Genomic DNA, 115,343 nt, shown 5'->3' with positions numbered 1-115,343 from the left:
CGCGCGGGCGGCAACTCCGGCGCGTGTCACGGCCAGATGTACAACATGGGCACGCTGCTGCGCCATGGCTCGGCCGAGCAGAAACAACGCTATCTGCCGAAGATCGCGAGCGGCGAGCTGCGCCTGCAGTCGATGGGCGTGACCGAACCGACCACCGGCACCGACACAACGAAGATCAAGACGACGGCGGTACGCAAGGGCGATCGCTACGTGATCAACGGCCAGAAGGTGTGGATCTCGCGCGTGCAGCACTCCGACCTGATGATCCTGCTCGCGCGCACCACGCCGCTGTCGGACGTGCAGAAGAAGTCGGAAGGAATGTCGATCTTCATCGTCGACCTGCATCACGCGATCGGCAACGGGATGACGGTGCGCCCGATCCCGAACATGGTGAACCACGAGACCAACGAGCTGTTCTTCGACAACCTCGAGATTCCCGCGGAGAACCTGATCGGCGAGGAAGGTCGCGGCTTCAAGTACATCCTCGACGGACTGAACGCCGAGCGCACGCTGATCGCGGCCGAATGCATCGGCGACGGCTACTGGTTCGTCGACAAGGTGTCGCAGTACGTGAAGGATCGTGTCGTGTTCGGCCGCCCGATCGGCCAGAACCAGGGCGTGCAGTTTCCGATCGCCCGCTCGTTCGTCAACGTCGAGGCCGCGAGCCTGATGCGCTTCGAGGCCGCGCGCCGGTTCGACGCGCACGAGCCGTGCGGCGCGCAGGCGAACATGGCGAAGCTGCTCGCGGCCGATGCGTCGTGGGAAGCCGCGAACGCGTGCCTGCAGTTCCACGGCGGCTTCGGCTTCGCATGCGAATACGACGTCGAGCGCAAGTTCCGCGAAACGCGCCTGTACCAGGTCGCGCCGATCTCGACGAACCTGATCCTGTCGTACGTCGCCGAGCACATCCTCGGCCTGCCGCGTTCGTTCTGACGGGAGTGACGAGCATGCGCCCACTGGAAGGCATCAAGGTCGTCACGTTCGAGCATGCGATCGCCGCGCCGTTCTGCACGCGCCAGCTCGCCGATCTCGGCGCGCGCGTGATCAAGGTCGAACGGCCGGGCGTCGGCGATTTCGCGCGCGGCTACGACGAACGCGTGTCGGGACTCGCGTCGCACTTCGTGTGGACCAACCGCTCGAAGGAAAGCCTCACGCTCGACGTCAAGCAGCCCGCGGCGCTCGAGGTCGTGCACAAGCTGCTCGCGGATGCCGACGTGTTCGTGCAGAACCTCGCGCCCGGCGCGACCCAGCGGCTGGGGCTCGATTACGATGCGCTGCGCGAGCGCTATCCGCGGCTGATCGTCTGCGACATTTCCGGCTACGGTCTCGACGGTCCGTTCCGCGACAAGAAGGCGTACGACCTGCTGATTCAAAGTGAATCCGGATTCCTGAGCATTACCGGATCGAACGGCGAGCCTGCCAAGGCCGGCTGCTCGATCGCCGATATCGCCGCCGGCATGTATGCGTATACGAACATCCTCGCCGCGCTGATCGAGCGCGGCCGCACCGGGCGCGGCCGGCACATCGACGTGTCGATGCTCGAAAGCATGGTCGAGTGGATGAGCTATCCGCTCTACTACGCGATCGACGGCCAGTCGCCGCCGCGGCAGGCCGGCGCGTCGCACGCGACGATCTTTCCGTACGGCCCGTTCAGGGCCGGCGACGGCAACACCGTGATGCTGGGCCTGCAGAACGAGCGCGAATGGAAGCGCTTTTGCGAGACCGTGATCGGCATGCCCGAGCTGGCGGCCGACGAGCGCTTCGGGTCGAACAGCCGCCGCGTCGCGAATCGCGACGCACTCGCGGCCATCATCGTCGATGCATTCTCGACGCTGACGTCCGCCGACGTGATCGACCGGCTCGAGCAGGCTGGCATCGCGAACGCGCGGATGAACGACATGCACGGCGTCTGGACGCATGCGCAACTCGCCGCGCGGCATCGCTGGACGCGGGTCGACACGCCCGCCGGCGAGATTCCTGCCCTGCTGCCGCCCGGCGTCGCGCCGGACGACGATCCGCGCATGGACCCGGTGCCGGCGCTCGGCCAGCATACCGATGCCGTGCTGCGCGAGCTCGGCTATGCCGACGAACAGATTCACACGTTGCACGCATCCGGTGCCGTCTGACCGGGCCTTGCCGCGCTGATCGAAGCGCGCCCCCCACCTACGTTTCGAAGCGTCTCCGCGTCCGGTCACGGACGCGAGAGCGCCACATGACTGGAGACATCATGGCGAACACCGTCAATGCCGCCGGCCGGCTCGACCGGCTGCCGATTTCAAGGTTCCACTGGAAGATACTCGGCCTGATCGCCGGTGGCGCGTTCCTCGACGCGTTCGACATCTATCTCGCCAACGGCTCGGTCGCGGCGATGGTCAAGGAGGGATTCACCGACCTGCGGCATGGCGCGATGTTCGTGTCGTCGACGTTCGTCGGGATGATGATCGGGGCGTTCGTCGCGGGTTACGTCGGCGATCGGCTCGGGCGGCGCTATTCGTATCAGCTCAATCTGGCCGTGTTCGGGCTGGCTTCGATCGCCGCGTGTTTCGCGCCCGATATCGCGTGGCTGATCGTGCTGCGTTTCATCATGGGAATCGGGCTGGGCGCGGAACTGGTCGTCGCGGCCGGGACGCTCGCCGAGTTCGTGCCGCCCGAGACGCGCGGCAAGTGGGTGTCGCTGCTCGCGATCATCACCAACAGCGGGCTCTTCGCGGCGCTCGCCGCAGGGTACTGGATCATTCCTTATCTCGGCTGGCGGTACATGTTCGCGCTGGCGGGCGTCGGCGCGCTGGTCGTCTGGTTCATGCGCAAACGGATGCCGGAGTCGCCGCGCTGGCTCGAATCGGTCGGGCGGCTCGACGAGGCCGAGGCGACGCTTGCCGCGATCGAGCAGGAGGTCGGCCGGCAGGTCGGCACGCTGCCGCCCGTGCGGCGCACCGTCGACCTGCATGTCGGCAAGGTGCCGCTCGGCGTGCTGTTTTCGAAGGGGATGCGGGGCCGGACGATCGTCGCGGCGTTGACCGCGATCGGTGTAAACGTCGGGCTCTACGGCTTCATTGCGTGGCTGCCGACGTTCTTCGTCACGGAGGGATTGTCCGTCGTCAAGTCGCTCGGGTTCGTGTTCCTGATGTCGATCGGCTCGCCGGTCGGCGGGTTGATCGGCTATCTGATCGCGGATCGGATCGGGCGGGCCAAGGGCATCGTGATCGCGTCGATTCTCAGCATCGCGCTCGGCTGGCTGTATGTGTCGCTGCGCGATACCACCGCGATCATCGTGGTCGGCTTCTGTCTCGTCAGCGCGATCTACACGATCACGACGCTCGGGCTGTTCGGCTACATTCCCGAACTGTTCCCGACCGAAGTGCGGCTGCGCGGCACCGGTGTCGCGGGGATGTGCGGACGGATGTCGTCGATCGGCACGCCTGCGCTGGCCCTGGCGCTTTACCAGGCGTTCGGCGTATCGGGCGTGATCGCGATGGTCAGCGCGACGCTCGGCGTGCTGTGTGTCGCGATCGGGCTGCTGCGCGTCGAAACCGGAGGGCAGGCGCTGGAGGAGGTCGCGCCGGGGACGCACGACGCGGAAGACGCCGCAGTCCACTCCGGCGTCAGGCAAGCCTGATTGCCGGCGGGCCGGCGGCGGCGAATATTCGGCGCTCGCTGCCGGGCGCCGGCGCCGGCGGCGAGCGGCGAGCGGCGAGCGGCGAGCGGCGAGCGGCGAGCGGCGAGCGGCGAGCGGCGGTGCGACGGCCCGGACAAACAAGGGTTTCGCGTGGATTTCCTCTGATGTCCGCGTTCGCCCCTTCTTCAAGCGCACCCGCAAGTTGAACGACTGCACTGCCGCGCCAATCGCGCGTCAGACAGGAAGGTTCAAGCTCGACGTGACGCGTGAAGGTCCGCCCCGTCCATGTGCCTGTGACGCATATACGCGCACATACCCGCACATACGCGCACGTAGCGCGCCGCCGATGCTGACATAAAATAGAAGCTATTCCTGACTGAAAAAAGGGGGCCGACATGAGGCGCCTCTATTTCCTCGTACCCGACACGCAGATGGCGAAGGCGATCGTGGATGACTTGCTGCGCGCTCGCATCATCTGGCGCCATATCCATGTCCTCGCGGATCACAGTGTCACGCTCGAAGAGTTACCCGAAGCGTCCTTGCTGCAAAGCAGCGATGTCGTGCACGCGCTCGAGCGCGGCGTCGCGCTCGGCGGCGCAACGGGCGCGCTCATCGGCCTCGTCGCGCTCGTCTACCCGCCTGCCGAGCTCGTGATCGCGGGGGGCGCCGTCGTCGCATTGACGGTGGCCGGTGCGGGCTTCGGGGCGTGGACGGCCGGGATGATCGGCATCGCCGAACCGAACGCGCGACTCGAGCGATTTCGGGAGGCGATCAAGGAAGGCCAGATTCTGATCATGGCCGACGTGCCGGCATTGCGAGAGCAGGAAATCGAGCAGATGATCGCCCAGCATTTTCCGAAGGCGGACCTGGAGGGCGGCGAGCCTACGTCACCGGTTTTTCCCTGACACGAGGAAACCGGCATGCACGGCGCGTGGGGCCGCCCCCGCATCGAGCGGGTCGGCAGCAGGCAAGGGTGAAATCGGCATTGTTCCATTCATAAGATTTGTCGGGGTACTTAATTTACCCCGACACGCCGGCACGAGGACGATTCCGTGACGGCCCCTGCCCTTTTGGCGTTGCATCCAGTCAGATGCCCGTGACCGCGCAACGTCACGGCCTCCGTTCCCGTGTCGCGCCGCCGACGCCCGCCGCACGCCGATCCTGAACAGAACACCGTACTGCCATGCGACGCGCAGGGTTTTTGCACCTTGCGTTGCCCCCCATATCTGCCATTCTGAATCGAATAGCCGACGTATTTTCGACGCGCGAACCGTCAGCAAGGAGGTCGTATGGAACTGCACATTCAATCGCACCATTGGCAACGGCGCATGCCGGACTGGCTCGCCGCGGCCGTGGCCGGGCTTGCCGGGGGCGCCCTGGTGATCGTGCTCGAATTCTTCTGGTCGACCATGGTGCTCGATGAAAGTCCGTGGCAGCCGACTCACAAGATCGCGGCGATGGTGATGGGCCGTGGCGCACTCGAACAGATGTCGGTGTTCAGCTTCAGCATCGTGGGAATGGCACTGCTGTTGCACTACGTGCTCGGCGCCATCATGGGGATGATCCTCGCCGCGATCATGGCGCCGTTCCGCTTCGATTCGAGCGTCGGCATGGAGGCCGTTATCGGGCTGGCTTTCGGGATCGTCGCGTACGTATGGAACTTCTACGTGATGACCGCCGTGTTCCCGTGGTTCATCTCGGAGCGGGGATCCGGACCGTTGCTGGCCAACCTGCTGTTCGGCGTGGTCACCGCCGTCGTCTACGGCATGCTCGAACGGCGCAAGCAGAACGCGATGCACTGACATGCCGTTGCTTCGCGCCGCGCGAGACGGCCGCCTCGACAAGCCATGCCGGAGGCGGCCGTTTTGCTTGTCGTCGCGGCACGCGGTGCCGTCCGTGGCGCGATGCGGGTATGGGGTGCTTCCCTCCTTCCTCTTGCGCTGCCTTGCACGATGCAAGGCAGCAGACTACCTTTTTCTTTAGAGCCGCCGACGCCGCCTGGCGAATCGGTCCTGGTGGATTGCCGGCAAACAATCGTACGAAATTCGGCAAGGCGGCACGACGATGCCCGGAGCGCCGGTTGGCGGCTCCGGCGAGTGACGCGCGGCGAGGCGGCCCATGGTGCTTGCGATTGCCCTGATCGTGATCATCGCGTTGGCGGTGGGGTTTCACTTTGCCAGTCCCTGGTGGATCACGCCGATCGCGTCGAACTGGGTGCGCATGGACGACATGCTGACGATCACGCTCGTCATCACCGGCGCGTTCTTCATCGCCATCAACCTGTTCATCGCGATCGCGCTGATGCGCTACCGCCACCGCGGCGGGCATCGCGCGGCCTACGAGCCGCACAACAGGCGGCTCGAATGGTGGCTGATCGGCCTGACCGCCGTCGGCGTGGCGGCGCTGCTGGCGCCCGGTCTGTTCGTCTATGCGGACTACATCCGGCCGCCGCGCAACGTGCTGCAGATGGAGGTGCTCGGCCGGCAATGGCAATGGCGCTTCCGCTTCGCCGGCCCCGGCGGCAAGCTGGGCACGACGGATGTGCGCTATATCGGCAGCGACAATCCCTTCGGCCTGAACCCCGCCGACCCCAACGGCCGCGACAACTACCTGATCGAGACGCCCGAGGTCCATCTGCCGCTGAACCGGCCGATCCAGGTCCTGACACGGTCGCTCGACGTGCTGCACGACTTCTATGTCCCGCCGTTTCGTGCGCGCATGAACATGGTGCCCGGCATGGTGACGACCTTCTGGTTCACGCCGACCAAGGCAGGCCGTTACGACATCCTGTGCGCGCAGCTTTGCGGTATCGGGCACGCGGGCATGCGCGGCGTGGTGGTGGTGGAAGACGATGCAGCGTTCTCGCGCTGGCTCGCGCAGCAGACCACCTTCGCGCAGCGGCAGCAGGCCAAGGTTCAGGCCGCGGCGGCAACGCCAGGCGGCAGTGCCCAGGCGCTTGCCGACCAGGGCAAGGCGCTCGCCGCGGCCAAGGGCTGTCTCGCCTGCCATACCGTGGACGGCAGCCCGCGCGTGGGTCCGACCTGGAAGGGCCTGTACGGCAAGACCGAAACGATGGCCGACGGCAGCACCGCGAAGGTGGACGACGCCTATCTGCGCGCCTTCATCCGCGATCCGACGGCCCGCATCGTGAAGGGCTATTCGCCCATCATGCCGCATTTCGACCTGAGCGATCAGGAGCTGACCGCGCTGGTGACCTACATCGAATCGCAAGGCGGCCCGGCTGCCGGCAGCACGGCCAACCGCCAGCCCTAGCGGAGCAGACGCAATGCCCTACGCGCACCTCGACCACGCCCCAAAAAGCTTCTGGACGCGCTACGTCTGGAGCCAGGACCACAAGGTCATCGCCGTGCAGTATGCGCTGACGGCCATCGCCATCGGCCTGGTCGGCCTCGTCCTGTCGGACCTGATGCGGTTGCAACTCGGCTTTCCCGGCAAGTTCAGCTTCATCGACGCCAACCACTACTACCAGTTCGTCACCATGCACGGGATGATCATGGTGATCTACCTGCTGACCGCGCTGTTCCTCGGCGGCTTCGGCAACTACCTGATCCCGCTGATGCTGGGCGCGCGCGACATGGTTTTCCCGTTTCTCAACATGCTGAGCTACTGGGTCTACCTGCTGGCCGTGCTGGTGCTGGTGGCGAGCTTCTTCGTGCCGGGCGGGCCGACCGGCGCGGGCTGGACGCTGTATCCGCCGCAGGCCATCCTGCCCGGCACGCCGGGCGTCGAATGGGGCATCGTGCTGATGCTCGTGTCGCTGGCGATCTTCATCGTCGCGGCAACCATGGGCGGCCTGAACTACGTCACCACCACGCTGCAGGCGCGCACGCGCGGCATGACGCTGATGCGCATGCCGCTCACGGTGTGGGGGATCTTCATCGCGACCATCATGGCGCTGCTGGCGTTTCCGGCGCTGTTCGTGTCGGCCGTGATGATGCTGCTCGACCGGACGCTCGGCACCAGTTTCTTCATACCGGCCGTGGTGTCGATGGGGCAGTCGCTCAAGCATGCCGGCGGCAGCCCGCTGCTGTTCCAGCACCTGTTCTGGTTCTTCGGGCATCCGGAGGTCTACATCGTCGCACTGCCGGCCTTCGGCATCGCGTCGGACCTCATCAGCACCCACGCGCGCAAGAGCATCTTCGGCTACCGGATGATGGTATGGGCCATCGTCGTCATCGGCGCACTGAGCTTCGTGGTGTGGGCGCACCACATGTTCGTCGCCGGCATGGATCCGTACTTCGGTTTCTTCTTTGCCACCACCACGCTCATCATCGCCATCCCGACCGCCCTCAAGGTCTACAACTGGGTGCTGACGCTGTGGCGCGGCGATATCCACCTGACCGTGCCGATGCTGTTTGCCATCGGCTTCATCAGCACCTTCGTGCTGGGCGGGCTGACCGGGCTCTACCTCGGCAACGTGAGCGTGGACATTCCGCTGTCGAACACGTACTTCGTGGTCGCGCACTTCCATATGGTGATGGCCGTGTCGCCGATCCTGGTGGTGTTCGGCGGCCTCTACCACTGGTATCCGAAGGTGACGGGCCGCATGCTCGACGACAGGCTCGGGCGCGCGCACTTCTGGATCACCTTCCTCGGCACGTACGCGATCTACTTCCCGATGCACTATCTCGGCATCCTCGGCATGCCGCGGCGGTATTACGCGTACGAGGGCTACAGCTTCATTCCGCATTCGGCGCAGACGCTCAATACGTTCATCACCGTCGCCGCGCTGATCGTGGGGGTCGGACAGTTGCTGTTCCTGTACAACCTGGCGTGGAGCCTCGTACGCGGCAAGCGTGCCGACGGCAATCCGTGGCGGGCCACCACGCTGGAATGGCAGACGCCGCAAACGCCGCCGGTGCACGGCAACTGGGGCGCCGCGCTGCCGGTCGTCTACCGTTGGGCGTACGAATACAGCCCGCCGGGACAAGCGGAAGACTTCGTCCCGCAAAACCAGCCGCCTGCAACCGCGCCGGAGCCGGAACCGGCCCGCCCGACGGTTCAACCCGGCGAGGCACGCAAATGACCACGCTGCCGCGCCCCTTCGTTCCCGACACGCCGCCGCCCGTCCTGCCGAATGCGAGCCGCGTCGGCCTGATCGTGTTCATGGCCGTGGCGACGGCCTTGTTTTCATTGTTGCTGCTCGCCTACGGCATGCGCATGCGCGAGCCCGACTGGCAGCCGATCCCGCATCCGGCGCTGCTGTGGTGGAACACCGGCGCGCTCGCGCTGGCCAGCGTCGCCATGCAGCGTGCCCGGCAGCTGACCGGGCATCGCGTGGCGTGGCTGGTGGCCGGCGGCGCGCTGGCCGCCGTGTTCGTGATCGGGCAACTGATCGCCTGGCGCATGCTGTCGGCGGCCGGGCAGACGGTCACCGTCAATCCTTCCAACAGCTTCCTCTACCTGCTCACCGGCCTGCATGGACTGCACGTGCTGGGCGGGCTGGCGGCCTGGGCCGTGACGATCGCGCAGCGCCGGCGTGCGGATCCGTTCCGCGCTCAGCGCGCCATTTCGCTGTGCGCGCTCTACTGGCATTTCCTGCTGGCGGTCTGGCTCGTGCTGCTGGCGGCAATGTGGTGGCTCACCCCCGCGGTTGTCGCCGCCATCTGCGGACCGCTGTATGGAGCCGCGCCATGACCTCGCCCCCGCTCCCGCCCGAATCCGCCACCTCCCCGCCCGCCGACGCCGGGCCCGACGGCTGGCGCGGCATCGTCACGGACTGGTCGGCCGACCGCGAAGCCTTCAAGGTGCCGTGGGGCAAGGCGATGATGTGGATCTTCCTGCTGTCGGACACCTTCGTGTTCAGCAGCTTCCTGATCGGCTACATGTCGGTGCGCATGTCGACCACGGCGCCGTGGCCCGACCCGTCCAAGGTGTTCGGGCTCACCGTGGCCGGCGTCGAAGTGCCCTTGCTGCTGATCGCGATCATGACGTTCACGCTGATCACCAGCAGCGGCACCATGGCGATGGCCGTGAATTTCGGCTATCGGCGCAATGCCCGGCGCGCCGCCGCGTTGTTGCTGGCGACCGCGCTGCTCGGCGTGACCTTCGTGTCGATGCAGGCCTTCGAATGGACCAAGCTGATCGTCCATGAAGGCATCCGCCCGTGGGGCAACCCGCTGGGCGCCACGCAGTTCGGCGCATGCTTCTTCATGATCACCGGGTTCCACGGCTTTCACGTGACCTGCGGCGTGATCTACCTGCTGCTGATCGCACGCAAGATCCTGCAGCCGGGGTTCACCGAGCACGGCAACTTCCAGATCGTCGAGATCGCCGGCCTGTACTGGCACTTCGTCGACCTGGTGTGGGTGTTCATCTTCGCGCTGTTCTATTTGTGGTGAGGCAGGCCATGGACCACACCGATCCCGCCGATCGACCCGACGCCGCTCACGGCCAGCAGCACCCGATCGGCATCTACCTGAAAATCTGGGGCCTGCTGTTCGTCCTGAGCACGTTGTCGTACCTGGTCGACTACTTCAAGGTGCAAGGCGTGGTGCGCTGGGTGCTGATCGTCGTGCTCATGATCGCCAAGGCCGGACTGATCGTGTCGATCTTCATGCACATGATGTGGGAGCGTCTGGCGCTGGTGTACGCGATCCTGATACCGCCGCTGTGCCTGCTGGTGCTCATGGTGCTGATGGCGGCCGAAGCGCATCACACGTTCGGCATGCGGGCGCTCTTCTTTCATTGATCGCGTCGCCGGTTCGTTCTTCCGGCGACGAACGCTTCGGATCACGTACGATCTGGCTCTGCTTGAGAAGGAGGATGGGGACAACGCGCGCCTGGCGCGTGCCCGCGTGCAGCCGAACTTTTTGAATTGGACGCTGGCCAGCACGCAGAGATGTGCGACGAGAGGATGCGCACTGCCGCGAGCAGCGCGCATCCCCCCGGAGGGCGGCGATCAGTAGGCCGCCACCTTTTCGGTATTGCGTCGTTCCACGGACGTCCTGGATTTCGCCACTGCCGTGATGAACAACATGGTCGCGATGCCACCGGCGATCAGTGCCGGGTAAGCGGCCAGGATCTGGACCAGGGAATACTTCCAGCTCAACGGGCGCCCGACGCCAAGCATTGCCGCATAGAACCACGAGACGGCGGAAATCACGCCCGCGAAAATGGCAACCATGCGCCGTTCGAACGAAAGCTTCAGCAAGGATCCCGCTTTCCGCAATGCCGGCAGGACCGCGGAGTGCAGCGCGATACCGTTGAAGGTCAGCAACGCGACGATGCCGATCTTGGCCTGCAGCTTGGGATTGCCGAGATACCGGAGACCCTGGGTCCGCATGTCGAACGCAATGATCGCGATGCCGGTGATCCAGAGAATCGTCAGCGCCAACGTGACGGTGCGCTGCAGGCTGGCCAGATGAACCTGGGCAGGATCAGTTGGCGCGTCGGTATCCAGCAGTTGCCTGACCATCGCAATGTCGCTGGTCAGCACGAGACCAATCGCGACACAGCAGGCAATGAGATGAACATAGACGATTCCCATTCGTACGAATTCCATTTTCTGTCCTTTATCGGCGCGGTGCGCAAAGTTAAGTTGTACCGTCGTGAATCTGGGCGAATTCCGTCGATACACATTTAGGATTGCGACGCAAACATCAAAATTCGATCATGGATTCCGCTATCAAGCTGGCTCCAGTTCGGCATGACATGAACAACGTGGTGAGCCCATTCCGGTGCGTCTGGTCGCAACGGGCTGAATGCAGTCGAACCGACACCCATCGCGAGTTCGACCACTTGATCAAGCCCGCACGGCGTGCAGACTTGTAGTGTCGGATGGCTGGCCATCCGGGTATCCGGCATGCGTGACTTGCAGATTGAAAGGTCGCCCGACTGCCGGATGCTGCTGGGCGACGGGCAAAATTTAAAACAGCGAGCCCTGACGAATCAACCCGAGTTGTTACGAAATGCAAAGGACGTAACGAGCGCTGAATGCGCCGAGAGAAGGGTCGGACCGGGCGCAATTTCTGCTGATACGGAGTATGCGGAATTGTTCTGACCTGGATTCAGGCACTGATTGACGGGTCACGTCTTTTTACATTTGAGCGGTAAATAGTAAAGGGGTCGCAGTTCGCAGTGCATATTGCGAAACTTTCATATGTTGAATAGGTAAATTCTCGGTCGTTCTAGATATTGTCGAGCATTGATTTTCTCAGACGAAACCCCAACGGCAGCGGGCGTTGATGCACCGGTCAGTGCCTGAAAATCTGCGCAGTTTGCCGAGAGATCTCCCGTCTCTTCCTTCGCATTACGCCGTCTGGCGGGGCTGAGCGTCAAACCGGCAGTAACGGCGGAGACACCGACCGGGTCGACATGACCAAAATCGGATGGCCCGAATTTTTTAGGGTATGGTTCCGCAATAAATCGAAGCAGATCGCGCGATCGGCCGAAAGAATATTTTTGACGACTGGCAGGAGGTAAAAATCGCGGACGTCAAAAATCAAAAATACCCTGATTACCCGAAATCAAAACCATGCCTTGCAAATAACTTTCGATCAAGGCCGAGAAATCCCGCCGGAACGACATTCGGCGTCGATGGCGGCCGAAGAAGTCGAGCCTCGTGCGCAAAGAGTCGCTCATGCGTCCGTTTGAGCGTTCGCCAAACGCCGCTGCAACGTGCTCGTGCGCGTCGAGCGCGGTCGCCCCTCGGATTGCCTTCTCCCGGCAGTCCCCGTCGAATCCGGGAATAACTGTCGTGTGCTCACGGTATTGCAGGAAACACGAACCGGGTGAGCACTATGGACATCATCGACACGGCCCACGCATCGGATACCAAACGGGAATCGCCCCCGGTGCGCACACCGCACCGTGAATCGAAAGTCCGGATGCAATCCGTGCTGCGCGGTTTCCAGCTCGGATCGGGCGTGGTGCTGCTGACCTATCTCTTTCTGCACCTGATCAATCACGCACTCGGAATCTGGTCACTCGAACTCGCCGGACGCGGTCTCGTGCTGGCGTTGCGGCTCTGGCGCAGCGCACCGGGGACGTTCGTGCTGTACGGTGCGGCGTCGCTTCATTTTGCGCTGGCGTTGCACACGATATACGGGCGCCGCCACTGGACCCTGCCGCCCGCCGAATGGCTCCGACTCTGGGCAGGCCTCAGCCTGCCGCTGCTGCTGATCCGCCACGCGGTGACAACCCGGCTCGCGTCCTCGCTCTACGGCTTCGAGCCGGACTACGAGCGTGTCGTCACCGTGCTGCTCACCAGCGGCACGCAGGGCCTGCAGCTGGCACTCCTCGCGCCCGGCTGGATACACGGATGTCTCGGCCTGTGGTTCCGGTTGCGCCATCAGCCGTGGGCGCGCCGCGTCAAACCCGCGCTGCTGGCATTCGTCGCCCTGTTGCCGTTGCTCTCCGCAGGCGGCTTTGTTCATATGATGCGCGTCGTCGAAGCGAAGGGCTCGCTGTATCTGCCCCCCGATCCGAAACTGGTTTCACACCAGCTCGCCCTTGACGCGTGGCGTCACCACCTCGTCACCCTCTACGTGTGCCTGATCATCGGCGCGTTGATCGCGGGCCTGTTGCGCAACCGCCTTGAACGTCGACGATTGCAGAACGCGTGACGAAGACCAGGAAGATCCGGCCGAGCCGCGGCGGCCGGCACGCCTCATCTCCGTCGATCAGGGTTGACGCTTGCCGCGACCACCGGTGGGTTTCCCGGCCGGCTTGCGTGAACCCGCAGCCGCCTTGCCGGCGGGTTTGCCGCGCGGCTTTTGCACGCTGAACGGACTGCCGCTCAACACGCTTGCCGCCTTACCCGCGGCGCCGGCACGATGCCCCTCGGCCTTGCGCTTGCCCTCTCCCCCTTGCGGCTTCGGCTTCTTGCCGGCCGCCGGCATGGCACCCGCCCCACCTTGCGGCACCTTGGGCTTCTTCGGCTTTTTGGGCTTCTTGATGATCTGCCCCGTCGCGCTGGTTTCCGGCACGCGGTGTTCGGCTTCGAAACCCGGCTCCTCTTCACGGCGCAGCGTCTGCCGGATCAGCGCTTCGATCGCGGCCAGCTGCGGCGCTTCATCGGCGCACACCAGCGACACCGCCACGCCGCTGGCGCCCGCGCGGCCGGTACGGCCAATACGGTGCACATAGTCTTGCGCGACGATCGGCAGATCCACGTTGATCACCAGCGGCAGGTCGTCGATATCCAGCCCGCGCGCCGCCACATCGGTCGCGACCAGCATCTGCACTTCGCGCGTCTTGAAGCGCTCCAGCGCACGCAGGCGCGCGGGCTGCGGCTTGTCGCCGTGGATGGTGTCGACCGCATAGCCCGCTTCATCGAGCATCGCCGCCAGGTAGTCCACGCCGTTGCGGGTCTTGACGAACACCAGCGCGTGGTCCCAGTTGTTCTCGGCCACCAGGTGCATGAAGAGGTCGGGCTTGTTGCGCTTGTCCACCGGCACCACCCACTGCTTGATCTTGCTGGCCGTGACGTTGGGCGGGCTGACGCTGATATCGACCGGGCTGCGCAGAATGGTCGCCGCCATCGCGCGAATATCGTCGGTAAACGTGGCGGAGAACAGCAGCGTCTGGCGCCGGACGGGCAACGCAGCAAAGACGGCGTTGAGTTCGCGCGCAAAACCCAGATCGAGCATCCGGTCGGCTTCGTCCAGCACCAGCGCCTGCACCTGATCGAACTGCACCGCGTTCTGCCGGTTGAGGTCCAGCAGACGGCCCGGCGTGGCAACGAGCACATCCACGCCCTTGCGCAGCTTCATCATCTGCGGGTTGATGCTCACACCGCCGTAGGCGGCCAGGAACCGCAGGTCGAGGCCCTTGCCGTACGCGACGAAGCTCTGCAGCACCTGTTCGGCCAGCTCACGCGTGGGCACCAGCACCAGGACACGCGCACGGTTGCTGGACACCGCCGGCCCGTGTTGCACCAGCCGCTGCAGCAGCGGCAGCGCGAAACCCGCCGTCTTGCCGGTGCCGGTCTGCGCCGCGGCCATGACGTCCTTGCCGCCGAGCACCGCGGGAATCGCCTTGGCCTGCACCGGCGTCGGTGTCTGGTAATTGAGGTCCTGCAGATTACGCAGCAAGGGATCGATCAGGCCAAGCGAGGCAAAAGACATGGACGTGTTCCGGGCTAAAACCGCAATTCTAGCCGTTACCGCCGCCGCGACCGCATCGCGCGGGCCGAACGCCGCGCCGCGCGATGCGGCGTCACCGGTCCTGTTTCGACGCGCCGCGCGTGAAAGGCTGCGGCCGCCTGCCCGCCGCCTGGCGATCGATCATCCAGCCGGGATAGCCGGCAGGCACCGCACTGACGGCATCAAGATGCGCGAGTTCGTCCCCGGTCAGCGCGACCTCGGCCGCGCCGAGATTGTCTTCGAGCTGTTCGACCCGCTTGGCGCCGATGATGACGCTCGTGACATGCGGCTTGGCGAGCAACCACGCGAGCGCGATCCGCGCGACCGACACACCTCGCGCGTCGGCAATGGCGCGCATCGCGGCAACGCACGGCCACGCCCGCTCGAGATCGACCGGCGGAAAATCGAAATGGCTGCGCCGCGATCCTGCTTCGGCCGGCGCCCCGGGGCCGAACTTCCCGGAAAGCAGTCCCCCGGCGAGCGGCGACCAGACGAGCAGGCTCATCTGCTCGTCGATCGCGAGCGGTACCAGTTCGTGCTCGACGTCCCGTCCGGCGATCGAATAGTAGGCCTGCAGCGTCTCGAAGCGCGTCGCATGGAGCGCCTGGCTGAGCCCGAGCGCCTTGCCGATCTTTCCGGCGCGCCAGTTCGAGACGCCGACATGGCGAACCAGCCCCTGCCGCGTCAGATCGTCGAGCGCCCGCAGCGTCTCTTCGATCGGCGTGACGGGGTCGTTCGCGTGTATCTGATAGAGGTCGATGTGGTCGACCTGGAGCCGTTCCAGGCTTCGCTGCACGGAATCCATGATGTGGCCGCGCGACGCCCCCTGATCGTTGGGCTTCGGGCCCATCACGCCCGCCGTCTTCGTCGCCAGCACGATCTCGCCGCGCGGCACGCCGAGGTCCCGGAGCGCCTGTCCGACGAGGCGTTCCGACTGACCGAACGAGTAGATGTCGGCGGTATCGATGAAGTTGATGCCCTCGGCCAGGGCGCGGGAAATCAGCCGGGTCGCGTCGTCCTGGCCGACCGCGCCGATCGACGCCCACATGCCGGCATCGGCATTGCCGCCCAGCGTCATCGTGCCGAGACACAGCTCGGAGACATACAGGCCGGTGCGGCCCAGTTGCTTGTATTTCATGGCCGTTTCCTCATGGTCGGCTGGAAAGCGTGCGGTGGCGTCCGGTCAGGCGCCCCGCACGCCGGGATGTCAGCTGATTCGCGCGTGCCCTACCCGAAACTGTCCGGCGATCGTTGCGACGCGTGCGCCATAGCGGCGTGCCGTCTCGAGATCCCCCGGCGACATCTCGTCGGGCGACGCGTCGGCCGGCGTCTGCGCCATCGGCGCGAGATAGGAGCCCATGCGATTCAGGTCGTCGCGCATCGACGCCTTCAGGTTCGCCGGCTTGATGTCCATGCTCACCCAGACGCCGCCGTGCTGCCCGGCGAGCAGCACGAAGTATTCGAGCGTATTGAGCTTGTCGCCGTTGACGCTCGCGCTATTGGTGAAGCCGCCGAAGATCTTGTTGCGCCACCGGCCGTCGAACCAGGCCTTCGACGATGCGTCGGCGAACTTCTTGAACTGCCAGCTGGGGCCGCCCATGTAGGTCGGCGAGCCGAACAGGATCGCGTCGGCGCCCGCGAGCGTGTCCCACGCGTCCGGCGCGATGTTTCCGTCGGCGTCGATTGCGACGAGAACGGCGCCCGCGCCCTCGGCGACAGCCGTTGCCATACGCTGGGTATGCCCATAGCCGGAGTGGTAGACGACGGCCGTCTTAACCGGTGCGATGTGTTGTGTCATGGTTGCGCCCTTTCGTTCAGGTGGTCGTCGGGAGACGACATCGGAAAGCACTCTACTGAGTCGCAATTGAGTTATAAATGACGACCGATTGAACGTTCTGTTACTCGCCGAGTGAACAATGCAAAACCTCGATGCGCTGTTGATCTTTGCCCGTGTCGCCGAAATGACGAGCTTCACGCGGGCAGCCGAAAGCCTGGGCATCCAGAAGGGACGTGTCTCGATGGTGATCCGCCGACTCGAGCGCGACGTGGGCGTTGCGCTGTTGCATCGGACGACGCGGAGCGTGCAGCTGACCGAGGACGGACGCGCGTTCTATTCGCGCGCACGGGACCTGCTGGCCGAAGTCCAGGAATTGCAGTCGATGTTCTCCGGCAACGGCACGCGACTGCGGGGAAGATTGCGCGTCGACATGCCGACCGAACTGGCCCGCAGTGTCGTGGTTCCCGCACTCCCGCAACTGATGGCCGCGCATCCGGAGCTGGAACTGGAGCTGTCGAGCACCGATCGGCGTGTCGATCTCGTCCAGGAAGGCTTCGATTGCGTGATCCGTCTGGGCCCGATCGTGGACGAGACGCTGATCGCGCGACCGCTGGGCCGGCTGCGCATGATCAATGCGGCGAGCCCCGGCTACCTGGCGCGATACGGCGTACCGCATACGCTCGACGATCTGCTCGGCCAGGGACACCGGATGGTCCACTACACGCTGACACTCGGCGCGCGTCATACGGGATGGGAGTACCCGGACGGCACCGGCTATGCGTCGCTGCCGTTGCCGAGCGCGATGCAGGTCAACAGCGTGCAGACCTATCACGCTGCCGGGCTGGCCGGCATCGGCTTGATCCAGGCCGGATATTCAGGGGTCGCGACTCACATCGAAAGCGGCGCGCTGGTGGAGGTGCTGCCCGATCTGCGCCCGGAGCCGCTGGCCGCGTGGCTCGTCGTGGCCCATCGACGCAATCTGTCGCCGCGCGTTCGGGCGTTCATGGACTGGATCGAGCGGGTGTTGGAGCCTTATTTCGACTGAGGGCGTCGCGGCGGATCGGCTCGGGGGGGCATGGCCCGCGGCCGGGAAACCGACGAGGCTGCTCATGCGATTTGGCCGGGCCGCCGACATGGTTAGACTGCAAGCTGCGCCGTAACCGGCGACCTCGCGTCGTGACGCCGCAGCTAATCCTTCGGCGCGGGCGGCAGGGGAATCCAGTGCGTGTACGCCGACTGCAGCAGCGCGACGTCGTCGAATCGAGCAACGACCGCAAATCCTCGTGAATCCCACGCCAGCACATTAGACGCCGAGTCCGCATCTTGACGCGTCGGGCAGTGCTGATCCGCCGGAATCCAGTTCTGGCCCTGACGTGCCCCCTGCCATCCATCCCAAGCGGCCGCCGCACGTGTTCCCGTGACATAGCCGCCTTGGTCCCGAACGCGATAGGCCAGGTCGGCGCGATATTCCACCGGCGCGTCGCGGAACCACCATTGTTCAAAAAGCTCTCTCTCGGTGCTCACCGACTTCTCCAGTGACGCAGCTTCAGCTTGAATCCGCGGCCGCGAATTCGGCTACGCCCACCACCGTGCAATTCGCGTTCCTGCGGCATCGCAGGCTGACTTCGTCGCCCATCATGCCGAATCGGACTGCCCTCGGCGCGGCGCGAGCCCAGCCTTCGACCCCGTCAGCATATCGCGATGTGCCGCAACGATGCTGTGCGGCACGCGGCATCGTCGTCATGGATAGCGCCATGAGTCGAAGTCGCTTGCTGGCTACCATGCGCCGAACTTCGCTTGAATGTCAAAGCATCGACACGTTCCCGATTTGGCACAAAGCGCGGCGAAATCACGCTCCGGTCAAGTCGATGCCGCGGGGATGGCAGTCGCGAAAGTCAAAGGTACTCACGGAGTACGAATTGCCCATGAATCGACTGGAAACGTGGTGTTTATAGGCGAATTTGCCCGACTGTCGACGAGCATACTTGAGACCGCGACGACCATCCCGCACACGCCACCGAACTTCAGCTTTCCCGTGCGTCGGACCGCACGAGACTCGCCCGCACCTTGACGTCAGAGGGTCATCAACAATCGCAACTGGTGTTCGGTTTCCGTTCCCTTGACCAGCGCATAACATCGCGTCTCCCGTCGCTCGATCGCAGAAAGGCCTTCAGCATCGGAGAAGGTGTTCCATGCGACGCCGTCGATACTTGCCCATTCTCCGCGGGTTCGCGCAAAGGCGCGCAACAGCGGACTGGCTTCACGGCGCAGAACGACACGGTCCGCATTCAGCACACAGGTCGACCAGCCACCGCGGAGGATCAGGTAACAGGGTACCGAACGGTGATCAATTCTCGTGAGCACAGTTGTTTCTTCCATTTTCATCGCGACGAGGTCCAACGGTTCGCATTGCAGACGAAGTTATCGACCCGATCGAAGCGTGCGCGGCCACGGCCGGATGGTGAAGCCGGCCGGATCGCGAAACATCCCGACGGTGGACGCTTCTGCTCGTGCGGCCCCGCACGGCAGCCCCGCCCGCGACAACCAGACAGGGAGGAGCCCATGCTCTTCAATACGACACGCTTCCGGATCGATCCGACGCCCCGCAGGGCCGATGGCGAGTACATCGCACATGCGAGAATCACCACGACGCTGCTGGACGGAGGTGAGAGAGAGGTGCATTCCAGCGGCGATCTGGCCGGCTTCGATGCGCGCGACGATGCGATTGCGTACGCGACGCAATGGGCGCAGGGATGGCTGGCCGCTCAATTTGGCTGAAGGCAAAAAGGCGGTGGCGCAGCTGTGGCTCGAGCGTCGGGCATCGTGGCTGCGTTACCGCCTGGGATGCTTCATTTCCTCGGCTTCCATCGCGGCGAGTCGCTCTTCACTTGCGGATACGGGTTCCATGGCTTCGTCGATCGAAGTCAATGCATATTCGCAGGCCAGCTTCACTGCTTCAACGGTAGTCTCTGGCTGCTCGTCGTCGCCAGGCGGCGGGGAAAGCATGTCTGCGAGCATCATGGCCAACTCGGGGGTGTCCCATGGTTCGCCCTTTTGCGCCTTCTTCTTTATATAGTGCCGGATTTCCGCGTCTTGCTCGGGCGAGAGTGGAAGGTGTCGAAACGTGTTGCCTGGGTTAGCGTCAATCATGTGTTGCTCCGAAATTCGAATGCGACTCCCGTGGGCTGCTCCCTGCCATGCGCGTGCACCCGGAACAAGACGAGAACGAAGGAGCAGCTTCCTATTTTCGGCAGCGCGAATCCTGAATGCGTTCGAGGCGGACCAAAAGCTCGTCCACCTGCAGTGCGAGGACCTTGCTTCGCTCGGATTGTGTGCGGAGCTTGTCGAGCTTGACTCTCCAGTACGCGGGATCGTTCACGGACGATCGGTTGATGAAGGCGTGTTGCGCTTGCTCGAGCAGCCCGACCGATCGTCTGATATGGGCCAACTCGCGTTCCGCGTCGCAGTACCAGCTCATGCTTGCCGCCTTCTGATCATGATTTTCATCCTGGTTGCTGCACGGCGCGACGCGCGTACCGATCATTCTTCCTGCCGCTGCGCGGCGGCCGGCATGCTGCCTGCGTCGTCCGGTCGCCGTACCGCACGCCGGGGATCGGGATGACGACGTAATGCCCCCCTCGGCCGGCACGTTGTTCCCGCCGTTCTTCTAGTACATCTTGCGGGGCGGCAACATGCGCTTCGCCCGCAAGCGCTGCCGGGCAACGGCACTGGCCTTTTTCCGTTTGCGCTCCGTCGTGGGCTTTTCGTAGCTGGTGCGACTGCGCAACTCGCGAATCAGCCCGGTCTTCTCGATACCGCGCCGGAAGCGCCGCAGCGCGACATCGATGGGTTCGTTGATCTTCAGTGTGATGGTTGTCATGTAATGCCTGTTGGAAAACGTTCGACTAAAACTAGCCGAGTCGTGTCATGACGGTGCTCGCTATCGCGTCGGATTCGAACTCCGAATACCCGGCTCCGATCGAAAATGCGCGCACCGCCGCGAACATCTGCAGCTCTTGTTGATGGCACCGCGCAGAATGGGTCATTCCAGCGGGCAGGACAGCATCGCTCCGCGTGAGCTTGCACCGCTGGACCAGATCGATAAGCTCGTCGACGATCATTTCGCCCTCCAAATTGATGGCAAGTCACGCTGCCATGCGAGTCGTGTCAGAGGGCGTCCGAAAAGAAGGCCAGCTTTTCGCGATCGTCGTCAATGACGCGCTCGGCATAGCGCAGCGACGCACGCCGTGCGTCACCGGCCGTGTCGAACGGGCCGTCGCCGACGAGCCTGAAAGTCTGGCTCTGCGTCAGCGTGTCGGTGGTGCCGCGAAGACAAATCTTGACCGCTGCGTCGAAGCCGGCCTCGTAGTTGTGCGGCAAGCCATCCAGCGCAGGCACGTGCGGGTAAATCAGTGGATAGATCTCGAATCCACGGTAGATATGCATGCTCATCATGAACTCCTGACGATCGCTTCTCGGCGACTCGCAAGGACGAGCGTAGGCAGCCAGCATCGCCTGATGCATGGCGCGACGGGTCGTGGTGAAAGGGACAAACGTTGCGCGCGAGGCAATGCGCGACGCAACACGGTGGCAGGTGGAGGGCGAGCGGTCGAACAGCAAACGGAGGCTCGAACGAAACCATCATACGCGCATCGTCGATCGGGTGTCCATTTTATTTCGACCGCGACGAGGCAGATGACGAAGTGCGTTGTCGCGCCGTGATCGCGGCTCACCCCATGCCGTCGTGCCCTCGTTCATCGAAACGCTTTCGACGTGGCGAGTCGACCAGATGAAGACCACGCCGATCACTGTCGTCGACGAGCATCTTCCCGGCGACCAAACTTTTGCATCTCCACCATCTTCCGTCAGTCGACCGAATACAGAAGCAACTTCGCCTAATGCAAGCCGCCGAGGCATACACGCACCCGTTCATTGATCCGACGATAGCGGACAGCCGTGGCCACCCCGACTCACGCCGCCGATCATTCGCCGGCGGCGGCGTTCGATCCGGCGTTGACGGCGGCAGCCAGCGCGGCGATCCGCTCGGCGCGCAACAGCACCGGCCGATCGACCATCTTCCCGTCGACCGTCACCACGCCGCCATTCGAATCGCGCATCGCATCGAGCACGCGCCGCGCCCAGCGCGCTTCGTCGTCGCTCGGTCGAAAGCATCGGTGCACGAAGCCGATCTGCTTCGGATGGATGCACAGCTTCGCGCCGAACCCCAGCTGCTTGCCGTTGAATGCATCGCGCGCGATACGCACGCCGTCATCGATATCCGGCGTCACGCCGTCGACCGGCGATTCGATCCCGGCCACCCGCGAGATCAGCACGAGTTGCGAGCGGAAGTGATTGAGCGAAACGCCATCGTCCGACATGCCCATGTCCGCGATGAAATCGAGCGTGCCGAACATCAACCGCTCGACGTACGGCGCTTTCGCGACATCGAGCGCGTTCCACATGCCGTGTGCGCTTTCGATCAACGGATAGACCGGCACACGCCGGCGCGCGAGCGCAACGGCGGCGCACACGTCGTCGGCGCACTCGGCCTTCGGCAGCACGATACCGGCCACACCCTTCAACGCGCCGAGCGCGGCATCGGCCTCGAACCATCGCGTGTTCCGCGCGTTGATCCGCACGAGCACCGGATGCTCGGGCGAAACCCACGCCGCTATCGCATCGCGCGCCGCCACTTTCGCCTCCGGCTCGACGGCATCCTCGAGGTCGATGATGATCGCATCGGCGCCGCTTGCGAGCGCCTTGTCGAAGCGCTCCGGCTTGCTCCCCGGCACGAACAAATACGACTGGGCCGGCGCCTCGCGGCCACCGCCGGCGCGCATCGCGGCATCAGACGGCATCGACCACCTCCGGAACCCGTTCGAACAGATCGCCGACGAGGCCGTAGTCGGCCACGCTGAAGATCGGCGCCTCCGGATCCTTGTTGATCGCGACGATCACCTTCGAATCCTTCATGCCGGCCAGATGCTGGATCGCACCCGAGATGCCGACCGCGATGTACAGCTGCGGCGCGACGATCTTGCCGGTCTGGCCGACTTGATAGTCGTTCGGCACGTAGCCGGCATCGACTGCCGCGCGCGATGCGCCGAGCGCGGCGCTCAGCTTGTCGGCCAGCGGCTCGAGAACCTTCGTGTAGTTCTCGCCGCTGCCCAGGCCGCGGCCACCCGACACGATGATGCTCGCCGACGTCAGTTCCGGACGGTCCAGCTTCGTCACTTCACGGCTCACGAATTGCGACTTGCCGGCGTCCGCCGCGGCTTCGATCTTCTCGATCGCTGCGCTGCCGCCTTCCGCTGCCACCGGATCGAAACCCGTCGCGCGCACCGTGATGACCTTGATCGGATCGCTCGACTGCACCGTCGCGATCGCGTTGCCCGCGTAGATCGGACGCTCGAACGTGTCGGCACTGTCAACAGCCGTGATGTCGGAGATCTGCGCGACGTCCAGCTTCGCGGCGATACGCGGCGCGATGTTCTTGCCGTACGCAGTCGCCGGCGCGAGGATGTGCGAATAGTCCTTCGCGATGTTCAGCGCGGTCGCCTCGACGTTTTCCGCGAGGCCCGCTTCGAGTTGCGGCGCATCGGCCAGCAACACCTTCGACACACCTGCGATCTTCGCTGCTGCATCGGCAGCCGCTTGCGCGTTGTGGCCCGCGACCAGCACGTGGATGTCGCCACCGATCTTCGCTGCCGCCGCCACCGTGTTCAGCGTCGCGGCCTTGATCGACGCGTTGTCATGTTCTGCAATCACCAGAATCGTCATTTCTTTCCGCTCCCTCTTACAGCACCTTGGCTTCGGTCTTCAGCTTCTCGACCAGCGTCTTCACGTCCGGCACCTTCACGCCGGCCGCGCGCTTCGGCGGCTCGGCCACCTTCAGCGTCTTCAGACGCGGCGCGACGTCCACGCCGAGGTCTTCCGGCTTCACCGTTTCCAGCGGCTTCTTCTTCGCCTTCATGATGTTCGGCAGCGTCACGTAGCGCGGCTCGTTCAGGCGCAGGTCGGTCGTGACCACCGCCGGCAGCGTCAGCGACAGCGTTTCCGCGCCGCCGTCGACTTCGCGTGCAACCGTTGCCTTGCCGTCCGCGATCGTGACCTTCGACGCGAACGTCGCTTGCGGCAGGCCGGCCAGCGCGGCCAGCATCTGGCCCGTCTGGTTCGAATCGTCGTCGATCGCCTGCTTGCCGAGGATTACGAGTTGCGGCTGCTCCTTGTCGACCAGCGCCTTCAGGATCTTCGCGACGGCCAGCGGCTCGACGCTGTCGTTCGATTCGACGAGGATCGCGCGATCCGCGCCGATCGCCAGCGCCGTGCGCAGCGTTTCCTGCGCTTGCGTCACGCCGACCGACACCGCGATCACTTCGGTCGCGACACCCGCTTCCTTCAGCCGCACCGCTTCTTCCACCGCGATTTCGTCGAACGGGTTCATCGACATCTTCACGTTCGCGATGTCGACGCCCGTGTTGTCCGACTTCACGCGGACCTTCACGTTGTAATCGACCACTCTTTTCACTGCTACGACGATCTTCACGCGCTGCTCCTCCATCGAGTCGTTGGCATCATCCGGTTTCGCAGGCCATTACACGCGCAAACCCGGCCGGCGACAACTATCCATTGACTCTGCCGGTCATAGCCCGAACCTATTGCGCCACGCGTTTCCCGGCGCCGAATGCGACACGGCCCGGATGATCCGGGCCGTGTCGTTGATCAGCGGTTCGCTGCCAGCGTGGCGGTAATCGCCAGGAATCGCGCGATATCGTCGGGCGCATGGCAATGGAGCGGCGATATCCGCACAGCGCCGCCGAGCCCGAACGATTTCAGCATCCGCCCCGAATACAGGCTCGACGCGACGCGTTCATAGACGATCACGCCATGCTTTTCGTATTCCCGCACCGCCTGCGTCGGTTCGAGGTTCGCGAAACCGATCCCGACGATCAGGTCGCGCTCCGTCAGGTCGTCGTGATCCCAGTAGACCTCCACACCGTCGATCGACCGCAGCCCGCGACGCCCCTCACACCCGTCGAGCAACGCGGCCAGCAGCGCGCGCTCATGCAGTTCGATCCGGTGCATGCCCTCGACGAACAGCGTGCGCCGATCGTCCGAATCGCGGAAATACCGGCCGATCCAGCTCACGTAATCGACGATCGACGTCACGACCGCGAATTGCGCGGGCGCCGGGCTGCCCAGTTCCCATACGCCGTGCTCCTTCGCGGCAAGCCGGTGATGCGGCAACGCGGACGCGCGCGGCGACAGCCACGAGATGCCCGACCCGCGGCAACCGAAGAACTTGTACGGCGCGAAGTTGATGCCGTCGACCGGCATGCGCTGCACGTCGATGATGCCGTGCGGCGCATGCTGGACCGCATCGACAACGATGAACAGGTCCGGCTTCTTCTCCCGCGCACGCGCGACGATCGTCTCGATGTCGAATTTCGCGCCGGAGATGTTCGACGCGAACATCACGCTCAGCAGCGCGGTATCGGCGTCGACCAGCGACACGATCGCATCGACGTCCACGCCGCCGGTCTGCGGATTGCTCGGCGCGATGCGCAGCGTCTTGCCGGTGCGTTCCGCGTAATGCGTCATCGCATCGTACGACGACGGGTGCTCGAGCACGGTCGTCACCGCATTGGTGCCCGGCACGTTCTCCATGATCGCGCGCACCATGTCGAACATCGCGCCCGACGCCGTCAGCGACGCATACACGGTGCCGTCGCGCGCGTTCAGGATCGTGCGAACGTCGTCCTCGCCGCGCGACTGGATCGCCTGGAGATCGAGCGCACGCTCATGGATGCGCTCCGGGCAGTCGGGCAGCGCATCGATCCGCGCGTAGGCGTCGACCGCGGCCTTCAGCCGGAACGATCCGCCCGCGTTGTCGAAGAACAGCCGCGCGCGGCCGTCGATATCGTGATCGACATGATGAAAGCGCGCCTTGACCTGCTGCAACAACGCGTCGGGAAAAAGTGCTCCGCGGGGACTGCTCATCTTCAATGCTCCTGTTTGCTTCTGAATGTTGTGCGATGCCTGCATGGCGGCGTTCAGCCGCGCAGCGATTCGAGGTATGCGCGGCCCTTGTCCGCGTCGTACTGGCCTTCCCATTTCGCGATGACGAGCGGCGCGAGCGCGTTGCCGACGAGGTTCAGCGCGGTGCGCCCCATGTCCATGATCCGGTCCACGCCGGCGATGAACGCCAGCCCTTCGAGCGGCAGTCCCGCGCTCGCGAGCGTGGCGAGCATGATCACGAACATGAAGCCGGGCACGCCCGCGGCGCCCTTGGACGTGACGACCATGGTCAGCGTCAGCAGGATCTGCTGCTGCCAGCCGAGATGCACGCCATACAGCTGCGCGACGAACAGCGTGCCGATGCCGAGATAGATCGACGCGCCGTCGAGGTTGAACGTGTAGCCGGTCGGCACCACGAAGGTCGTGATGCTCTTCGGCACTCCGTAGTCCTCCATCTTCTTCATCAGCTGCGGCAGCACGGTCGCCGAACTGCAGCTCGAGAACGCGATGATCAGCTCGTCCTTGATCACGCGCAGCAGCGTGACGATGCGGAACCCGAACAACCGCGCGGTCAGGCCGAGCACGACGATCGCGAACAGCAGGATCGCGAAGTAAGTCACGGCGACCAGCTTCAGCAGCGGCAGCAGCGACCCGAAACCGAAGCTCGCGACCGTCACCGCGATCAACGCGCACACGCCGACGGGCGCATAGCGCATCACCATGTTCGTCACCTTGAACATCGCATCGGCCACGCCCTTGAGCATCGCGAGCACCGGCTTGCGGTGTTCTTCCGGCACGGTCTGCAGGCCGAGACCGAACAGCAGCGAGAAGAAGATCACCGGCAGCAGGTCGCCCTTCGCCATCGACGCGACGATGTTGTCCGGGATGATGCCGAGCACCAGCGCCATCAGCCCGTGATGCGCCTGCTGCACCTGTTGGGTGGCTTGCTGGTAGCGGGAAATGTCCGTGTGCGCGAGTTGCGACATGTCGGTGCCGACGCCCGGCTGCAGCACGTTGCCGATCACGAGCCCGAGCACGATCGCGATCGTCGTGATCACCTCGAAATAGAGCAGCGTCTTCAGGCCGATGCGGCCGAGCGACTTGCCGTCGCCGACGCCCGCGATGCCGATCACCATGCTCGTGAACACGATCGGCACGACGATCATCCGCACGAGCTTGATGAAGATGTCGCCGGCCGGCTGCAGCAACCCGGACACGGCCGTGTCGCGCAATTGCGGAAACCGGTTCAACACGAGCCCGGTCGCGATGCCGACGACGAGCCCGATGACGATCTGCCACGCGAGGCCGAAGCCCGGCTTGCGCGCCGCGTCCGGGACGGGCGGGGATTCAATGACGGTGTCCATGCTGTCTCCAAATAAGGGGGGCGGTTGAACGCTGGATACGAGGCGGCGCGGTACCTGACGAACGCGCTCGCCGGACAACGCAACGGGAGAACCTTAAGCAGCCGAAATAGGTAAAAAAAGCGATTTTTTGATATGCGAAAATATCGCTTTTCCTCATCTATCGAGTACCAGGCGATGCTCACGTTCAAGCAGATGGAAGCGCTGTACTGGATCGTGCGACTCGGCTCCTTCGACGCGGCCGCGACACGCCTCAACACGACGCAATCGGCCGTGTCGAAGCGGATACAGGAACTCGAACGCACGTTCGACCTGACGGTGTTCGACCGCGCGCATCGCAGCGCCCGGCTCACCGACAAGGGCGCCGAACTGTTCGATCACGCGAAGGCGTTGCTCGAACAGCGCGACCGCGTCGTCGAGCGGATGAGTTCGAAGGAAGCGCTGGTGCGCCATGTCCGGATCGGCGTGACCGAACTGACCGCGCTGACCTGGCTGCCGCGCCTGGTCGCGGCGATCCAGGCCGCCTATCCGCGCGTGCACGTGGAGGCGGAGGTGGACCTGACCGCGGTGCTGCGCGATCGTCTCGCCGCCGACACGATCGACCTGATCGTCGTCCCGCAGATTCATGCGACGGAATCGTTCGCGGCGACGGTGGTCGGCGAAGTCGACAATGCGTGGATGTGCGCGGCCGGGTTCATGCCGAAGCGCAAGACGGCGATTTCATTGACGGACGTCGCGCAGTTTCCGCTGATCCTGCAAGGGACCCTGTCGGGCACGGGGCATCTGTACACGCGCTTTCTGCAGGAACATGGCGTTGCGATGCAGCGCGTGCTGTCGAGCAACAGCCTGATCGCGCAGATCGGCCTCACGCTGTCGGGACTCGGCGTCAGCTATCTGCCGAAGGCATGCGTCGCGCACCTGGTCGCGTGCGAGGCGCTGGAGATCGTGCGCACGCGGCCGGCGCTGCCGCCGGTGCGCTACGTTGCGCTGCATCGTGCGGAACGCGCCCATTCGCTGACCGCCGAGATCGTCCAGCTGGCGGCGCAGGCGTGCGATTTCAGCACGAGCCTGCTGGACCCCGGTGCACATGATTAGGGTTCCGAACGACATGGCAAACCCATGGCGCGATGCGCCCGCATCGGTGCGCACCGAAGCACACGGTCAGATCTTCAGCGTCGTCGACAGATATTTGAATACGGTCGAGACCCGCAGCAGATGTCGCGATTCCCGGTGGGTCAGCACCCACAGCTCGGTCCGGCAGTCGGGCAGGACATCGGTCAATTGCACGAGATCGGAGCGGCCGCGTGTCAGAAACATCGGCAGTATGCCGACGCCCATGCCCAGGGCGACCAGCTCCATCACGGTCAGGATGCTGTCGACCTTGTAGTGCGGCACCACTTTCCTGAAATGACGTTTGCGCCAGATGACCGACGGGTGGCCCGGCAGCGCGTCGTCCGGCGCGATCCAGCGTGCCTTGCCCGCCGTGACGTCTTCATAACGGCGTACTGCGGCGTCGTGCCTCGACGCGAAAAGCGCCACGTCGATCGACCCGACATGCTTGCCCACCAGATATTCCGGTGGCTGCCGGGTCGCACGCACCGCGATATCGGCATCGCGGCGCCCCAGGTCGGCGATCTCGTTGCCGGTGTTCAGCTCGTACGCAAGCCGCGGGTGGACGGCTTCCAGCTGCTTCAGCGCCGGCCCGACCAGCCCGTGCAGAATCGTGTCGGTGGTGGTGATGCGCACGGTGCCCGCCACTTGCTCGGGCGCTTGTTGCGCGATCGAGCGGGCCGATTCGACCTGCACTTCCACTTGCTCCGCGTATTCGGCCAGCGCCAGCGCGATTTCCTTCGCGCGATAGCCTGAGCGGGTCCGTTCGAACAACTGCTGCTGCAGGCCGCGCTCGATCCGCCTGAGGTTGCGAAACACGGTCGACGCATCCACGTCCAGTCGCTCGCCCGCCTGAACCAGCGTGCCCGAGCGGGACAGCGCCAGTATCGTTTCGAGGTCTGCTGCGCTGAGCTTGTATGGCATCCGGTTATCCCCCGTGCATTGCATTTTTGCAATCCGTCATTGTAATCATGCGTATTGCTCAAGCACTTCCGCAATGTCAAATTCGGTGCCGCCTTGCCAACTCTCCCAACGGGTGCCGATATGAACCAATCGATTTCGACGAGTGACAATGCCGCCTATGCCGCCCATGGCGCGTTGCTGCTGCGCGTGGCATTGGGCCGGCGCAGCCAGCGCTTCGCGCCCGGCGTGGCCTGACACGGCGAGGCGACGACATGAGCACGCCCCAATACCACCTCGTCAGCCACGTGCTTTGCCCGTACGTCCAGCGCGCAGTCATCGTGCTGACCGAAAAAGGCGTCCCGTTCGAACGGACGGACGTCGACCTGGGCAACAAGCCGGACTGGTTTCGCAGGATTTCCCCGCTCGGCAAGACCCCCGTGCTGGTCGTCGATGGCGCGCCCATCTTCGAATCGGCCGTGATCTGCGACTACCTCGACGAGACGCTCGCGCCGCGGCTGCATCCCGATGCGCCGCTCGAGCGGGCGCGGCACCGCGCCTGGGTCGAGTTCGCATCGGCACTGCTGAACGCCGTGTGGGGGTTCTACACGGCTGCGGACGAAACGGCGCTGGCCGCAGCAACCCGTGACATCCGCGCACGATTCGAGCAGCTCGAAGACACGCTCGGCACCGGCCCGTATTTTGGCGGCGCGCACTTCAGCATCGTGGACGCGGCATTCGGGCCGGTGTTCCGCTACTTCGACGTGTTCGAGCAGATCGACGACTTCGGGTTCTTCGCGGGCTTGCCCAAGGTCACTGCATGGCGGCAACGGCTCGCCGAACGGCCGTCCGTGCGCGCAGCGGTCCCGGCCGACTATCCGCAGCGGCTGATGGAGTTCCTGCTCAAGCGCGGCTCGATGCTGTCGACGCGTATCCGCGATCACGTATTGCGCATTCAGGATTGAACCGAACCGCTTTTGCGTGCCGGCGCCCCGTATCGGGTTGCGCCGGCACCGGGCTCAGGGTGCCACCGGCACGATCTTTGCCGGGCGATCGGTCGCGACACGGCGCTAGCGCAAACCCGCCCCCGGTTGCACTGTTCATCGCCGTTCGGGTCCTGTATTGTCCTTCCATCCCCGGTTGCGGAACCGGTGCATGGGAGGCGCACGATGCAGAAAAAAAATGCTGCAGCCGTCTGGATCCTGATCGCGATGGTGGCAGGCATCCTGATCGGCTACATGATCTTCACGAGCTTTCCCGACAAAAAGGCCACCACCGAAATCGCCGGATACATCTCGCTCGTGTCCGACGTGTTCCTGCGGCTGATCAAGATGGTGATCGGCCCGCTGGTGTTCTCGACGCTCGTCGTCGGCATCGCGCACATGGGCGACGCGGCATCGGTCGGGCGCGTGTTCGCGAAATCGATCGGCTGGTTCGTCACCGCGTCGCTGATCTCGCTGCTGCTCGGGCTGTTCATGGCGAACCTGCTGCGGCCCGGCGAGAACCTCGGCCTGCCGCTGCCGGACATCGGCGCATCGGCGAACCTCGCGACCTCCAAGTTCACGCTCAAGGATTTCGTCGGCCACATGGTGCCGAGATCGTTCGCCGAGGCGATGAGCAACAACGAAATCCTGCAGATCGTCGTGTTCTCGATGTTCTTCGGCGTCGCGCTCGCGGCGCTCGGCGAGCGCGGCAAGATCCTCGTCGCCGCGATCGACCAGTTGTCGCACGTGATGCTCAAGATCACCGGCTACGTGATGAAGCTCGCGCCGCTCGCGGTGATGGCCGCGATGGCCGCGACCGTCGCGGTCAACGGGCTGTCGGTGCTGCTGAAGTTCGCGGTGTTCATGGGCGACTTCTACGTGAGCCTGTTCCTGCTCTGGGCCTTGCTCGTCTGTGCCGGGCTGTTGTTCCTCGGGCCGCGCGTATTCAAGTTGCTGGTGCTGATCAAGGAAGCATTCATGCTGTCGTTCGCGACGGCCAGCTCCGAAGCCGCGTATCCGAAGATCCTCGATGCGCTCGACCGGTTCGGCGTGCGACGCAGGATTTCGAGCTTCGTGATGCCGATGGGCTATTCGTTCAACCTCGACGGCTCGATGATGTACTGCACGTTCGCGTCGCTGTTCATCGCGCAGGCGTACAACATCCACCTGTCGATCGGCACGCAGATCACGATGCTGCTGGTCCTGATGCTCACGTCGAAGGGAATGGCCGGCGTGCCGCGCGCATCGCTCGTCGTGATCGCCGCCACGCTGCACCAGTTCGGGCTTCCGGAGGCCGGCCTGCTGCTGATTCTCGGCGTCGATACGTTCCTCGACATGGGCCGCTCGGCCACCAACGCGGTCGGCAACTCGATCGCGAGCGCGGTGGTCGCGAAGTGGGAAAACCAGCTCATGTCGGAAGCGGAAGCCGAAGCCAACCTGGCACGCATCGAAGCGGAACAGGAAGCGACGATTGCGCATCCGACGGACGTCTGACGGAGGCCCGGCGATGAAGATGCAGCGATTCTGGCGTGCGCTCGCGCTCGCGGGCCTGCTTGCCGCGGGCGCAACCGCGCGCGCGGAAGATGCGCCGTCCACGCCGCCGCGCGTCGAGCCGTTCGCGCCGGCCCGACTGACCGGCACGCTCGCGAAGGTGCGTAGCAGCGGCACGATCGCGCTCGGCTATCGCGACGCGTCGATCCCGTTCTCGTATCTGAACGCGCGCAACCAGCCGATCGGCTATTCGATCGAGCTCTGCAAGGCGCTCGTGTCGTCGATCGAGGATGCGGTCAACCGGAACCTGACGATCCGCTGGGTTCCGGTCACGTCCGAGAACCGCATCGACGCGGTGGTCAACGGCACGGTCGACCTGGAATGCGGCTCCACGACGAGCAACCTGGAGCGGCAGAAGCGCGTGGCGTTCTCGCCGATCATCTTCGTGGCCGGCACGAAGGTGATGGTGAAACGCGGCTCGCCGATCCGCTCGTTCCGCGATCTCGCGGGCAAGAAGGTCGCGGTGACGGCCGGCACGACCAACGAGAAGGCGCTGCGCGACCTGGACGCGCGGTTCAGGCTCGGCATCCAGCTGCAGGTGGTGCCGGATCATGCGCAGGGCTTTGCGCTCGTCGCGAGCGGCGGCGCCGATGCGTTCGCGACGGACGACGTGCTGCTGTACGGCCTGATTGCGGTGAATGCGGGCAAGGGCGGCCAGTACGACGTGGTCGGCGACTTCCTGTCCTACGACCCGTACGGCATCATGTTCCGCAAGGAGGATCCGCAGCTCGCGCAGGTCGTGAAGAGCACGTTCGAGGAACTGGCCGTCGACGGCGAGATCACGCGCCAGTACAAGCGCTGGTTCCTGCGCCCGCTTCCGTCGGGCATGAGCCTCAACCTGCCGATGAGCCCGCAGCTGGAGACCATCATCGAGACGATCGGCGTCAAGGGCGAATGAGATAGCGCCGCCGTCTTCCGCTCGACCGGGACGAGCCGTTCCTGTCGCGCGTGATGCGGCGGCGTCACCGGCGTCGCCTACGTTGTGCGGCAGCCGCGACGCATCCCGCCACGCTATCCGGGGCAGCCATATGTTCATGCCGTGTGCCCGGTTGACGGGATGTCGTACCGGCTGATCGCACGGACGAATGTAACAGCGGCCCCGGTGCCTGCCCAGACACCGGGGCCGCTCACCGGCAGCACCGCGTTCAACCGACCCGCGCTTCTCCCTGCCGCTCCGCTTCAGCGTCTTGCGCCGCCGTTCGGGCGAGCACAGGCTTCAGCGCGTGCCCGGTATGGCTCGCCTTCACCTGCGCGAGCCCTTCCGGCGGCGCCGCCGCGACGATCGTGCCGCCGCCCACGCCGCCTTCCGGACCGAGATCGATGATCCAGTCGGCTTCCGCGATCACGTCGAGGTCGTGTTCGATCACGACGACGCTATGCCCGCCGTCGACCAGCCGGTGCAGCACGCGGATCAGCTTCGCGACGTCGGCCATGTGCAGGCCGACCGTCGGCTCGTCGAGCACGTACAGCGTGTGCGGCGCCTTCTGGCCGCGCCGCGTGATGTCGTCGCGCACCTTCGTGAGCTCGGTCACGAGCTTGATCCGCTGCGCCTCGCCGCCGGACAGCGTCGGCGACGGCTGGCCGAGCGTCAGGTAGCCGAGGCCGACGTCCTTCATCAGCCGCAGCGGATGCGCGATGTTCGAAATCGGTGCGAAAAATTCCACCGCTTCGTCGATCTCCATCGTCAGCACGTCGCCGATGTTCCGGCCGCGCCACGTGACCGCGAGCGTCTCCGGATTGAAGCGCTGCCCGTGGCACACGTCGCACGGCACCTTCACGTCGGGCAGGAAGCTCATCCCGATCGTACGCACGCCCTGCCCTTCACAGGCCGGACACCGCCCGTCGCCGGTGTTGAACGAGAAGCGCGACGCCGTGTAGCCGCGCGCCCGCGCCTCCAGCGTATCGGCGAACAGCTTGCGGATCGTGTCCCACACGCCGATGTAGGTGGCCGGGCACGAGCGCGGCGTCTTGCCGATCGGCGTCTGGTCGACTTCGAGCACGCGGTCGATCTGCTCCCAGCCGCTCAGCGACGCGCAGCCCTGCCACGCATGCGTGACGTTCAGCGACGGCCGCGGCGCGCTGCGTGCGAGCACGCTCGAGCGGCGATTGGTGGCCGGCGCGTCCTGCGCAGCCTTGCGCGCGCGCCGCGTGGCCGGCGACGACAGCACCGAGCGGCCAACCGCGTCGAGCAGGTTCGTCATCAGCACGTCGCGCGCGAGCGTCGACTTGCCCGAGCCGCTGACGCCCGTCACCGCGACGAGCCGCGCGAGCGGAATGCCGACGGTGACGTCACGCAGGTTGTGCAGCGTCGCGCCGTGCACGGTCAGCCAGCCCTCCGGCACCGCCGGTGCGCCCTTCTTGCCCGCGACGCTCACCGCACGGCGCGGCTGCAGCGGGTGCGTCATCGGCTGCGCGAGCAGGCGGCCCGTGACCGAATCGGGCTGCGCGGCCAGATCCGCGACCGCCCCTTCGGCGACCAGCGTGCCGCCGCGCTTGCCGGCGCCCGGGCCGACGTCGATGATGTGGTCGGCGCGGCGAATCGTGTCCTCGTCGTGCTCGACGACGACGAGCGTGTTGCCCTTGTCGCCGAGCTTGCGCAGCGCGTCCAGCAGGATCTGGTTGTCGCGCGGATGCAGGCCGATGGTCGGCTCGTCGAGCACGTAGCACACGCCCTGCAGGTTGCTGCCGAGCTGCGCGGCAAGCCGGATGCGCTGCGCTTCGCCACCCGACAGGCTCGGCGCCGCGCGATCGAGGCTCAGGTAGCCGAGCCCGACTTCCTCGAGGAACGCGAGGCGGCTGCCGATCTCGCTGACGATGTCGCGCGCGATCTGCGCGTCGCGGCCGGTCAGTTCCAGCGCGTCGATCCAGCGGCGCGTATCGGACACCGTCCACTGCGCAACCTCGACGATCGGATGCGCGTCGAACGTGACCGCGCGCGCGGACGGGTTCAGGCGCGTGCCGCCGCAATCCGGGCACGGCTCGTTGCCGACGCCTTCCGGTTCCTGCTCGTCCGACGGCAACGTCTGTTCGCGGCCGCGATCGTCTCCGGCGAGTACCGTGTCGTCGTACGCCGCGCGCTGTTCGCGCGTGAGCGTGACGCCGGTGCCGACGCAGGTCGTGCACCAGCCGTGCTTGCTGTTGTACGAGAACATCCGCGGATCGAGCTCCGGGTAGCTCGTGCCGCACACCGGGCACGCACGCTTGACCGACAGCACCTTGACCTCGCCGACGCGCGCGGTCGAATGGTCGTTCTGCATCGCGTGGTGCAGCCCGTCGAGCGGCGCGAGCAGGTGCATCACGCCCTTGCCGAGCTCGAGCGTCTCGTCGAGCAGGCGCCGCAACTCGGCCTCGTGGTCCGGCGACACGACGATGTCGGCCACCGGCAGCTCGATCGTATGCTCGCGGAAGCGGTCGAGCTTCGGCCACGGATCGACCGTGACGAACTCGCCGTCCACGCGCAGATGCGTGCTGCCGCGCGCCTTCGCCCACTTCGCGAGATCGGTATACACGCCCTTGCGGTTGACGACGAGCGGCGCGAGCAAACCGACGTGCTCGCCGCGATGGTCGCGCAGCAGCTGCGCGGCGATCGATTCGACGGTTTGGGACGTGACGGGCGTGCCGTCGTGGATGCAGTGCTGCAGGCCGAGCTTCACGTACAGCAGCCGCAGGAAGTGCCAGACTTCGGACGTGGTCGCGACCGTGCTCTTGCGGCCGCCGCGCGACAGCCGCTGCTCGATCGCGACCGTCGGCGGAATGCCATATACGGCGTCCACTTCCGGCCGCCCGGCCGGCTGCACGATCGAGCGCGCATACGCGTTCAGCGATTCGAGGTAGCGGCGCTGGCCTTCGTGGAACAGGATGTCGAACGCGAGCGTCGACTTGCCGGAACCCGACACGCCGGTGATCACGTTGAACTTGCCGTGCGGGATGTCGACGTCGAGCGCCTTCAGGTTGTGCTCGCGCGCGTTGACGATCCGCACGACGTCCTCGCCCTCGATCGCGCGCCGCTCGCGGGCGGCGTTCAGCACGGCCTGCAGCGGCACGCCTTCGTCGGCGAGCGCGGTTTCGCCGTCCATCGCGCGGTCGTACTGCAGCAGCGCGACGCCGGTGTGCGATTGCGCGCACGCCTTCACGTCGTCGGGCGTGCCCGCGCACAGCACGAGGCCGCCGCCGTCGCCGCCTTCCGGGCCGAGATCGATCAGCCAGTCGGCCGCGCGGATCACGTCGAGGTTGTGCTCGATCACGATCAGCGAATGGCCGGCCACGAGCAGCTTGCCGAACGCCTGCATCAGCTTCGCGATGTCGTCGAAGTGCAGCCCGGTGGTCGGTTCGTCGAACATGAACAGCTTCGCGCGCGCGATGCGCGCCTCTTCGCTGGCGATCCGGCGCCCGCCCGCGGCGGCCGCCGATTCGGCGAGGAAGCCGGCCAGCTTCAGCCGCTGCGCTTCGCCGCCCGACAGCGTCGGCACCGGCTGGCCGAGCTTCACGTATTCGAGGCCGACGTCGACGATCGGCTGCAGCACGCGCAGCACCTCCGCGTCGGTCGTGAAGAACGCGGCCGCCTCGCTGACGGTCAGGTCGAGCACGTCGGCGATGTTCAGCGCGCGGCCGTCGCGCTCGATGCGCACTTCGAGGATCTCGGCGCGGTAGCGGCTGCCGTCGCAATCCGGGCAACGCAGGTAGACGTCGCTCAGGAACTGCATCTCGATGTGCTCGAAGCCCGAGCCGCCGCAGGTCGGGCAACGGCCGTCGCCCGAGTTGAAGCTGAACGTGCCGGCGCCGTAGCCGCGCTGCAGCGCGAGCGGCGCCTTCGCGAACAGCTTGCGGATCTCGTCGAACGCGCCGACGTAGCTGGCCGGGTTCGAGCGCGTGGTCTTGCCGATCGGCGACTGGTCGACGAACACGACGTCGCCGACCTGGTCGGCCCCCGTGAGCGTGCGGAACGCGCCCGGCGACTCGGTCGCCTTGCCGTGGTGGCGCGCCATCGCCGGATAGAGCACGTCCTGCAGCAGCGTCGACTTGCCGGAACCGGACACGCCCGTCACGCACACGAGCCGCTGCAGCGGAATCTCGACCGTCACGTCACGCAGGTTGTGCTCGGTCGCGCCTTCGAGCACGATGCGCGGCGTGTTCGCGTCGACCGGGCGGCGCGCCCAGTTCGACGCATGCGCGACGTGCTTGCGGCCGCCGAGATATTCGCCCGTCAGCGTGCGCGCGGCACGGATGTCGGCCGGCGTGCCGTCGTAGACGATCGTGCCGCCGCGCTCGCCGGGGCCCGGGCCCATGTCGATCAGCCGGTCGGCCGCGAGCATCACCGACGGATCGTGCTCGACGACGACCAGCGTGTTGCCCGCGTCGCGCAGCCGCTGCATCGCCTCGACGATTCGCGTGAGGTCGCGCGGATGCAGCCCGATGCTCGGCTCGTCGAGCACGAACAGCGTTTTCGTGAGCGAGGTGCCGAGCGCGGTGGTCAGGTTGATCCGCTGCACCTCGCCGCCCGACAGCGTGCGGCTCTGCCGGTCGAGCGTCAGGTAGCCGAGCCCCACGTCGCACAGGTATTTCAGGCGCGTGCGCACCTCGGCGAGCAGCAGTTTGAGCGCATCGTCGAGCAGCGCACTCGGCAGCGTGATCTCGTCGAAGAAGCGGCGGATGCGCTCGATCGGCAGCAGCATCAGGTCGTGCACCGTCAGGCCCGGCAGCGCTTCGAGCTGCGCGCGCGTCCAGTCGACGCCGCGCGGCATGAAACGATCGGCGGGCGCGAGCACCGCATCGGCGTTCGCCTTCGAGCCGAGCCGCCACTGCAGCGATTCCGTCTTCAGGCGCGCGCCGCCGCAGACCTCGCACGGCGTGTAGCTGCGGTACTTCGACAGCAGCACGCGGATATGCATCTTGTACGCTTTTGATTCGAGATAGCCGAAGAAGCGTTTCACGCCGTACCACTGGCTCTGCCACTTGCCGTTCCAGTCCGGCGAACCGTTGATCACCCAGTCACGCTCGGCGTCGGTCAGGTCGGACCACGGCGTGTCGCGGCGGATGTCGGCCTTCGCCGCGTAGCGCATCAGGTCGTCCTGGCACTCCTTCCAGGCGGGCGTCTGCATCGGCTTGATCGCGCCGCCGCGCAGCGTCTTGCGCGCGTCGGGGATCACCAGGCCGAGATCGACGCCGATCACGCGGCCGAAGCCGCGGCAGGTCTCGCACGCGCCGTAGGCCGAGTTGAACGAGAACAGCGCCGCCTGCGGCTCCGCGTAGCGCAGGTCGCTGTCGGGATCGTGCAGCCCGGTGGAGAAACGCCACACCTGCGGCTCGGCCAGCGCGTTTTCCGCTTCCGGCGCGAGCACGTAGACGTTCACGCGGCCGCCGCCGCGCTTCAGCGACGCCTCGATCGCCTCGACCACGCGCACCTTGTCGGCCTGCTGCACGCGGAAGCGGTCGGCCACCACGTCGAGCAGCTTGCGCGGGCCGGTCGGCGACGCGACTTCGCGCTGCGCCTGCACGCGCGTGTAGCCGCTCGCGGACAGCCACTGCGCGATTTCTTCGTCGGACACGCTTTCCGGCAGCTCGACCGGGAACGTGACGACGACGCGCGGATCGTCGGCGCGCGTGCGCTCGACGAGTTCCGCGTAGATCGTCTCCGGCGTGTCATGCCGCACCTGCCGCGCGGTCTGGCGGTCGAACAGCTCGGCCGCGCGCGCGTACAGCAGCTTCAGGTGATCGTTGAGCTCGGTCATCGTGCCGACGGTCGAACGCGAGCTGCGGACCGGGTTGGTCTGGTCGATCGCGATCGCGGGCGGCACGCCGTCGACGCGCTCGACCTGCGGACGGTCCATCCGGTCGAGGAACTGCCGCGCATACGCGCTGAAGGTTTCAACGTAGCGCCGCTGGCCTTCCGCGTACAGCGTGTCGAACACGAGGCTCGACTTGCCGGAGCCCGACGGGCCGGTGACGACCGTCATTTCGCCGGTGCGCAGGTCGAGATCGAGGTTCTTGAGGTTGTGCTGACGCGCTCCGCGAATGCGGATCAGATTGCTGGATGACAATTTGCCTGCCCGTCTGAATGAGTTAGCCGGATTTCACGGTGCCGGAACGCTGCGGCGGATGCCCGCAGGCGCGGCGCACGTGCCGCACGGGTCATGCCCGCGCCGCTCGAGTTCGACGGATACTATACTGTATATTCATACAGTTTTCCAAGAGCGGCGCGAAGCCGGGAACAAGCGCCGGATCACTCAGGCTTCGCCTTGGCGGGATTGGCTTTGCGCCCGCGCCCCGGCGGCTTCGCCGGCACGGTTCGCCCGTACTCGTTCCACCACGCCGTCAACGCCTCCATCGTCGGTCCGAGGCCGCGCGCCTTTGCAGTGATTGCGTATTCGACGCGCGGCGGCACTTCCGCGAACACCGTGCGCGTAATCAAGCCGTCCGCTTCCAGTTCACGCAACTGCGCCGTCAGCATGTGCTGCGTGATTCCGGGAATCGACTTTCGTAGTTCTCCGAACCGATAGACGCGCTGGTTGAGCAGCCACATGATCTCTAGCTTCCACTTGCCGGAAAGCAGCGCGAATGCGCGCCGCATTTCGTCGTGCATGTTCACTTCCTCGGCGTCTTTAGTCATCTTTTCCATACCAACAGACAGAAAATCATCCTACTTGCGGGCGTTCATCTTAGACGACATTCTTGCGCCAAGTCGATCGCGACGAAACTCAGGAACCCGCAACACATGGCTGAAAATTACGCATACTGGATCAGCACCGCATTGCTGTCACTGCTCTATCTCGCGTCCGCGACGCTCTACATCGTCAAGCGGGATTCGGTTCGCGCAACCCTCGTCGGATTCGGTTATCCGGCGTACCTCGTGCCGCTCCTGACCGTCGCGAAGATCGCCGCCGTCGCAGCCATCCTGACACGTGTCGGCGTTGCGCTAAGCGATCTCGCGTACGCGGGCATCTTCTATCACCTGCTGCTCTCCGCACTGGCGCACCTCGGTGTTCGCCAGCCGCGCGGCGCACTGCCGGCAGCGGTCGCCCTCGTCTGTCTCGTCGTTTCATTCACCACGCAAAACGCGGCGCGCGACGTTCCGTCGCCGTATGGCATCGTCGCGACGATGCGTCACGCAACCGTCAGTTAAAGGAAATCATCATGGCCCGACTCAGCGGGAAAATTGCCATCGTCACGGGCGCCGGCCGGGGAATCGGACGCGCCACCGCGAAACGGTTCGCCGCCGAAGGCGCAACGGTGGCGGTCGTGTCGCTCACGCCGGCCAACGTCGATGCGGTAGTCGCCGACATCGAGGCCGCCGGCGGCCACGCGCTCGGCGTCCCGTGCGATCTCGGCAGCGCCGACCAGATCACCGTGGCAGTCGACAAGGTCGCCACGACGTGCGGCGGCATCGACATCCTCGTGAACAATGCGTTCGATCCGTCCGCCCCGTTCTCGTCGATCGCCGAGTTGTCGGTGGACAAACTGCAACGCAACTTCGATCTCGGGCCCATCGCGTACCTGAGGATGATGCAGGCGGCCTACCCGCACCTGAAAGCGAGCGGCGCAGGGCGCGTGATCAATTTCGGCTCGATGGCCGGTGTCATGGGTCTCGCGGGCTACGGGCCATACAACATGGCTAAGGAAGCGGTGCGTGCGCTGACGAGAACCGCCGCGCGCGAATGGGCCGCCGACCGGATCACGGTCAACAACGTGCTGCCGTTGGCGCAAACATGGGCCGAGAACGCCAGCGTGCCGCCACCGACCAATCCGCTGGGTCGTTTCGGCACGCCCGACGACGATATCGCGCCGGTCGTCCTGTTCCTCGCGAGCAAGGACGCGCAGTTCCTGACGGGCTACAGCCTCTCACCAGACGGCGGCTCGATCATCGACAGCGCACGTTGAACGACGCTCGGCGGATACGCGTCGCGACGTCGTGCGGCCCACACGTTCGAGCTTGTATGCCACGCGCGCGGCCCGGCTGCTGAACTGCGCGTTTTCTTCTTACAAGACCTACGCGACGACACCCACTTCCGGACGTCATTTCGTCACGCGCGCGGCCGGCGCGGGCGCCGGCGACGCATGCAGAACCTGATGCAATGCCGAGGCGCGTCTATTTCATCATCGACGCCCGCCCAGACAGAATCCAGCTCAGCCCCTACCCGCCGTCGCATACGCAATACACATGCGGGCGAGCACGTCGGTCGGATCGACGAGCGTCGCGCGACGCCCGTCCCGCGCGACATATTCGCCGCCCGGTAGCAGGATCGGCAGCTCGGTGCAGCCGAGCACGATCACCCGCACACCCTCGGCGATCAGCGCCTCGATGGCGGCGCCGATATCGTCCTTGCACTGTCCGGTCGTGAAACCGGCCTTCACACCCTGCTTCCCGTAGATCGCTTCCATCACGCGCGCCTGCAATGCGGGCGTCGGTGCAACCTGTCGCAATCCTTGCGATTCCAGCGCCTTCTGGTAGACCCCGCTTTCGATCGTACCGGAGGTCGCGAGCACGCCGACGTCGCGCAGCTCCGGATACGTATCGCGCAGATGCGCGACCGTGACGGTCAGCATGTTGACGACCGGAATGCCGAGGTACGGCTGGATCCGCTCGACGAACGCATGCGCGGTGTTGCACGGAATCGCGATGACGTCGGCATCGCCGTCCTCGAGCTTCTTGCAGGTCGCGTACAACGCGATCGTCGGGTCCGTGCCGGTGCCCGTCAGGTTCTCGGTCCGGTCGGGAATCTGCGGATTCTGCTCGACCAGCAGCTTGATGTGTTCCTGATCGCGCGACGCCGGCGTGTTGCGCACGATCTTGTCGAGGAAATCGACCGTCGCGGCCGGCCCCACGCCGCCGACCACGCCGACCTTGAACGGCGCCGGGCGCGAACCGGCGTGCCCGGTCACCGCGTACTGCGCATACGCGAGGTTCGAATCCATGAGCGGCACGCGCAGCGGGCCGATGGCGTCCGCGACCAGTGCGATCTCGGTCAGGCCGGGGACGATCACCTGCACGCCCTGATCGATCAGGTCCGCGCATGCGCGGCGCAGCAGGTCGACCGGCCGGCCGCGCAGATTGCCGCGCTTGATGCCGTCGGCGCCGTAGACGGCTTCCGTCACGAGATCGATCCCGTCGTGCGTCCGCGGATGAACGACGTCGAACTGCGGCGACGGGAAATACGTGTCGAAGAGTCGCTTGTCCCGCACGTAGTCGGAAGCCAGCACGCCGATGCGCGTCGCGTCCGGGTATTTGCGCCGCACGTGGTGGCGAACGGCTTCGACGATATCGACGATCGGCAGGCGCGTATTCGCCTTCAATTCGTCGATGAACGTGTGACTCAGGAAACACGGCAGCACGACCGTCGTCACGCCGCGCTTCTCGAACTGCCGGATCATGTCGAACACGTACAGCTTGCGCTCGATGGTCGCCGCACTGCCGGACCCCGAGCCCTTGAACGGGTATTGCTCGAAGATCATCCCGGCGTGTTCCTCGTCGGACGACGCCGGCGTCGCCTTCACCATCTTGAAGAACACGTCGGCACTGCCCAGCGGCCCCAGGCCGCCGACCACGCCGAATTTCCTCCGCGCATTCACGCCATCCGTATCCGTGCGCATCATGCGTTCAGCTCCGGCTGCTCGAATACTGCGTCCTGCGACTGCGCGGCGCGCCGGCTCTCCCACTTCGCGATCACCGCCGTCGCCACGCTGTTGCCGATTACGTTGGTCATCGTGCGGCCCATGTCGAGGATCTGGTCGATCGCGAGCACCATCGCGACGCCCGCCACCGGCAGATGGAACATCGGCGCGACCGCCGCGACCACGACCACCGAGCCGCGCGGCACGCTCGCCATGCCCTTGCTGCTCAGCATCAGCACCAGCAGCATGAACACCTGCTCCGACAGCGGCATGTGCACGCCGAACGCCTGCGCGATGAAGATGGCCGCGAACGCCTGATACATCATCGATCCGTCGAGGTTGAACGCGTAGCCGAGCGGCAGCGTGAAGCCCACCACCTTCTTGTCGACGCCGAAGCGCTCGAGCTGCTCGGTCAGGCGCGGATAGGCGGCCTCGCTGCTGGCGGTCGAGAACGCGATCAGCGCGGGCTCGCGCACGGCCTTCAGCAGGCTCCCGACGCGCCGCCCGAGAAACACGTAGCCGACGCCGATCAGGATCGCCCAAAGGACCAGCAAGCCGAGATAGAACGCGCCGATCAGTTTCCCGTACGTATAGATCACGTCGAGCCCGCGCAGCGTGACCGACGACGCGATCGCACCGAACACGCCGAGCGGCGCCGCGCGCATCACGTAGTTCGTCAGGCGCAGCATCACCGGCACCATCCCGTCGATCGCCTGGATCCCGACGCCGACGCGCGGGTCGCGCTTCAACGCACTCAGCGCGACGCCGAGAAAGATCGAGAACACCAGGATCTGCAGGATGTCGTTGCGCGCCATCGCATCGAGCAGGCTGGTCGGGAACGCATGCGTGATCACGTCCCGGGCGTTCAGCGCGGCGGTGTTCAGTCCGGTATTGACCTCGCCCGCGCTCGCCACGAGGTTCAGGCCGGCGCCCGGCTGCAGCGCATTGGCCATCACGAGGCCGAGACTCAACGAAATCAGCGACGCGCAGACGAACCAGCCGAGCGAGCGCAGGCCGATGCGGCCGACGTCCTCGCCGCTGTCCATGCCGGCCAGGCCGGACACGAGCGTCACGAATACCAGCGGCGCGATGATCATCTTGATCAGGCGCAGGAAGATGTCGGTGACGATCGAGAAGTAGCCGGCGATCGTCTTGAGGGTGGCCGGGTCCGCGATGTTGGCGTGGCACGCATAACCGGCGACGACACCGAGGATCATGCCGACTGCGATGCTTAAGGTGAGGCGATTTTTCATGTCCATTCGTCCTTGGGTGGCACCCGGCCGCCGGAAGGCGGCGAGCGCTGCGAAGAAGGCCGCGCGACGCCGGTCGCGCGTCGCATGTGCCGTTGGAACGAATGGTAGGGACGGTCGAAAAAGCCGTGATGCCGGTGCGACATGGCGGTATGCGAGCGCCGCATAACGCGGGAAAACCCTGATTCAGCCGAGCCGGGCAGGCTCCGCGCGCAGATGCTGCCAGAGGGTGTCGAGGAATTCGCTGCGATTGGACACGTCGCGATACACGCGCAGCTCGACGTCCAGGTTCCACGCCGCCGGGCCGGCCGGCACGAGGTCGCCGGCCGCCAGTTCGGCGGCGATCGCGCTGCGGGGCAGCCACGCGACGCCCTCGCCTTCCATCACGAGCTTCTTGAGCACTTCGGCCATGTCAGACTCGTAGTGCAGCTGCAAGGCCGGCGCATCCGGTGCGCGGCCGAGCAGCAGCGCGAGACAGCGGCCGAAGTAGCTGGTTTCCGTGTAGGTAATCAGCGGCAGCGGATTCTGCTTCGTTCCGGGCAGGCGAAACGCGGGCGCCGATCGACGGTTCGGCCGGCACGCCGGCATCAGCGTGTCGAGGCCCACCGTCAGGTGCGCGTACTTCGCGGGGTCGAGATGGAGCGGCAGCTCCGGATGGTGATACGCGAACATCAGCTCGCAGTTGCCGTTGACGAGCATCAGGATCGAGTCGTGGACGTTCGTCGGAATGACGCGCGCGCGCACTTCACCGAAATGCGTCGCGAGCGCCTTGAGCCAGGCCGGCACGAAACTCAGCGCGATCGTGTGGCCCGCGGCGATCTGCAGGCTCTTGCCGGCGATCCGCTGCTCGGTGCGGATGATCGCGCGGGTATCGTACAGGCGGCTGATGACGTCTTCGGCCGTTTCGCGGAACAGGCGCCCCGCGGGCGTCAGCACCGGCGGAAAGCTGCTGCGGTCGATCAGCTCGGCGCCGATCCACTGCTCGAGCGACTGGATGCGGCGGCTGAAGCCCGACTGCGTGACGTTGCGAAATTCAGCCGCGCGGGAAAAGCTCTGGTATTGCGCGAGCGCGAGGAAATCCTCGATCCATTTGATTTCCATGATGGCCTTGGAGGTCGCGGGTGAGCCGGCCCGCGCGTCGCCAGGGTCGTGGCGAAGCGCGGGCCGACGGACGCCTCCATTTTATGGGCAGCGCGCAATGTCGCGTTCAACCCTCCTGACGCTCGATCAGGAAGCGCTCGCGGCGCTTCCCCTTGATCCATGCCGGCTCGCGTCCCCGGCCGGACCACGTCGCCCCGGTGTTCGGATCGCGGTACTTCGGCGCGACGGCAGGCGTTTTTCGCGCCGTCCTTGCGGCACTGCCCTGACGGCCGAATATCTGTCTCGGGGTCAACCCATATTCGGCGACACGGGTACGGACCTCCTGCAGCACGGTCTCGAGTTCGGCCTGTCGCGCTTCCTCGGCACGTTTCATCAGTTCATTGGCTTGCGCCTTCAATTCGCGATAGCCTGACATCCCTTTCCTCCCAATTGCTCCGGCGCCATGAAAAGCCGAACGGGGCGCAAGCCCCGAACGGTTCGTTGTGTTGTCAACGGGTGGTGTCACGCGCGTGCACGCGACGCGGCACGAGGCCTGTCTCCCTATGCATCGGATGCGTCGGCAGCACGCGTGCGCACGTCGTTCAGAACGGCAGCTCGACGTCCGGCTTCGCGGCCGTCAGCACGCGGCGGAAGTCCGCCTGGATGCGCTCGAGCCCTTCCTTGGTCTCCGCTTCAAAGCGCAGCACGACCACCGGCGTCGTGTTCGACGAACGCGCGAGGCCGAAGCCGTCCGGGTACTCGACGCGCAGGCCGTCGATCGTCACGACTTCGTCGGCGCCGTCGAACTTCGCTTCCTTCTGCAGCTTCTCGATCAGGCGGAAGTTCTCGCCCTCCTCGAGCTTGAGCTGCAGTTCCGGCGTGCTCATCGCGTCCGGCAGCGCGTTGAGCAGCGCGCTCGGATCGGCCGTCTTCGCGAGGATTTCGAGCAGGCGCGCGCCCGTGTAGAGACCGTCGTCGAAGCCGTACCAGCGGTCCTTGAAGAACACGTGGCCGCTCATCTCGCCCGCGAGCGGCGCGCCCGTCTCGCGCAGCTTCGCCTTGACCAGCGAATGGCCCGTCTTCCACATCAGCGGCTCGCCGCCCTTCGCCTTCACCCACTGCGCGAGATGGCGCGTGCACTTCACGTCGTAGATGATCTGCGCGCCCGGGTTGCGCGACAGCACTTCCTCCGCGAACAGCATCAATTGACGGTCCGGGTAGATGATCTGGCCGTCCTTCGTGACGACGCCCAGGCGGTCGCCGTCGCCGTCGAACGCGAAGCCGAGTTCGGCATCGGTGTCCTTCAGCGCCTGGATCACGTCCTGCAGGTTTTCCGGGTGCGCGGGATCGGGGTGGTGATTCGGGAACGTGCCGTCGATGTCGGTGAAGCGCTCGACGAGTTCGCAGCCGAGCGCCTTGAACAGGCGCGTCGCGAGCGGGCCCGCGACGCCGTTGCCGGCGTCGACGACCAGCTTCAGCGGGCGCGCGAGCTTGATGTCGCCCACGATGCGCGCGATGTACTGATCGGCGACGTCGAACTGCTCGAACGCGCCGCTGCCCGTTTCGAACCGCTCGTCGACGATGCGGCGGTACAGCGCCTGGATCTGCTCGCCGTAGATCGCCGCGCCGCGCAGCACCATCTTGAAGCCGTTGTAGTCGGGCGGGTTGTGGCTGCCGGTGACGACGATGCACGAATCGACGCGGCGCTCGCCGTCCTTCAGCGCGAGCGGCACGCTCGCCGCGAAATAGCCGACCGGCGTGGGCACCATGCCGACGTCGACGACGTCGACGCCCGCCGCACGCAGGCCATCGGCGAGTGCGCCGACGAGCTCGGGCCCCGACAGGCGGCCGTCGCGCGCGACGACGACCGCGTCGCCGCCCTGGGCGCGCACTTCGCTGCCGAAGGCCCGGCCGATCGCGCGCGCCGTATCGGCGTCGAGCGTCTTGCCGACCACACCGCGAATGTCATATGCCTTGAAGATGGATTGGGAGATCATCGATTCTCTCTGGGTTGCGTGCACGAAGCAGTCGGACCGTTGCGTGATCGCGCACTGCGTTCGGATTCAGGATGCCGTCACGGCGCGCGTACGTCCCTGCGTCCTGACGACGGCGCCGTCCCGATGTCATGGCGAACCGTCGCGCGACGAACTCACGCACAGCCTGGCGCGAACTCGTCGCGAAACTCGCAAAACAGCTTGCCGCGCGTGGCGAGGTGGTCGATCTGGGCCAGTGTCAGCGATGCGATGCGCGATGCCGTCATTTCCGAGACGCCGAGTTGTCGTGTGGCCTCGCTCCGGTTGACGAGGAGCAGCCACTTCGCAAGCATGAGATACGATCGATTGAATTCCGCGATCGCATCGGAAATGTCGTGTTGTTCGGCCATGGTCGGTCTTGAAGGGCCAGCGCGTGCGCTTTGCCGGTCGATTCGCTTCGACCCGGTGGTTCGGCACTCGCCGGATTTTCGATGACACACTGTACGTCGCGAACGCAGCGCCGGACCGACAAAGCTCTGAACGGATCCGCCAGCGCGCGCAGGCGCGCGTACCGTGGCGCGCACGTCGATTCGCGCGGCATCGCCACGGCGCCATGCGGATCCGTTCAGTCGGCGTCGGCGAGATACGGCGACGTGAACGCGCGCGGCGGGAACGCCGGCAGGCCGCCTTGCGGCGTAAAGCTGTAACGGAGATAGACGGCCGCCGTCCACTCGCGGTACTGATACGCATTGCCGAACGAAGCCGATCCACCGACGGCCAGCTGCGGCGCGACCTGGTATTCGCCGCGCGCGGCGAGCGAATACGCGATGCCCGTCTTGCTGCGCGCGGGATACACGGCCCCCGCGTCCAGCCCTGCCGCCTGGCTGGCGGCGGCATTCGCGGCCGCTTGCGCCTGCATGCCGGAATCGAGCGGGAAATACGGCACCGCGTTCTGCCGGTAATGCTGCACGCCGAACGAACCGCTCAAATCGTACGCAAACGCGCCCGTTCGTCCCGCGTACTCGACCGGTATATTCAGGATCACGTATTGCTGCGGACTGAAATAGCCGCCCTGACCGTACGTGAAATACGACTGGTTCTTGCTGAAGCGCATCCACGTCGCATTGACGCCCACGGTGAGCGTCCGGTCGGCGTCTCGCAGCAGGCGCGTATAGGCGCCGCCGCTGCCCTTGCCGGCGAAGTTGCGTTCGACGTGATGGCCGTCGTAATAGTCGAACGCGCCCGCGACGTACGCGCCGCTGGTGCCGTCGTCCCAGCTCAGTGCGCCGCGCGCGCCGCTGCGCGTCACGCCGCCCCACTTGAGGCCGGCACTCGCATCGCGCGCGCCCGCGAACGAAAGCAGGCTGTCGGTCACCGCGCGACGCGTGACGGCCAGCGAGTAGGCCGCCCGATCGGTGATCGCACCGTTGAAGCGCACGCCGCCGACCACGTCCTGGTACGGAAACCCGACCGGCGTCGCGCCGATGTCGGCCTTCAATTGCTTGCCTTCGTAACCCAGGGAAAGACCGACGCCGCTCGCCGTTTCGGAACCCGGCGAGCCGCCGGCGGCCGACCTCGAGAGCCCCGCGCCGAACCGGGCGAGAGTCGGCACGTCGGTCGCCGAGTTGCCGCCGTCGAGCATGACCGGCGTGGCGGTCACGACGACGTGACCGTTGCCTGCCTTGATACGCCCTTCCAGCGGCGCCTCGATGTCGGTGAGGCCGGACAGCCCCGCCTCGCCCGTCCGGTTTCGGAACACGAGGCCGCCCGATGCCGTGCTGGCCTGCTCGCTGTTCACCTGGGCCAGTTCCGACGCGACGTCGAGCATCTGAGTGTTGACGCCCGCGCCCGCATCCCGCTGCGGCGCACGGGCCACGGCGTCGCCTCCCGCATAGCCGGCCGGCGGCTGCGGGATATAGCGAGGCGGCGCATCGGCCTGCCCGTAGGCCGATGAAAGAACGGGTGCGCGCGCCGCGGCGACCTTCGTCCCGCCGCGGGCCGGCCGGGCCGGCCTGGCACCCGACGCGGCCGCCGGCGAACCGGTCACCGCCGCGGCCCGCGACGCGGGCGACATCGGCCACGGCGTGGCGACGTAGCCGGCACAGTCGTCGTTCGGATCGGACTGCGCGACGCACCCCGCTGACGCCCCCGCCGGCGGTACGTCGGCGGCAGGCTCCCGATAGGGCTGATAGGACTGATAGGACTGATAGCGCCGCGCGGTCGCGGGCCCGCCCGACTCGCCCGCGCCGGCGGCCGCCTGGCCATAGCCGCCGGGATCGCCGGGATCGGCCGTGACCGCCTGCGGCGACATGGCGGGCGGCACCATGCGCGCGGCCGGCACGGCGGACGGGGTGACGTAGGTCGCGGGCGGCGCGGGAGGCATCGTATAGGGCACGGTCGGAGCGGAAGAAGACGGGGTGGACCAGGAAGGCACGCCCGGCAGCGGCGATACCGCGGCCCCGAAGCCGGTCGACGGATGAACGACATCGACGGCGGTCTTGCCTTCGAACGGATTGGTACCGGGCAGCGGGTTCGCGCCGATGCGTCGCATCGCGTCTTCCCAGCCGCGCGGCACGTTCGACGGCGCCGGCTTGCTGCCCGGCGGCGGCGTATTGGCGGCCAGCAGCGAACGCTGCAGATACTGCGCGGCGAGCGAAAGATTCCCCTCCGCGCGATACAGGCGGCCGGTCGCGGCAAGCAAGCCCGGGTCGTCGGGCGCGATGCGCAGCGCCGTGGCCGCGAACGCTTCACCGTCGCGCCATGCCTTCGCGCTGCTCGCCGCGTAGATCGCCGCGACCAGCAAGCCCGTATCGTCGGGCCGGCGGGCCAGCGCGACCCGATAGCATTTCAGCGCGTTCGGCGCGTCGCCGGCCGACGTGTACAGCCGCGCGAGCGCGGCCTGGAGTTCGGGACTGTCCGGCATCGCGGCCAGCCACGGCGCGATGACGGCGTAGCCGCCGGCGAGGTCGCCGGCCTGGCGTACCGCATCGGCCTGCCGCACGACGATCTCGAGGTTCAGGCGTTCGAAGTCGCCGCGCTGCGCGGGCGACAGCGGCAGCGCGGCAAGCCGGCGCATCGCGTCGCCCAGCAGCGCATCGTTGCGCACGGTCAGCAGCGTCCGCGCGTACTGCAGCAGCAAATCGGCGTTGTCCGGCTCGCGGGCCAGCGCACGCTGCACGATCCACAGCGCACGCGACGTGTCGCCGGCCGCCGCATAGCCCGCCGACAACTGCGCCGCGAGTCCCGGCACCGACTGGCCGATCCCCTCGGCGTCGTGCAGCACCCCGAGCGCCTGCGCGCGGCGGCCTTCGCGCACCAGCCGTGTCGCGAGTGCAACCTGCTGGCCCACCCAGAGGCGGTGCTGCAACGTCGTCATCGCCGCCGTGCGTTGCGCGGGCGCGATGCGCTCCAGCCGCTGCAGCCCGAGGCTCCAGTCTTGCGTCTGCTCGGCCAGCAGCGCGCCGGCATAGAGTGCGTCGGTCATGTCGGGCCGTTCGGCCAGCAATCCGTCCATCATGCTGCGCGCCGACGCGATCGCCCCTTGCCGCACGTACACGCGCGCCAGATCCAGCCGCAGCCACGGATCGTCCGGATTGCCGGCAAGCGCGTCCTCGAACAGGCTGCGCGCCGTGCCCAGATCGCCGCGCGCTTCGGCTTGCCGCGCCTGCGCGGCCTCGGCCGTACGACGCAACCGGTCGAGGCCGCCGGCCTTCGACTGCTGCTCAGCGCTCAGTTGCGTCGCGAACTGCAACGCTTCGTCGCCGCGCCCCTGCGCAGCCAGCGCGCCGACCAGGCCGCGTATCGCGTCCGGGTTGTCGGACTGGCGCCGCAGCGCCATCCGGTACGCCTGCTCGGCGCCGCGCGCATCGCGATTCTCGAGCAGCGCGTCGCCGAGCATCACCTGCGCGGTGACGTTCGACGGATCCGCAAGAATCGCACGTTCGAACAGCGCTTTCGCTCGCGCGAAGTCGCCGTTGCTTTGCGCGCCGAGCGCCTCGCTCGTGTACGACCAGTACGTCGCACTGCCGAGCGCCGAGCGCCAGCGCGCCGCGTTCCCGCCTCGCGACGCGCGCTCCAGATCGCTGCGTGCCTGCGCGAAGTGCTCCTGCTTCAGCTCGACGATGCCGCGGCCGCCCAGCGCGTCGCTGTCGTTCGGCGACGTGGCGAGCACGGCATTGAAGCGGGCGCGCGCCGTGTCCAGATCGCCGCGCTCGAGTGCCGCAAAACCATCCTCGATCGCGTGGCCGCGCGCTTCGTTCGATGCGCTGCGTTGATCGCCCTCGCGCGCGGTTTGGTCCTGTCGCACCATGCTGTCGTAGCGTGCCTTGACCGGCGGATCGTCGGGCACCACCTTCAGATAGGCGAGGTAGCGCGCCTGATCCGACGGCCTGGCCGCGAGCCAGAGCAGCGCCTGGCGCCAGCTCTCGCGCGCCGTTTTCCCGACTTTCGCGTCGGCGGACAACGACTCGAGCCGCGCGATGCCGTCGCGGCGCGTTGCGTCGCGATAGGTCAGGTGCTGCGCATACGCGAGTGCGTAGCGCGGATCGTCGGGGTTGTCACGCGCGAGACGTTCCAGGCCGCGGCGGGCTTCGGCCCATCCGCTCGGCGTCGCCGCGAGCGCCTGGAAGTACTCGAGCTGCAGCGCGGGCGACGACGGCGCGCCCTGCAGCGCGCGCTGATACTGTTGCGCGGCCAGCGCGCTCTGCCCCGTCTGCGCGAGGCGGCGCGCGTCGCTGATCTCGCCGTCGCGCACGCTCGTCTCGCCCAGACGCTGGCCAAGCTCGTCGGTCCGCGCGAAGCCGGGCGCGATCCGGCGCAATTGTTCCAGGTAGCGGCGCGCACCGTCGACGTCCTTGCGGTCGGCGAGCACCATGCCCATGCCGAACAGCGCGTCGGGCTGATTCGGATCGACGCCCAGCACCTTCTTCCAGGCCTGCGCCGCGAGGTCGCCCCGGCCATGCGCCTGCCAGTATCGCCCCTGATCGACGAGTACCTTCAGCGGGTCGCTGCCGGCCGCCGCCGCGTGCGGCAGTGTCAGCGCGAGCAGCAGACTCGCGATACCGCCCGCGCGGGCGGCGCCGAGCCCGCGTAACCGTCGGTTTCGCATGTCACTCCTTCAGCCGGCGCGCCGCACGCGCACGCAGCAGACGATAGAAGAGCGCCGCCGCGACGAACGCGGCCAGCACGCTGAACAGCGCAAGCAGCAGCGGACGCCCCGACAGAAACCAGCGCAGGTACGTGAGCGGCGGCAGCGCACCGACGTGATACGACGTTTCGTTCGACGTCACCGTGACGGTGCGATCGCGAATCACGACCATCGCGCCCTGGACCGACGTGAGCATGTCGTCGTCGAGCAGTGCGCGGCCGAGCGCCTCGTCCGCCTGCCCGCTCGCGGTGATCAACGCGACGGCGCTGCGCGTCTTGCGCAACGGCGACTCGAAGCCGGCGATCAGCGCGCGCGTGCCGTCCGAGACGATCGACAGGCCGGCGCGCACGCGTTCGCGCTCGGCGCCAGGCGACGGCGCCGCCTCGGCGCCGCCGAACAGGCCGCCGAACCGGCCACCGAACAGGCCGCCGTCGCGATCCGTGCCGAACGGCATGCGCGCCGCCCAGCGGGTCAGCAGCGGCTGGGTGTCCGGCGCGCCGAGAATCAGCAGATCCTTGGACGCGAACGCGCCGACACCGGCGGCGTCCGTCACCGTCACACCGCTGACCGGATAACCCGTCGACACGCCCATGCGCCCCATCGCGAGCAGGTACAGGCCGTAGACGTCCGCGCCCGGCTCGGCGGGCAGCACGACGGCCGTGTCCGACAGGTCGGCCATCCGCGTGAACGGAAAGCCGCTGTTCGCAAACGCGGCGAGGTCGGGCAGCGCCTTGTAGTGCGGAAACGACGACACGTCGATCGTCGAGTCCGGGTCGATCGAACCCGCGACGTTCTGCAGCAGCCGCCCCGTGCATCGGCCCATGTCCGGGATCTCGTAGAAGAAGTGCAGCTGCAACGGCGTGCGCGGCGTGAGCAGCAGCGGCGGCACGTGCAGCGTCGCGCGGTCGATACCGTTGGCGACGAACGGCAGGTAGCGGCTCAGGCTCCAGCGCGACGTTTCCCGTGCCGGGATCGGCAGCGCCTTCACGAACGTGTCGCCGACGCTCAGGTTGAGCGACGAACGGTCCGCGCGCAGCGTCGGCGTGTAGCGATAACGCAGGTCGATCGGTGCGCCGCGCGTATCCCAGGTGAACAGATCGGGGGCGACGCGCAGATCGATCCGGACGGCGCCCGCGTCGTAGCCGGACACGCTGAGCGCGCGCCCGTCGGCCAGTTCGCCGATCCGCACCGGGCGCGTCGACGACAGCCAGTTCGGCGCGTCGTACGGCACGCGCGGCGCGACGTTCTCGAGCCGGCTCACCGTGGCATGCGTACCCGCCAGCGTCTTGCTGCCGAGCACGAGCGTGAGCGCGGCGACCTTCACTTCGTCCGGCGTGCGACCGAGCACCAGCAGCAGCTGGCCGTGAGCCGGCGCCTGCCGCTCGACGACGGCCAGCGTCGGCCCGTCGATCGCCGGCAGCGTCACGCCGTCCAGACGATCGTCGGCCGTCGCGAACACCACCGCGTTGCCCGATTCAGGCAGGCCGCCGGGCCGGGCCGGAAACCGCGCGCCGCGATACGAGGCCAGCGCGCCGAACCACGACGCGACGATGCCCGCCGCTTCCAGCGTCTCCCGCGGCGGTCGCGCGGCGAATGCGAACGGCAGCTCGAGCCGCCGGACGTCCCGCGAATCGAAGAACGGCGCGGGCAGGACGCCGAGTTCCGGCCGCTCCGGCAGCGCCGCGTAGGTCAGCTCGAGCCGGCTCGCGTTGCTCACCGTTGCCCACAGCGACGAGTTGGCGGGATCCTCGCAGTCTTTCGTGTAATGACCGATCAGCTGAACGTTCAGATGGTTGTACTCGGTGACGAAGCGCGGATCGATCGACACGTCGCGCGCAACCGTCATGCCTGCTTGAGCGGCCGGCAACGGCAACGTCGCCGCCACTTCGCCGTTGATCAGCACCTTGAGCTGCGACAGATCCGGCAGCAGCGCGGGCGAGTAGCTGTAGACCAGATGCAGCGTCGCGCCCATGACGACCTCGTCGCGCCGGACGGAGAACGCGATGCCGTTCTGGCCGTCGGTACCCCGCAGCTGCAGCGGATCGCGTGCCCCGAGATCCGCGAACGTCAATGCCTGGCGCCGGCCGCCGGGCACGAGCGTGCCGGGCTCGGCCGTGGTCGGCAGCATACCGAAGCGGCGACGCGCGGCGTCGGCCGCCGGCACCGGTTCGGCGAGCGGCGCGGGGCGCGCGGTGTCGGGCCCGACGACTATGGCCGGCGACGGCGGCGCCGCATCGCCCGACGACATCGCGCCGTCCGCCGCGCGCATCGCGCCGGGCGCCTGCATCCCGGCGGCCGCTGCCCAGCTGCCCGATGCGATGCCGCCCGCCATTGCCCAGAGCAGTAGCGACACCATCCTGCGCGACACGCGCGCATACCGGCCGACACGTGCAGGAACCGCGACAACCGCGCCCTGCGAAATGCACGCCTTGCGGCGCGTGCTGCCGCGCTGTCGCGACGCCCACGTCATTCTTTCCGCCTCATGCTATTTTTTTTCGTTGCTGCGGCCGCCGCGCGCGTACACGCGCAGGTCCGCGTACAGGCGCGCGATCAGGCGAAGCAAGCCCTGCACGCCGACCTTCAACAGATGCAGGAACGCACGCAGCGGCGAATCGGGACGGCGGCCGTCCGTCCAGTCGATCCATGCGTCGGCTCGGGCAAAGGTCGAACTGACGAGATCGAACTCCTGCTGCTGCGACAGGCTCTCGAACCGGATGCCGACGCGGCCTGGTTCGACGTATTCGACCGTCGCGGGAAATGCGTACTCCTCGACACCGCGAAACAGCGATACCGTCACCAGCTCGCCACGCGGAATGCGCGCATCGTCGGGGACTGCCACGCCGATCCCGCCCTCCGAGTAGTCGCGCGTTTCGCATGCCAGCGTCCGGCCATTCGCGAAGCGCAGCATGACCGGAATTCGCGCCGCGACACGATGGGACACGCGTACCTGCCGGCGCTCGTTCGCCGCCGCGACGGCGAGCCCCAGAATCAGGATGTTGTAGGTCGTCCATGCCAGGTTGAACGCCGTCGTCTGGACTTCGCTGCCGACGTGACGGTTGAGCGACAGGTTCAGGACGCCCACCGCGAGGCCGATCACGTTCAGGACCACCAGGCTCAGATACGGTTTCGACACTGCCCAGTCGAAGTAGCCGCGGTCGATGCGTCCGCCCTTGGCCGTCACGTTGAACTTGCCCAGCCGGGGATTGATCAGCGCAAGCATCGTCGGCAGCGCGATGTACGACGCGAGCACGGCTTCGTAGACTTCGGCCCAGAACGAATGGCGGAAGCGGCCCTGCATCCGCGAGTTCGTCACGTTCGCATGGATGACGTGCGGCAGCGCATAGAGCGCAAGCATCGTGGCCGGGGCATGGATCACATGTGCGTCGAAGAACAGGAACGACAGCGGTGCGGTCAGGAACACGAGCCGCGGGATCCCGTAGAAAAAATGCATCATCGCGTTCAGGTAGCACAGCCGCTGGCTCAGCGTCAGTCCGCGCCCGAACAGCGGGTTGTCGATGCGGAATATCTGCGTCATGCCGCGCGCCCAGCGGATGCGCTGGCCGATGTGCCCGGTCAGGCTCTCGGTGGCCAGCCCCGCCGCCTGCGGTATCGCAAGATAGGCCGTCGTATAGCCGCGGCGATGCAGCTTGAGCGCGGTGTGCGCATCCTCGGTCACCGTCTCCGTCGCGATGCCGCCGATCTCCTCCACCATCGAGCGGCGCATCAGCGCGCACGATCCGCAGAAAAACGTCGCGTTCCAGAGATCGTTGCCGTCCTGCACCAGTCCGTAGAACAGTTCGCCTTCGTTCGGCACCTTTCTGAAAATGCCGAGGTTGCGCTCGAACGGGTCCGGCGAAAAAAAGTGATGCGGCGTCTGCAGCATCGACAGCTTCGGATCCCGAATGAACCAGCCTAGACAGATCTGCAGGAACGAGCGCGTCGGCACGTGATCGCAATCGAAGATCGCGATGTATTCGCCGTCGGTAATCTTCAATGCTTCGTTGAGGTTGCCGGCCTTCGCATGGCGATTGTGATCGCGAATCGTCCAGTGCACGCCGACCGACTCGCAGAACGCGCGGAATTCCGGGCGACGTCCGTCGTCCAGCACGTGGATCGACAGCTTGTCGGCCGGGTAATCCAGCGCGAGCGCCGCGTAGATGGTCGGCTTGACGACGCTCAACGGTTCGTTGTACGTCGGAATGAACACGTCGACGCTCGGCCAATGCGCGCGCGACGCGGGCAACGGCATCGGCTTGCGCCCGAGCGGCCACGCGGTCTGGAAGTAGCCGAGGATAAGCACCGCCGCCGCATAGACTTCGGCCGCCGCGAGCAGCGTGCCCCACACCGCGTCGAGCGGATGCGACCACACCAGCGTGCCGGACAATCTCCAATACATGTAACGGCCGGTGGCCACCACCGACAGCACGATCATGACGAGCGTCGCATAGCGTCCGCCCACGCGACGGACCACCAGCGAACACGCGATGCAGCAGGTGGCGAACACGAGCTGCCCGATCGCGTCGAGCGGCACCGTACACACGAAATACAGCGCCAGCAGCGTGCATGCGGCTATAGGCAGCGCGACGAGCCAGCCGCTCCCGGGCAACGCGTCGACGAACCGGTCGACCGCCGACGGCCGCGCGACCTCCCCGCGGGCGCTCAAGCGATGCTCCGCGCGGTGTCGCGCCGATCGAGCACGCGCTCGAGCCATGCACCGCACGCGTTCAGGTCGGCGGCCGCCTGCGAACGCGGGTCGTAGCGATTCACGGTCGTCCGGGACGCGAGCGATTCCGCGACCCCTTCATCGCGGTGAATCACGCCGCCGAACCGCGCCGCGCCGAGGCTGTCGCACAGCACGCGCAGCACATCGCGACCCAACTCGCGCGACTGGTCGACCTGATTGACCACGTAGCCGTCGCCCACGAAATCCGCGCGGCTCGCGGCATACGCGTCGAGCATCCGCCGCATCTGCGGAATCGTTGCGTACGAGGCCGCATCGGCGAGCACGACCTTGAGCACGAAATGCGCGGCCGTCAGCGCGGCGCGCATGTATACCGAGGTGCCCGGCGGTGTATCGATGATCACGATGTCGTCGTCGCCGAGCCCGAGCGTGGCAAGCCCGTGCGCGAGCCACGACGGGTCGCGATCGAGCAGCCGCTCGAAACGGCGTTGATCCGTTTCGCTGACCAGGCCGAATGGAAACACCGTGATCCCGTCGACGACCACGGCCGGCCAGTTCAGCCTGTCGAGCGCGGCATGGGCGAGCCCGTCGGTCATGTCGAGCGGCACGCCGAAATGCAGCTTCAGCGCATTCTGCGGATCGAGATCCACCACGCTCACGCGCCGGCGTCGCGACGCCGCCAACACGGCCGCGAGATTCGCCGCCAGCGTCGTCTTGCCGACGCCGCCCTTTGCCGAAGCGATCGCGATGATTTTCATGAGCGGCCGGTCCACACCGACGGCTTCTTCGGCGCCTCGCCCGTCGGCTCCGTGCGCAGCCGCTCGAACAACCGAACCAGCGGCTGTGACGGACCTTGCGTGTCCGTGCCATCCGATGCCGCCGGCCTGCCGACCAGCTTCTTCAGCGTGCCGGATGCTTGTTCCCGCCTGCCGTTATCCTGCGCGGACGCAGGCAAAGCACGCGTGTCGGCCAGTACGATTTTGCGCAGGCTGTCCGCGCCGTCCGTCGACCCGGCGCCCGGCTGCCCCTGCGACTCGCTCGCGCGCAACTCGACACCGCCGAGCAGCGGCCAACGCGCGCGTGCCACTTCGGCATCCGCTTCCGCACGTACTTCGTGATAGCGTCCGGCATCGCCGCCAAAACGCTTGAACAACGATTCGATATCCCGTGAAGTCGACATAGCGTGCCCATTGGTTGTCGCGGAAGTTCCGGTCGGCCCGGTCGCTCAGTTCTTTGCGCGCGCAACACGCAGTTCGATTCGCGAATCGTCCGCCGGCGCGACGTCCTGCGTCACGCGCAAACCGGTCGCGCCGACACTGTCGAACCAGCCCTGATACGCGCCTTCGAGGAAGGCGGAAGACCATGCGAGACAGCCGTCGCCGAACGCGCGCAACGGCGCGGCGTAATGAACGATGCGCAGGAAATCGTGCTCGTCGGACAGTTCGGCGTAACCCCACTGCATGTCGCGCCAGCGGGCATTCAATGCATCCGCGAGATCGTCCGTCGACTCGCAAGGGCCAAGTGGATGCGCGGCTGCGAAGCGCATGCCGATGCGCGCCATCAATTGCCTCAGCTCGTCCCGATCGAGCTGATCGGTGAATTCACCGGCCAATGCCTCCAGGAAGCCGCGCCATTGGATCGACACATGGCGCTCGAGTAGATGCTCCAACATTCCCTGCATGGACGACGAATCCCCGGTGAAAGACAATTATCGGCGTGGCCGCATCGTGTGCTTCGCGTGCGGACATCGTGGCAACAGCGTTTTTGCGCATCGTAGCGAATCCAATTAGACGAATGGGATTCGACATCTAGCCGAAAAACGCCAAACTATCGGCCACCGCCGACAATTGACGGGTGTGGCCTCGGCGGCAGCCGAGCTGCGATCGGTCGCGGACAAGCAAGCCGATATACGGCCAGGCTCGTGCGCGGCGCGACGCATGAAACGTTGGAAAGTTCGGCGTATCAGGCCCGGCCGGGCGAGGATTCCGCGCGGAATTCGCAGAACAATTCGCGACGCTCGGCGAGTTCGTCGATCTGTGCCGGCGTCAATGCGGCGACGATCGCAGCCGTCTCGTCCGACATGCCCAGTTGTTGTTTCGCCGCTTCGCGATCCGCTTGCAGCAAGCGCTGGGCAAGCGTCAGATACGAACGGTTGAATTCCGCAATCGCGTCGAAGATGTCGTCCTGTTCGGGCATGGGCGTTCCTGATTTTGGACGGTGATTGCATTCAGCCGGCCGCAGCGCGCGTATTGGCAATACGCGGAGTTTCGGCCCCGCACTCTACGTGTCGCGCACGGCGACGAGCGGACAAAACCTAGCGGTAATCCGCCACCTCGCGGGTTGCTCGTATTTCCGTTCGTGAAAACACGACACGACGGAGCGGCGGCATGCGGTTCGGCAAAGTCGCGTGAAGATCGCCGGCCCACCCAAATGCTTGCCGGAACGCGCAGCGCCGCCGGCAGATGCCTGCTATGCAGCCCGTATCACGCGCTCGCGCCAGAAATCCCCGCGGGCGCCGAAAATCTTGCTGCACCATTTGGTGCCGTCCCAATACACGGGAAAGCCGTATGGATGTCCCGGCCATCGGCCCTCACACCACATCGGTTCCGCGGGAGGATCGGTGCATGGAAGCCAGACACCGGCCCAGCCGGTGCGCTGCCGTTGTTCGGATATCGTCATGGTGTCTATGGTCGAATGCGTCATGGTGACTCCACTTTCGCCCTTCTGTTTGGCAATTGCGTTTCAACGCTAAATATATTTTGTTCGGTTCTTGTTCTTTCTTCACATATAGCGGGACCTTGGCGCGCTTTCGTCCATGCACGCCCGAAACTCGACGGCTCCCGGCCGCAGGCCACCGTCGCAATCAGGCCTGCAATTTTTCCAGCAAGTGTTGCGACGAGACGACGCCAGTCTTGCCGTCTAAGGCTGCGATTCGCGGCCGACCAGCGCTTCGATCTCGGCCGGTGTCAGCGCGATGATCCGTGACGCGATCTGATTCGAGATGCCCAACTCGCGTGCCGCGACCTCGCAATCGATCTTCAACATCTGCTGCATCAGTTCGAGATAGGCAGGATCGAGTGCGCCCAACGCCCGGCAAATATCATCCTCTTCCGTCATCACGCTCTCCTAAAGACATGCCCGTGAACGCGATGCATCGGCACACACTCGCATCTGCAAAATCCGACCGGGTTCCGGGCTTTCGCTTCGAACCGTATCCCAACCAAGCGAACGCCTGTCGACAAACGACAGCCGTCATCCGCTATATAACGCCGAGCCGGCCATTTGCACACTGTTTCAAAATAATTCTTGCGCCAACGTATGGTTTCGCAATCAACCTGTCGGATTCGCCCAAGATTCAGTCGCCGCTTTATTTGCGAACACATTAGGATTTCCCGAATCGCACGTGCGCGGCCAGGCAATTGCGTCCTGTGCGACTTCGAATCTCTTGTTTCGTCCGGACACCGACATCGCACCTCGACGTTGTCTGCTCCTCATTCCGAACTCATGGAATTACCACTATGTTGAAAGTGACGAAAGCCGTCTTTCCGGTCGCCGGCCTGGGCACGCGGTTCCTGCCGGCCACCAAGGCCAGTCCCAAGGAAATGCTGCCGGTCGTGGACAAACCATTGATCCAGTATGCGGTCGAGGAAGCGATCGAAGCGGGCATCACGGAGATGATCTTCGTGACCGGACGCAGCAAGCGCGCGATCGAGGATCATTTCGACAAGTCGTACGAGATCGAGGCGGAGCTCGAGGCACGCGGCAAGGACAAGCTGCTGTCGCTGGTGCGCAGCATCAAGCCGAGCCATGTCGACTGCTTTTACGTGCGCCAGGCCGAAGCGCTCGGGCTCGGCCATGCCGTGCTGTGCGCGGAGAAGCTCGTCGGCGACAATCCGTTCGCGGTGATCCTCGCCGACGATTTGCTCGATGGCCCGAAGCCGGTGTTACGCCAGATGATCGACGTCTTCGATCACTATCACGCGTCGGTCATCGGAGTCGAGGAAATCGCTCCTGAAGATTCGAAATCCTATGGCGTGATCGACGGCAAGCGCTGGGAAGACGATCTCTTCAAGCTGTCCGGCATCGTCGAGAAGCCCGAACCGGCGAATGCGCCGTCGAACTTCGGTGTCGTCGGCCGTTACGTGTTGAAACCGAAGATCTTCGAGCATCTCCGCGGGCTCAAACCCGGCGCGGGCGGCGAATTGCAACTGACCGACGCGATCCAGTCGCTGCTCACCGATGAACAGGTGCTCGCGTATCGCTACGACGGCACGCGCTTCGATTGCGGCAGCAAGCTCGGGTACCTGAAGGCGACGATCGAGTTCGCGCTGCGGCATCCGGAGGTTGCGGCGGACTTCGAGCGGTATTTGCTTGCGCGCCTCTCCGAGGCAATGGTCGCATGACATGAACGCGAGACGACGATCGGCCTCAATTGCACTGCCGATGCGATCGTTGCAGCGCATGACGGTGCCCGTCCTGCCCATACGAACAGGCGGCGCCCGGCATGTGGACATCGATTAGCCGCCTCGGCGACGCGGCACTGACCGTCCCGCTGGCTGCGGTTTGCGGCGCATGGCTCGCTACGTCGATGCACGGTTGGCGGATCGCCGCATCGTGGTTGATGCTGCTCGGCGGCGGCATGCTGGCGGTCGGCCTGACCAAGGTTCTGTATGCGGGCTGCGGCATCGAGATACGTACGATCCATTTTCGCGTGATTAGCGGGCACACGATGCTCGCCGCATCGGTATGGCCGATGGCCTTCCTGCTCGCGCTGCACGATGGCTGGCATGTCCGCGCCCATATCGCGTTGCTGCCCGGCTTGGCACTCGCGGCGGCCGTCGCGACAGCCCGCGTGTTCGATCATGCGCACACCGTATCCGAGGTGGCCGTCGGCTGGATCATCGGCATGCTCATCATGGTGACGCTGCTGCGCTGGAAAGCCGCACCCGTACTGCTTCCATGGCGCCGATCGCCCGCGGCCGCGTCGATGCTTGCCGTCTCGAGCATCGCCTACGGATACTGCTCACCGATCCAGGCCGCGATCGAGACTTACTCGCCGTTCCTGTGCACGGCATTTCGATGAGATGCCGGCGCACCTGTACGCCGACGTCGGGATCGCGGGGCTATCGCCGTATCTGGCCGCCGCGTACGCGTTGCGCCCGACACACTCGCGTGGCGGCGCGCGCCAACATTCTGTCGGACCGATTCGACGACCAATCCGCACAATGCTGCTATTGCGCACCGCACCATTCCCCCCGAATTCACGCGTCAATTCGATGAAAATCCTTGTCTACGGAATCAACTATGCCCCCGAACTGACCGGCATCGGCAAGTACACGGCGGAAATGGCCGAAACGCTCGCCGCCAAAGGTCACTCGGTACGTGTAGTCTGTGCGCCACCGTATTACCCGGAATGGCGCGTAGCAAACGGATATCACTCGGCGCGGTATGGGACCGAGCAACGCAACGGGGTCAGGCTGTGGCGAGCACCGCTGTGGGTCCCGCGTCGGCCGCGCGGCGCCCTGCGCATCGTGCACCTCGCCAGCTTCGCGCTGACGAGCTTTCCGCTCATGCTGCGCCACGCTCTCTGGCGGCCGGACGCCATCATCTGCGTCGCGCCCAGCTTGCTGAACGCGCCCGGCGGTTGGCTCGCGGCCAGACTGAGCGGTGCACATGCTTGGCTTCACATTCAGGATTACGAAGTTGATGCGGCATTCAATCTCGGCATGCTCGACGGCTCGCTGTTACGACGCGCGGCGCTCGCATTCGAACGGATGCTCATGAAGCGCTTCGATACCGTTTCGACGATCTCCGGGAAAATGGTCGAACGGGCGATGCATAAGGGCATTCCGCCCGCCAAGCTCGTACATTTCTCAAACTGGGCCGACACGCGCTCAATCTATCCGCTGGGGCGCCCAAGCGAGCTGCGCGCCGCGCTCAATATTTCCCTCGACGCGACGGTAGTGCTTTATTCCGGCAACATGGGCGCGAAGCAGGGGCTCGACGTATTGGCGGATGCCGCACAAAGACTTGAATCACGCGACAACCTCGTGTTCGTCTTCTGTGGCAACGGCCCGGTGCGTGACGACCTCATCGCACGTTGCAGCAAGCTGCGAAACTGCAGATTCATGAATCTGCAGCCCGCCAATCGACTGAACGAACTGCTGAATCTGGCGGACATACACGTACTCCCCCAACGCGCCGACGCCGCGGATCTCGTCATGCCATCGAAGCTGACCGGCATGTTCGCGAGTGGCCGGGCAGTCATTGCGATGGCCAATGCGGGCACGGAGCTGCACGACGTAGTATCCCAGCGCGGGGTATTGGTCTCGCCTGGCGACCCGGAAGCATTGGCGAGCGCCATCGATGCGCTCGCTGCCGATGCAAGGCAGCGGATGTATCTAGGACGCGCGGGGCGGGATTTCGCAGAGGCCGTCCTGTCACGCGAAGCGGTATTGCGCGAATTCGAGGCGAAATTGACCGCATTGCGTCGAACGTCGCCCGGCACCTGACCGCTTGGCCGGCAACGGCGGCTGCGCCCGTGCCGCCGCGATTGCCGGCCGCTCGCGATACCCGGCTTCCGGCTCGCCATGCGGCAGCATGCTCAACGACGTGGGTCGGCCCGGTGAAGCTCGACGGCTTTCACCGATATCAGATATTCATAGACGCATTGCAGGAACGTGTAATGCCATCCTGCGCGCCCGTCGAGAAATGATCGGCGGACAGCCATCATGTAGAAAAACTTGAACAAGGGCCGACACGGCATTCTGTAGAACAGCGCCTTCTGATGAAATCGTCGAACGTTGAAGTCGCGGTCGAACAGCGCCTTGATGACCGAAAAATCGGCTTGCCGCCGGCGAAGCAGCTCGCCGGCTTCCATCGACGAATAGACGTTGTGCTTGCCGATCCAGTGAGCCATGCCTTTCGAGAAGGGAAAGTGATCCAGCGGCCCGGCCAGTTCGTGAATATCGCCGTCAACGATCAGAACCTCGTTGACCTCGCGTTCGTAGTGCACACGCGACGGACGCACGAATCGAATAAAGTATGGCGAGATTTGCGCATGCTTCAACCATCGACCCAGGAAGTAGTCTCTACGGCGCATCCTGGCCGCACCGATCCCGTCGGGCACATCGGAAACAAAGCAGCGGAGTTCATCCAGCAGTTCCGGGGAGGGTCGCTCATCCGCATCCAGGATCAACAGCCATTCGTGCTTGAAGCCGAAATTCCGCAACGCATGATTACGTTGCGCGGCAAAACCGTCGAATTCCCGCGCCACGACATGCGCACCGAACGCGGTCGCGATTTGCACGGTACTGTCTTCGCTTATCGAATCGAGGACCCAGATGTCGTCCACGCCATCGATGCTCTTCAGGCATCCCGGCAGGTCCGATTCCTCGTTCTTCGTCAGGATCAATACCGAGAATCCGTATGTCATTCCGCCCCTCTGCGCACGCGCGAGTTGATTCGACGGGCAGGCATACCGGCATACACCGCCCACTGCTCTTCGAGCGGCCGCGACACGACGGCCCTCGCCCCCACCACGGCTCCCTCGGGTACGACCGCCCCCGGCGCAAGAAAAGCCTCGGCACATACCCACGCGTGATCACCCACTGTAATGGGACGCGTCACGAGCTGGAAATTGCGGGAATTGATATCGTGCGAACCGGCACACAGGTGCGCGCCTTGCGAAATCACGGCATAGCTCCCGATCTTGATATTGGCCATGTTGTAGAGAGTCACGCCATCCGCTATGCCGACATGCGAACCGATTTCCAGCATCCACGGCGCCCAGATCCTGACGCGCGGATACACATGAACATGTGGGCCCAGTTTTGCGCCGAACGACCTGAGCAACAGCGATCGCCAACCATGCAGCGGCCTGGGACTGAACCTGAACAGCAAGACATAGGCCACGCCCCAGACAGCGCGACGCAGCCGATTCGAGAGGTTGAACGACGGCTCGGTGAAGGGATCATTACCGTCAATAATCATACGATCGAGAAATGAACGAGAGGCGAATCCGCGCCGATCGGCACGGGAACAAATCACGTCGGCGCTCTGTTGCCGCCAACAGCCACCGGGACGAACATGCCGAGTCGTAAGTCTACCGCCGCGCGTGCCCGTTCAAGTCGCATCATTCCGCCAAAATCTAGTTGTTCACGCACATTGCTCCCGGTCCTCGCGGGCTGCGAGGCTATCATCGAATCGATCGAATTACGTTTCGACGCGCTTCAATTTTTCCGAGAGCCGAATCATGAAGGTTAGCGTTGCGGTATGCGGCCGGTTTCACTTCCACAACTATATCGATCGGCTCGACGAGCTCGGAATCCTGGATACGTTCTACTACTCACACAAAGCGCGTGCCTCTCCGTTCTCGCTGTCGCGTGGCCGGGCAGTCAATATCTGGGCGAAGGAATATGCAGTTCGGGCTCACGCGAAGCTGTTAAAGGGCCGTCTGAGCGATCAGCTCTTCCCGGCATACCACGATCTGTGGCAGTTCGGTGTGCAATTCAACTGGCGGCCGACACCGATTCTGCATGTCATGGCACATGGCACTTCACGGCACATCGTCGCCAGGGCGAAGCGCGAAGGCTCGATCGTGATCGGGGAGGTCGTCAACACGCATCCACTCTATCGCGATCGGGTCCTGTCGGAAGAAGAGGACCGGCGCGGACTGCCACGCATTCGGCGGATCAATCGGCAACAAAGGCGGCTGATCGATGAAGTGAATCTTTACGACTGCGTCCTGGCACCGTCGTCGATCGTGCGGGATTCATTCATTCAGTACGGCGTTCCCGCGAGCATCATCAAGGTGATTCCCTATGCGGCCAATGTGAAGCGATTCCGCCCGTTGGAACAGCGTGGCATGGATGCAAGTCGCTTCGGTATCCTTTGCGTTGGACAAGTCAGCCTGCGCAAGGGTCAGCTCTATCTCCTGGAAGCCGTCAAGCGGCTCGGCGACAAGCGTGCACATGTCACGTTGATCGGACAGATCGATCCGACGGTCGAGCCGCTGCTCGCTCCGTACCGCCACCTTTTCACCCACATTCCACGCGTAGACAACGCGCAGCTCAACGACTACTACAACGCGGCAGATCTTTTCGTCCTGCCGTCTCTTGAAGAGGGGCTCGCCGTCGTTCTATGCGAGGCGCTCGCGACCGGTCTGCCGATCGTGGCGACGAGGGAATCCGGTGCCGCCGAGATCATCGAGCATGGTCGCAGCGGCACGATCGTCTCCTCCGGATCCGTCGAACGGCTGGCCGATGCCATCGGCGAGATGATCGGCTCGCCCGACAAGCGCGCGGAACTCTCGCGTCACGCGCGCATCGCGGCAGCCGGCACGCACAACTGGACCCAGTATGTCGACAAGTTGCAGCAGGTCTATGCCGGCTGCCTCCAGCCGCTGCGCGACGTGCGTTCAGGCATGTGACGGCTGCGCCCGGTACGCATTGATGGGCTGATCTTACCGGCTGATCCTCGATGCGGCGCCGGGAATCCCGACCGATAAGCCCTGCACTCCCGGAAGCATGCCGGCGACCGACTTCCCCATCCCGGCATGCCGCGCGGAGCGCAGGCTCGATACCGAACCGGTGCCCATTCCCGAGTACATGCTGCCGCGCGCGTACCCCATCCGCTCCAGGTCAGCTGCGTACGGATTCTTCGCGCCGGCGGCCGCCGTCGCGAATGTCCGCAATTCGCTCGCATCCGATGCGGATTGCCGATAACTTCCCGAGTTTCCTTTCAACGTGTCTCCAGCCGGGTCGCCATAGATCGCGCGTGCCTGTGTCTCGGCGCCGCTGGATCCCGGCTGCCCGTGACACCCGGGCAATGCACAGGTTGCGAGCGACGTTGTCGGCGCCATTACCGCCGCCGCGATCGACACGGCACACAGAAGCAGTATCGTCTTTCGTCCGTTGAACATCCCGCTTGCCTCATTCATCTCGATTCACCTCATCGGTCAGCAGAATTTTGATATTCACGTGCGTCGCCAACGCCGAACGCCCGGCATTGCATACGACTCTCAATCGCACGATTCGGACGTTCGGCAAAGCAGTTAGCTGGTCGCGCAACATCCCCAGCACGTGGTGCTCACCGATTGTCCGTATACCCGGCGCCGACATGTCGACGGCACCTCGCCACACCGGGCGGCCGGTGTAATCCAGTCCCGTCAGCATGAGCGTTGCGCTGGATTCACTTCCAGCGGTCGCATGCGCGTCGCCGATTTCTACGGCCAACTCGCGTGCTCGCCGATGGATCGTAAGATCGAATGGACGTTGACGAGCGCCGCCGCCGAAGTCGAATCCGACGTCGATGGCGTCATCGTCGTGGTGAGCATCGCGAATGCGCGCGTCGTCGGCATTCAATTGAACGGCAACATCAAACGACGCTTCCGAGATACTTCGTGGGCTCGAAAATCGGGCTTCCATATCGGATTGCGCCCCGACGATAGCCGGATCGACGATCGTCAAACGCTTGCAGATGTTGGCCATCAATACCTGATTGACCCGCACCGTCACCGCGGATTCTCGCGCCTTGACGCCGATTGCCGTGCGGCCGCTCTCGAGCCATATCCCCGTCACATCGAATTGCGGTTGACCGCTTTCGTTTCGAAGCACGGAGCCGATCGTCAATCCACGTGGCACCGGGTCGTTGATTCCGGAGAAATCGGTATACAAGACGCCCGATCTCATTCCGGTCACCTTGACCCTGACGACGCCGCCTCCCGTTGTCAGCGGCATGAGGGTGCCCTGGGCGGGAACCAGCCTGGGTCGATTGAACACGACCGACTCCATCGGCGTAGAGAAACTGAGCGTCACGAACGCGCTCGCCGCCCGTCTCGCTCCAACGAACGTGACGTCATTGAACTCGACGTTGCGGCAGCTGACGATCGGAATGGGTTCTTCTATCGTCGAATCGTTCACGACGATCTGGTTAACCGCCGGACCGTTCGAAAAGAAGCCGATCCGGCAGCGGTTGTATTCGATCCTGTCAACGAGTTTGTCGTTCTCAACGAAGCGGATGTACGAGTCGTTGACGACGATGGTTCCACTGGCGGACGGATAGAAATAGCCATTGACCCGGACGCGATTGCATACGATCAGGTCTGAAGAAAATGCGTACAGGCTGCCGTCGAGGGAACTGACATCGGCGTCGCGGCGATCGCGCGAGGACAGGAATTCCAGATCGTCGAGCACGATGCGCGTGGCGACGCGAAAACCAGCCCTATCCAGGCTCAGGATGCGCGCGGCGCCCGTCGCATCGGCCGCACGATACGCCTCGTCGCCGTTCTGCACGATATCGGCCCAACGGGCGTCGTAGGCGTTCCGGAGCGGCACGGCAAGCTCGACGGAGTCGGCACCGACTTTCGCGACCGTGTTCCGCTCGAAATATCGAATCGACGGCGGGTAGCCCTGCGAGTCCTGGTTGAAGCCGTAGACCAAGACCGGCATGCCCGCCCGATATTTCGACGCGGCATCGGCGCTCGACAACCGAACGTGCGATGTGCCGGCGGCCACCGATCCGATACGGTCGCCGTTGACGAACTCGCCGAAGCCGGGTATCGAGCCGGCGTGATCAAGAAAGTAGTCCTGGTTGATAATGAGCGGTACGCGTTCGGTCGTCGATTGCGACGTCCCGACATTGCACAATTGCGTGCCTCTTCCACCTCGTACGTGCACGTCCGCGACACCTTGCAGCCACCTGCCGGTCAGGATATTCAGCCTCCCGTCCGGCAAGATGAGATCGAATGCGGTGTCTGCGCCCCGCATCTTCTCGCGAATCCGCAGTAAGCCCCTGGAATTCTGTTCCGCGGACGCATCTGCCGATACTCCGTATGCTGCGGCATCGATTACTTCACGGACCGATGGCCCCGGGCGCCGTTCGAATGCACCGGCGTCGCCTGGAATCGCTTCCGCGCCCGCGGTGGATGCAATCAGCTTCAGGAACGCACGCCTCGATTGCTTCACGATGTCGACTCCGGTATCTGATTCGTGGCCATGCCTGGAAATGCTCGCAGACGCGACGCTTTTCGCGGTTCATACCGGTCGATTCGCTTCATGCCACCGAACCGACCGCGCCCGGACGTACCGTGTCCGCAGTGGCTGCCGGCGCTCGAATCCGCGCCATTCTGATCTTGCCCGCGGTCACCAGAATATAGACGGCAACGAACGAGAACCCGAAGAAATACGCCATCGGCACACCGCCATCGCGAAACAGCGTCGAGATATAGCCATTGAAAATCCAGTATGACGCAAACAGTTTCGGACTCGCCGTATACGTGACACGGTGATGAAACCGGTACAGGAACAGACCAACCACGAACATTCCGCCGACCAGCGACGGGAATCCGAATATCGAATACAGGTCGGCATGCAACGACCAGGTCAGCGCAAAGAAATTCCCATATTTCAGAAGGTTGATTCTTTGCGTCGTCGTCGGCTTGTCAGGCCAGATCGCGCGAGGAATCGGCCATACGAGCAGCCGCAGGTACTGCGTTCCCCAGTTGAACCCCGTTCTTTCCGGTACCAGCTCGTAAATTGCCGACGACACGTCGAACTCCTGGAAGTCGCTCGTTCCGGCACCAACCGCTCTCGACTTCTGATATCGATCCACGATCTCCGAAATGCTCGTGTCACCCGTCAGAATCTTGCGCGCAGCGAGGCGATCCGACCCGACTACGTCGAATACGAGGATCAGGCAAACGCCGATAATGATCGTCTTCATCGCGAAGCTGCGGCGACCACGCCGCATCAACCCGATGGTCAATGCGCTCAGCACGACGATGACGAACGACAGGCGCTGTGCGCCAACCAGTATGCGCAACAGCACGAATGCGCCGATCCCTGCAACCATCGGCGGCGTCACGCCATAAGCGAGGATCAGGATCAGCAGCGCTGCCGGAATGAATTCCGCAAACGCCATCAGATAGCCGGACACGCCCACCAGGCGTTGCCCGCCATTCGAATCGACCTGCACTTCGAACGATTGGACCGAATCAATGCCGGCCGTCCCGTACGCGACGTGCGTCGAATACAAGCCGAGCGCAACGAGAACGATCAAAGCCGCGAAAAATCGTACCTTGTCGGTGATGACGAGGCGGGTCGGCGGAATCATCAGCTGTCGAAGATTGCGCGGTTCCACAAGCGCCGGCAGGATGACCGCGGCGAGCAGCGCACAATTGATATTGAGGCACGTCAGCCAGAGCGTTCCGTCCGATGGCGTCAACCCGATGGTGTTCCACAGCAGGGATTTGCCGATCAGATAAATGTTGATCGGGCGTATGACATATCCCAGGAAGTGATAGATCAGGTAAAGGAAAATCGGATGATAAATGGGCATGCGCATCGCCATGACGAAGGCGAAGCACATGCCCCAGCACAGTAGATTGATTACCGCGATATAGCCTATGATTTCCATGTCATCTCTTCGCCGGTCGCATACTCACTCGATCACGCAAGACGGCTTCTCGCGAAGCCCCATCAGCCAGCCATAAACGTCGGCCATCTGTGTGGCAACGACATTCCATGTGAAATGACTTTCGACCAGCGCCCTCCCTCCATTGCCCATTGCAACGAGCCTCGCATCGTCGGTGGCATTCAGTTCGTCAAGGAAGGCCCGCAATCCCTCAACCGAGTTGAGAATCTCGAATGCGGCGTGTCGGGAAAATCCGATCGACAGATTGCATTCGCGCGTCAGCGCGACCGGTTTTCGGAATGACCATGCTTCGAGCGGCACCATCGGCAACCCTTCGCTGAATGACGGCAGGATCACGCAATCGCAAGCTGCGTAGGTTTTTTCCTTGTCCTGGCCGAATTGCGGGCCGATGAAATGGACACCGTCGCCGTTTACGCCCTCGCTGACCATGCCGCGCAATTTACCGATGTAGGAAGGATCCCCCCAGCCACCGACGATCAGATTCCAACGGGCATTAATCGAATTCGCCACGACGCGATCCTTCCAGGCCGTCAGCAGGTTCTCCAGGCCCTTCTTGGGATGCAACCGTCCGAAGTAGAGCAGCAGTTTCCTGGATGCCAGTTCACCGGTCCACCAGGACGGCAACCCGGGGTTTTCCAGTTCCGGAATCGCCACACCGTTATGCACGACGGCGATCGGCTGCTTCAGACCCACGGCCCGGATCGCATCCGCCTCTTCGCGATTGAGTGCATGAAAGCAGGCAGCGCGATTCAGATGGCTACGTTCATAGGCGGCGAGCGCAATCCACTTCTTCAGTTTGGAACGATTCAGGATCCACTGATCGAGCATGCCGTGCGGCGAGATGACGTAGGGCTTGCGTCGACGCCGATTCCATGCGACGACATCCGCCGACGGGTGCATCCAGATTCCGTGCGTGTGGACGATGTCGGCATCGGATGCCAGCAGCGAAGTACGCAAGGCCGGGGAGTAGCCGAGCATCGCGGGACCGACCGCGTCGCAGGTCGTCACCTGCGTCCCTCTCCATTGCGGAAGATCGCTGTTGGTGTTCGTATCGTTCAGTGCGAATACGCGCGGTACGAACCCCTTCGACGGGAGCGCGAGTGCAAGGCCACGTACCGCGTCGAACAGGCCGCCACCGGTTCTGGACGCGGACGCCGTTACGAATCCGACCTGATGGCCCGGCGCCTGGTCATGATGGAGTTCGACCGTCCGAGTCACGCGGCCTCCCGCAGGAGATCCGCAAACCGCGGATACAGGCGACGATAGCGCTCGACCGCACGGTCGATCTCCTCCTGCCCCCGGGACGGCGCCCGATAGTCGGCAATCATCGTCCTCGCGACCTCGTTCACATTGAACCCGTCGATATCGTGAACGCGGGCGCTCAGGCCGAGGTCCGTCATGATGCCGCTCGTTTTGGGCAGGTAGGAGAGCGCCACGAGCGGCCGCCCTGCCAACAGGCCGAAGATGCATGAATGAAAGCGGCTACCCAGAAATACCGAGGCGCCGGCGATGATGCTCCTGACGTCGGCCACGGGTCGATCCTTCTGATCCAGGATGACGAATCCGGGACACCGTTCAGCGATCTGGCGGCCCACCGGCAGATCGGCCGCGACCTGGTTGACGATGACGATCCGGACGCCCAGCGTGTCGTGCAGGACATTCAGCAACTCACACAAGTTGCGCACATACCGTTCCTTGGCCTGCGCCTGGTCAGCGGCGAGCGGAAACGCCCATTCGATCACCGAGACAGCGATATAAGGCTCGTCCGGCTCAATTCCGAGTTCCGCTTTCATCGATGCGGTCGCGGCCGGCGTCGCTGCATGCCAAAAAGCAAGATCGCCCGTTCTGGCCACCCGCGCTGCCGGCAACGCGAGCGTCTCGACGACAAAATGGTACGACTCGCTTTCCCGCACGCAGATGAGGGACGCTTTCGCGAGCACCTTTGCGGCAAACCACCGGCCGCGCCTGGAGCGGATCGGACCGACGCTCTGCGGCGCCAGAACCACGGTGGCGCCGAATTTCGAAGCCGCCCAGATCTGGATCAGGTTGGCGTAGTACGACGGATTGGAATCCTCAAGATACCCCCCCGGACAACTGACGACGACATCGGCTATACCGAGCGCATCGATGGCACGTCGTTGCTCGACCGGAATCAGCCGGCCGAGCAGCCACGGTCGCCGCAACGTTACATAGCAGATCGTGATGCCCTGGCGAACGACATTGCACAGACGGCGGCGCCACACGTGCTTCGATACGCAGTTCCCGAGCCGCTCGTGCCACGTTACCCGCGGCAGATGGGCGCGTTGCGTCGACGGCTGGTATGCGATACCGCTGAGAGACGCGTTCGGATAGGCTTCGAGGATTTCGTCGATACACACCTCGATGAGCGCCGCATCGCCTTTGTTCACCGCGCCAAAAACATTGGCCACAACGACATGATTCACTTGCATTTCGAGAACCCGTTCGCGAAGTTCAACACATTTTCGGAAAACCGCTGCAAATTCCAGTCATCGAGATTCCACGGAAAGTTTCGCCTGAGCGCGGACAGCTTCTCGTCGTCAAGCAGTGTCGCGACGCCGCGGTCGATGTCTGCATCCGATCCATCCGTGACGAACCCGTTCTCGCCGTGTCGGACCAGTTCGTGCGCAGCCCCGCAGCCGTCGCTGCACAATACGGGCGTCCCGCACGCGAGCGCCTCGTTCAAGCACAGTCCCCACTGGTCATAGTCACTCAAGAGCATCATGAAATTGGCAAGCGACAGGAAAACCGGCATGTCCTGATTGGGAACCAGCCCTTTGAACACGACGTCGCGCGCGATTCCGAGGCGCTCGCAGCGCGCGCGCAGCGACGCCTCGAGTTCACCGGCGCCTATGATTAGCAGCGAGACACCGATCGTCCTTGCCCGCGATCGCGCGTACGCGTCGATGACTTTGTCGACACGTTTGCGGGCTACCAGCCGCGACACGCAAACGATGTACTTTTCCGGCAATCCCATCTGCGTGCGAAGCTCGTCGGGCCGCAGGCGGGCCGCCGCGGCGGCTTTCGTGAACCGGCTGTTGTCGACCACGTCGTAACCGACGCGGACGCGCTCCGCCGGGATGCCGAGGAACTGGAAGTACTGACGTTGCCGGCGCCCTGCCACGATCGCACCGTCATACAGACACGCAAGCCGGGCCTTGAGCAGCTCGCGGCCCGGCCGGCGCACACCGTCGTCGAACTTGCTGTCGGCGCAAAACACGATTTTCGTGCGGCGCGCCAACCACCGGTAGATCAGCCCGACGATCGAATATGGAAAGTTGTATCCGATGGTCACGATCATGTCCGGCTTCTCACGAACGATCTCCCTGAACAGGCACGCTAGGAATAGCTGCCGCGTGTACCGCGCGCGTTCCTTCGTCACGTACCGCCAGCCGCTTTCCGGTGCATCGCATCCGGAGCGCTGTGCGTCTCGATGCAGGTAATCCGTCGATTTGCGATTCATCACCAGCACGCGAAAATCGACGTTTGCCTGCACGAGACGGCGCTCCGCATCGTTCAAGCGCGCGGTATGGTAATCGCCGATGCTACCGATCAAGAACAGAACCTTCATATTCCTTCTCGCGATACTCTTGAAATACCTCGTATTCGCCGAAGAGAACCAGGAATACGTCGAGCCCCAGCAGACAGATCGCGACGGATACGAGTCCCCCATGGCGCACGGCGAACAGTCCGGCGACGATCGCAATGCTGGCGGCGAGCAGATACGCGAACGCAAAGCGGATATGGCGATTGATCGCAATCACGAAGATGGAAGCCGATTGCCACATCGAATTCGCGACCATCGACAGCAACAGGATGTCGAACAGCGTCGAATCGAAAACGACGTGCTTGCCCGTCCAAGCTGCATAAAACCGCTCTCCGTACGCGCTCATTGCGATACCGACCGTGCCCGCGACAGCCATCGTGACAATCGTCAGTCTGCGCTTGATACGTATGACGTCGCCCTTTCTGCCGACGGCGGCAAGCTTCGACACTTCCGACCAGACCGAGTTTGACAACAGGTTCATCATTTGCACGGCTACTCGCGTAAGCGTTCGCATCGTGGAAAACGCCGCCACCTGCGCCGGACCGAGTGCCGTCCCGATCACCCAAAGGATTCCCTGGAAATTCAGTCCGTTGCTGAGCGGGAATCCGAGGAACGCCAAGGACGGAACCAGCGATTTTCTGAGCCACGCCCAGTCGATCGTCAATGGAAGCAGCGTGGCCCAAGAGCAATAGCGCTTCTTCACGATCTGCTGCGCGGCGAAGCCGGCAATGCGCGCGACGAGCATGCCGGTGGCAACCGCGATCGGTGTCTTGAATATCACCAGCGCGATCAACCCGAACGCCAGCGCGACAAAGCGCGTCACATTCAGAATACCGACGGACAGCGCATAGCAATTGGCACTTCGCAACGCGGCTGTCTGGGGGCCATACATCACGCTCAGGCATACGTCTCCAATCAGAATCAGCGCGACGAACCTGACCTCGTCCCCCGACATGTACCGGAACACGTGGCCGCCAGCGCCCAGGATCCACCACGCCGCGCCCGACACGATCAGCACGATAAGCACGAACATGGCGACCGTGGCAGCGAGCGTCCGGTAAATCACCTGAAGTCGTTCGTGATCTCCGACTGCCGCCCGCTGGTCCATCTCGTTAGCCGCAACGGTCGACAAGCCCAGGTCACTCAACGCGAGGTAGGTAGGAATCGTCGAAATGAGAATCCATTCCCCGTATTTCGCTGCGCCCCACACCGACAAAAACAGGGGTACCGATACGATCTGGGCGAAAACACTCACGGCCTGTCCGAGACCGTGAGCGAGAAATGCCTTGATGATGCGTTGTGCCGACATGGTGGGTTCGAATCGATAGCCGGGCAAGGCGTGTCGTCCGTGCCCGGTCTTGGAATCATTGCCGCGGTGCGTATTCGTACTGGTACGCGTACTTGTATTTCCCGTATGCGTACCCCCCGGTGTTCAGCGGCAGGTCGTTGAAGATCACACCTTTCAGTGTCCCGCCCCCCTGGCGCAACTGCTTGATTGCCATTTCCACTTCTCGCGGCGGATTCGCGCCGAAGCGCAACACCAGCAGCGTCACACCCGCGTAGCGGCCGACGATGGCGGGGTCCGTGACGGCCAGCACCGGCGGGGTATCGACAATGACGTTGTCGTATCGGGACGACAGATGATTCAACACTTTTTCGAAGTTGGGATGCAGCAGCAGCTCGGCCGCATTCGGAGGCAGTTCGCCGGTAGGCATGAAGTCAAGACCCTTCACGAGCGTGTCGCGCTGAATGAATTCGCCGGCATCCCCACCTGATCTGATCAATTCAGTCAATCCGCGCCCTCGCGTCGCCCCGACGTAGCGGTGCAGGTAGCCGCGACGAAGATCGCCGTCGATCAGCAGTACTCTCTTTCCGGTACTCGCCATCAGTGCCGCGAGGTTGATGGCAATGAACGACTTGCCCACGCCCGGGGCTGGTCCGGTCAGCATAAGGATGTTGTTTTTTGCGTCGAATTGAGCGAACTGCAGTGCGGTGCGCAAGCTGCGAATGGCTTCGACAGCGAGGTCGGTCGGTGCGGTCTTGGCCAGCAACGGCGTATCGCTGCCGCCCGATCTCTCGATTCGTCCGAACGTCGACTGTTGCTCACTATGCGGAATCGTCGCATAGACAGGAATCCCGAACTTGTCTTCCACTTCGGCCGGATCCTCGATGCCGCTGCGCAACGCCTTGAACGCGAAGGCGGTGACCAACCCGAGGAATATGCCGAGCGTCGTGGCCACGAGGATGATCAGGCCGGGACGCGGCCATACCGGCACTGTAATCAGCTCCGCGCCGTCGAGCAGACGGACGTTGCCGGTCTTGCCCGCCTTCAGCACCCTCAATTGTTCGACGTTGTTGAGCAGCGTGGTATAGATTTCCTGAGCCACCATCGCGTCACGAGCGAGGCCGACGGTATCCTGCTCATTGGCCGGAATCGCTTTCAGTCGCTGGTTGAATCCGGCGATCTGAGCGTTGACGGTATCGAGCTGTCGATTGACGGCGTCGACGTTCGGATGCTGCGGCGTGAAACGCTGAAGCAGCTGGTCACGTTGAAGCACAAGCTGGCTCTTCTGAACCTCCGCCTGCACGATCTGATTCAGCAAGCTCTGCGCCTCGACGGGCAGATCGACGATGGTATTTTTCGTCCTGTAATTGTTGTACTTCGTTTCCGCCTTCGTCAGATTGTCCTTCAACCCCGGCAACTGGCGGTCGAGGAACCGAATCATGTTGTCGGCTTCCGCCGACTTTCTGTCGACGTTCTGCTTGACATACAGCCGCGCAATCTCGTTCAGCACCGCCTGGGTCTTGTGCGGATCGTCGCTGCGCCAGACCGTGCTGATGATGCCGGAATCTTTCCCCTGCTCCGAGATGTTGAGAGACTTCTGAAGTCGCGTGATGACATCGAGACGCTTCGAGTGAACGAGCTGGAATCGCGTCCCCGGCCGACCGACGAGGCGCTCGACTGTCACCGTGACCACACCGCCCGGAACCGACGCACGGCACACCTTGCCGACGTCGCAATGGTCCACCACCGCCTCGTCGTCGGGCGAACGCAGGCTGTACTGGCCGTTCGGCAGCGCAGTCACCGTCCAGATGCGACCGTTGTACTGCGACGGCACCTCCATCTGCGTGACTTCGATTGCCTCGTTCCCCCATGCGAAGGAAGGCAGGTTCAGGCGTGGCGCTCCCTCGACAGGCGCCGGCACCCGTGACGCGAGGAAACGGCCGAACAGCGGGAAATAGATCGGTTTCGCGTCGATATCCAGATGTACTGCATCCACGGTAGGACCGAGGATCATGCGCGACCTCAGAATCTCGATCTCCGTCGTAGCAGCGGTCTTCAGTTCAAACATGCTTGCCAGATCGCCCAGAGCCGACCCGATCGAATTGCCGTTCTCTTCGACCTGCACCAGGATGTTCGACTCGTAGGTAGGTTTCGTGATCAACGCATACACGGCGCCCAGCAACGCTGCACCGAGCGCGAACGCGAGAATTACGTTCCTATATTCCAGCAGCGCGGCCAGGTGCTCGCCGAGACTCGTGCTTTCCTCGGCTGAGGAACTGCGTTGCTTGGACAGGAATTCATCTGCTTCTTGCATGGGCATGGTTCAATTGGTTGAGTTGCTGAAACGTGTCCGAATCGGGGCCTTTCATTCCCTTCACCGGCCTTGCCGGGATGCCAGCCGCTCAGCGCGTCTGCAGTGCATCCGGTTCCGTGACGCGCCGGCTGGAATTCGCAATCCTTTCCGACCACTCGCTCACGCCTTGTTCGATCGAGTCGAGTGCCGCCTCGAACGCCTCGCGACCGCGCCTGAACGGATCTTGAATATCGGCATCGCCGAATTCCCGCAGGCGAAACACCCGCCCTCTCGACAGGGGATTCAATCGTTCGACATAGCGCTTCTGCTCGATGTCCATAACGAGCACCAGATCGGCGTGCATGCAATGCGAGCGCAGTAGTTGCTTTGCACGATGACCTTCGATGTCGAAGCCTCTCGCCCGCATCAATTCCCTAGCGAGTGGGTCCGCCTGCTCCCCGACCAGCGCGCCCACACCCGCGGATTGCACGATGCAATCCGGTAGCTCGCTCGCCAGCATGGCCTCGGCCATCGGGCTGCGACATATATTTCCGATACAGACAACCAAAATGGACCGAATCATCGATATTTCCCGGTATCGTCCTGAGTTACGCCGGACGCCCACTGCGACACGTCAGATACATCACGATGGAAATGGTCCGAGGCAGCGAGAGGCGCACGATGTCACGCGACCTTGGCCATCCCGGCACGCTGGCCGCACGCTGCGCTCTACGACGTCGCGAATTCCGCGTATCTCGCCTGATAATCCTCGTACGCGATGGCCAGCCCCTCTTCGAGGCCGGTCGTCGCGCATATTCCGAGCGCATGGAGTTCGCCCACATCGAGAAGCTTCCGGGGAGTGCCATCCGGCTTCGACGTGTCGAAGACGATCTCGCCGTCGAATCCGACGACATTGGCAATCGTCCGAGCCAGCTCGGCGATCGACAGGTCCACGCCGGTGCCAACGTTGATATGCGCGGTCGGTGGCCGTCTCGCCTGGTTCCACTGCTCCGCCGGGATCTGCATGATGGCCACGGCTGCAGTCGCGAGATCGTCCACGTAGAGCAGCTCGCGCTTAGGGTTCCCGCTGCCCCAGACCGTCACCGATGCGCTGCCGCTTGTCTTGGCTTCATGCATCCTGCGTATCAGCGCCGGCACGACGTGGCTGTTCTCCGCATGGTAGTTGTCGCCCGGACCGTACAGGTTGGTCGGCATGACGCTGCGAAAGTCGGTGCCATACTGCCTGTTGTAGCTCTCGCACAGCTTCAGTCCTGCTATCTTGGCAATCGCATACGGTTCGTTGGTCGGCTCGAGATACCCGGAGAGCAGGGCGTGTTCCGGGATCGGCTGCTCGGAGAATTTCGGATAAATGCATGATGAGCCGAAGAACATCAGCCTGTGAACGGCTGCGCGATACGCATGGTGAATGACGTTCGCCTCGATCATGAGATTGTCATAGATGAAATCGGCCGGATACACCGCGTTGGCCTGGATTCCGCCGACCTTGGCCGCCGCCAGGTACACGTGGTCGATCGCCTCGCTCTGGAAGAACGCCTCGACCGCGTCGCCATCAGCGAGATCGAGTTCCGCTCGCGTGCGAGTGACGACCGTGCAGGATTTCATTGCCGACAGCCGGCGGACGATCGCACGTCCGACCATGCCATTGTGGCCCGCGACGAATACTTTGATGTGTTCGCCCATTTCGTTACTCGTTGTATGCGAATGCCGTGAAACCGGCCAGTTTGATCAATGCATCGCGTTTTGCCGCCTGATAGTCGGCACGGACCATTTCCTTTACCAGGTCTTCGAACGAAATCTTGGGCGTCCAACCGAGTTTCTTTCGCGCATTCGTGGCATCGCCGAGCAACGTTTCGACTTCCGTCGGACGGAAGTAGCGCGGATCGACACGCACGATCACGTCGCCTTGCTTGACCTTGAGATCGGCATTCTCGACCGCATCCACAATGGCAATCTCATCGACACCCGATCCTTCGAAACGCAGAACAATCCCCAATTCGCGCGCCGCGCATTCGACGAACTTTCGAACACTGTGCTGGATTCCCGTCGCAATGACGAAGTCTTCCGCCTGCTCCTGCTGGAGCATCAGCCATTGCATCTCGACGTAGTCGCGCGCATGCCCCCAGTCGCGCAGGGCGGACAGGTTGCCGAGATACAGGCAATCCTGCAGGCCCGCCGCGATTCGCGACAGTGCGCGGGTAATCTTTCTCGTCACGAAGGTTTCACCGCGCACTGGGGATTCGTGATTGAAAAGAATGCCGTTGCATGCATAGAGGCCATAGGCTTCGCGATAATTCACGGTGATCCAGTACGCGTAAAGCTTGGCGACGGCGTACGGGCTGCGTGGGTAGAACGGTGTCGTCTCGCGCTGCGGAGTCTCCTGGACGAGCCCGTAGAGCTCCGATGTCGACGCCTGGTAAAAGCGCGTCTTTTCCTCGAGAGACAGGATGCGAATCGCCTCGAGCACGCGCAGCGCGCCGATACCGTCAGCGTTCGCCGTGTACTCCGGTTCCTCGAACGACACGGCGACGTGGCTTTGTGCGGCAAGGTTATAGATCTCGTCGGGCTGAACGCGCTGGACGATGCGCACGATGCTCGTCGAGTCCGTCAAATCGCCGTGGTGCAGCACGAATCGACGATCCGATACATGCGGATCCTGGTAAAGGTGGTCGATACGATCGGTATTGAACAGCGATGCGCGGCGTTTGATGCCGTGCACCTCGTAACCTTTTTCCAGCAGAAGCTCCGCCAGATACGATCCGTCCTGTCCCGTCACACCAGTGATTAGCGCTACCTTGCGTGTCATGTTTTCACTCCACATCCCCTGTTCGTCGCCCGGGGGGTTGCAAATGTCCTGCTGAATTTCAGAACCGCTCGCTCGATGAAATGCCGCGAACGCCCGCCGCATCCGTTCGGCTCCGCGTCGATTACTTCGTCACCACCGCCGCCGTCAGTCCGGCATTCACAGCAGGTAACAGCAGACTGAGCACCCGGTTCAGGCGAACCAGGCCATTGCCATCGACATAGACGACGTCATTCGGCTGAAGCTGAAACTGGTTGGCCAAAACCATCGCAACAGGCGAACGTGCGTCGAGATGAAAGACATGCGGCTCGGCATTCAACGCGCCACGAATCACATACATTTGGGCGGCGTCGGCCGTGTTGACGTTGATGCTGCCCGCCTGCGAGATCGCGTCGCTGAGCGAAAGCGACCCGTCCCGCATCGGCAGGGCCGTCATCGGCTTGTTGACCTCGCCCATCACGTATACGCCGTTCTGATCGCGCGACAGCACGCGCAGCAGATCACCGTTGCGAAGCACGACATGCGCCGGATTCTCCCCGCGGGCGAGCATTGCCGTGAGATTGATCGGATAAGACTTCGCACCACGCACGAGCACCATTCGACTCTGGTCGGCCGTGGAACTGAATCCGCCGGCCCGCGTGACCGCCTCATACAACGTCATCGGTACATCGTTGACCGGAACCGCCCCGGGCGTATGCACTTCGCCGTCCACATAGATCTGCTTCGACCGGAACGATGCGACGCGTACCGTCACCTGCGGATTGCGAAACACGTTCGCCAGCCCGGCTGTCAGCTTTTTCTGAACCTCTTCAGGTTGAAGCGAGGCAACATGCAGCTTGCCGATATACGGAAACTGAAGGTCGCCGTTCTGATCCACCAGGTGTCCCGGGGCGGGATCGAACGGCCGCGAACTCGGCGTGGAAAGCTGGGGCCCTTGCGATTCGACCAGCTCCGGGTGATCCCACACCGTGATTTGCAAGACATCACCCGGGCCGATCAGGTAGGGGGCAGGCTTCGAAAAAAGCGCGGCATATTCGGGGGTGCCAGCCTCCTGACGCTGCGCCCTGACCTGCCTGATCAGATCGACCGTAATTTCGGTGACGGGTACGTCCGCTCGCGCGGCCGGATGCTGAGTGTCGGCTGCACTGACGGCAATCGACGCCGGCGCTTGCATCCGCATGCCGGGTGCGAAAGTGCAAGCCGACAGTGCAGCGCATGATGCGACCAGGAGCGTCGCCGGCATGCGGCCGATCGGATAGCGATTCCTTTCACGCTCGCTGCGCTTCGTTGTCGTCATCATCAAAACACTTTCCGCAAGTTTCATCCGTTTGCCCTGGACGCACGTCGTTGCACAACGCACGTTGAAAATTTCGAAACCATCTGAACGCGCGAACCCCGGGATATCAGATCAATAGGCATTCGCATTCACCAACCCCTTCGCCACCGTCGCCAACACGATCCGCATATCCAGCGCGAACGACCAGTTCCGCAGGTAATAAAGGTCATACTCGACCCGCTTCTGCATCTTCTCGAGACGATCGGTTTCCCCGCGATACCCGTTCACCTGGGCCCAACCAGTAATCCCCGGCTTGATCCGATAACGATGGATGTACCCGTCGACGACTTTCTGATAAAGCCGATCGTGCTCGATCGCATGCGGCCTCGGCCCGACCACCGACATCTCCCCGCGCAGCACGTTAAGAAACTGCGGCAGCTCGTCGAGACTGGTTCGCCTGAGAAAGCGTCCCACGCGGGTGATGCGCGAGTCGCTCTTCGTCGCCTGCGTGACCACGCCAGCCTGTTCGGCGTGCACGCGCATCGTGCGGAACTTCAGGATCTGGAACTTGCGCCCGTCCGCACCCTTGCGGTATTGCTTGAAGAACACCGGCCCGCGCGACGACAACTTCACCGCGATGGCGATCAGCACCATCAGCGGCAGCAGCGCCACCAGCGCGACTGCGGCGAACAGGCGATCGAACACCTCCTTCTGCCACATCGCATGACGCGGCAGCGGCGACGCCACGAGATTGATCGCCGGCGCGCCGATGAGGTCGATCATCGCGCCGTCGAACAGCGCGACGCTGCGCACGTCGGGAATGAAGCGGATGTTCACGAGATCGTCGCCGAACGTATTGACGAACCGCAGAACGGTCGCCTCCTCCGACAAAGGCAGCGCGAGCCAGATTTCCTGGACACCGTTCTCCCGGACGAACTGCGCGAACGCATCGAGCTCCGTGAATACCGGCAAGCGATGCGAAGCATTCGCGGTAACGGGGCGCAGGTCGAATACAGCCGCCGGCCGGAATCCGCTCGCCGGCGACTCCTCGATGTTTCGAACCACCTGTTGGCAGTGCTGAGCGTGTCCTACAACCGCAACGCTGCGCAGGTTGATGCCCGCATGACGAACGCTGCGCAGAAACAGATGCGTGCCGATTCGCGACGCGATCAGTGCGCCCCCCGTCATCGCGGTCCAGTACACGAACCACAGCCTGGAAATCACGTCCGAGCGATGGAGCGAGAACATCAACACGATCCCGCACGCCTGAACGACGAGCCACGCGAGCGAGATCTTCCCGCTCAACCTCAGCATCGACCGTCCCCGCCACGATTCGTACACGCCGAATACCGGGAACAGCACCAGCGTGAACGCGATCGCGAACGTGACGAGTGCGCTGTCGAAGTGCCCCTCGGAAACCGTCTGATAGCGAAATTGCGACGCAAGCAACGAGCCGGCGACGATCAACGCGATATCCACGAGTCGAGCCATCAAGCCTTGTAGACCGAACATTTCAATCTCCCGTCTGACGCCAACGATCACAGTCGAATCGGGGCATTACGCACGCCCGTACGTATCGTCGAACCGCACGATGTCGTCCTCGCCGAGATACGATCCCGATTGGACTTCGATGAGCTCGAGCGGCAACTTTCCCGGGTTCTCGAGCCGATGCGTCACACCAAGCGGAATGAAGGTGGACTCGTTTTCGCCGAGCATGAATTGCTCGTCGCCGCGGGTAACGAGCGCAGTTCCGCTCACGACGATCCAGTGCTCGGCACGGTGGTGGTGCAGCTGGAGCGACAACCGTCCGCCCGGATGCACGACGATGCGCTTCACCTGGAATCGGGCGCCGTGATCGATCGAGTCGTAGTAGCCCCACGGGCGGCGCACCTTCCGGTGCGCATCGGCTTCCGGCGCCTGTTGCGCGCGGATCCGGTTCACGAGGCCCTTCACGTCCTGGACGCGCGAGCGGTCCGCCACCAGCACCGCGTCGGCGGTTTCGACCACCACCGCATTGGTCATGCCGACACATGCGACGAGCCGCCCTTCCGAATGCACGAAGCTCGACGTCGCACCTTCGAACACGACCTTGCCGCGCCCGACGTTGCCGTCCGCATCCTTGTCGAGCGCCTCCCAAACCGCATCCCACGAGCCGAGATCCGACCAGCCCGCATCGAGCGGCACGACCACGCCCTCCACCAGGCTCGTGTCGGACACGAGGCGCTCCATCACCGCGTAGTCGATCGAATCAGACGGCGACTTGAGAAAGGCATCCTCATGCGGCCGGAAGAAAGGACCATCGTGCTTGCCGTCCACATGTGCCGCGAGGCATGCGGCGTGCATATCGGGCTGGAGCGTGCGCAACGTGTCGAGCCAGACGCTCGCGCGCACGACGAAAATGCCGCTGTTCCACCAGTACGAGCCCGATTCGACGTACTGCGCCGCGAGTTCGGCGGCCGGCTTCTCGACGAATCGCTCGATGCGGTGCGCACCGGCACCAAGGGCCTCGCCGATCTTGATGTAGCCGAACCCCGAATCGGGCCGGGTCGGCGGCACGCCAAGCGTCGCGATCGCGCCGCGCCGCGCGTGCTCCACCGCGAGTGCGATCGCACGATGAAACGCGGCGGTATCGGCAATGGCGTGATCGGCCGGCATCGCGACGACGATCGCGTCCCTCCCGTCCGCACTGGCGGCAGCGACCGCCAGCGTCAGTGCGGGCGCCGTATCGCGCCGGGCCGGCTCGACGATGACGCGGGCATCGAGCCCGCTGGCGCGAAGCTGCTCCGCCGTGACGAAACGATGCTCGTCGCCGCAAACGACGATGGGCGCCGCTACATCGCCTGCTTCGATCGAAAAACCCGTCATGCGCTGGACGGTTGCCTGAAGCAGAGAATCCGCACCCAGTACGCCGATCAACTGCTTCGGATACTGTTCGCGCGACATGGGCCACAAGCGCGACCCCGATCCGCCCGCGAGAACGACGGGCGCGACGCTGACCTTCACGTCGACTGCGTCGCCGCGACCGGAGCCGGTCGGTCCTGTTTCGCCGCGCTCTGTTTCGATGGATGCCGACATAATCTGCACTCCTATTCTCTCAGGCAATAATTCGATCTGAAAATCCGGGAATGAGCTCCGTCCCTTCGCCGAAGCTTATCCAGCCTTCTCTACAACTCCAGTTCCGTCTGGCCCGAGCGCGCCTGGAACCGGTATTCCGAGGGTGTCACGTCGAGGTGTCGCCGAAAAATTTTGGCCAGTCGATCACCGTTCCCCCACCCGCATTGCCGCGCGATCGTGCCGATCGGCAAGTCGGTTTCCATCAACATCTGCACCGTGCGCTCCAGGCGAACCCGCAGCAGAAATTCGGACGGCGTCACGCCGATTTCCTGCTTGAAATGCCGCAGGAAGTTCCGTTCGCTCATTGCAGCAACCCGTACTGCATCGCTGACGGATATGGCTCTTCCAAAGTTCTTGCGCAACCAGCTCGCCGTCGCGCGGATCCGATCGGCAGGCGTGCCATTGCGCACTTCACCCTCCTGCTCGGCCGGCTCGAATGCGTCGCTCAGCGCGAGCCGCGCCGCAATGCCTCGCACCGCGTCGCCACCCAGGTCACGTTCGATGAGCGCCAATGCGGCTCTTGCCGGCTCGTAGCCGCCGCGACCCACGCGCACCGCATCCACTGCGCCGATCACGTGCGAGCCATTCAGCGCCGCATCGATCAACATCCTGCCTTCGCCGATCGTCTCGACCATGCCCGCCTTCGGCAGCACGATCCGCAACCAGTCGATCACCCGGGCGTCGCGCGACGCGCGCCGCGCACCTTCGCCACCCGCGACGAATAGCGCATCGAATGCGTGCGCCGAGCCCGCATCGCATGCGAATGTCCGCACGCTGATGGCCGACGACCAGACGATGTTTCCACCTTTCGACGAATAGAAGCGAATGTCGTACAGCGGAAGCCCTGTCGCGCGCGGCGCATAGATTTCATTGGCTACTTCGAACACCTCGAATACCGCGCCCGCCGCAAACAACGAGAACCCGTCGAAGACGACAACGCCGATATCCCGATTCCTGCGTGACCGCTTTCCCCCAACATCTTCTGCCGCTTCATCTCCCGAATGATCGACACTCGTGTGCGTCATGGCGTGCTCTCGGACAATCAGTCCAATCAACTTCGGTCGTCGTTTTTTACTCCGTTGCGACGCATCATACCGAGGGCGCCGAATGGCGTTTAAACACTGGCCGATTCGAACAAACAGTCGTCGGATTAGTCTGCGGGAATTCCCTGATCGGCCAAATGTTGGCGGTTTCCGACTACCTCGCGGCAGCGAAACGGATGACGAAGAGCTTGCAGAAACAGCGGTGCTCGCATGACGAGCGAGTGATATCCGACGGCAGTCGTTCGGTGATCGAAGCGTCGTGGTGCGCCCCACGGGCGGTCAGGCGTTCGGCCAGATGCGCGGTACCTTCGTGCATGAACTTCGACAGCAAGCAATGTGTTGCGACATGATCATGTGCAGGCGGGCAACGTCGTGGAGCAGTCGATTCGGCCCTGGAACTCGACAGTACGGTGGCGCAACGCGATCGGCATCGTTGACGATCAGCCTGCATCGATGCGTCGTATTCGGCCACGGGTGCCGCGCATAGCCGATTAGCCCGGATCCGCCAGCCCGGCGCCTGGCGAAACGCGCTGACGACGCGATGCACCAATCCGCCGCCCCTTCAGTTCTTGTATTTTTCGAGTTCGAGCCGGCCGGTACTCGCTCCAGCCGCATGACGACGCACACGCGAGCCGGCCGTTTACGACATCACCGCGCTCGCGACGAGCGATGCAATCGCCACGGGTAGCGCGAACAGCGCCGACAGCGCCATCCTTTTCAAGATTCGAGCTCGCGCCACCTCACGCGAGCCGCGGGCCCGGCGCGACTGAAATTCGAGCAGCAGCAGCCCCTGACCATGTCGTGCGCCGGCCCAAAGGCCGGACGCGGTGCTGAAGACGAGGTAGACGAGAATCCAGACGAAGCAAATCCTCGAGAAGATAAGAAGCGCGACGTTCATGGCGGCGATGCTCCGTTTTCGGCGAGATACCGCGCATCAGATGGCGCGCGGTTCGATGCCGATAGCGTACATTGCAATGCAGCATGCCGGACATGACAATTGATCCGACGATTCCGCCAACCGGTTACCGTACGTTTCCTCCGGGTGGCGCGCGACGCGAAGCACCACGCGCGCGCAACAATGTTCGCACTGCTTCGTAATGTTCGAAGCCAGGCCACACGGATCGTCTTGCGGATTCACGACTCGAACGACGGCGACTGACATTCACCGTACGCGCAGCTCGACCCGTGATGAATAAAAAGGCCTGCGTGCCACACGGCACGCAGGCAAAATTCCGAGGAGAGTTCCGGGGTGAACGCGTCTCCTCGAAAGGCCAGACAAAAGCGTAACGTCGAATCGACCGTTTCAAAACGAGATGGCGGCTTCGACCACGATCATGGCCGAATGAAAGTGTATTGATGCACGCGCACACGTTTCTCGACGGGCATTGCGCCGTCACGCCCGATTTGCTTCCTGCAATTGGCGGATTGCTTCGGTGTTTTGGCCGACGAGAAAAATCTCGACTGGCCATGATGAGACGCGTGCAGACGGACATTCAACGTTCGCTCATCGACGAAGCCGGCATGTCATCGTCGTGACCGAGTCGCCTCGAACGCGCAACGATGCCGATGCACTTCGACAGACTTCCAGGAGCCCATCCGCCATGCTTCCGCTGGACACTTTCTTGCGCGTCGTCGACGCAACCCCGCTCGTTGCGATCGACCTGATCATCTCGAACGGCGATGGCGCGTATCTACTCGGTCACCGTGTCAATCGTCCCGCGCAGGGTTTCTGGTTCGTGCCGGGCGGCCGGATTCGCAAGAACGAGCGTCTCGACGATGCGTTCAATCGCATCGCGCGCGACGAACTCGGATGTAGCGGTCTGGAGCGTGCCGATGCCGAACTGATCGGCATCTACGATCACCTCTACGAAGACAACTTTGGCGGCGAACCGGGCATCTCGACGCACTATGTGGTGATGGGATACAAGCTCCGCGGCACGTTCGACCTCGTGTCGCTGCCGAATGCCCAGCACACTGCCTACCGATGGGCGACCGCCGACGAGATCGTCGCCGATCAAACGGTCCATTCGAATACGCGAACTTACTTCGGCACGTCCGCCTGAAATCGGGCGAACGCTGCTCCGGCGGACAAATCGACTACCCGACGCCGGTCGTTAGCCCGGCGCGGGCATCAAAGCGACGATGTACCGTTGCGAATGTCCGAGCCGCCAACCGATGAGAACATTCTGTCCCGAGCGGCCGCGCGATACTCCGTCGGCGACATCGACAGATGCTGGCGGAACAGCTTGGCCAGCCGGTCTCCACTGCCGAGACCGACCCGCCGCGCGACCTTGTCGGCGGGCAAATCCGTCTCGACCAGCATGGAGCACGCCTTTTCGAGCCGCACCCGCAGCACGAATTCGGTTGGCGTCACGCCGATTTCGTTCTTGAAGCGCCGCAGGAAATTCCGCTCGCTCATCGCAGCGGCCTGCGCTGCATTGGCGATCGAGATGCGATTCGCACTGTTGGCTCGAAGATGCTGAGCGGCCGCGCGAATCAATTCACTGGCTCGCGCCTCCTGCGCCCCGAACAGGACGCTCGCAAATTTCCGGTTCGCCCCCGGCATCATGTACGAAACGATCTCTTGCGCGACTTCGTAGCCGGCGTCACGCACGACGATCGACAACGCGGCCGCGAACATGCCTTCGCCATCGTCGTCGGATTGCCCCGATTCGCCCGTACCGCCAACGGCAAGCACCGCCTGCGGCACGACTTCCGGAACTTTCTGGTTCAGGCGAATCGCCGTCAGCATTTCGGCGCCGGCATTGTCGCCCTTGACCACGCGGGCGCGCTGATGGGCATGCTGCAACCAGCTGATGAACGCATCGTCGAGGCCGCTTGCCCGCCCCTGTCCACCGAGCACGAACATGGCCTGCACATTGCTCGCATCGAGCGGACGAGCCGCTTCCGTCCAGATCTGTACACCCGACGACGAACGAACGGCACCGCCGTGACTGGAATAAAGCCGCAATTCATAGCGATCGGCAAACGCGACGTTCACGCCTTCGAGCTGATTTGCAAGTTCGAATACCGCGGCCAGCCGGCCCATTTGCATGATCGAAAATCCGTCGAGCAGCAGGATGATGACGCTGTCCCGCCGACGACCGACGCTTCTTCCCCGGTCACCACTCACTCTGAACCCCGTAGTCGTTTCGTTCGGCGCTATTTGCATCATCTCGGCCTCTTAACAATTTTTTGCATTTTCTGCAGCGCATCATATGCGGCTAAATCGTCGGCCGATCCGTCGGTGTCCGATCCCGCCTCATTGTTGACGGAATCAGTCAAGGCGATGATATGGAACCAATTATTTGTTGATAATCAGGAATAGGAGTTGGCGTGACGGCACAAAGTCATGGAGATTTGATCCAGATCATTGACGAAACATTTTTGCAACACAACGAGCAGCGCATGTTTCACTCCGGAAATAGGACATGCGTTCAGTTCCTTACAGATCCTTACAGCATTGGTCATAAGGAATCGACGCGTTCGCGTTGTCCGCCGCCTCGACGGCTGGAGGGGATGAGACAAAAAAATATGCGCAATGCCTCCCTCTGCGGGAGGGGATATTACCTTGCACGCTTTACCATGCAAGCGCGATACGAAAAAATCATAGATGGCAAGCGCTTTAACGTTTGCCTATATTAAGCAAATTCTTCCAGATGCATTCGAAATATTATTTGCCGATGATAGCCGAATTTCGGCAGACAAATCCTCACGACTGGGAATGCCCGAATATTTCGTAACATCAAACCCGACGTGCGCCACGGCCCGCGCGTCACATCACCGGGGCCATCGATTTCCGGAACATGCGACTCTGCCGCCGGCCGATCGTGATGCTTTGCCGGGTCGTCGATCGCACGAAGGCGCATGCGGCAACTCGCGAATCGGAGATATCGCCCTGTCAATCGCTAAGGAAAACGAATTGTCACGGGTGTAATCGTACGACGTGCGCGTTGACATCCGACGCTTGGCGGCGCTCGCCTCAACCAATCACGCTCGGGAATCGAATTCCTGCCGGCATGACTTCGGTCGCGATGATTGCTCTCGCTGTGAAGCGTCGTCGAACAGGCTTTACATACACCATTCGATCGGACGGTCGACCCGCACATCGATCTCGCTCATCGTGCAGCGATTATCGGCTCGCCATCGTCTTCGAATTTTCCGGCAATTGATTCCTGCGTCTGCAACGCCCATAACCGGAATTTTCCGATGTGGCACCCAGTTTGAAAACGCCTTCCTTCCCGGATGCTGTCGCTTGCGGAACAACCATGATTTAATGCCGCAGCGCCTGTAGACAAAGCATGCAGAATGCACTGCACCCCAGCCTCGGAAATGAGCGTGTCTGCACCACCATCACTCGATGCGGTTTCCTTGCCGGTCCGACTCCGCGCACGTCTCGCTCCGGATCTTTCGATACGCCTCGGCACGGTTTCCCGAAGAGTCGGCACATACCCCGGACGATGACGCCGCACGACGAACGAGAGTGCCGACTCCGCGCCGGCTCGCCCTGGACTCGCCAATAATAAAATCGAAAATCGCTCCAAAAAATCCATGAAGTCCGATTAAATCAAATCATTGGCGTATCACGACTATGTTATCCCGCTGCACCCTCATTTATTCATCGAAAAAAAATCACCCTCCCTTCTCTCCGCACACTCCACTTCGATCAAAGACATCGTCAATTCGACCAGCCTGCACGAACCGAAATGCATCACTCTCCGTTATCTTTTTGAGACACCTCTCCATCTTAATTTCGCACTAAAAATCTCTCGATGTAGTCTGCTTCCGTTCATTTGAACGCAGGCATGCTTGCAAAAGGAGAGACCATGAAACACGCATTTTTTCCTGTCCTTGCGATCGCGTCGGTCGCGATGGGCGGCGTAGCCCACGCGCAGTCGAGCGTGACGCTTTACGGGACGATCGACACGTCGCTCACGTACGTGCGCAACGCCGATGGCGGCAAGAACCTTTGGGCGCTCGGCAACAGCAGCGCCGGCAATCTGTCGGGCAGTCGTTGGGGGCTCAAGGGTTCGGAAGATCTCGGCGGCGGCCTGGCGGCGATCTTCCAGCTGGAAAACGGTTTCAATCCGAGTACGGGCGGCCTCGGTCAGGGCAGCCGCATTTTCGGCCGCCAGGCCTATGTCGGGTTGACTAGCAACCAGTATGGCTCGCTCACGCTCGGTCGCCAATACGATCCGCTGATCGACCTCGTGCAGCCGATTACCGCCGACAACTACTTCGGCAGCGTGTTCGCCACCGCCGGTGATGTCGACAACTACGACAACAGCTTCCGCGTCGACAACGCGGTCAAATACACGTCGCCCGTCATCGCCGGACTCCAGTTCGAGGCGATGTATTCGCTGGGCGGTGTCGCGGGCAGCACCGGTTCGAAGCAATCGTATTCGGCCGGCGTGTCGTACGCCAACGGTCCGCTGAGTCTCGCCGGCGGCTACTTCTATGCTGCCAACGCGAATCCCGTCACGGGCAGTCGCACGACATGGTCGAGCACGTCGGACGGCACGTTCGACGGCGCAATCAATACCGGCTACCAGACGGCCCGTTCCATCGGCATCGCTCGCGTGGCCGGCCAGTATGTGATCGGTGCGTTCACCGTGGGCGCCGGCTACAGCAACGCCCAATATCGACGCGACGGCGCATCGGTGTTCGCGAAGAACGAACACTACAACACCGCCCAGGGCTTCCTGAACTACCAGGCGTCCGCCGCGCTGCTCGTCGGGGTCGGCTACAGCTTCACGAAGTCGGGCGGCGACACCTCGGCGAACTACCACCAGGCATCGGTCGGTGCCGATTACAACCTGTCGAAGCGTACGGATGTGTACATGACGGCCGCTTATCAGCATGCAAGCGGGAATACCGGGGACGGTGCCGGCGGTGCGGTGCCGGCACAGGCGTCGATCGGTTCATACGGCTACAACGGCACGAAAAAGCAGGCCCTGGTCAATCTGGGGCTGCGTCACCGGTTCTGATCGTCACTTCGGGGCGCCGGCATGTCCGGCGGTCGTCCCCAAACACTCGTGACGGCCGGCCGGCGCGGCGCTCGACGAACCGGCCGTGCTCGCCGGCAACGGCCGCCTTGCCGATATCGTGGCATGACTCGACGAGCATGCATGCGGCGTTCGTCCAGGCGGTACGGGAGCCGCTCGATGCGCCGGACCTGCACGCGGTCGAGCGGCTGACCGCGTTGCTGAAACACATCGGCATCGCCGATGCGTCGAAACATACGCCGTTCAACGCCGAACCAGATATGGATATACCCGAACCTGCATAACCGTCACCGGCGCGCCGCCGACGGCGTGAAGCGCCACACCCGCACAACCCGCCGCATCGTCGACACCAACGCCGCATCGTCACCCGCCGCAGCTGACCCGGCCTGTCCAACTTCCCGCTTGCGCCGTTTCGGATCGAGCCCGGTGCCACCACTACGCCGCCGCGCCGCATGCCGCTCGATGATCCGCTGCAGCAGGCAGAACACGCACAGCAGCGCGCCGATCACGATCCGCGTCCACCACGAGCTCAGCGTGCCGTCGAACGTGATCAGCACCTGGATCGTGCCGAGGATGCCGACGCCGAACACCGAGCCGATCACGTACCCCACCCCGCCGGTGAGCAACGTGCCGCCGATCACGGTCGCGGCGATCGCATCGAGTTCCATTCCCTGCGCCTGCAGCCCGTAGCCGGACAGCACGTACAGCGTGAACACCACGCCGCCGAGCGCCGAGCAGAAGCCGCTCAGCGCATACACGCCGACCTTGGTGCGCGCGACCGGCAGCCCCATCAGCAGCGCCGAGCGCTCGTTGCCGCCGACCGCATACACGTTGCGGCCGAAGCGCGTGAAATGCGCGACGTAGATCGCGGCGGCCAGCGTCGCGAGCGCGATCAGCGCGCCCGCGCTCAGCGCCCCGCCGCCGACCGGCACGCTGATGCCCGCGAGCGCATGAAAGGTCGGCTCGTTGATCGTGATCGACTGCGTCGTGATCAGGAAGCACGCGCCGCGCGCGAGAAACATCCCGGCCAGCGTGACGATGAACGGCTGCAGCCGGAAGTAATGAATCAGCGCGCCCATCGCCGCGCCGTACAACGCGCCGAACACGAGCACGAGCGGCACGATCGCCCAGACGGGCCAGTGCCATCGTTCGGCGCCGACCGCGCAGAAGATCGTTGTCAGCGCAACGACCGAGCCGACCGACAGGTCGATGCCGCCCGACACGATCACGAACGTCATCCCGATCGCGACGATCAGCAGGAATGCGTTGTCGACGAGCAGCCCGGTCAGCACCTGCATCGAGAAGAAACCCGTATACATCACGGATCCGAAGCCGAACAGCGCGGCAAACAGCACGATCGTCACGACGATCGGCAGCGTGCGCGGGTCGGCGAGCCGTGCGAGGAATCGGTTCATCGCGGCGTCGCTCCGGTGGTGGCGCGCGAACGCGCGGAAGGCAGCAGCCGCGACGCGTGCCGGACGACCAGCGCGCGCGCCGCGTCCGACTGGATCAGCGTCACGACGATCACGACCATCGCCTTCACGACGAGCGTCGCCTCGGGCGGCACGCCGATCGAATAGGTCGTGTAGGTGAGCGTCTGGATGATCAGCGCGCCGAGCACGGAGCCGGCGAGGCTGAAGCGGCCGCCGAGCAGCGACGTGCCGCCGAGCGTCACCGCGAGGATCGCGTCGAGCTCGAGCAGCAGCCCCGCGTTGTTGCCGTCGGCGCTGCGCACGTTCGAGCTGGCGAGGATGCCGGCGAGCGCCGACATCACGCCGGAGCACAGATACACGCCGAACACGACCGCCCCCGCGCGCAAGCCCACGAGCCGCGTCGCGACCGGGTTCACGCCGATCGCGCGGATGAACAGGCCGAGCGCCGTACGGTTCACCAGCAGCGCGCTCGCCGCGATCGTCGCGAGCGCGATCCAGACCGCGCACGGCACGGCCGCGAGATAGCCGCCGCCGAGTGCGAGGTAGCCGGGCGCACCGATCGGGATGATCTGCCCGCCGGTCAGCAGCTGCGCGATGCCGCGTCCGGCGACCATCAGGATCAGCGTCGCGATGATCGGCTGCATTCCGACGAACGCGACGAGCACGCCGTTCCATGCGCCGGCGAGCAAGCCGACGCCGAGCGCGGCGGCGAGCGCCGTGCCGACTCGCGTCGGATCGCCGTCGAGCACGATCGCCGCGGCGGCGCCCGCGATCGCGACGATCGCACCGACCGAGATGTCGATCCCGCGCGTCGCGATCACGAGCGTCATGCCGAGCGACACGATCACCAGCGGCGCCGCGCGATTCAGGATGTCGACCGGCGCGCCGAACAGGTGACCGTCGAGCAGCGCGATCGACAGGAAGCCCGGCCGATGCGCGACGTCGAGCGCGAACAGCAGCGCGAGCGTGAGCACCGGCCACACGAGCGGATGACGAAGCAAGGCACGGAGCCGCATTATGACCGGCCTCCCGCAATCAGTTGATACACGTGTTCCTCCGACGCGTCGGCACCGGTCAGTTCGGCGACCTTGCGGCGGTCGCGCAGCACCGCGATCCGGTGGCTCACGCGCACCACTTCGCTGATCTCCGACGAGATGAACAGGATCGCGAGCCCTTGCGCGCACAGCGCAAGCACGCGCTCCATGATGTCGAATTTCGCGGCGACGTCGATGCCGCGGGTCGGCTCGTCGAGGATCAGCAGCTTCGGCTCCGTCGCGAGCCAGCGCGCGAGCAGCACCTTCTGCTGGTTGCCGCCCGACAGCAGCCCGATCGGCTGCTCCGCGTCGCGCGCCTTGATGCCGAGCCGCGCGATGTAGGTCTCGGCGAGCTCGCGCTGGCGCGCACGGCTGATCAGCCGCCACCAGCCGCGCCGCGCCTGCAGCGCAAGGACGATGTTCTCCCGGATCGACAGCGCCGCGACGATGCCCTCCTTCTTGCGATCCTCCGGGCAATACGCGATCCCGTTGCGGACCGCGTCGTGCGGCGACGCGAGCCGCTTGCGCGCGCCGTCGATCTCGATCGCGCCGGTGTCGGTGCGCTCGGCCGCGAACGCGAGCCGCGCGGTCTCCGTGCGCCCCGAGCCGAGCAGCCCGGCCAGCCCGACGATTTCGCCGGGCCGCACGTCGAGATCGAGCGGGCTCATCATCCCGCGCCGGCCGACCTGCCGCATCGACAGGAACGGCGCGGCCGCATCGGCATCGCGCTGCACGGCCGCCGCGCCCGCCTGCAGCGTGCCGGACATCGGTTCGCGGCCGGTCATCTTCGCGACCAGCAGGTCGACCGGCAGGTCGCGCGCGAGGTACTCGCCCTCGCGCTCGCCGTTGCGCATCACGGTGATCCGGTCGGACACCGCGTAGGTCTGTTCGAGAAAGTGCGTGACGAACAGGATCGCGATGCCCGACGCCTTCAGCCGGCGCAGCACGTCGAACAGCCGCGCGACCTCGCCGTCGTCGAGGCTCGACGTCGGTTCGTCGAGAATCAGCACGCGTGCGTCGACCGACACGGCCCGCGCGATCGCGACCATCTGCTGCACCGCGATCGGATACGCATCGAGCGAACGCGTGACGTCGAGCGACAGGTCGAGCTCGGCGAGCGCATCGCGTGCCCGCGCGTGGATCGTCTTCCAGTCGATCGCGCCGCGCCGCATCGGCTGCCGGCCCGCGAAGATGTTTTCCGCGACCGACAGGTTCGCGCACAGGTTCACTTCCTGGTACAGCGTCTGGATCCCGGCCGCCTCGGCCTCGCGCGGCGCGGCGAAGCTCACCGGCGCGCCGCCGACGCGAATCTCGCCCGCGTCGTGCGCGTGCACGCCGGTCAGCACGTTGATCAGCGTCGACTTGCCGGCGCCGTTCTGGCCCATCAGCGCGTGGATCTCGCCCGGAAACAGCCGGAAGTTCACGCGCTGCAGCGCGTGGACACCCGGAAACGCCTTGTCGATGCCGATCATCTCGACCACCGGCGGACTCGTCATGGATCGCCCTCGATTCGAAGCGGCGGCCGGACAGCGGCGAACGCGCCGCCGCCCGCGTGCGCCGGGATTCAGTACTTGCGGGTCGGCAGCACCTGCGCCGCGACGCTCATCGGGAACACCGTCTCGTTCGTGACGATGCGCTTCGGCAGCTGCTTGCCGGCGACCACGTCCTTCACCGCGGTCATCAGCTGCGGGCCGAGCAGCGGGCTGCATTCGACGTCGACGTTGATCTTGCCGGCGACCATCGCCTGGAAGCCGCCCTTGGTCGCATCGAACGACACGACGCTCACGTCCTTGCCGGGCTTGATGCCGGCCTCTTCCATCGCCTGGATCGCGCCGAGCGCCATGTCGTCGTTGTGCGCGTAGACGACGTTGATCTGCTTGCCGTAGGTCTTCGCGAACGCTTCCATCACCTGCTTGCCGCCGGCGAGCGTGAAGTCGCCGCTTTGCGACGCGATCACCTTGAACTTCGGATTGTTCTTGATCACTTCGAGCAGGCCCGCGCGGCGGTCGTTGGCGGGCGCCGAGCCGACCGTGCCCTGCAGCTCGACGATGTTGACCGGGCCCGCATCGTTCTTGTAGCGCTCTTCCAGCCAGTGGCCCGCGCGCCGCCCTTCCTCGAGGAAGTCCGAACCGATCATCGTCACGTACAGCGACGGATCCTTCACGTCGACGCCGCGATCGGTCAGGATCACCGGGATACGGGCCGCCTTCGCTTCGGTCAGCACCGGCTCCCAGCCCGACTCGACCACCGGCGAGAACGCGATCACGTCGACCTTCTGCGCGATGAACGAACGGATCGCGCGGATCTGGTTCTCCTGCTTCTGCTGCGCGTCCGAGAATTTCAGGTTGATGCCGGCCTCCTTCGCCGCGCCCTTCACCGACACGGTGTTCGCGGTGCGCCACGCGCTTTCCGCGCCGACCTGCGAGAACCCGAGCGTGATCGGCTTTTGCTGCGCGTGCGCGCCGGTGGCCAGCACCGTCGCCGCGGCGACGATCGCGCCGGCCGCCAGCTTCCTGATGAATGTCATGGTCCGTCTCCGATGGTGTCGTTGTATGCCGCGGCGCCGGCCTGGCGCGGTGCCGTGTCGTGCTGTTGTGGTTCTGCGTGGCACGGGCGCGGTTCGGGGCGATGCGGCCCGGCCGTTGCGGCCGGCCCGAGATGTACGCCCCGGATCAGTCTAGGAACAAGTCCGATAACCTTCCAATGAAATATTGGATTGAAGCGATATCGGTATCGGCATACGTATAAACACCTAAGCGGGCGGGGCCGCGCCGTCAAATGAACTCGGGGCGATCAACGAGAACGCCACACGGATTGTTTTTCTCCATGATCGGCCGGCGCAACGGTAACGGCATGGCTCCGAAAGCACGGCGCACGCTTCTTGCTGTCACGCTCCGAATCGCGCGAACGACAAGGAGAAGACGATGCCCGCAGCAGCGACGAGCGGAACCCGCACCGCCGATGCGCGGATCGACCGCGCGCGTCGATCGACGCATCGCAGCAGGAAGACGCGCACGCCCCGCGCGGCACCGCCGGACGCAGACGTGTCCGCCGTGCCGCTGCGCCACGTCGACGACCGGCGCCCCGGCTACACGCGCCGGCGGCTGCGCAACGGCTTCGCGTACTACGCGCCGGACGGCACGCGGATCCGCGATGCCGACGAGATCGCCCGCATCAACGCGCTCGCGATTCCGCCCGCGTACACCGACGTGTGGATCTGCGCGGACCCGCGCGGCCATTTGCAGGCGACGGGGCGCGACGCGCGCGGACGCAAGCAGTATCGTTATCACCCGCAGTGGCGCGCGACACGCGACGCGAACAAGTACGCACGGATGGCTGAATTCGCCCGCGCGCTGCCGCGCATCCGCGCACGCGTCGCGCGCGATCTCGCGCTGCCCGGCATGCCGCGCGCGAAGATCGTCGCGACGGTCGTCCGGCTGCTCGACACGACGCTCGCGCGGATCGGCAACGCCGAGTATGCGCGCGAGAACGCGTCGTACGGGCTGACGACGCTGCGCAAGCGCCACGTGACGATCGGTCCGGGCCAGGTGCGGCTGCGCTTCACGGGCAAGAGCAGGATCGAGCACGACGTGACGGTCGACGACCCGCGCGTCGGCCGCATCGTGCGCCGTTGCGCGGAGCTGCCGGGACACGAGCTGTTCCAGTATCTGGACGAAGACGGCGCGCGCCATTCGGTCGGCTCGTGCGACGTGAACGACTATCTGCGCGACGCAGCGGGCGCGGCGTTCACGGCCAAGGATTACCGGACGTGGGCAGGCAGCGTGCAGGCGCTGGCGTTGCTGCGGCGCGTCCCGCAGCAGGACGTCGCGCACGCCAGCAAGCAGATCGTCGAAACGGTGCGCACCGTCGCCGAGGTCTTGCGCAACACGCCGGCCGTGTGCCGGCGCTGCTACATTCATCCGGTGGTGCTCGATACGTTCGAGGCCGGGATGCTCGCGGCGCTGCAGGTGCGCCGCACGCCGAGGGGGCTGCGCGTCGACGAAGCGGCGTTCGCGGCGCTGCTCGAGCAGGCGGCGCGACAAGCGGTCAAGCGATCGAACAAGTGAGGCTCACCGACATGCCGCCCGCTGCCGCTCAGCTCGCGATCGAATTCGCAATACTGCGAAAGATCAGCGGCCGCTCGTCCTCCCGCCCTGCCCGCCGCGCGAACTGCACGACCTGTTCGACCCGGCCGTGATGTTCGGACTTCGCGCAGACCGGATCGGCCTGCGCCGGGTCGCCGGCCAGCATGTATGCCTGGCAGCGGCACCCGCCGTGATCCGTGTGACGCTCGTCGCAGGTGCGGCACGGATCGCGCATCCACCCGTCGCCGCGAAACGCGTTGAATGCGTCGCTGTCGTACCAGATCTCCTGCAGCGACCGGTCGCGCACGTTCGGCAGCGCGAGGCCCGGCAACCCGCGCGCGGCATGGCACGGCAGCGCGGTGCCGTCCGGCGCGACGCCGAGGAACACCGAGCCCCAGCCGTTCATGCAGGCCTTAGGCCGCTGCTCGAAGTAGTCGGGCACGACGAACAGGATCTTGCACCGTTCGCCGACGAGCTTCCGGTAGCGGTTGACCGTTTCCTCCGCTTCGCGCAGCTGTTCGGCGGTCGGCATCAGCTGGTCGCGATTCAGCATCGCCCAGCCGTAGTACTGCGTGTTGGCAAGCTCGAGAAAATCCGCGCCGAGGTCGAGCGCCATCTCGATGATCTGGCCGACGTGCGGCAGGTTGTACCGGTGCAGCACGCAGTTCAGCACCATCGGATAGCCATGCGACTTGATCAGCCGCCCGACGCCGCGCTTGAGGTCGAACGTGCGCGTGCTGGTCAGGAAGTCGTTCAGCTCGCGCGTCGAATCCTGCAGCGACAACTGGACATGATCGAGGCCGGCCGCCTTGAGCCGGCCGATGCGCGTGGCATTCAGGCCCACGCCCGACGTGATCAGGTTGGTATAGAAACCCAGCGACCGCGCGTGCTCGACCAGCACCTCCAGATCGTCGCGCTGCAGCGGTTCGCCGCCGGAAAAGCCGATCTGCGCGGCGCCGAGCGCGCGCGCGTCGCTGATCACCGTGCGCCACGCGTCGGTGTCGAGCTCCGCGCCGTGCGTCGCGAAGTCGACGGGGTTGTAGCAGAACGCGCAGTGCAGCGGACAGCGGTACGTAAGCTCGGCGAGCAGCCACAGCGGCGCGCTCGGGCGGTTCGGAGGCGGTGTCATGTCCATGTCAGTCGAGCCAGCCGCGCAGTCGCGCATGATCGAGGAAGCGATAGACGTCCGACGCGAGATCCGACGTGCTGAACAGCCGCTCGAGCTCGTCGATGATGTCGTCGAGCTCGCGCTTGCCGTCGCAGCGCGCGAGGATCTCGCCCGCGCTCGGGTTGAGCCGGACCATGCCTTCCGGATACAGGAGCACGTACGCATCCTGGGCCGCCTCCCACTGCAGGCGGTACATGCCCCTCAGCGCGGGGCGCAGCGGCACGCCGCTGACGGCTTCGTTGGAGTTCATGCGGGGTACGCCTTTTCAATCGCGTCGAGAATCGACCACAGCACATCCAGCTTGAACGACAGGATGTCGAGCGCGCGCCGTTGCGCGTCCGGTGTCGTGAAATGGCTCAGCGTCACCGCGAGCCCGTGTTCGACGTCGCGCTGCGCGAGCGGCACGCGGCTGCGGAAATACTGCAGCCCGTCCGCCTCGATCCACGGATAGTGGGACGGCCAGCCCGCGAGCCGGTCGAGGTGGATCTGCGGCGCGAACATCTCGGTCAGCGACGAGCACACGGCCTCCTGCCACGGCGCGTGCCGCGCGAAATTGACGTAGGCGTCGACCGCGAACCGCACGCCGGGCAGCACGTGCGCGAGCGACCACAGCTCCGCGCGCTCGATGCCGACCGCCTCGCCGAGCCGCGCCCAGGCCTCGATCCCGCCTTCCTGGCCGCCGTGACCGTCGTGGTCGAGAATCCGCTCCACCCACAGCCGGCGCGTGTCGCGGTCCGGGCAGTTGGACAGGATCGCCGCGTCCTTCAGCGGAATGCTGACCTGATAGTAGAAGCGGTTCGCGACCCAGCCGCGGATCTGCGCGGGCGAGCACGCGCCGGTGTTCAAGCGCCGGTTGAACGGATGATGGATGTGGTAGCGCGATTCGAGCGCGCGCAGGCGCGCCTCGAACTCCTGCGCACTCCAGGGCGTCGCGTGCAGCGCCGCGGCGGGAATCGGTGCGTTCATGGTCAGACCTCGAATTGCATGCCGTCGTGGGCGACCTCGATGCCGTGCTCGCGCAACTGCGCGCACTGCGCGGAACCGGGGTCGAGGATCGGATTCGTGTTGTTGATATGCGTGAGGACCTTGCGCGTGTGCGCCGGCAACTGCTGCAGCCGCTCGATCATCCCCGGCCGCACCGCGTCGCCGCACTGCGCGAGATGCCCCATCTCGGCCGCGTGCTTCGACGACAGGCCGAGGTCGATCATCTCCGTGCCGGTCCAGAAGGTGCCGTCCACCAGCACGAGATCGGCGTCGCGCATCGCGGTGCGCGCGCCGTCGTCGACGTCGGCGAGCCCCGGCGCGTAGAACGCCTGTCGGCCGGTTGCCGTATCTTCGATCAGGAGTGCGATATTGTCGCCCGGCACGCTCGCCTCGCGGCGCGGCGAATAGGGCGGCGGCTTGCTGTCGACCGGCACGGCGGTGAAGCGAAGGCCGCCGGCGCCCGCGATCGCGAACGGCCGGCCCGGCGCGATCGGGTGGACGTCGACACCGCAGTAGTGGCCGAGCAGCGGCACGAGCGGCAGCCCGGTCGACAGGTCGTCGAGCACCGGTGCGCTCGCGTACAGCGGCAGCGGCGACGTGCGTTCGCGCAGCATCAGCAGGCCCGTCACGTGATCGATCTGCGCGTCGCACAGCACGACGGCGACGATCGCGCTGTCGCGGATCGCGCGGGCGGGCTGCAGGTCGGGGGCGGCGCGCAGTTGCGCGAGGATGTCCGGCGACGCGTTCACCAGCACCCAGTCGATGCCGTCGCCGCTGACGGCGATCGACGATTGCGTGCGCGGCACGATGCCGTCGGTGCCGGCCCGCGCGCGACGGCAGTTGCCGCAGTTGCAGTTCCATTGCGGCAGTCCGCCGCCGGCGCCCGAGCCGAGTATCTTGATCTTCATCTGCGTGTGCTCCGGGTGCCGCCCGCATCGTGTCCGTCGATGCGGGCGGCACTGCGCGCGTCGATCAGCGGTTGGCGATGTACATCGTGATTTCGAAACCGAAACGCAGGTCGGTGTAAGCCGGGGTGGTCCACTGCATGATGTGTCTCCTTGTTGAGTTGGTGAGTCGAACAAACCGCATCGATCGAGCGGCCGATACCCATTCAGCAAGGAGCGTGCCGGGCCAGGATTTGCGTCGCGCAGCGGTGTGCGCAGGCGTGCGGCCACCGCCGGGTGGTCACGGCACCGGAATTCTTACGATTTACCGACACTAATATTTCAGAATCCGTCGGGCGACGGTTCACGATGCACGCGGCCGGTTGAGCAAGTGTTGAATCCTTGAACACCGGGTGTTGCAACCTGACACACCGGTGTGACAGTCGCGGCTGCCGTCAGGGTTCGTCCGGCTCCAGCGCATCCGGCCCGGCGGCCGGCATCTTGCGGTAGATCGTGTTGCGCGACACGCCGAGCGCGCGTGCGGCGGCGGACACGTTGCCGCCATGACGCGCGAGCGCGGCCGCGATCGCGGATGCGGCCACGTCCTGCAGCCGCGCATCACCGGCCGCGGCTGCGGTTGTGTTCGCGAACGCGAACGCGGGCGCTTCCGCTGCGAGCGGCGGCGGTGCAGCGGCACCCTGCGCCGCCGGGCCGCCGTCGCGCCGCACGTCGTCGAAGAAGTCGTCCGGCAAATGCTCGCAGCGGATCTCGCAGTCGTCGTCGACCATCGCGGCCGCGGTGCGCAGCAGGTTCGCGAGCTGCCGGAAGTTGCCCGGCCACGCGCAACGCTCGAACAGCGCCATCACCTCCGGCGCGACGCTCAACGGCCGGCGTCCGGGCCCCGACAGCGTCTCCCGCTGCAGCATCTTCTGGACGACCACCGCGAGGTCCGTGCGGTCGCGCAGCGGCGGCAGGCGCACGACGAGGCCGTTGAGCCGGTAGTACAAGTCCTCGCGGAAGCGGTTCTGCGCGATCATCTCGCGCAGGTCGCGGTGGGTCGCGCAGATGATCGCGATGTCGACGCCGATCGCCTTCGTCGAGCCGAGCGGATTGACGATGCGCTCCTGCAGCACGCGCAGCAGCCGCACCTGCAGCGGATACGGCATGTCGCCGATTTCGTCGAGAAACAGCGTGCCGCCGTTGGCCTGCAGCAGCTTGCCGGTCGCGCCCTTGCGGCGGGCGCCGGTAAACGCGCCCTCCTCATAGCCGAACAGCTCGGATTCGATCAGCGTCTCCGGAATCGACGCGCAGTTGACGGCGACGAACGGCCCGTCGCGGCGCGGCGAGTCGTTGTGGATCGCCTGCGCGAGCAGTTCCTTGCCGGTGCCGGTTTCGCCGGTGATCAGCACCGGAATGTCCTTGCCGATCACCTTGCGGATCTTCGCGATCACCGCCGCGACCTGCGGATCGCCGGTGTCGAGATAGCTGAGGCGCGACAGGCTCGCCGCGCCCTGCGCGGCAGGCGGCCGCGCGGCGGGCGCGGCGCCGTCGTGCACCTCGGCAGGCCGGCTGCCCTCGGGCCGCAACGCGCGCCGGAACTGCACGCGCGCGCAGACCACCGCGCCGTTGCCGAGGTTCAGCGACACGTGCGGCTCGGTGCTCGCGCGCATCCGGTCGATCAGTTGCGCGCTCGTCACGTCGAACAGCGACGCGAGCGTATGCGCGCGCAGCGCGGCAAGCGGCATCCCGAGCTGGAACTGCGCGCTGCGGTTGGCCGACAGGAAGCGGCCGTCCGCGGTGAACGCGACGATCCCTTCCATCAGCGTGCCGAGGAATTCGGGGCGGCCGTGGAACGACACCTGCAGCGTCTCCTGGAAGGTCGTCGTGAACAGGTGGTTCTCGATCATCTGCACCGACATCTTCGCGAGCGCCATCGTGTGCTGGTGATAGCTGCGGTGGTCGCCCGTCACGTCGAGCACGCCGATCGCGTCGCCGTACGGATCGAGAATCGGCACGCTCGAGCAGGTCAGGAAATGGTTCGCGGCCAGGAAGTGCTGGTCGCCGTGCACGACCATCGGACACAGCTCCGCGAGCGCGGTGCCGATCGCGTTGGTGCCCTGCCGGTTCTCGGCCCAGTTCGCGCCGGGGCGCAGCGCGACCCGTTCCGCGCGCCGCAGGAAGTCGTCGTCGCCGATCGAATGCAGGATCAGCCCTTCCGCATCGGTCAGCACGATCATGCTCTGCGTATTGACGATCTGCTCGTGCAGCGTCTCCATCACGGGCATCGCATGCACGCACAGCACGCGGTTCTGCTCGCGCTTGAGCGCCAGCGCGGCGCCGGACAGCAGGTCGTAGTCGGGACGTGCCGACGCCTGCAGGCCGAACGTCTCGGACCGCTCATGGGACTTCTGGATCGTCGGCGCCGGCCAGCCGGGCGCATGCGTGGCCCGTGCGTTGGCCGTCGGATGAACGTCATCGCGCATTGTCTCCTCCGGGGATCCTTCCGGTCGGTGCCGGACCTTTTGCCCTTGATGCAAGCAAACATCGGGCCACGACGGGATGCGCGCGCGATCTGGTTTCGTTGCATCGCCGCGCCGACCGGAATTGAAAGGAAAATGAAATGACGGCACCGGCATGCCGTCGATGCGGCGTGCCGCGCGCGTGGTCGACGTGATAACGTGAAACGCACGTGTGCCGCCACGCGGACGAATCCCTATCTTCATCGCCGGCGCGAATCTGGCTTCATACGGGTCGAGCGCGGCCGCATCGCGCCATGGCCTTTCCCTCTCCGTCTCCCTCTACGCCCGGCCGACATGTCGCCATCACGCAGCCACCGCTCCGCCCTCCCCGTGCGCCGCCTGTCCCGCGATGCATGCACGATCGCGTGGACCGAAGCCGGCAACCCGCGCGGCGATCCGGTCGTCGTGCTGCACGGCGGGCCCGGCAGCGGCAGCCGGCCGGCCGTGCTGCGCCTGTTCGACCTGACGCGCACGCGCGTCGTGCTGGTCGACCAGCGCGGCGCGGGTGCATCGACGCCACGCGGCGGCCTGCGTCACAACGACACGATGCAACTGATCGGCGATCTCGACGCGCTGCGCGCGCGGCTCGGCATCGCACGCTGGGGCGTCGTCGGCGGGTCGTGGGGCGCGGCGCTCGCGCTCGCCTACGCGGGACGGCATCCGTCGCACGTCACCGGCGTCGTGCTGCGCGGGTTGTTCCTCACGTCGTCGCGCGAAGTGCGCGGCCTGTTCGTCGGTGCACGCGCACGGGCACCGCGGGCCTGGCAGCGCCTGGCGGCGGCCGCCGGCACCGCGCGCGCCGATCGCCTGATCGCCTGCTGCGCGCGGCGTCTCCAGCCGGGCGCCGGCGCGGCACGGCAGCGCGCGGTCGCGCTCGCATGGAACGCGTATGAAGACGCGATCCTGACCGGGCGGCCGGCGCGCGGCGCGCGGCCGACGCAACCCGCGATCGACCGGCTGGTCGACAAGTACCGGATCCAGGCGCACTACCTGCAACGCCATTGCTGGCTCGGCGAACGCCGCCTGCTGGCACTGGCCCGACAGGCCGCGCAAGCCGGCGTGCCGATACATGCCGTGCACGGCACGCGCGACCGCGTGTGCCCGGTCGACAACGTCGATCGGCTCGCGCGCGCGGTGCCGGCCGCCGCCGTCGAGCGCGTGCCGGCCGGGCATCTCGCGAGCGACGCTGCGCTCGCGCATGGCGTCGCCCGCGCGGTACGCAAGATGCTCGACGTCACGGCGGCAGGCGCACCGCAACACGCCGAGCCGCCCGTTCAGTCCCACGCATAGCGCGCGCCGACCCACGCGCCGCGCGGCGCGCCCGGCCCGACGAACTGTTCGTTGACGGCATTGAGCCCGTCGAACGAATGGTTCGGACCGTTGAAGAAGTTCTGGCCGAGCATCCCGAAGCTTGCATAGCGCTTGTCGAGCAGGTTGGTCACCGACGCGAACAGTTGCAGGTGCTTCGTGACCTGCCAGGTCGTATCGAGGTCGATGAGGAAATAGCCGGGCACCTTGCCGTTCACGTCCTGGTTGTTCTCGTCGCCGCGCGCGAACACGCCGCTGCGATACGTGATGCGGGTGCCGACGGTCCACTTCGGCGTCGCCGCATAGTCGAGCCGCAGCTTCACGGTGCTCGACGGAATCCCCGGAATGCGGTCGCCGGAGCGGACGACGATGTTGCCGCGCGCATCGGCGCTCGAATTGCTCGCGCTGCTTTCGGTCCACGTCGAGCGGTAGCTGGCATCGACATAGCTGTAGCTGACGCCGACGCCGACCGGCCCGAGCCGCGTATGACCCGCGAGTTCGAAGCCTTGCCGGCGCGTCTTGCCGACGTTCTGGAAATAGCCGAGCGTGCTCGCGCCGCCGTTGCTGCTGATGAACTGGATGTCGTCGTCGAGCGTCGTGCGGTAGACGGCCGCGCTCCACGTCGTCGCCTGCCCCGCCCGGCCGCGCGCGCCCAGCTCGATCGTCTTCGCGATCACGGGCTTCAATGCCGGATCGGCGAGAAAGTCGTTCGGCAACGAGCACGGTGCGGCCGGATCGGCGCACGCGAGCTCGATCGCGGTCGGCGAGCGCATCCCTTCGTTGTACGTCGCATACGCGGTGAAGCCCGGCGCCGGATTCCACGTGACGCCGACGGCCGGATTGAACCGCGAGAACGTATGGCGCGCGGTGAGCAGCGGCTGCAGGCCGCTCACGTCCTTGATCGCCGCGCGCGACACGTTGTAGCGCCCGGCCAGCGTCAGCGACCATTGCCGCGTCAGCGCGAGCGTGTCGTCGAAGTAGACGCCGTAGTTCGCGTTGCGCGTCTTCGCGCGCGTCGTCTGCGTGAAGTCGCCGATGCCGACCGTCGCGCGCGTGGCCGTGAACATCGCATCCTGCGACGATTGCTCGAAGCCCGAGTTCGCGAGATCGGCGGATGCGCCCGCCACGAACTGGTTGTCCATGCCGGCGAGCTTGCCGAGCAGCGTCAGCTGCAGGTTCGCGCCGTAGCTGTCGGTCGCGATCACCGAGCGGGCGTTGGCTGCCTGCACGGTGTCGGTGGCGCCGCTGCCGTCGACGCTGCCGAAATCGTCGTTCACGTTGCTGCTGATGTTGGTGTTGCGATAGTGCCGGTAATAGACGTTGCCGCTCAACTGCACGTGGTCGCCGAACGAATGGTCGCCCGCCACGGTGACGTACGCGGCGCTGTTGCGGTTCAGGTCGGGATAGGTGTAGGCCTGCGCGCGATTGTCGAGAAACGTGCGCGGAATCGTCTGCGAGCCTTGCAGCGCGTTGTCCGCGCCGCCGGCCGAGATCGACAGCGTCGTATCGGCGTCCGTGTAGCGCAGCTTGCCGAAGCCCTGCCGCACGCGGCTCGCGTTGTGATCGGCCCAGCCGTTGTCGTTCGCGACGTTGCCCGTCACGTAGTAGTCGAGGTGGCTGCCGATGCGCCCGCCCTGCTCGATCTGCGCGGTCTTGCGTCCCCACGATCCGATCGATACCTGCGCGGCGCCGCCCGGGCTCGTCCTGCCGTTCTTCGTCGTGATCGCGAGCGCGCCGCCGAGCGTGTTGAGGCCGTAGGTCGGATTGGAACCGGGGATCAGCTGCATCGTGTCGATCGCCGCCTGCGGGATCAGATCCCAGTTCACGACGTCGCCGAACGGCTCGTTGACGCGCACGCCGTCGACGAACACCGACAGCCCCTGCGGCGTGCCGACGACCGGCGACGCGGTGAAGCCGCGGTAGTTCACATCCGTCTGGTACGGATTGCCCTGTGCGTCGTTGATGTCGACGCTCGAGACGTTCTTCTCGAAGTAATCGGTCAACACGCTGTCGTGCTGGCGCGCGAGGTCCTCGCCGCGAATCGTCTGCACGTTGGCCGGCACGCGCGAGAGCGGCGTGCCGATCCCGAGCAGCGGCGTCGTGCCGACGACGACGATCGGCGCGAGCGTCGGCGCATCAGCGGCGCCGGCCGGTTCGACCTGCGCCGACGCGGGCGCGAGCCAGCCGCCGAGCATGCCGCCGAAGCACAGCGTCACGCCCGCGCGCCGTGCGGCGAAGCGGCGCTTCGCCCCATCGGTTTCCTTCATCTCCACGTCTCCTCTTTTTTTGTCGTCGCGTCGTTATATCGTTGTCCGTATCGATGGGTCGGCGCTCATCTCCGCCGACATCGTTCGCTTCATGGCGCCGGCCCGGCAGCGCCGTCCGCCGTCGCGATCGCGACATGCGCGACACTTGCGCGTCCGATCGACGCGATGACGCCGGCCACGGTGCCGAACGGCTCGTTGCGGTCCGCATGCAGGCTCACGCTCGTCTGCGGGTCGTGCGCGACGCGGCGTGCCAGCACGGCTTCGACCTCGGCCGGCGCGGCCGGCGTGCCGTCGATCCGAACCGCGCCGTGCGCGTCGACGGTCACGGTGACGGTCGCTGCGCGCGTGTCGCGCGCCGGCGCGGCTGCCTTCGGCAGGTCGACGCGGATCGCATGCGTCATCAGCGGCGCCGCGACCATGAAGATCACCAGCAACACGAGGACGACGTCCACGAGCGGCGTCACGTTGATCTCGCCGAGCGGTTCGCCCGCGTCGGCTTCGCGCTCGTCCGTCCTCATACGGCCGCCCGGCGCACGCCCGCATTGCTTGCCGCCGGCAGCGCGGTATGCACCGGCGCGTCGATCCGGAAGCGGCGCTGTTCGGCCAGCGCGATCAGGTCCTGCCCGAACTCGTCGAGCCCGGCCGTCGCGGTCTTGAGCTGCCGCAGGAACAGGTTGTAAGCCAGCACCGCCGGAATCGCGACGCCGATCCCGATCCCGGTCGCGACCAGCGCCTGGCCGATCGGCCCCGCGATCGCATCGATGCCGTTCGTGGCCGACGCCGTCATCGACTGCAACGTGTGGACGATGCCGAACACGGTGCCGAACAGCCCGACGAACGGCGCGACGTTCGCAATCGACGCGAGCACCGTGAGCCCGCGCTCGAGCGGCCGCCGTTCGCGCCGGATCGCGCGCGCGAGCGTGCGTTCGAGCAGGTCGCGGCGGTCCCACGCAACCAATGTGGCCGGGGCGTGCGGCTCGGGTGCGTCGAGATCGCGCAATGCGGCGCACACGGCGCGCTGCAGGCGCGCGTTCGGGCTGGCGGCCGCCTCGTCGTCCGTCGGCATCGACAGTGCCGCTTTGCCGCAGCCCGTGGCAAAGCGGCGGTTGCCGAGCGCGACGCGCGCATACAGCAGCGCCTTCACGGTGATCAGCGTCCAGGTGAGCGCCGACAGCACCGCAAGAAGCGCAAACGCGCCGACGACCGCGTAGTGGATGTAGTCAGGCATGAACGACTCCCTAGTTTCCGAGTTTGAACACGACCGGCACCCTGACCCAGCCGTCGATCGATTCCGTGCCGCGCTTCGCCGGCACGAAGCGCCAGTCCGTGACCGCCGCGACGGCCGCCTCGTCGAGCGCGTCGTGTCCGCTGCTCGCCGACAGCAGGACCTGGTCGGGCCGGCCGCTTGCGAGCACATGCACGTTCAGGAACGCGGTGCCTTCCCAGCCGCGCCGCTGCGCGACGTCCGGATAGTCGGGCGCGGGATTGCGCAGGTACGCAGCCGCGAACCGCGGTGCGGTGACGGGTTCGGGCGCGGTTGCCGATGGTGCGGCGGGCGCCGCGTGCGCAGGCACCGTCGCGGTATCGGCCGATGCGTGTGCGGCGGCCGGCGACGCCGGTTCCGGTACCGCCCCGGCTCCCTGCAATTCGCCGTCCGGCCGCGCCACGGCGGTTGCGGCCGGGGGCTGGCGCGAAGGACTTGCGCGATCGAGTCGACGCGGCACCGTCGGGTTCGGCCGAATCTCCCGAGGCATGACCGTTTCGCGGCGCGCATGCGAAGGCCTGTGCACGGGAGGAACCGGTGTTGCGCGATCCGTACGGCGCTGCTCGCCCGGTTCGGCCACCCGCGCGGATTCGCTCGCGTCCACCTCGACGGCGAGCGGACGGGACAGCGTCGGGCGTGCAGCGGGCACCCACGCATGCCACAGCGCGATCGTGATGGCCGCATGGACGGCGAATACCGCCAGCGCGACCGTGTGCAGCGGTTCGCGTGCGCGCACGGCCTGCGACATCGCGATCGTCGCCGCATCCGGGCCAACAGGCGCGATGCCGTATGCGAGCGCAACCACGCGGCGGCGGTCGGACCTGCGATTGGCATCGAACGGCATCGGGACGGGCATGGTGGTTTCTCGCTGCGCGGAATCGTTGCCGGTTCGAACGGCAAGAAGCATGCCGATGCCCGCATCGCCCGGCCGGCGCAGGTTGAAGCCGCCACGCGTCGATATGCAACCGCCGACCTGTTGCAGTTCGTGCCACCGCTGTTGCACCTGTGTCAATTTGGATCAACGGTATGGCGCTCGCGCAGTCGTATGCGCGATCGTCGTTCGGATCGAGCGCGCCGCCGCGGGCGCGCGGTCCGTTGCATGCGTGCGTCGCACCGGGTAACGGCGCGCCATCGACTCACACAGTCGACGACGATCGCCGTCCGTGCGCCGCACCGTCATCCATTCAGGCATGCCCTCGCGCATGACCGCCGCGATTGGCCGTGCGCCACGTATCGCATGCGCGCGGCTCCCGTCCGCTCACGGCGTTGTCATGTTTCGCAACACTCGGCCCGCGGCTGTCCCCGAACGCAACACCCACGGATCACCCGCGCCGCGCCGCCCGCGTCGCCGCAACGCGCGCAATCGGCCGCTGCGCCTTGCGCGGCAAGGCGCGCGCCGCAGTGGCATGCGATTTGCGTGACTGGCTGCGCACTGGACCCGGATCCCCACCCTGCCGGCCCGGCCATGTGTTGGCCGCGGTGCGACCACAATGACTCAGGAGACAACCATGAAAAAACTCTCGGCTTCGACGAGCCGACTGGCAACGATCGGCATCGCGGCGGCTGCCGCGATCGCCTTGAATCCCGGCCTGGTGGACGCTGCCGCGGATTATCCGGCCGTCACGTACCAGCGGCTCACGGATGCACAACGCGATCCGGGCTGGCTCACCTACTACCGCACGTACAGCGGCCAGGCGCATTCGCCGCTCAAGCAGATCGACGCGTCGAACGTGAAGCAGCTCACGCAGGCGTGGAGCTACAAGTTTCCGGCCGAGCTGAAGCAGGGTTTCGAGGCCACGCCGATCGTCAACGGCCGCTACCTGTTCGTGACCACGCCGAAGGACAACGTGTACGCGTTCGACGCGGCCACCGGCGCGCAGCTGTGGAAATACGAACCGAAGCTCGGCGCGGAATCGTTCAAGACGGCCTGCTGCGACGTCGTGAACCGCGGCGTCGCGCTGTACGGCAAGAACGTCTACGTCGCGATGCTGAGCGGCGAGGTGGCCGCGCTCGACGCCCAGACCGGCGCGCTCGTGTGGAAGAAGCAGATGTTCGAACCGGGGCTCGGCTACGCGTTCTCGCTCGCCCCGCTCGCGCTCGACGGCGCGATCGTGGTCGGCAGCTCGGGCGGCGAATACGGCGCGCGCGGCTTCATCGCGGCGCTCAGCCCGAACGACGGCACGCTGCTGTGGAAGCGCTACACGATCCCCGGCCAGGGCGAGAAGCACGCCGATACCTGGCCCGACGGCATGCAGGCGCACGGCGGCGCACCGGCCTGGCTGACCGGCACCTACGACGCGGCGACGCGCACGCTGTACTGGGGTGTCGGCAACCCGGGGCCGTGGCTCGCGGACCTGCGGCCGGGCGACAACCTGTACTCCGATTCGCTGCTCGCGCTGGATCCGAAGAACGGCGACCTCAAGTGGCACTACCAGTACACGAAGCACGACACCTGGGACTACGACGGCGTCAACACGCCGGTGCTCGCGACGATCAAGTACAAGGGCAAGGAACACGACGCGATCGTCCATGCCGACCGCAACGGCTACTTCCATGCGATCGACCGCGACACCGGCAAGCTGATCTATGCGGAGCCGTTCGTGAAGGCGACGTCGGTCACCGGCTACACGGAAGACGGCGCGCCGATCCAGGATCCCGCGAAGTATCCGAAGGTCGGCACGACGATCGACACGTGCCCGAGCTTCCTCGGCGGCAAGAACTGGTGGTCGATGTCGTACGACCCCGTGCGCCATCTCGCGATCGTCCCGGCGCTGCATGCGTGCATGAGCCTGTCGGGCAAGTCGGTCAACTACATGGAAGGGCTGCCTTATCTCGGCGAAGGCTTCGAGATCAAGCCGGAGCCGGGCAGCGAAGGCTACGGCGAACTCCAGGCGATCGACGTGAACACCGGCAAGAAGGTGTGGAGCCACTGGAGCAAGCTGCCGTGGAACGGCGGCGTCGCGACGACCGCGAGCGGCCTCGCGTTCAGCGGCTCGCTCGACGGCCACCTGTACGCGTTCGACGTGTCGACCGGCAAGGTGCTGTGGGAGAGCCCGAAGCTCGCGAGCGGGATCATCGCGCAGCCGTCCGTCTTCGAAGTCGACGGCAAGGAGTACGTAGCAGTGCTCGCCGGCTACGGCGGCGCCAACCCGATCTGGGGCGGCCCGATGGCCAAGGCGGCGGACGACGTGCCGCGCGGCGGCACGCTGTACGTGTTTGCCCTCGACCGCGGCTGATCGACGTCCGTTCAACCGCATCGCACCCGCGCCGCCGGCGCGGGTGCCGCCCCCCTTCTCCTTTTCAACCGAGCGTACGATCATGAACCTCCGACTTTCCCGCCTCGCCGTGGCCAGTGCGCTCGCGGCAGGCACGGCGCTGACCCCGGTGCCGTCCACGGCCGCGACGGCGGTACGCATCTGCTCGCTGCCCGGCACGCCGACGGCCGCGCTCGACAAGGCCGTCGCCCGCGAGGTGTTCCGCACGGCCGGCATCGCCGCCAGCTTCGCCGCACACGACGCGGGCGGCAGCGACGACGACGGCGTATCCGCGCACGAACTCGCCGGCATCCTCGAACGCGATTGCGACGTGCTCGCCGGCTTCCCGCGCTCGGCCATCGCCGACGCATCCGACACGAAGCTGCTGTTCTCGCAGGGCTACCTGCGCTCGGGCTACGTGAGCGTCACGCGCCGCGACGCCGGCACGCCGCCGACCGGCCGGGAAATCGTCGCGGCCACCTACGCGAGCCCCGCGCAACTGATCGCGGTGCAGCAGAAGAACGCGCGCTTCGATCTCGAGAACACGTCCGAGCAAACGGTCGACGCGCTCGCCCGCGGCCGCGCGCATCGCGCGATCGTCTGGTATCCGGCGGTCGTCGCGTACCAGGCCGCGCATCCGAAACAGGCGTTCCGCATCGGCGCGACCGCGTCGCCGTATGCGGAGTGGCAGCTCACGTTTGCGTTCGCGCCGCGCTCGGCCGCGTTGCAGCAGCGGATCGACGCGGCACTCACGCAGATGAAGGACAACGGCCGGCTCGCCGCGCTGACCCGCAAGTGGACGCTGCCCGGCAGCGCGCTCGAAGTGCACGAGTCGCGCACGCCGTCGCGTTTCCTCGACGGCGCGACGGCGAGCGCAGGCCGCGCGCCCGCTAGCCTGCTGCGCACGCGCAACGTGCCCGCAGGCGGCTTCATCCGCGTCGCCGCGAGCACCGGCGACGCCGCGCCGACGTTCGACGCGGCCCAGGTCGCACACGGCAAGGAAATCTACGGCAACGCCTGCGCGAAGTGCCACGGCGCCGACCTCGAAGGCAACACCGCGCCCGCGCTGAGCGGCCCGTCGTTCGCGCCGCTGTCGCATTCGCACCTGACGATCGGCGGCGTGTTCGGCTACATGGCGACCAACATGCCGGCGGACCAGCCCGGCAAGCTGAAGGACGAAGACTACGCGGACCTGATGGCCTTCCTGCTCGCGTCGAACGGCTACGTCGCCGGCAAGAGCAAGCTGACAGCGGACACCGCCCACGCGTCGACCGCGCCGCTCGTCGCCGGTCCCGCGGCGCACAAGGACGCGAGCCAGTAACACCGGGCCAGCGGCTCCGCCACGCGATGCGGGCCGCGCCCTTCCCCACGATTTCATCTTCACCAGGAAACGACCGTGACGTACCCGACCTCCCGCAGAACCTTCATCATCCATACCATCGGCCTGTGCGCGACGCTCGCCGCCGCACGCACGGCACTCGCGGCCCCGCCGCTCGTCGACGAGAACGACGCCGCCGCGAAGACGCTCGGCTATCGCGCGCGCGCGTCCAGCGTCGACGCCGCGCAGTTCCCGAAATACCAGGCCGGCCAGCGCTGCGTGAACTGCCGCTTCTACAAGGGCGAAGCGGCGGATGCCGCCGGCACGTGTCCGATGTTCGGCGGCAAGCTGGTCGCGGCGGACGGCTGGTGCAACGTGTATGCGAAGCGCGCGTGACGCGTCGCGCGACGGGATGCCGGCGGCGCGGCACGCACCGGCGCCCGCGGCCGGCATCGACGACGGCGCGCCGCCGCACGCCGTCGCGCATCTGCACGCGCTGATCGCGACCGGCCTGTCGCGCGGCTTCGTCACGCGCGGCGACATCATCGACGCGCTGCCTGACGACGATGCGAGCGACGGCGGCATCGATGCCGCCGCCGCGGTGCTCGCCGAACTCGGCATCGCGGTGTGCGACAGCGCCGATACCGCGAGCGGCTGGACGCTCGACCGCTACTTCCGGCCCGCGCCGCCCGCGCGTGCATGGGCCGACGGCGCCGGCACGCTCGCCGCGGCCGACCTGCTCACGCCGCGCACGACCGACCCGGTCCGGCTGTACCTGCGCGAGATGGGCACGACACCGCTCCTCACGCGCGACGAGGAATTCGCGTACGCGCAGCGCATCGAGCGCGGCCGCGCGGCGGCGGTCGCGGTGCTGTGCGGCGATCCCGATGCACTCGACGCGCTGGTGTCGATCCGCACCGAGATCGCCGAATGCCGGACCGCCGCATCGACCTACGTGATCTTTCTCGCCGACGGCCCGCGCGACGATCGACCTGCGGACAGAGTCGACGCGGACGCTTCGCCCGCTTCCACCGGCGAACCCGCACGCGACGACGAGACGCCACCGGAGGATTCGGCCTGGCGCGACGCCGTCGTGGCACGGCTCGCCCGCATCGACGCGCTCGCCGGCGGCATGCGCGCGGCGCTGCTGTCGGGCGGCACCGCTTCCGCCGCTTATCGCGCGCAAGTCCGCGATGTCGCGGCGCTGCTCGGCACGGTGAGCCTGTCCGCCCGCGCACTCGAACGGATGAGCGAACCGTTGCGCAAGCGCGCATGCCGGCAGCGCGCACTGCGGGGCCGGCTGGCGCGGATGCTGGCCGACGTGGGCGTCCCGCCGTCGTTTGCGCGGTCGAGCGACGACGACCACGCGGGCTGGCTCGCGTCGTGCATCGCCGCCCATCCGGCCTGCGGGCCGACGCTGACACGGCGCGCGGCCGAGTTCGTCGATGCACGCGCCGCGATCGTGCGCGATGCCCCGGCGTCGGCACTGCCGCCCGACGCGACCGCGTCGCTCGATGCGCGGCTCGCTGCGATCGAGCGCGCGATGCAGCCGGCGAGGACGGGCCTGTTCGACGCGAACCTCCGGCTCGTCGTGTCGATCGCGAAGCGCTATCCCGATCGCGGGCTGCCGTTCGCCGACCTGATCCAGGAAGGCAACATCGGCCTGTTGAAGGCCATCGAGCGCTACGACTATCGGCGCGGTTTCCGCTTCTCGACCTACGCGACCTGGTGGATCCGTCAGGCGATCACGCATGCGCTCGCCGACCTCGGCCGCACGATCCGCGTGCCGACGCATACGGTCGACGCGCTGAACAAGCTGACGCGGCTCGCGCGCGAGCATCGGCAACGCGTGGGCACGGCCGCGACGCCGGCCGAACTGGCCGTCCACATGGGCGAGCCGGTCGACAAGGTGCGCGACCTGATGGCGATCGTGAAGGAGCCGGTGTCGGCGGACTTGCCGGTCTCGCCGGAAGGCGACATGACGTTCGCCGACGTCGCGCCGGACCTGTCGTCGCCGACGCCCGAAGACGCCGCCGGCGCCGCCCAGTTGCGCCATACGATCGCCGCCGCGATCGACCGGCTGCCGCCGCGCGAGGCGACGGTCCTGCGGTTGCGCTACGGACTGCACGCGGACGAAGGCTGCTCGCTGCGCGACATCGGCCGCCAGTTGAACCTGTCCGCCGAACGCGTGCGGCAGATCGAGGCGTCGGCGCTCGCGCGGCTTCGCGCATCCGACGCGCTCGGCGTGCTCCGGTCGTTCATCGCGTAGCGCGGCGTCCGGCCAGCGGCGTGCACGCCGCGCATCGTGCGCCGTGTTGACGCCTGCAACACCCGCTGCTGCATTTCGACGCAACGCGCAGGCCGGCAAGCGCACCGAGTGCCTGGTCTTTTTATGCTTTGCACTGCATATCGATCTGCGTGAACCGCACTGCAACGCGCACGCACGCCGCTGCGGCCGAATACCCGCGCGACTGGCATGCAAGTTGCATTTCAACAGTCAGGCCGCACACCAACGATTTCCACGGAGAACACCTTGACTGCCCTCGTATCGATCCTGCAGGAACACCGAATCTTCGAACCGTCGGCCGACGCGCGCGAGCGCGCCAACATCTCCGGCATGCCGGCCTACCGCGCGCTGGTCGCCGAGGCCGAGCAGGATTACGAAGGCTTCTGGGCGCGTCTCGCGCGCGAGGGCCTCAGTTGGCACAGGCCGTTCACGAAGGTGCTCGACGAGAGCGATGCGCCGTTCTACAAATGGTTCGACGACGGCGAACTCAACGCGTCGTACAACTGCCTCGACCGCCACGTCGAAGCCGGCAACGGCGAGCGC

General features: G+C 65.3%; 100 protein-coding genes (1 of these 100 running past the window's edge). 33 read left to right on the top strand and 67 right to left on the bottom strand.

Annotated elements, in window-relative coordinates; all coding sequences use genetic code 11:
- The 10 genes from U5A56_RS17815 to U5A56_RS17770 form a co-directional block, all read left to right on the top strand.
- Positions 1-933, top strand: partial view of an acyl-CoA dehydrogenase family protein gene (locus tag U5A56_RS17815; protein WP_124529571.1) — the 3' portion only. Its footprint begins 225 nt before the window's first position; the window shows 933 of its 1,158 coding nt (coding positions 226-1,158); its start codon lies beyond the left edge, outside the window; the stop codon is at positions 931-933.
- A gap of 14 nt (positions 934-947) precedes the next feature.
- Entirely contained in the window at positions 948-2,126 is a 1,179-nt protein-coding gene (locus tag U5A56_RS17810) for a CaiB/BaiF CoA-transferase family protein (protein WP_321923712.1), read from the top strand.
- Between the two features lie 101 nt (positions 2,127-2,227).
- Positions 2,228-3,616, top strand: a complete 1,389-nt coding sequence (locus U5A56_RS17805) for an MFS transporter (RefSeq protein ID WP_321923889.1) — start codon at positions 2,228-2,230, stop codon at positions 3,614-3,616.
- A gap of 395 nt (positions 3,617-4,011) precedes the next feature.
- Positions 4,012-4,521: a hypothetical protein gene (locus U5A56_RS17800; RefSeq protein WP_044846925.1), complete on the top strand. Its 510-nt coding sequence runs from the start codon at positions 4,012-4,014 to the stop codon at positions 4,519-4,521.
- A gap of 384 nt (positions 4,522-4,905) precedes the next feature.
- Positions 4,906-5,418 (top strand): hypothetical protein, encoded by a 513-nt coding sequence (locus U5A56_RS17795; protein ID WP_044846926.1) that lies wholly within the window; start codon positions 4,906-4,908, stop codon positions 5,416-5,418.
- Between the two features lie 316 nt (positions 5,419-5,734).
- Positions 5,735-6,889 carry a c-type cytochrome gene (locus U5A56_RS17790; RefSeq protein ID WP_321923710.1) on the top strand — a complete coding sequence of 385 codons (1,155 nt, stop codon included), beginning with the start codon at positions 5,735-5,737 and terminating at the stop codon, positions 6,887-6,889.
- Positions 6,890-6,902: 13 nt separating this feature from the next.
- On the top strand, positions 6,903-8,663 hold the full coding sequence (ctaD, locus tag U5A56_RS17785; protein ID WP_124570986.1) for a cytochrome c oxidase subunit I: 1,761 nt from the start codon (positions 6,903-6,905) through the stop codon (positions 8,661-8,663).
- Entirely contained in the window at positions 8,660-9,274 is a 615-nt protein-coding gene (locus tag U5A56_RS17780) for a cytochrome c oxidase subunit 3 (RefSeq protein WP_321923708.1), read from the top strand. The genes ctaD and U5A56_RS17780 overlap by 4 nt, the downstream gene beginning before the upstream one ends.
- Positions 9,271-9,978 carry a heme-copper oxidase subunit III family protein gene (locus U5A56_RS17775; protein WP_257774205.1) on the top strand — a complete coding sequence of 236 codons (708 nt, stop codon included), beginning with the start codon at positions 9,271-9,273 and terminating at the stop codon, positions 9,976-9,978. Before U5A56_RS17780 ends, U5A56_RS17775 begins: the two co-directional genes overlap by 4 nt.
- Before the next feature lie 8 nt (positions 9,979-9,986).
- On the top strand, positions 9,987-10,328 hold the full coding sequence (locus tag U5A56_RS17770) for a cytochrome C oxidase subunit IV family protein (protein ID WP_044846931.1): 342 nt from the start codon (positions 9,987-9,989) through the stop codon (positions 10,326-10,328).
- A 210-nt stretch (positions 10,329-10,538) separates the two neighbouring features.
- Here U5A56_RS17770 and U5A56_RS17765 read toward each other — a convergent pair whose 3' ends face one another.
- Both U5A56_RS17765 and U5A56_RS17760 read right to left on the bottom strand, forming a co-directional pair.
- On the bottom strand, positions 10,539-11,126 hold the full coding sequence (locus U5A56_RS17765; RefSeq protein ID WP_260426232.1) for a hypothetical protein: 588 nt from the start codon (positions 11,124-11,126) through the stop codon (positions 10,539-10,541).
- 947 nt (positions 11,127-12,073) lie between these two features.
- Positions 12,074-12,220, bottom strand: a complete 147-nt coding sequence (locus U5A56_RS17760; protein ID WP_321923706.1) for a hypothetical protein — start codon at positions 12,218-12,220, stop codon at positions 12,074-12,076.
- A gap of 245 nt (positions 12,221-12,465) precedes the next feature.
- Here U5A56_RS17760 and U5A56_RS17755 point away from each other — a divergent pair, with 245 nt between their 5' ends.
- Positions 12,466-13,203 (top strand): hypothetical protein, encoded by a 738-nt coding sequence (locus tag U5A56_RS17755; protein WP_321923887.1) that lies wholly within the window; start codon positions 12,466-12,468, stop codon positions 13,201-13,203.
- A 57-nt stretch (positions 13,204-13,260) separates the two neighbouring features.
- Here the strand turns inward: U5A56_RS17755 and U5A56_RS17750 are convergent, their stop codons facing one another.
- The 3 genes from U5A56_RS17750 to U5A56_RS17740 all read right to left on the bottom strand — a co-directional run bounded on the left by U5A56_RS17750 (position 13,261) and on the right by U5A56_RS17740 (position 16,522).
- Positions 13,261-14,706 carry a DEAD/DEAH box helicase gene (locus U5A56_RS17750; RefSeq protein WP_321923704.1) on the bottom strand — a complete coding sequence of 482 codons (1,446 nt, stop codon included), beginning with the start codon at positions 14,704-14,706 and terminating at the stop codon, positions 13,261-13,263.
- A gap of 91 nt (positions 14,707-14,797) precedes the next feature.
- A complete protein-coding gene (locus U5A56_RS17745; protein ID WP_044846934.1) occupies positions 14,798-15,862 on the bottom strand; it encodes an aldo/keto reductase in 1,065 nt (354 codons plus the stop codon).
- Between the two features lie 69 nt (positions 15,863-15,931).
- Complete coding sequence (locus U5A56_RS17740; protein WP_321923885.1) at positions 15,932-16,522, bottom strand: flavodoxin family protein; 591 nt, start codon at positions 16,520-16,522, stop codon at positions 15,932-15,934.
- A gap of 118 nt (positions 16,523-16,640) precedes the next feature.
- On the opposite strand from U5A56_RS17740, the gene U5A56_RS17735 reads away from it, so the two are divergent.
- Complete coding sequence (locus tag U5A56_RS17735) at positions 16,641-17,546, top strand: LysR family transcriptional regulator (protein WP_321923702.1); 906 nt, start codon at positions 16,641-16,643, stop codon at positions 17,544-17,546.
- 143 nt (positions 17,547-17,689) lie between these two features.
- On the opposite strand, the gene U5A56_RS17730 is transcribed toward U5A56_RS17735, so the two are convergent.
- On the bottom strand, positions 17,690-18,025 hold the full coding sequence (locus tag U5A56_RS17730; RefSeq protein ID WP_082088641.1) for a hypothetical protein: 336 nt from the start codon (positions 18,023-18,025) through the stop codon (positions 17,690-17,692).
- Positions 18,026-18,574: 549 nt separating this feature from the next.
- Positions 18,575-18,886 (bottom strand): hypothetical protein, encoded by a 312-nt coding sequence (locus U5A56_RS17725; protein WP_260426231.1) that lies wholly within the window; start codon positions 18,884-18,886, stop codon positions 18,575-18,577.
- Between the two features lie 177 nt (positions 18,887-19,063).
- Between U5A56_RS17725 and U5A56_RS17720 the strand changes: the two genes are divergently transcribed.
- On the top strand, positions 19,064-19,279 hold the full coding sequence (locus U5A56_RS17720; protein ID WP_044846937.1) for a hypothetical protein: 216 nt from the start codon (positions 19,064-19,066) through the stop codon (positions 19,277-19,279).
- Between the two features lie 54 nt (positions 19,280-19,333).
- Here the strand turns inward: U5A56_RS17720 and U5A56_RS17715 are convergent, their stop codons facing one another.
- From U5A56_RS17715 to gltP, 10 genes are all read right to left on the bottom strand, one after another.
- Complete coding sequence (locus U5A56_RS17715; RefSeq protein WP_321923700.1) at positions 19,334-19,651, bottom strand: hypothetical protein; 318 nt, start codon at positions 19,649-19,651, stop codon at positions 19,334-19,336.
- A gap of 91 nt (positions 19,652-19,742) precedes the next feature.
- A complete protein-coding gene (locus U5A56_RS17710) occupies positions 19,743-20,045 on the bottom strand; it encodes a hypothetical protein (protein ID WP_321821336.1) in 303 nt (100 codons plus the stop codon).
- A 123-nt stretch (positions 20,046-20,168) separates the two neighbouring features.
- Positions 20,169-20,381, bottom strand: a complete 213-nt coding sequence (rpsU, locus tag U5A56_RS17705) for a 30S ribosomal protein S21 (protein WP_124487370.1) — start codon at positions 20,379-20,381, stop codon at positions 20,169-20,171.
- A 31-nt stretch (positions 20,382-20,412) separates the two neighbouring features.
- On the bottom strand, positions 20,413-20,622 hold the full coding sequence (locus U5A56_RS17700) for a hypothetical protein (RefSeq protein WP_321923698.1): 210 nt from the start codon (positions 20,620-20,622) through the stop codon (positions 20,413-20,415).
- Positions 20,623-20,668: 46 nt separating this feature from the next.
- Entirely contained in the window at positions 20,669-20,953 is a 285-nt protein-coding gene (locus tag U5A56_RS17695; RefSeq protein WP_124519976.1) for a hypothetical protein, read from the bottom strand.
- Between the two features lie 530 nt (positions 20,954-21,483).
- Positions 21,484-22,359, bottom strand: coding sequence for a CoA ester lyase (locus U5A56_RS17690; protein WP_321923696.1), 876 nt, complete (start codon positions 22,357-22,359; stop codon positions 21,484-21,486).
- Positions 22,349-23,281, bottom strand: coding sequence for an electron transfer flavoprotein subunit alpha/FixB family protein (locus U5A56_RS17685; RefSeq protein WP_321923694.1), 933 nt, complete (start codon positions 23,279-23,281; stop codon positions 22,349-22,351). The genes U5A56_RS17690 and U5A56_RS17685 overlap by 11 nt, the downstream gene beginning before the upstream one ends.
- A 16-nt stretch (positions 23,282-23,297) precedes the next feature.
- Positions 23,298-24,047 carry an electron transfer flavoprotein subunit beta/FixA family protein gene (locus U5A56_RS17680; protein ID WP_175670069.1) on the bottom strand — a complete coding sequence of 250 codons (750 nt, stop codon included), beginning with the start codon at positions 24,045-24,047 and terminating at the stop codon, positions 23,298-23,300.
- 176 nt (positions 24,048-24,223) lie between these two features.
- A complete protein-coding gene (locus U5A56_RS17675) occupies positions 24,224-25,501 on the bottom strand; it encodes an aminotransferase class V-fold PLP-dependent enzyme (RefSeq protein ID WP_321923689.1) in 1,278 nt (425 codons plus the stop codon).
- Between the two features lie 53 nt (positions 25,502-25,554).
- Positions 25,555-26,883 (bottom strand): glutamate/aspartate:proton symporter GltP, encoded by a 1,329-nt coding sequence (gene gltP, locus U5A56_RS17670; RefSeq protein ID WP_321923687.1) that lies wholly within the window; start codon positions 26,881-26,883, stop codon positions 25,555-25,557.
- 174 nt (positions 26,884-27,057) lie between these two features.
- On the opposite strand from gltP, the gene U5A56_RS17665 reads away from it, so the two are divergent.
- Entirely contained in the window at positions 27,058-27,975 is a 918-nt protein-coding gene (locus U5A56_RS17665; RefSeq protein ID WP_321801863.1) for a LysR family transcriptional regulator, read from the top strand.
- Positions 27,976-28,041: 66 nt separating this feature from the next.
- Here U5A56_RS17665 and U5A56_RS17660 read toward each other — a convergent pair whose 3' ends face one another.
- Positions 28,042-28,914, bottom strand: a complete 873-nt coding sequence (locus U5A56_RS17660; protein ID WP_321923685.1) for a LysR family transcriptional regulator — start codon at positions 28,912-28,914, stop codon at positions 28,042-28,044.
- A gap of 251 nt (positions 28,915-29,165) precedes the next feature.
- Between U5A56_RS17660 and U5A56_RS17655 the strand changes: the two genes are divergently transcribed.
- The 3 genes from U5A56_RS17655 to U5A56_RS17645 all read left to right on the top strand — a co-directional run bounded on the left by U5A56_RS17655 (position 29,166) and on the right by U5A56_RS17645 (position 32,322).
- Positions 29,166-29,855: a glutathione S-transferase family protein gene (locus tag U5A56_RS17655; RefSeq protein WP_321923683.1), complete on the top strand. Its 690-nt coding sequence runs from the start codon at positions 29,166-29,168 to the stop codon at positions 29,853-29,855.
- A 204-nt stretch (positions 29,856-30,059) separates the two neighbouring features.
- Positions 30,060-31,367, top strand: coding sequence for a dicarboxylate/amino acid:cation symporter (locus tag U5A56_RS17650; RefSeq protein WP_044846949.1), 1,308 nt, complete (start codon positions 30,060-30,062; stop codon positions 31,365-31,367).
- A 13-nt stretch (positions 31,368-31,380) separates the two neighbouring features.
- Entirely contained in the window at positions 31,381-32,322 is a 942-nt protein-coding gene (locus tag U5A56_RS17645; RefSeq protein WP_321923682.1) for an amino acid ABC transporter substrate-binding protein, read from the top strand.
- Positions 32,323-32,569: 247 nt separating this feature from the next.
- On the opposite strand, the gene uvrA is transcribed toward U5A56_RS17645, so the two are convergent.
- A complete protein-coding gene (gene uvrA / locus U5A56_RS17640; RefSeq protein WP_321923680.1) occupies positions 32,570-38,461 on the bottom strand; it encodes an excinuclease ABC subunit UvrA in 5,892 nt (1,963 codons plus the stop codon).
- 182 nt (positions 38,462-38,643) lie between these two features.
- Positions 38,644-39,039, bottom strand: a complete 396-nt coding sequence (locus U5A56_RS17635; protein ID WP_321923678.1) for a helix-turn-helix domain-containing protein — start codon at positions 39,037-39,039, stop codon at positions 38,644-38,646.
- A gap of 96 nt (positions 39,040-39,135) precedes the next feature.
- On the opposite strand from U5A56_RS17635, the gene U5A56_RS17630 reads away from it, so the two are divergent.
- Positions 39,136-39,543 (top strand): DoxX family protein, encoded by a 408-nt coding sequence (locus tag U5A56_RS17630; RefSeq protein WP_321923676.1) that lies wholly within the window; start codon positions 39,136-39,138, stop codon positions 39,541-39,543.
- An 11-nt stretch (positions 39,544-39,554) separates the two neighbouring features.
- Complete coding sequence (locus U5A56_RS17625; RefSeq protein WP_321923674.1) at positions 39,555-40,298, top strand: SDR family oxidoreductase; 744 nt, start codon at positions 39,555-39,557, stop codon at positions 40,296-40,298.
- A gap of 246 nt (positions 40,299-40,544) precedes the next feature.
- On the opposite strand, the gene U5A56_RS17620 is transcribed toward U5A56_RS17625, so the two are convergent.
- The 14 genes from U5A56_RS17620 to U5A56_RS17555 form a co-directional block, all read right to left on the bottom strand.
- Positions 40,545-42,011, bottom strand: coding sequence for an amino acid racemase (locus U5A56_RS17620; protein WP_321923672.1), 1,467 nt, complete (start codon positions 42,009-42,011; stop codon positions 40,545-40,547).
- Positions 42,008-43,282 (bottom strand): dicarboxylate/amino acid:cation symporter, encoded by a 1,275-nt coding sequence (locus U5A56_RS17615; protein WP_321923671.1) that lies wholly within the window; start codon positions 43,280-43,282, stop codon positions 42,008-42,010. The genes U5A56_RS17620 and U5A56_RS17615 overlap by 4 nt, the downstream gene beginning before the upstream one ends.
- A gap of 183 nt (positions 43,283-43,465) precedes the next feature.
- Positions 43,466-44,380 (bottom strand): LysR substrate-binding domain-containing protein, encoded by a 915-nt coding sequence (locus tag U5A56_RS17610; RefSeq protein ID WP_321923670.1) that lies wholly within the window; start codon positions 44,378-44,380, stop codon positions 43,466-43,468.
- A 106-nt stretch (positions 44,381-44,486) separates the two neighbouring features.
- Positions 44,487-44,795 (bottom strand): H-NS family nucleoid-associated regulatory protein, encoded by a 309-nt coding sequence (locus U5A56_RS17605; protein WP_124489813.1) that lies wholly within the window; start codon positions 44,793-44,795, stop codon positions 44,487-44,489.
- Between the two features lie 166 nt (positions 44,796-44,961).
- A complete protein-coding gene (locus U5A56_RS17600) occupies positions 44,962-46,356 on the bottom strand; it encodes a phosphomannomutase/phosphoglucomutase (RefSeq protein ID WP_321923668.1) in 1,395 nt (464 codons plus the stop codon).
- Between the two features lie 152 nt (positions 46,357-46,508).
- Positions 46,509-46,742, bottom strand: coding sequence for a flagellar transcriptional regulator FlhD (locus U5A56_RS17595; RefSeq protein ID WP_044846956.1), 234 nt, complete (start codon positions 46,740-46,742; stop codon positions 46,509-46,511).
- A 215-nt stretch (positions 46,743-46,957) separates the two neighbouring features.
- Positions 46,958-51,439, bottom strand: coding sequence for a cellulose synthase subunit BcsC-related outer membrane protein (locus tag U5A56_RS17590; protein ID WP_321923666.1), 4,482 nt, complete (start codon positions 51,437-51,439; stop codon positions 46,958-46,960).
- Position 51,440: 1 nt separating this feature from the next.
- The gene (gene bcsB, locus U5A56_RS17585; RefSeq protein WP_321923664.1) at positions 51,441-53,948 is read right to left on the bottom strand and encodes a cellulose biosynthesis cyclic di-GMP-binding regulatory protein BcsB; all 2,508 of its coding nucleotides are present in this window, start codon (positions 53,946-53,948) and stop codon (positions 51,441-51,443) included.
- A gap of 15 nt (positions 53,949-53,963) precedes the next feature.
- Positions 53,964-56,189, bottom strand: a complete 2,226-nt coding sequence (gene bcsA, locus U5A56_RS17580; RefSeq protein WP_415749167.1) for a UDP-forming cellulose synthase catalytic subunit — start codon at positions 56,187-56,189, stop codon at positions 53,964-53,966.
- On the bottom strand, positions 56,138-56,917 hold the full coding sequence (gene bcsQ, locus U5A56_RS17575) for a cellulose biosynthesis protein BcsQ (RefSeq protein WP_321923661.1): 780 nt from the start codon (positions 56,915-56,917) through the stop codon (positions 56,138-56,140). The genes bcsA and bcsQ overlap by 52 nt, the downstream gene beginning before the upstream one ends.
- Positions 56,914-57,339 (bottom strand): cellulose biosynthesis protein BcsP, encoded by a 426-nt coding sequence (gene bcsP / locus U5A56_RS17570; RefSeq protein ID WP_321923659.1) that lies wholly within the window; start codon positions 57,337-57,339, stop codon positions 56,914-56,916. Before bcsP ends, bcsQ begins: the two co-directional genes overlap by 4 nt.
- Before the next feature lie 45 nt (positions 57,340-57,384).
- Entirely contained in the window at positions 57,385-57,840 is a 456-nt protein-coding gene (bcsD, locus tag U5A56_RS17565) for a cellulose biosynthesis protein BcsD (protein WP_321923658.1), read from the bottom strand.
- Positions 57,841-58,121: 281 nt separating this feature from the next.
- Entirely contained in the window at positions 58,122-58,415 is a 294-nt protein-coding gene (locus U5A56_RS17560) for a flagellar transcriptional regulator FlhD (protein ID WP_260434471.1), read from the bottom strand.
- Between the two features lie 663 nt (positions 58,416-59,078).
- On the bottom strand, positions 59,079-59,276 hold the full coding sequence (locus U5A56_RS17555; RefSeq protein WP_321803553.1) for a flagellar transcriptional regulator FlhD: 198 nt from the start codon (positions 59,274-59,276) through the stop codon (positions 59,079-59,081).
- A gap of 401 nt (positions 59,277-59,677) precedes the next feature.
- On the opposite strand from U5A56_RS17555, the gene galU reads away from it, so the two are divergent.
- The 3 genes from galU to U5A56_RS17540 all read left to right on the top strand — a co-directional run bounded on the left by galU (position 59,678) and on the right by U5A56_RS17540 (position 62,671).
- A complete protein-coding gene (gene galU, locus U5A56_RS17550) occupies positions 59,678-60,562 on the top strand; it encodes a UTP--glucose-1-phosphate uridylyltransferase GalU (protein ID WP_321822262.1) in 885 nt (294 codons plus the stop codon).
- A gap of 101 nt (positions 60,563-60,663) precedes the next feature.
- Positions 60,664-61,242, top strand: coding sequence for a phosphatase PAP2 family protein (locus U5A56_RS17545; protein ID WP_321822261.1), 579 nt, complete (start codon positions 60,664-60,666; stop codon positions 61,240-61,242).
- A 193-nt stretch (positions 61,243-61,435) separates the two neighbouring features.
- On the top strand, positions 61,436-62,671 hold the full coding sequence (locus tag U5A56_RS17540) for a glycosyltransferase WbuB (protein ID WP_321923655.1): 1,236 nt from the start codon (positions 61,436-61,438) through the stop codon (positions 62,669-62,671).
- Positions 62,672-62,763: 92 nt separating this feature from the next.
- On the opposite strand, the gene U5A56_RS17535 is transcribed toward U5A56_RS17540, so the two are convergent.
- Together U5A56_RS17535 and U5A56_RS17530 are read right to left on the bottom strand one after the other, a co-directional pair.
- Positions 62,764-63,573, bottom strand: coding sequence for a glycosyltransferase family 2 protein (locus tag U5A56_RS17535; protein WP_321923653.1), 810 nt, complete (start codon positions 63,571-63,573; stop codon positions 62,764-62,766).
- A 17-nt stretch (positions 63,574-63,590) separates the two neighbouring features.
- Positions 63,591-64,151: a putative colanic acid biosynthesis acetyltransferase gene (locus tag U5A56_RS17530; protein ID WP_124571941.1), complete on the bottom strand. Its 561-nt coding sequence runs from the start codon at positions 64,149-64,151 to the stop codon at positions 63,591-63,593.
- Between the two features lie 262 nt (positions 64,152-64,413).
- Between U5A56_RS17530 and U5A56_RS17525 the strand changes: the two genes are divergently transcribed.
- Entirely contained in the window at positions 64,414-65,589 is a 1,176-nt protein-coding gene (locus U5A56_RS17525; protein WP_321923651.1) for a glycosyltransferase family 4 protein, read from the top strand.
- Between the two features lie 33 nt (positions 65,590-65,622).
- Here U5A56_RS17525 and U5A56_RS17520 read toward each other — a convergent pair whose 3' ends face one another.
- The 16 genes from U5A56_RS17520 to U5A56_RS17445 all read right to left on the bottom strand — a co-directional run bounded on the left by U5A56_RS17520 (position 65,623) and on the right by U5A56_RS17445 (position 85,888).
- Positions 65,623-66,099 carry a hypothetical protein gene (locus U5A56_RS17520; RefSeq protein ID WP_321923649.1) on the bottom strand — a complete coding sequence of 159 codons (477 nt, stop codon included), beginning with the start codon at positions 66,097-66,099 and terminating at the stop codon, positions 65,623-65,625.
- Positions 66,092-68,125: a hypothetical protein gene (locus tag U5A56_RS17515; RefSeq protein ID WP_321923647.1), complete on the bottom strand. Its 2,034-nt coding sequence runs from the start codon at positions 68,123-68,125 to the stop codon at positions 66,092-66,094. Before U5A56_RS17515 ends, U5A56_RS17520 begins: the two co-directional genes overlap by 8 nt.
- 88 nt (positions 68,126-68,213) lie before the next feature.
- On the bottom strand, positions 68,214-69,575 hold the full coding sequence (locus tag U5A56_RS17510; RefSeq protein ID WP_321923645.1) for an O-antigen polymerase: 1,362 nt from the start codon (positions 69,573-69,575) through the stop codon (positions 68,214-68,216).
- A 24-nt stretch (positions 69,576-69,599) separates the two neighbouring features.
- The gene (locus tag U5A56_RS17505) at positions 69,600-70,811 is read right to left on the bottom strand and encodes a glycosyltransferase (protein ID WP_321923643.1); all 1,212 of its coding nucleotides are present in this window, start codon (positions 70,809-70,811) and stop codon (positions 69,600-69,602) included.
- Positions 70,808-72,037, bottom strand: a complete 1,230-nt coding sequence (locus tag U5A56_RS17500) for a polysaccharide pyruvyl transferase family protein (protein ID WP_321923641.1) — start codon at positions 72,035-72,037, stop codon at positions 70,808-70,810. The genes U5A56_RS17505 and U5A56_RS17500 overlap by 4 nt, the downstream gene beginning before the upstream one ends.
- Complete coding sequence (locus U5A56_RS17495) at positions 72,034-73,182, bottom strand: glycosyltransferase (RefSeq protein WP_321923639.1); 1,149 nt, start codon at positions 73,180-73,182, stop codon at positions 72,034-72,036. The genes U5A56_RS17500 and U5A56_RS17495 overlap by 4 nt, the downstream gene beginning before the upstream one ends.
- A complete protein-coding gene (locus U5A56_RS17490) occupies positions 73,157-74,467 on the bottom strand; it encodes a hypothetical protein (RefSeq protein WP_321923637.1) in 1,311 nt (436 codons plus the stop codon). The genes U5A56_RS17495 and U5A56_RS17490 overlap by 26 nt, the downstream gene beginning before the upstream one ends.
- Positions 74,468-74,522: 55 nt before the next feature.
- A complete protein-coding gene (locus tag U5A56_RS17485) occupies positions 74,523-76,757 on the bottom strand; it encodes a polysaccharide biosynthesis tyrosine autokinase (RefSeq protein WP_321923635.1) in 2,235 nt (744 codons plus the stop codon).
- Between the two features lie 88 nt (positions 76,758-76,845).
- Complete coding sequence (locus U5A56_RS17480; protein ID WP_321923633.1) at positions 76,846-77,319, bottom strand: low molecular weight protein-tyrosine-phosphatase; 474 nt, start codon at positions 77,317-77,319, stop codon at positions 76,846-76,848.
- Between the two features lie 146 nt (positions 77,320-77,465).
- On the bottom strand, positions 77,466-78,437 hold the full coding sequence (locus U5A56_RS17475; protein WP_321923632.1) for a GDP-L-fucose synthase: 972 nt from the start codon (positions 78,435-78,437) through the stop codon (positions 77,466-77,468).
- Between the two features lie 4 nt (positions 78,438-78,441).
- Entirely contained in the window at positions 78,442-79,560 is a 1,119-nt protein-coding gene (gene gmd, locus U5A56_RS17470; RefSeq protein ID WP_124571952.1) for a GDP-mannose 4,6-dehydratase, read from the bottom strand.
- Between the two features lie 121 nt (positions 79,561-79,681).
- A complete protein-coding gene (locus U5A56_RS17465) occupies positions 79,682-80,857 on the bottom strand; it encodes a polysaccharide biosynthesis/export family protein (RefSeq protein WP_415749166.1) in 1,176 nt (391 codons plus the stop codon).
- Between the two features lie 108 nt (positions 80,858-80,965).
- Complete coding sequence (locus U5A56_RS17460) at positions 80,966-82,345, bottom strand: undecaprenyl-phosphate glucose phosphotransferase (RefSeq protein ID WP_124921554.1); 1,380 nt, start codon at positions 82,343-82,345, stop codon at positions 80,966-80,968.
- A 45-nt stretch (positions 82,346-82,390) separates the two neighbouring features.
- The gene (locus U5A56_RS17455) at positions 82,391-83,908 is read right to left on the bottom strand and encodes a mannose-1-phosphate guanylyltransferase/mannose-6-phosphate isomerase (RefSeq protein WP_321923630.1); all 1,518 of its coding nucleotides are present in this window, start codon (positions 83,906-83,908) and stop codon (positions 82,391-82,393) included.
- An 89-nt stretch (positions 83,909-83,997) separates the two neighbouring features.
- Positions 83,998-84,972: a GlxA family transcriptional regulator gene (locus U5A56_RS17450; protein WP_321923629.1), complete on the bottom strand. Its 975-nt coding sequence runs from the start codon at positions 84,970-84,972 to the stop codon at positions 83,998-84,000.
- Between the two features lie 658 nt (positions 84,973-85,630).
- The gene (locus U5A56_RS17445) at positions 85,631-85,888 is read right to left on the bottom strand and encodes a hypothetical protein (protein ID WP_044846981.1); all 258 of its coding nucleotides are present in this window, start codon (positions 85,886-85,888) and stop codon (positions 85,631-85,633) included.
- Between the two features lie 703 nt (positions 85,889-86,591).
- Between U5A56_RS17445 and U5A56_RS17440 the strand changes: the two genes are divergently transcribed.
- Entirely contained in the window at positions 86,592-87,053 is a 462-nt protein-coding gene (locus U5A56_RS17440; RefSeq protein WP_321811981.1) for a GDP-mannose mannosyl hydrolase, read from the top strand.
- A 68-nt stretch (positions 87,054-87,121) separates the two neighbouring features.
- On the opposite strand, the gene U5A56_RS17435 is transcribed toward U5A56_RS17440, so the two are convergent.
- Positions 87,122-88,165, bottom strand: coding sequence for a GlxA family transcriptional regulator (locus U5A56_RS17435; protein ID WP_321923627.1), 1,044 nt, complete (start codon positions 88,163-88,165; stop codon positions 87,122-87,124).
- A 1,651-nt stretch (positions 88,166-89,816) separates the two neighbouring features.
- On the opposite strand from U5A56_RS17435, the gene U5A56_RS17430 reads away from it, so the two are divergent.
- Both U5A56_RS17430 and U5A56_RS17425 read left to right on the top strand, forming a co-directional pair.
- A complete protein-coding gene (locus U5A56_RS17430; protein WP_321923625.1) occupies positions 89,817-90,977 on the top strand; it encodes a porin in 1,161 nt (386 codons plus the stop codon).
- A gap of 137 nt (positions 90,978-91,114) precedes the next feature.
- Positions 91,115-91,279 carry a hypothetical protein gene (locus U5A56_RS17425; protein WP_321923623.1) on the top strand — a complete coding sequence of 55 codons (165 nt, stop codon included), beginning with the start codon at positions 91,115-91,117 and terminating at the stop codon, positions 91,277-91,279.
- 3 nt (positions 91,280-91,282) lie between these two features.
- Here U5A56_RS17425 and yjfF read toward each other — a convergent pair whose 3' ends face one another.
- From yjfF to U5A56_RS17405, 4 genes are all read right to left on the bottom strand, one after another.
- A complete protein-coding gene (yjfF, locus tag U5A56_RS17420; protein ID WP_321923621.1) occupies positions 91,283-92,410 on the bottom strand; it encodes a galactofuranose ABC transporter, permease protein YjfF in 1,128 nt (375 codons plus the stop codon).
- Positions 92,407-93,447, bottom strand: a complete 1,041-nt coding sequence (locus tag U5A56_RS17415) for an ABC transporter permease (RefSeq protein ID WP_321923882.1) — start codon at positions 93,445-93,447, stop codon at positions 92,407-92,409. The genes yjfF and U5A56_RS17415 overlap by 4 nt, the downstream gene beginning before the upstream one ends.
- Positions 93,444-94,958 carry a sugar ABC transporter ATP-binding protein gene (locus tag U5A56_RS17410; RefSeq protein ID WP_124646673.1) on the bottom strand — a complete coding sequence of 505 codons (1,515 nt, stop codon included), beginning with the start codon at positions 94,956-94,958 and terminating at the stop codon, positions 93,444-93,446. The genes U5A56_RS17415 and U5A56_RS17410 overlap by 4 nt, the downstream gene beginning before the upstream one ends.
- Positions 94,959-95,026: 68 nt before the next feature.
- Entirely contained in the window at positions 95,027-95,989 is a 963-nt protein-coding gene (locus tag U5A56_RS17405) for an ABC transporter substrate-binding protein (RefSeq protein ID WP_124489106.1), read from the bottom strand.
- Between the two features lie 397 nt (positions 95,990-96,386).
- Between U5A56_RS17405 and U5A56_RS17400 the strand changes: the two genes are divergently transcribed.
- Entirely contained in the window at positions 96,387-97,529 is a 1,143-nt protein-coding gene (locus tag U5A56_RS17400; RefSeq protein ID WP_321923617.1) for a DNA topoisomerase IB, read from the top strand.
- A gap of 28 nt (positions 97,530-97,557) precedes the next feature.
- Here U5A56_RS17400 and pqqE read toward each other — a convergent pair whose 3' ends face one another.
- The 6 genes from pqqE to U5A56_RS17370 form a co-directional block, all read right to left on the bottom strand.
- Complete coding sequence (gene pqqE, locus U5A56_RS17395; protein WP_124523763.1) at positions 97,558-98,676, bottom strand: pyrroloquinoline quinone biosynthesis protein PqqE; 1,119 nt, start codon at positions 98,674-98,676, stop codon at positions 97,558-97,560.
- A gap of 7 nt (positions 98,677-98,683) precedes the next feature.
- A complete protein-coding gene (gene pqqD / locus U5A56_RS17390; protein WP_044849078.1) occupies positions 98,684-98,965 on the bottom strand; it encodes a pyrroloquinoline quinone biosynthesis peptide chaperone PqqD in 282 nt (93 codons plus the stop codon).
- Positions 98,962-99,681, bottom strand: coding sequence for a pyrroloquinoline-quinone synthase PqqC (gene pqqC / locus U5A56_RS17385; protein WP_124489109.1), 720 nt, complete (start codon positions 99,679-99,681; stop codon positions 98,962-98,964). The genes pqqD and pqqC overlap by 4 nt, the downstream gene beginning before the upstream one ends.
- A gap of 2 nt (positions 99,682-99,683) precedes the next feature.
- Positions 99,684-100,607, bottom strand: coding sequence for a pyrroloquinoline quinone biosynthesis protein PqqB (gene pqqB / locus U5A56_RS17380; protein ID WP_321923615.1), 924 nt, complete (start codon positions 100,605-100,607; stop codon positions 99,684-99,686).
- A 64-nt stretch (positions 100,608-100,671) separates the two neighbouring features.
- Entirely contained in the window at positions 100,672-100,746 is a 75-nt protein-coding gene (gene pqqA / locus U5A56_RS17375; protein ID WP_006410019.1) for a pyrroloquinoline quinone precursor peptide PqqA, read from the bottom strand.
- Between the two features lie 292 nt (positions 100,747-101,038).
- A complete protein-coding gene (locus U5A56_RS17370) occupies positions 101,039-103,066 on the bottom strand; it encodes a sigma-54-dependent Fis family transcriptional regulator (protein WP_321923613.1) in 2,028 nt (675 codons plus the stop codon).
- A 330-nt stretch (positions 103,067-103,396) separates the two neighbouring features.
- Here U5A56_RS17370 and U5A56_RS17365 point away from each other — a divergent pair, with 330 nt between their 5' ends.
- Positions 103,397-104,392, top strand: coding sequence for an alpha/beta fold hydrolase (locus U5A56_RS17365; protein WP_321923612.1), 996 nt, complete (start codon positions 103,397-103,399; stop codon positions 104,390-104,392).
- Here U5A56_RS17365 and U5A56_RS17360 read toward each other — a convergent pair.
- From U5A56_RS17360 to U5A56_RS17345, 4 genes are all read right to left on the bottom strand, one after another.
- Entirely contained in the window at positions 104,377-106,677 is a 2,301-nt protein-coding gene (locus U5A56_RS17360; protein WP_321923610.1) for a TonB-dependent receptor, read from the bottom strand. The two genes, U5A56_RS17365 and U5A56_RS17360, sit on opposite strands and share 16 nt — an antisense overlap.
- Positions 106,678-106,766: 89 nt before the next feature.
- Positions 106,767-107,195, bottom strand: a complete 429-nt coding sequence (locus tag U5A56_RS17355) for a biopolymer transporter ExbD (protein ID WP_321923608.1) — start codon at positions 107,193-107,195, stop codon at positions 106,767-106,769.
- Entirely contained in the window at positions 107,192-107,905 is a 714-nt protein-coding gene (locus U5A56_RS17350) for a MotA/TolQ/ExbB proton channel family protein (protein ID WP_321923606.1), read from the bottom strand. Before U5A56_RS17350 ends, U5A56_RS17355 begins: the two co-directional genes overlap by 4 nt.
- A gap of 10 nt (positions 107,906-107,915) precedes the next feature.
- The gene (locus tag U5A56_RS17345; protein ID WP_321923604.1) at positions 107,916-108,797 is read right to left on the bottom strand and encodes an energy transducer TonB; all 882 of its coding nucleotides are present in this window, start codon (positions 108,795-108,797) and stop codon (positions 107,916-107,918) included.
- 652 nt (positions 108,798-109,449) lie between these two features.
- Here U5A56_RS17345 and U5A56_RS17340 point away from each other — a divergent pair.
- From U5A56_RS17340 to U5A56_RS17320, 5 genes are all read left to right on the top strand, one after another.
- Complete coding sequence (locus U5A56_RS17340) at positions 109,450-111,177, top strand: methanol/ethanol family PQQ-dependent dehydrogenase (protein WP_257775621.1); 1,728 nt, start codon at positions 109,450-109,452, stop codon at positions 111,175-111,177.
- An 82-nt stretch (positions 111,178-111,259) separates the two neighbouring features.
- Positions 111,260-112,516, top strand: coding sequence for a c-type cytochrome (locus U5A56_RS17335; protein WP_321923602.1), 1,257 nt, complete (start codon positions 111,260-111,262; stop codon positions 112,514-112,516).
- Between the two features lie 75 nt (positions 112,517-112,591).
- Entirely contained in the window at positions 112,592-112,909 is a 318-nt protein-coding gene (locus U5A56_RS17330; protein WP_124489117.1) for a high-potential iron-sulfur protein, read from the top strand.
- On the top strand, positions 112,893-114,782 hold the full coding sequence (locus U5A56_RS17325; RefSeq protein ID WP_415749161.1) for a sigma-70 family RNA polymerase sigma factor: 1,890 nt from the start codon (positions 112,893-112,895) through the stop codon (positions 114,780-114,782). Before U5A56_RS17330 ends, U5A56_RS17325 begins: the two co-directional genes overlap by 17 nt.
- A 207-nt stretch (positions 114,783-114,989) precedes the next feature.
- Positions 114,990-115,343: acetyl-coenzyme A synthetase N-terminal domain-containing protein (locus U5A56_RS17320; protein WP_415749160.1), on the top strand; the 354-nt coding region annotated here is incomplete at its 3' end.

It is taken from the genome of Burkholderia sp. BCC1998, assembly GCF_905339875.1.
Lineage (GTDB): Bacteria > Pseudomonadota > Gammaproteobacteria > Burkholderiales > Burkholderiaceae > Burkholderia.
Note: the sequence above shows the minus strand (reverse complement) of the source record. Positions and strands in the feature narration are given on the sequence as shown.

Coding starts and splice junctions, on each gene's coding strand:
- bcsP (WP_321923659.1), bottom strand. CDS start 57,339: ATGTCGACTTCACGGGATATCGAATCGTTGTTCAAGCGTTTTGGCGGC.
- U5A56_RS17675 (WP_321923689.1), bottom strand. CDS start 25,501: ATGAGCAGTCCCCGCGGAGCACTTTTTCCCGACGCGTTGTTGCAGCAG.
- U5A56_RS17490 (WP_321923637.1), bottom strand. CDS start 74,467: ATGTCGGCACAACGCATCATCAAGGCATTTCTCGCTCACGGTCTCGGA.
- U5A56_RS17485 (WP_321923635.1), bottom strand. CDS start 76,757: ATGCAAGAAGCAGATGAATTCCTGTCCAAGCAACGCAGTTCCTCAGCC.
- U5A56_RS17360 (WP_321923610.1), bottom strand. CDS start 106,677: ATGAAGGAAACCGATGGGGCGAAGCGCCGCTTCGCCGCACGGCGCGCG.
- U5A56_RS17475 (WP_321923632.1), bottom strand. CDS start 78,437: ATGGGCGAACACATCAAAGTATTCGTCGCGGGCCACAATGGCATGGTC.
- U5A56_RS17355 (WP_321923608.1), bottom strand. CDS start 107,195: ATGAGGACGGACGAGCGCGAAGCCGACGCGGGCGAACCGCTCGGCGAG.
- U5A56_RS17595 (WP_044846956.1), bottom strand. CDS start 46,742: ATGGCCGAACAACACGACATTTCCGATGCGATCGCGGAATTCAATCGA.
- pqqD (WP_044849078.1), bottom strand. CDS start 98,965: ATGAACTCCAACGAAGCCGTCAGCGGCGTGCCGCTGCGCCCCGCGCTG.
- pqqE (WP_124523763.1), bottom strand. CDS start 98,676: ATGACACCGCCTCCGAACCGCCCGAGCGCGCCGCTGTGGCTGCTCGCC.
- galU (WP_321822262.1), top strand. CDS start 59,678: ATGTTGAAAGTGACGAAAGCCGTCTTTCCGGTCGCCGGCCTGGGCACG.
- U5A56_RS17440 (WP_321811981.1), top strand. CDS start 86,592: ATGCTTCCGCTGGACACTTTCTTGCGCGTCGTCGACGCAACCCCGCTC.
- U5A56_RS17725 (WP_260426231.1), bottom strand. CDS start 18,886: ATGAAAATGGAAGAAACAACTGTGCTCACGAGAATTGATCACCGTTCG.
- U5A56_RS17765 (WP_260426232.1), bottom strand. CDS start 11,126: ATGGGAATCGTCTATGTTCATCTCATTGCCTGCTGTGTCGCGATTGGT.
- U5A56_RS17660 (WP_321923685.1), bottom strand. CDS start 28,914: ATGCCATACAAGCTCAGCGCAGCAGACCTCGAAACGATACTGGCGCTG.
- bcsA (WP_415749167.1), bottom strand. CDS start 56,189: ATGGCTCGAGCGCGTGCTCGATCGGCGCGACACCGCGCGGAGCATCGC.
- U5A56_RS17530 (WP_124571941.1), bottom strand. CDS start 64,151: ATGATTATTGACGGTAATGATCCCTTCACCGAGCCGTCGTTCAACCTC.
- U5A56_RS17370 (WP_321923613.1), bottom strand. CDS start 103,066: ATGCGCGATGACGTTCATCCGACGGCCAACGCACGGGCCACGCATGCG.
- U5A56_RS17635 (WP_321923678.1), bottom strand. CDS start 39,039: ATGGAAAAGATGACTAAAGACGCCGAGGAAGTGAACATGCACGACGAA.
- U5A56_RS17695 (WP_124519976.1), bottom strand. CDS start 20,953: ATGAGCATGCATATCTACCGTGGATTCGAGATCTATCCACTGATTTAC.
- U5A56_RS17600 (WP_321923668.1), bottom strand. CDS start 46,356: ATGATCTCCCAATCCATCTTCAAGGCATATGACATTCGCGGTGTGGTC.
- U5A56_RS17620 (WP_321923672.1), bottom strand. CDS start 42,011: ATGATGCGCACGGATACGGATGGCGTGAATGCGCGGAGGAAATTCGGC.
- pqqC (WP_124489109.1), bottom strand. CDS start 99,681: ATGAACGCACCGATTCCCGCCGCGGCGCTGCACGCGACGCCCTGGAGT.
- U5A56_RS17430 (WP_321923625.1), top strand. CDS start 89,817: ATGAAACACGCATTTTTTCCTGTCCTTGCGATCGCGTCGGTCGCGATG.
- U5A56_RS17710 (WP_321821336.1), bottom strand. CDS start 20,045: ATGATCGGTACGCGCGTCGCGCCGTGCAGCAACCAGGATGAAAATCAT.
- U5A56_RS17630 (WP_321923676.1), top strand. CDS start 39,136: ATGGCTGAAAATTACGCATACTGGATCAGCACCGCATTGCTGTCACTG.
- pqqB (WP_321923615.1), bottom strand. CDS start 100,607: ATGAAGATCAAGATACTCGGCTCGGGCGCCGGCGGCGGACTGCCGCAA.
- U5A56_RS17555 (WP_321803553.1), bottom strand. CDS start 59,276: ATGACGGAAGAGGATGATATTTGCCGGGCGTTGGGCGCACTCGATCCT.
- U5A56_RS17790 (WP_321923710.1), top strand. CDS start 5,735: ATGGTGCTTGCGATTGCCCTGATCGTGATCATCGCGTTGGCGGTGGGG.
- U5A56_RS17335 (WP_321923602.1), top strand. CDS start 111,260: ATGAACCTCCGACTTTCCCGCCTCGCCGTGGCCAGTGCGCTCGCGGCA.
- U5A56_RS17545 (WP_321822261.1), top strand. CDS start 60,664: ATGTGGACATCGATTAGCCGCCTCGGCGACGCGGCACTGACCGTCCCG.
- U5A56_RS17800 (WP_044846925.1), top strand. CDS start 4,012: ATGAGGCGCCTCTATTTCCTCGTACCCGACACGCAGATGGCGAAGGCG.
- U5A56_RS17345 (WP_321923604.1), bottom strand. CDS start 108,797: ATGCCCGTCCCGATGCCGTTCGATGCCAATCGCAGGTCCGACCGCCGC.
- U5A56_RS17605 (WP_124489813.1), bottom strand. CDS start 44,795: ATGTCAGGCTATCGCGAATTGAAGGCGCAAGCCAATGAACTGATGAAA.
- U5A56_RS17645 (WP_321923682.1), top strand. CDS start 31,381: ATGAAGATGCAGCGATTCTGGCGTGCGCTCGCGCTCGCGGGCCTGCTT.
- U5A56_RS17755 (WP_321923887.1), top strand. CDS start 12,466: ATGCAATCCGTGCTGCGCGGTTTCCAGCTCGGATCGGGCGTGGTGCTG.
- U5A56_RS17770 (WP_044846931.1), top strand. CDS start 9,987: ATGGACCACACCGATCCCGCCGATCGACCCGACGCCGCTCACGGCCAG.
- U5A56_RS17405 (WP_124489106.1), bottom strand. CDS start 95,989: ATGACATTCATCAGGAAGCTGGCGGCCGGCGCGATCGTCGCCGCGGCG.
- U5A56_RS17425 (WP_321923623.1), top strand. CDS start 91,115: ATGCATGCGGCGTTCGTCCAGGCGGTACGGGAGCCGCTCGATGCGCCG.
- U5A56_RS17460 (WP_124921554.1), bottom strand. CDS start 82,345: ATGTTCGGTCTACAAGGCTTGATGGCTCGACTCGTGGATATCGCGTTG.
- U5A56_RS17495 (WP_321923639.1), bottom strand. CDS start 73,182: ATGAAGGTTCTGTTCTTGATCGGTAGCATCGGCGATTACCATACCGCG.
- U5A56_RS17350 (WP_321923606.1), bottom strand. CDS start 107,905: ATGCCTGACTACATCCACTACGCGGTCGTCGGCGCGTTTGCGCTTCTT.
- bcsD (WP_321923658.1), bottom strand. CDS start 57,840: ATGCAGGGAATGTTGGAGCATCTACTCGAGCGCCATGTGTCGATCCAA.
- U5A56_RS17690 (WP_321923696.1), bottom strand. CDS start 22,359: ATGCCGTCTGATGCCGCGATGCGCGCCGGCGGTGGCCGCGAGGCGCCG.
- U5A56_RS17665 (WP_321801863.1), top strand. CDS start 27,058: ATGCTCACGTTCAAGCAGATGGAAGCGCTGTACTGGATCGTGCGACTC.
- U5A56_RS17400 (WP_321923617.1), top strand. CDS start 96,387: ATGCCCGCAGCAGCGACGAGCGGAACCCGCACCGCCGATGCGCGGATC.
- U5A56_RS17435 (WP_321923627.1), bottom strand. CDS start 88,165: ATGATGCAAATAGCGCCGAACGAAACGACTACGGGGTTCAGAGTGAGT.
- U5A56_RS17510 (WP_321923645.1), bottom strand. CDS start 69,575: ATGGAAATCATAGGCTATATCGCGGTAATCAATCTACTGTGCTGGGGC.
- U5A56_RS17810 (WP_321923712.1), top strand. CDS start 948: ATGCGCCCACTGGAAGGCATCAAGGTCGTCACGTTCGAGCATGCGATC.
- gmd (WP_124571952.1), bottom strand. CDS start 79,560: ATGACACGCAAGGTAGCGCTAATCACTGGTGTGACGGGACAGGACGGA.
- gltP (WP_321923687.1), bottom strand. CDS start 26,883: ATGGACACCGTCATTGAATCCCCGCCCGTCCCGGACGCGGCGCGCAAG.
- yjfF (WP_321923621.1), bottom strand. CDS start 92,410: ATGAACCGATTCCTCGCACGGCTCGCCGACCCGCGCACGCTGCCGATC.
- U5A56_RS17590 (WP_321923666.1), bottom strand. CDS start 51,439: ATGCGAAACCGACGGTTACGCGGGCTCGGCGCCGCCCGCGCGGGCGGT.
- rpsU (WP_124487370.1), bottom strand. CDS start 20,381: ATGACAACCATCACACTGAAGATCAACGAACCCATCGATGTCGCGCTG.
- U5A56_RS17365 (WP_321923612.1), top strand. CDS start 103,397: ATGTCGCCATCACGCAGCCACCGCTCCGCCCTCCCCGTGCGCCGCCTG.
- U5A56_RS17735 (WP_321923702.1), top strand. CDS start 16,641: ATGCAAAACCTCGATGCGCTGTTGATCTTTGCCCGTGTCGCCGAAATG.
- U5A56_RS17520 (WP_321923649.1), bottom strand. CDS start 66,099: ATGAATGAGGCAAGCGGGATGTTCAACGGACGAAAGACGATACTGCTT.
- U5A56_RS17465 (WP_415749166.1), bottom strand. CDS start 80,857: ATGATGACGACAACGAAGCGCAGCGAGCGTGAAAGGAATCGCTATCCG.
- U5A56_RS17775 (WP_257774205.1), top strand. CDS start 9,271: ATGACCTCGCCCCCGCTCCCGCCCGAATCCGCCACCTCCCCGCCCGCC.
- U5A56_RS17740 (WP_321923885.1), bottom strand. CDS start 16,522: ATGACACAACACATCGCACCGGTTAAGACGGCCGTCGTCTACCACTCC.
- U5A56_RS17760 (WP_321923706.1), bottom strand. CDS start 12,220: ATGAGCGACTCTTTGCGCACGAGGCTCGACTTCTTCGGCCGCCATCGA.
- U5A56_RS17340 (WP_257775621.1), top strand. CDS start 109,450: ATGAAAAAACTCTCGGCTTCGACGAGCCGACTGGCAACGATCGGCATC.
- U5A56_RS17615 (WP_321923671.1), bottom strand. CDS start 43,282: ATGAAAAATCGCCTCACCTTAAGCATCGCAGTCGGCATGATCCTCGGT.
- U5A56_RS17780 (WP_321923708.1), top strand. CDS start 8,660: ATGACCACGCTGCCGCGCCCCTTCGTTCCCGACACGCCGCCGCCCGTC.
- U5A56_RS17480 (WP_321923633.1), bottom strand. CDS start 77,319: ATGATTCGGTCCATTTTGGTTGTCTGTATCGGAAATATATGTCGCAGC.
- U5A56_RS17650 (WP_044846949.1), top strand. CDS start 30,060: ATGCAGAAAAAAAATGCTGCAGCCGTCTGGATCCTGATCGCGATGGTG.
- U5A56_RS17610 (WP_321923670.1), bottom strand. CDS start 44,380: ATGGAAATCAAATGGATCGAGGATTTCCTCGCGCTCGCGCAATACCAG.
- U5A56_RS17685 (WP_321923694.1), bottom strand. CDS start 23,281: ATGACGATTCTGGTGATTGCAGAACATGACAACGCGTCGATCAAGGCC.
- U5A56_RS17745 (WP_044846934.1), bottom strand. CDS start 15,862: ATGAAATACAAGCAACTGGGCCGCACCGGCCTGTATGTCTCCGAGCTG.
- U5A56_RS17450 (WP_321923629.1), bottom strand. CDS start 84,972: ATGACGCACACGAGTGTCGATCATTCGGGAGATGAAGCGGCAGAAGAT.
- U5A56_RS17525 (WP_321923651.1), top strand. CDS start 64,414: ATGAAGGTTAGCGTTGCGGTATGCGGCCGGTTTCACTTCCACAACTAT.
- U5A56_RS17795 (WP_044846926.1), top strand. CDS start 4,906: ATGGAACTGCACATTCAATCGCACCATTGGCAACGGCGCATGCCGGAC.
- U5A56_RS17540 (WP_321923655.1), top strand. CDS start 61,436: ATGAAAATCCTTGTCTACGGAATCAACTATGCCCCCGAACTGACCGGC.
- bcsB (WP_321923664.1), bottom strand. CDS start 53,948: ATGACGTGGGCGTCGCGACAGCGCGGCAGCACGCGCCGCAAGGCGTGC.
- U5A56_RS17445 (WP_044846981.1), bottom strand. CDS start 85,888: ATGAACGTCGCGCTTCTTATCTTCTCGAGGATTTGCTTCGTCTGGATT.
- ctaD (WP_124570986.1), top strand. CDS start 6,903: ATGCCCTACGCGCACCTCGACCACGCCCCAAAAAGCTTCTGGACGCGC.
- bcsQ (WP_321923661.1), bottom strand. CDS start 56,917: ATGAAAATCATCGCGATCGCTTCGGCAAAGGGCGGCGTCGGCAAGACG.
- U5A56_RS17750 (WP_321923704.1), bottom strand. CDS start 14,706: ATGTCTTTTGCCTCGCTTGGCCTGATCGATCCCTTGCTGCGTAATCTG.
- U5A56_RS17715 (WP_321923700.1), bottom strand. CDS start 19,651: ATGATTGACGCTAACCCAGGCAACACGTTTCGACACCTTCCACTCTCG.
- U5A56_RS17410 (WP_124646673.1), bottom strand. CDS start 94,958: ATGACGAGTCCGCCGGTGGTCGAGATGATCGGCATCGACAAGGCGTTT.
- U5A56_RS17325 (WP_415749161.1), top strand. CDS start 112,893: ATGCGAAGCGCGCGTGACGCGTCGCGCGACGGGATGCCGGCGGCGCGG.
- U5A56_RS17625 (WP_321923674.1), top strand. CDS start 39,555: ATGGCCCGACTCAGCGGGAAAATTGCCATCGTCACGGGCGCCGGCCGG.
- U5A56_RS17720 (WP_044846937.1), top strand. CDS start 19,064: ATGCTCTTCAATACGACACGCTTCCGGATCGATCCGACGCCCCGCAGG.
- U5A56_RS17700 (WP_321923698.1), bottom strand. CDS start 20,622: ATGATCGTCGACGAGCTTATCGATCTGGTCCAGCGGTGCAAGCTCACG.
- U5A56_RS17655 (WP_321923683.1), top strand. CDS start 29,166: ATGAGCACGCCCCAATACCACCTCGTCAGCCACGTGCTTTGCCCGTAC.
- U5A56_RS17455 (WP_321923630.1), bottom strand. CDS start 83,908: ATGTCGGCATCCATCGAAACAGAGCGCGGCGAAACAGGACCGACCGGC.
- U5A56_RS17805 (WP_321923889.1), top strand. CDS start 2,228: ATGGCGAACACCGTCAATGCCGCCGGCCGGCTCGACCGGCTGCCGATT.